This is a genomic window from Pseudomonas sp. G11, assembly GCF_029457515.1.
In the GTDB taxonomy this organism is placed as follows: Bacteria; Pseudomonadota; Gammaproteobacteria; order Pseudomonadales; family Pseudomonadaceae; genus Aquipseudomonas; species Aquipseudomonas gorinensis.
Window position 1 is genome coordinate 6,469,166 of record NZ_CP120377.1, and the last position, 115,343, is coordinate 6,584,508.

99 protein-coding genes, 3 tRNA genes and 1 pseudogene are annotated in these 115,343 nt (G+C 60.3%); 49 read left to right on the plus strand and 54 right to left on the minus strand.

From position 1 onward, the window contains the following. Positions 1 to 12: 12 nt before the first annotated feature. The 18 genes from P2T68_RS29815 to P2T68_RS29900 form a co-directional block, all read right to left on the minus strand. Positions 13 to 88: transfer RNA gene (locus P2T68_RS29815), tRNA-Lys, on the minus strand. 63 nt (positions 89 to 151) lie between these two features. Continuing rightward, entirely contained in the window at positions 152 to 826 is a 675-nt protein-coding gene (gene queC, locus P2T68_RS29820; protein ID WP_162163619.1) for a 7-cyano-7-deazaguanine synthase QueC, read from the minus strand. Between the two features lie 16 nt (positions 827 to 842). Continuing rightward, the gene (gene queE, locus P2T68_RS29825; protein WP_024077139.1) at positions 843 to 1,490 is read right to left on the minus strand and encodes a 7-carboxy-7-deazaguanine synthase QueE; all 648 of its coding nucleotides are present in this window, start codon (positions 1,488 to 1,490) and stop codon (positions 843 to 845) included. Positions 1,491 to 1,654: 164 nt separating this feature from the next. Beyond that, entirely contained in the window at positions 1,655 to 2,491 is an 837-nt protein-coding gene (gene ybgF, locus P2T68_RS29830; RefSeq protein WP_069076929.1) for a tol-pal system protein YbgF, read from the minus strand. A 6-nt stretch (positions 2,492 to 2,497) separates the two neighbouring features. Beyond that, entirely contained in the window at positions 2,498 to 2,998 is a 501-nt protein-coding gene (gene pal, locus P2T68_RS29835) for a peptidoglycan-associated lipoprotein Pal (RefSeq protein ID WP_003209827.1), read from the minus strand. A gap of 55 nt (positions 2,999 to 3,053) precedes the next feature. Beyond that, entirely contained in the window at positions 3,054 to 4,334 is a 1,281-nt protein-coding gene (tolB, locus tag P2T68_RS29840) for a Tol-Pal system beta propeller repeat protein TolB (protein ID WP_041161007.1), read from the minus strand. 17 nt (positions 4,335 to 4,351) lie between these two features. Further along, the gene (gene tolA / locus P2T68_RS29845) at positions 4,352 to 5,425 is read right to left on the minus strand and encodes a cell envelope integrity protein TolA (protein ID WP_024077142.1); all 1,074 of its coding nucleotides are present in this window, start codon (positions 5,423 to 5,425) and stop codon (positions 4,352 to 4,354) included. Then, positions 5,425 to 5,877 carry a protein TolR gene (gene tolR, locus P2T68_RS29850; RefSeq protein ID WP_160384999.1) on the minus strand — a complete coding sequence of 151 codons (453 nt, stop codon included), beginning with the start codon at positions 5,875 to 5,877 and terminating at the stop codon, positions 5,425 to 5,427. The genes tolA and tolR overlap by 1 nt, the downstream gene beginning before the upstream one ends. A gap of 23 nt (positions 5,878 to 5,900) precedes the next feature. Then, entirely contained in the window at positions 5,901 to 6,596 is a 696-nt protein-coding gene (tolQ, locus tag P2T68_RS29855; RefSeq protein ID WP_024077143.1) for a protein TolQ, read from the minus strand. Position 6,597: 1 nt separating this feature from the next. Further along, entirely contained in the window at positions 6,598 to 7,053 is a 456-nt protein-coding gene (gene ybgC / locus P2T68_RS29860) for a tol-pal system-associated acyl-CoA thioesterase (protein WP_032890914.1), read from the minus strand. Between the two features lie 152 nt (positions 7,054 to 7,205). Then, entirely contained in the window at positions 7,206 to 8,264 is a 1,059-nt protein-coding gene (ruvB, locus tag P2T68_RS29865; RefSeq protein ID WP_024077146.1) for a Holliday junction branch migration DNA helicase RuvB, read from the minus strand. Next, on the minus strand, positions 8,265 to 8,876 hold the full coding sequence (ruvA, locus tag P2T68_RS29870) for a Holliday junction branch migration protein RuvA (RefSeq protein ID WP_003175802.1): 612 nt from the start codon (positions 8,874 to 8,876) through the stop codon (positions 8,265 to 8,267). It lies immediately after the preceding gene. A 67-nt stretch (positions 8,877 to 8,943) separates the two neighbouring features. Next, on the minus strand, positions 8,944 to 9,468 hold the full coding sequence (gene ruvC, locus P2T68_RS29875) for a crossover junction endodeoxyribonuclease RuvC (protein ID WP_024077147.1): 525 nt from the start codon (positions 9,466 to 9,468) through the stop codon (positions 8,944 to 8,946). Between the two features lie 156 nt (positions 9,469 to 9,624). Next, the gene (locus P2T68_RS29880) at positions 9,625 to 10,371 is read right to left on the minus strand and encodes a YebC/PmpR family DNA-binding transcriptional regulator (protein WP_024077148.1); all 747 of its coding nucleotides are present in this window, start codon (positions 10,369 to 10,371) and stop codon (positions 9,625 to 9,627) included. A gap of 135 nt (positions 10,372 to 10,506) precedes the next feature. Further along, positions 10,507 to 12,282 (minus strand): aspartate--tRNA ligase, encoded by a 1,776-nt coding sequence (gene aspS / locus P2T68_RS29885; protein ID WP_024077149.1) that lies wholly within the window; start codon positions 12,280 to 12,282, stop codon positions 10,507 to 10,509. 107 nt (positions 12,283 to 12,389) lie between these two features. Continuing rightward, positions 12,390 to 12,611 (minus strand): zinc ribbon domain-containing protein, encoded by a 222-nt coding sequence (locus P2T68_RS29890; protein ID WP_010208103.1) that lies wholly within the window; start codon positions 12,609 to 12,611, stop codon positions 12,390 to 12,392. A 169-nt stretch (positions 12,612 to 12,780) separates the two neighbouring features. Further along, entirely contained in the window at positions 12,781 to 13,122 is a 342-nt protein-coding gene (locus tag P2T68_RS29895) for a ribbon-helix-helix domain-containing protein (RefSeq protein ID WP_041161008.1), read from the minus strand. 181 nt (positions 13,123 to 13,303) lie between these two features. Further along, positions 13,304 to 13,777: a Dps family protein gene (locus P2T68_RS29900; RefSeq protein WP_277378664.1), complete on the minus strand. Its 474-nt coding sequence runs from the start codon at positions 13,775 to 13,777 to the stop codon at positions 13,304 to 13,306. A 427-nt stretch (positions 13,778 to 14,204) separates the two neighbouring features. Here P2T68_RS29900 and P2T68_RS29905 point away from each other — a divergent pair, with 427 nt between their 5' ends. Then, entirely contained in the window at positions 14,205 to 14,807 is a 603-nt protein-coding gene (locus P2T68_RS29905; protein WP_024077151.1) for a cold-shock protein, read from the plus strand. A gap of 86 nt (positions 14,808 to 14,893) precedes the next feature. On the opposite strand, the gene P2T68_RS29910 is transcribed toward P2T68_RS29905, so the two are convergent. Together P2T68_RS29910 and P2T68_RS29915 are read right to left on the minus strand one after the other, a co-directional pair. Next, complete coding sequence (locus P2T68_RS29910; RefSeq protein WP_024077152.1) at positions 14,894 to 15,100, minus strand: SlyX family protein; 207 nt, start codon at positions 15,098 to 15,100, stop codon at positions 14,894 to 14,896. A gap of 3 nt (positions 15,101 to 15,103) precedes the next feature. Further along, complete coding sequence (locus tag P2T68_RS29915; protein ID WP_041161288.1) at positions 15,104 to 15,529, minus strand: HIT domain-containing protein; 426 nt, start codon at positions 15,527 to 15,529, stop codon at positions 15,104 to 15,106. A 174-nt stretch (positions 15,530 to 15,703) separates the two neighbouring features. On the opposite strand from P2T68_RS29915, the gene P2T68_RS29920 reads away from it, so the two are divergent. Together P2T68_RS29920 and P2T68_RS29925 are read left to right on the plus strand one after the other, a co-directional pair. Next, positions 15,704 to 16,087: a hypothetical protein gene (locus P2T68_RS29920; RefSeq protein WP_143036939.1), complete on the plus strand. Its 384-nt coding sequence runs from the start codon at positions 15,704 to 15,706 to the stop codon at positions 16,085 to 16,087. 184 nt (positions 16,088 to 16,271) lie between these two features. Continuing rightward, on the plus strand, positions 16,272 to 17,573 hold the full coding sequence (locus tag P2T68_RS29925) for an OprD family porin (RefSeq protein WP_024077154.1): 1,302 nt from the start codon (positions 16,272 to 16,274) through the stop codon (positions 17,571 to 17,573). Between the two features lie 192 nt (positions 17,574 to 17,765). On the opposite strand, the gene P2T68_RS29930 is transcribed toward P2T68_RS29925, so the two are convergent. After that, a complete protein-coding gene (locus tag P2T68_RS29930) occupies positions 17,766 to 18,608 on the minus strand; it encodes a mechanosensitive ion channel family protein (RefSeq protein WP_024077155.1) in 843 nt (280 codons plus the stop codon). A gap of 135 nt (positions 18,609 to 18,743) precedes the next feature. Next, positions 18,744 to 19,229, minus strand: a complete 486-nt coding sequence (locus P2T68_RS29935; protein ID WP_003193880.1) for a YajQ family cyclic di-GMP-binding protein — start codon at positions 19,227 to 19,229, stop codon at positions 18,744 to 18,746. Positions 19,230 to 19,351: 122 nt separating this feature from the next. Here P2T68_RS29935 and P2T68_RS29940 point away from each other — a divergent pair, with 122 nt between their 5' ends. The 3 genes from P2T68_RS29940 to P2T68_RS29950 are packed head-to-tail and all read left to right on the plus strand — an operon-like array spanning position 19,352 to position 22,932. Next, on the plus strand, positions 19,352 to 20,269 hold the full coding sequence (locus P2T68_RS29940) for a putative 2-dehydropantoate 2-reductase (RefSeq protein ID WP_069077451.1): 918 nt from the start codon (positions 19,352 to 19,354) through the stop codon (positions 20,267 to 20,269). A 45-nt stretch (positions 20,270 to 20,314) separates the two neighbouring features. Beyond that, positions 20,315 to 22,351 (plus strand): ATP-binding protein, encoded by a 2,037-nt coding sequence (locus P2T68_RS29945; RefSeq protein ID WP_024077157.1) that lies wholly within the window; start codon positions 20,315 to 20,317, stop codon positions 22,349 to 22,351. A 2-nt stretch (positions 22,352 to 22,353) separates the two neighbouring features. Next, complete coding sequence (locus P2T68_RS29950) at positions 22,354 to 22,932, plus strand: cob(I)yrinic acid a,c-diamide adenosyltransferase (protein WP_024077158.1); 579 nt, start codon at positions 22,354 to 22,356, stop codon at positions 22,930 to 22,932. Positions 22,933 to 23,058: 126 nt separating this feature from the next. Here P2T68_RS29950 and P2T68_RS29955 read toward each other — a convergent pair whose 3' ends face one another. From P2T68_RS29955 to secA, 3 genes are all read right to left on the minus strand, one after another. After that, positions 23,059 to 24,003: a Nudix family hydrolase gene (locus tag P2T68_RS29955; protein WP_024077159.1), complete on the minus strand. Its 945-nt coding sequence runs from the start codon at positions 24,001 to 24,003 to the stop codon at positions 23,059 to 23,061. A gap of 150 nt (positions 24,004 to 24,153) precedes the next feature. Further along, a complete protein-coding gene (argJ, locus tag P2T68_RS29960) occupies positions 24,154 to 25,371 on the minus strand; it encodes a bifunctional glutamate N-acetyltransferase/amino-acid acetyltransferase ArgJ (protein WP_024077160.1) in 1,218 nt (405 codons plus the stop codon). 124 nt (positions 25,372 to 25,495) lie between these two features. Continuing rightward, positions 25,496 to 28,231 carry a preprotein translocase subunit SecA gene (secA, locus tag P2T68_RS29965; protein WP_024077161.1) on the minus strand — a complete coding sequence of 912 codons (2,736 nt, stop codon included), beginning with the start codon at positions 28,229 to 28,231 and terminating at the stop codon, positions 25,496 to 25,498. 305 nt (positions 28,232 to 28,536) lie between these two features. On the opposite strand from secA, the gene P2T68_RS29970 reads away from it, so the two are divergent. After that, a complete protein-coding gene (locus P2T68_RS29970; RefSeq protein WP_024077162.1) occupies positions 28,537 to 28,992 on the plus strand; it encodes a DciA family protein in 456 nt (151 codons plus the stop codon). Between the two features lie 4 nt (positions 28,993 to 28,996). Here P2T68_RS29970 and P2T68_RS29975 read toward each other — a convergent pair whose 3' ends face one another. After that, the gene (locus tag P2T68_RS29975; RefSeq protein WP_024077163.1) at positions 28,997 to 30,475 is read right to left on the minus strand and encodes a helicase HerA-like domain-containing protein; all 1,479 of its coding nucleotides are present in this window, start codon (positions 30,473 to 30,475) and stop codon (positions 28,997 to 28,999) included. Positions 30,476 to 30,679: 204 nt separating this feature from the next. Here P2T68_RS29975 and P2T68_RS29980 point away from each other — a divergent pair, with 204 nt between their 5' ends. From P2T68_RS29980 to P2T68_RS29995, 4 genes are all read left to right on the plus strand, one after another. Beyond that, on the plus strand, positions 30,680 to 32,569 hold the full coding sequence (locus P2T68_RS29980) for a methyl-accepting chemotaxis protein (RefSeq protein WP_024077164.1): 1,890 nt from the start codon (positions 30,680 to 30,682) through the stop codon (positions 32,567 to 32,569). 187 nt (positions 32,570 to 32,756) lie between these two features. Then, positions 32,757 to 33,878 carry a glycosyltransferase family 1 protein gene (locus P2T68_RS29985; RefSeq protein ID WP_024077165.1) on the plus strand — a complete coding sequence of 374 codons (1,122 nt, stop codon included), beginning with the start codon at positions 32,757 to 32,759 and terminating at the stop codon, positions 33,876 to 33,878. Then, entirely contained in the window at positions 33,871 to 34,614 is a 744-nt protein-coding gene (locus tag P2T68_RS29990) for a DUF2334 domain-containing protein (RefSeq protein ID WP_024077166.1), read from the plus strand. The genes P2T68_RS29985 and P2T68_RS29990 overlap by 8 nt, the downstream gene beginning before the upstream one ends. Then, positions 34,611 to 35,711, plus strand: a complete 1,101-nt coding sequence (locus tag P2T68_RS29995; protein ID WP_277378666.1) for a lysylphosphatidylglycerol synthase transmembrane domain-containing protein — start codon at positions 34,611 to 34,613, stop codon at positions 35,709 to 35,711. The genes P2T68_RS29990 and P2T68_RS29995 overlap by 4 nt, the downstream gene beginning before the upstream one ends. Before the next feature lie 126 nt (positions 35,712 to 35,837). Here the strand turns inward: P2T68_RS29995 and purU are convergent, their stop codons facing one another. Continuing rightward, positions 35,838 to 36,686 (minus strand): formyltetrahydrofolate deformylase, encoded by an 849-nt coding sequence (purU, locus tag P2T68_RS30000; RefSeq protein ID WP_024077168.1) that lies wholly within the window; start codon positions 36,684 to 36,686, stop codon positions 35,838 to 35,840. Positions 36,687 to 37,037: 351 nt separating this feature from the next. Here purU and mvaT point away from each other — a divergent pair, with 351 nt between their 5' ends. Next, a complete protein-coding gene (gene mvaT / locus P2T68_RS30005) occupies positions 37,038 to 37,412 on the plus strand; it encodes a histone-like nucleoid-structuring protein MvaT (protein WP_024077169.1) in 375 nt (124 codons plus the stop codon). Between the two features lie 90 nt (positions 37,413 to 37,502). On the opposite strand, the gene sbcB is transcribed toward mvaT, so the two are convergent. Continuing rightward, a complete protein-coding gene (gene sbcB / locus P2T68_RS30010) occupies positions 37,503 to 38,930 on the minus strand; it encodes an exodeoxyribonuclease I (protein ID WP_102623798.1) in 1,428 nt (475 codons plus the stop codon). 167 nt (positions 38,931 to 39,097) lie between these two features. Between sbcB and P2T68_RS30015 the strand changes: the two genes are divergently transcribed. From P2T68_RS30015 to P2T68_RS30040, 6 genes are read left to right on the plus strand one after another with little or no spacing between them, the layout of a single operon-like run. After that, on the plus strand, positions 39,098 to 39,790 hold the full coding sequence (locus P2T68_RS30015) for an RDD family protein (RefSeq protein ID WP_041161009.1): 693 nt from the start codon (positions 39,098 to 39,100) through the stop codon (positions 39,788 to 39,790). Beyond that, on the plus strand, positions 39,787 to 40,767 hold the full coding sequence (locus P2T68_RS30020) for a stage II sporulation protein M (protein ID WP_069076921.1): 981 nt from the start codon (positions 39,787 to 39,789) through the stop codon (positions 40,765 to 40,767). The genes P2T68_RS30015 and P2T68_RS30020 overlap by 4 nt, the downstream gene beginning before the upstream one ends. Next, on the plus strand, positions 40,754 to 42,280 hold the full coding sequence (locus tag P2T68_RS30025) for a DUF4129 domain-containing protein (protein ID WP_102623800.1): 1,527 nt from the start codon (positions 40,754 to 40,756) through the stop codon (positions 42,278 to 42,280). The genes P2T68_RS30020 and P2T68_RS30025 overlap by 14 nt, the downstream gene beginning before the upstream one ends. After that, positions 42,280 to 43,437, plus strand: a complete 1,158-nt coding sequence (locus P2T68_RS30030; protein ID WP_277379780.1) for a DUF4350 domain-containing protein — start codon at positions 42,280 to 42,282, stop codon at positions 43,435 to 43,437. The genes P2T68_RS30025 and P2T68_RS30030 overlap by 1 nt, the downstream gene beginning before the upstream one ends. Next, the gene (locus P2T68_RS30035) at positions 43,434 to 44,429 is read left to right on the plus strand and encodes a MoxR family ATPase (RefSeq protein WP_277378669.1); all 996 of its coding nucleotides are present in this window, start codon (positions 43,434 to 43,436) and stop codon (positions 44,427 to 44,429) included. Before P2T68_RS30030 ends, P2T68_RS30035 begins: the two co-directional genes overlap by 4 nt. 7 nt (positions 44,430 to 44,436) lie before the next feature. Further along, positions 44,437 to 45,768 carry a DUF58 domain-containing protein gene (locus P2T68_RS30040; protein WP_024077176.1) on the plus strand — a complete coding sequence of 444 codons (1,332 nt, stop codon included), beginning with the start codon at positions 44,437 to 44,439 and terminating at the stop codon, positions 45,766 to 45,768. A gap of 60 nt (positions 45,769 to 45,828) precedes the next feature. On the opposite strand, the gene P2T68_RS30045 is transcribed toward P2T68_RS30040, so the two are convergent. Both P2T68_RS30045 and P2T68_RS30050 read right to left on the minus strand, forming a co-directional pair. Further along, a complete protein-coding gene (locus P2T68_RS30045) occupies positions 45,829 to 46,188 on the minus strand; it encodes a PilZ domain-containing protein (RefSeq protein ID WP_041161290.1) in 360 nt (119 codons plus the stop codon). 226 nt (positions 46,189 to 46,414) lie between these two features. Beyond that, entirely contained in the window at positions 46,415 to 46,789 is a 375-nt protein-coding gene (locus P2T68_RS30050) for a hypothetical protein (protein WP_024077178.1), read from the minus strand. 175 nt (positions 46,790 to 46,964) lie between these two features. Between P2T68_RS30050 and pyk the strand changes: the two genes are divergently transcribed. Then, positions 46,965 to 48,416 carry a pyruvate kinase gene (gene pyk / locus P2T68_RS30055; RefSeq protein WP_024077179.1) on the plus strand — a complete coding sequence of 484 codons (1,452 nt, stop codon included), beginning with the start codon at positions 46,965 to 46,967 and terminating at the stop codon, positions 48,414 to 48,416. Between the two features lie 366 nt (positions 48,417 to 48,782). Here pyk and P2T68_RS30060 read toward each other — a convergent pair whose 3' ends face one another. Continuing rightward, the gene (locus P2T68_RS30060) at positions 48,783 to 49,532 is read right to left on the minus strand and encodes an enoyl-CoA hydratase-related protein (RefSeq protein WP_102623802.1); all 750 of its coding nucleotides are present in this window, start codon (positions 49,530 to 49,532) and stop codon (positions 48,783 to 48,785) included. Positions 49,533 to 49,562: 30 nt separating this feature from the next. Further along, positions 49,563 to 50,495: an iron-sulfur-binding ferredoxin reductase gene (locus P2T68_RS30065; protein WP_277378670.1), complete on the minus strand. Its 933-nt coding sequence runs from the start codon at positions 50,493 to 50,495 to the stop codon at positions 49,563 to 49,565. 495 nt (positions 50,496 to 50,990) lie between these two features. On the opposite strand from P2T68_RS30065, the gene P2T68_RS30070 reads away from it, so the two are divergent. The 4 genes from P2T68_RS30070 to P2T68_RS30085 all read left to right on the plus strand — a co-directional run bounded on the left by P2T68_RS30070 (position 50,991) and on the right by P2T68_RS30085 (position 57,607). Then, positions 50,991 to 52,514, plus strand: coding sequence for a fumarate hydratase (locus P2T68_RS30070; protein ID WP_024077182.1), 1,524 nt, complete (start codon positions 50,991 to 50,993; stop codon positions 52,512 to 52,514). A 392-nt stretch (positions 52,515 to 52,906) separates the two neighbouring features. Beyond that, entirely contained in the window at positions 52,907 to 54,673 is a 1,767-nt protein-coding gene (locus P2T68_RS30075; RefSeq protein WP_277378671.1) for an ATP-binding protein, read from the plus strand. Then, positions 54,667 to 55,992: a sigma-54 dependent transcriptional regulator gene (locus tag P2T68_RS30080; RefSeq protein WP_024077184.1), complete on the plus strand. Its 1,326-nt coding sequence runs from the start codon at positions 54,667 to 54,669 to the stop codon at positions 55,990 to 55,992. Before P2T68_RS30075 ends, P2T68_RS30080 begins: the two co-directional genes overlap by 7 nt. A 295-nt stretch (positions 55,993 to 56,287) precedes the next feature. After that, complete coding sequence (locus P2T68_RS30085; RefSeq protein ID WP_024077185.1) at positions 56,288 to 57,607, plus strand: MFS transporter; 1,320 nt, start codon at positions 56,288 to 56,290, stop codon at positions 57,605 to 57,607. A gap of 55 nt (positions 57,608 to 57,662) precedes the next feature. On the opposite strand, the gene P2T68_RS30090 is transcribed toward P2T68_RS30085, so the two are convergent. After that, positions 57,663 to 58,418 carry a membrane protein gene (locus tag P2T68_RS30090; RefSeq protein WP_024077186.1) on the minus strand — a complete coding sequence of 252 codons (756 nt, stop codon included), beginning with the start codon at positions 58,416 to 58,418 and terminating at the stop codon, positions 57,663 to 57,665. Positions 58,419 to 58,612: 194 nt separating this feature from the next. On the opposite strand from P2T68_RS30090, the gene P2T68_RS30095 reads away from it, so the two are divergent. Next, complete coding sequence (locus tag P2T68_RS30095; protein ID WP_069076917.1) at positions 58,613 to 59,245, plus strand: flavin reductase family protein; 633 nt, start codon at positions 58,613 to 58,615, stop codon at positions 59,243 to 59,245. A 126-nt stretch (positions 59,246 to 59,371) separates the two neighbouring features. On the opposite strand, the gene P2T68_RS30100 is transcribed toward P2T68_RS30095, so the two are convergent. Next, positions 59,372 to 59,617 carry a hypothetical protein gene (locus P2T68_RS30100; RefSeq protein ID WP_024077188.1) on the minus strand — a complete coding sequence of 82 codons (246 nt, stop codon included), beginning with the start codon at positions 59,615 to 59,617 and terminating at the stop codon, positions 59,372 to 59,374. 42 nt (positions 59,618 to 59,659) lie between these two features. After that, the gene (locus P2T68_RS30105; RefSeq protein ID WP_024077189.1) at positions 59,660 to 60,001 is read right to left on the minus strand and encodes an antibiotic biosynthesis monooxygenase family protein; all 342 of its coding nucleotides are present in this window, start codon (positions 59,999 to 60,001) and stop codon (positions 59,660 to 59,662) included. A 328-nt stretch (positions 60,002 to 60,329) separates the two neighbouring features. On the opposite strand from P2T68_RS30105, the gene P2T68_RS30110 reads away from it, so the two are divergent. After that, positions 60,330 to 61,259 (plus strand): AraC family transcriptional regulator, encoded by a 930-nt coding sequence (locus P2T68_RS30110; protein ID WP_277378672.1) that lies wholly within the window; start codon positions 60,330 to 60,332, stop codon positions 61,257 to 61,259. 63 nt (positions 61,260 to 61,322) lie between these two features. On the opposite strand, the gene P2T68_RS30115 is transcribed toward P2T68_RS30110, so the two are convergent. The 4 genes from P2T68_RS30115 to edd all read right to left on the minus strand — a co-directional run bounded on the left by P2T68_RS30115 (position 61,323) and on the right by edd (position 66,429). Beyond that, positions 61,323 to 62,792, minus strand: a complete 1,470-nt coding sequence (locus tag P2T68_RS30115; RefSeq protein ID WP_024077191.1) for an ATP-binding protein — start codon at positions 62,790 to 62,792, stop codon at positions 61,323 to 61,325. Then, positions 62,782 to 63,516 carry a response regulator transcription factor gene (locus P2T68_RS30120; RefSeq protein WP_024077192.1) on the minus strand — a complete coding sequence of 245 codons (735 nt, stop codon included), beginning with the start codon at positions 63,514 to 63,516 and terminating at the stop codon, positions 62,782 to 62,784. The genes P2T68_RS30115 and P2T68_RS30120 overlap by 11 nt, the downstream gene beginning before the upstream one ends. 133 nt (positions 63,517 to 63,649) lie before the next feature. Then, on the minus strand, positions 63,650 to 64,606 hold the full coding sequence (locus P2T68_RS30125; protein WP_277378673.1) for a glucokinase: 957 nt from the start codon (positions 64,604 to 64,606) through the stop codon (positions 63,650 to 63,652). Then, positions 64,603 to 66,429 (minus strand): phosphogluconate dehydratase, encoded by a 1,827-nt coding sequence (edd, locus tag P2T68_RS30130; protein ID WP_277378674.1) that lies wholly within the window; start codon positions 66,427 to 66,429, stop codon positions 64,603 to 64,605. Before edd ends, P2T68_RS30125 begins: the two co-directional genes overlap by 4 nt. Positions 66,430 to 66,650: 221 nt before the next feature. Between edd and gap the strand changes: the two genes are divergently transcribed. From gap to P2T68_RS30165, 7 genes are all read left to right on the plus strand, one after another. Beyond that, entirely contained in the window at positions 66,651 to 67,652 is a 1,002-nt protein-coding gene (gene gap / locus P2T68_RS30135) for a type I glyceraldehyde-3-phosphate dehydrogenase (protein ID WP_015885658.1), read from the plus strand. 297 nt (positions 67,653 to 67,949) lie between these two features. Next, a complete protein-coding gene (locus P2T68_RS30140) occupies positions 67,950 to 68,468 on the plus strand; it encodes a sigma-70 family RNA polymerase sigma factor (protein ID WP_024077196.1) in 519 nt (172 codons plus the stop codon). 77 nt (positions 68,469 to 68,545) lie between these two features. Continuing rightward, positions 68,546 to 69,511, plus strand: coding sequence for a FecR domain-containing protein (locus tag P2T68_RS30145; RefSeq protein ID WP_069076913.1), 966 nt, complete (start codon positions 68,546 to 68,548; stop codon positions 69,509 to 69,511). Between the two features lie 116 nt (positions 69,512 to 69,627). After that, positions 69,628 to 72,192, plus strand: coding sequence for a TonB-dependent receptor (locus P2T68_RS30150; protein ID WP_277378675.1), 2,565 nt, complete (start codon positions 69,628 to 69,630; stop codon positions 72,190 to 72,192). A gap of 133 nt (positions 72,193 to 72,325) precedes the next feature. Then, entirely contained in the window at positions 72,326 to 72,934 is a 609-nt protein-coding gene (locus P2T68_RS30155) for a biliverdin-producing heme oxygenase (RefSeq protein ID WP_277378676.1), read from the plus strand. A gap of 170 nt (positions 72,935 to 73,104) precedes the next feature. After that, positions 73,105 to 73,506 carry a YbaN family protein gene (locus tag P2T68_RS30160; RefSeq protein ID WP_024077200.1) on the plus strand — a complete coding sequence of 134 codons (402 nt, stop codon included), beginning with the start codon at positions 73,105 to 73,107 and terminating at the stop codon, positions 73,504 to 73,506. Positions 73,507 to 73,645: 139 nt separating this feature from the next. Continuing rightward, entirely contained in the window at positions 73,646 to 75,784 is a 2,139-nt protein-coding gene (locus P2T68_RS30165) for a methyl-accepting chemotaxis protein (protein ID WP_277378677.1), read from the plus strand. Positions 75,785 to 75,912: 128 nt separating this feature from the next. On the opposite strand, the gene P2T68_RS30170 is transcribed toward P2T68_RS30165, so the two are convergent. Further along, on the minus strand, positions 75,913 to 76,476 hold the full coding sequence (locus tag P2T68_RS30170; protein WP_024077202.1) for an NAD(P)H nitroreductase: 564 nt from the start codon (positions 76,474 to 76,476) through the stop codon (positions 75,913 to 75,915). Between the two features lie 140 nt (positions 76,477 to 76,616). Here P2T68_RS30170 and P2T68_RS30175 point away from each other — a divergent pair, with 140 nt between their 5' ends. The 5 genes and pseudogenes from P2T68_RS30175 to P2T68_RS30195 all read left to right on the plus strand — a co-directional run. Next, positions 76,617 to 78,044 carry a di-heme oxidoredictase family protein gene (locus P2T68_RS30175; protein WP_277378678.1) on the plus strand — a complete coding sequence of 476 codons (1,428 nt, stop codon included), beginning with the start codon at positions 76,617 to 76,619 and terminating at the stop codon, positions 78,042 to 78,044. Positions 78,045 to 78,075: 31 nt separating this feature from the next. Continuing rightward, a complete protein-coding gene (locus P2T68_RS30180) occupies positions 78,076 to 79,140 on the plus strand; it encodes an imelysin family protein (protein WP_277378679.1) in 1,065 nt (354 codons plus the stop codon). 2 nt (positions 79,141 to 79,142) lie between these two features. After that, positions 79,143 to 80,240, plus strand: a complete 1,098-nt coding sequence (locus tag P2T68_RS30185) for a DUF1513 domain-containing protein (RefSeq protein WP_150295950.1) — start codon at positions 79,143 to 79,145, stop codon at positions 80,238 to 80,240. A gap of 192 nt (positions 80,241 to 80,432) precedes the next feature. After that, a complete protein-coding gene (locus tag P2T68_RS30190) occupies positions 80,433 to 81,578 on the plus strand; it encodes an efflux RND transporter periplasmic adaptor subunit (protein ID WP_277378680.1) in 1,146 nt (381 codons plus the stop codon). Further along, positions 81,575 to 84,592: pseudogene (locus tag P2T68_RS30195) on the plus strand (multidrug efflux RND transporter permease subunit); the annotation flags it as partial. The gene P2T68_RS30190 and the pseudogene P2T68_RS30195, both read left to right, overlap by 4 nt. Before the next feature lie 641 nt (positions 84,593 to 85,233). On the opposite strand, the gene P2T68_RS30200 reads toward P2T68_RS30195, so the two are convergent. The 5 genes from P2T68_RS30200 to colR form a co-directional block, all read right to left on the minus strand. Continuing rightward, positions 85,234 to 85,461 carry a hypothetical protein gene (locus tag P2T68_RS30200; RefSeq protein ID WP_024077208.1) on the minus strand — a complete coding sequence of 76 codons (228 nt, stop codon included), beginning with the start codon at positions 85,459 to 85,461 and terminating at the stop codon, positions 85,234 to 85,236. After that, entirely contained in the window at positions 85,458 to 86,177 is a 720-nt protein-coding gene (locus tag P2T68_RS30205; RefSeq protein WP_024077209.1) for a lipopolysaccharide kinase InaA family protein, read from the minus strand. Before P2T68_RS30205 ends, P2T68_RS30200 begins: the two co-directional genes overlap by 4 nt. Positions 86,178 to 86,181: 4 nt before the next feature. After that, positions 86,182 to 86,862 (minus strand): class I SAM-dependent methyltransferase, encoded by a 681-nt coding sequence (locus P2T68_RS30210; protein ID WP_024077210.1) that lies wholly within the window; start codon positions 86,860 to 86,862, stop codon positions 86,182 to 86,184. Positions 86,863 to 87,050: 188 nt separating this feature from the next. Beyond that, positions 87,051 to 88,331 (minus strand): HAMP domain-containing sensor histidine kinase, encoded by a 1,281-nt coding sequence (locus P2T68_RS30215; RefSeq protein ID WP_024077211.1) that lies wholly within the window; start codon positions 88,329 to 88,331, stop codon positions 87,051 to 87,053. Continuing rightward, positions 88,321 to 89,004, minus strand: coding sequence for a two-component system response regulator ColR (gene colR, locus P2T68_RS30220; protein ID WP_016975511.1), 684 nt, complete (start codon positions 89,002 to 89,004; stop codon positions 88,321 to 88,323). Before colR ends, P2T68_RS30215 begins: the two co-directional genes overlap by 11 nt. A 201-nt stretch (positions 89,005 to 89,205) precedes the next feature. Here colR and P2T68_RS30225 point away from each other — a divergent pair, with 201 nt between their 5' ends. Next, positions 89,206 to 91,155 carry an LTA synthase family protein gene (locus P2T68_RS30225; RefSeq protein ID WP_024077212.1) on the plus strand — a complete coding sequence of 650 codons (1,950 nt, stop codon included), beginning with the start codon at positions 89,206 to 89,208 and terminating at the stop codon, positions 91,153 to 91,155. Between the two features lie 49 nt (positions 91,156 to 91,204). Next, a complete protein-coding gene (locus P2T68_RS30230) occupies positions 91,205 to 91,942 on the plus strand; it encodes a phosphatase PAP2 family protein (protein WP_024077213.1) in 738 nt (245 codons plus the stop codon). A gap of 174 nt (positions 91,943 to 92,116) precedes the next feature. Here P2T68_RS30230 and ltrA read toward each other — a convergent pair whose 3' ends face one another. The 6 genes from ltrA to P2T68_RS30260 all read right to left on the minus strand — a co-directional run bounded on the left by ltrA (position 92,117) and on the right by P2T68_RS30260 (position 99,480). Next, the gene (gene ltrA / locus P2T68_RS30235) at positions 92,117 to 93,808 is read right to left on the minus strand and encodes a group II intron reverse transcriptase/maturase (RefSeq protein ID WP_071534438.1); all 1,692 of its coding nucleotides are present in this window, start codon (positions 93,806 to 93,808) and stop codon (positions 92,117 to 92,119) included. Between the two features lie 1,034 nt (positions 93,809 to 94,842). Further along, positions 94,843 to 96,489 carry a chaperonin GroEL gene (gene groL / locus P2T68_RS30240; protein WP_024077214.1) on the minus strand — a complete coding sequence of 549 codons (1,647 nt, stop codon included), beginning with the start codon at positions 96,487 to 96,489 and terminating at the stop codon, positions 94,843 to 94,845. A 50-nt stretch (positions 96,490 to 96,539) separates the two neighbouring features. Next, a complete protein-coding gene (locus P2T68_RS30245; RefSeq protein ID WP_003175874.1) occupies positions 96,540 to 96,836 on the minus strand; it encodes a co-chaperone GroES in 297 nt (98 codons plus the stop codon). Positions 96,837 to 97,082: 246 nt separating this feature from the next. Continuing rightward, entirely contained in the window at positions 97,083 to 97,559 is a 477-nt protein-coding gene (locus tag P2T68_RS30250; protein WP_024077215.1) for an FxsA family protein, read from the minus strand. Between the two features lie 67 nt (positions 97,560 to 97,626). Continuing rightward, on the minus strand, positions 97,627 to 98,358 hold the full coding sequence (locus tag P2T68_RS30255; RefSeq protein ID WP_024077216.1) for a DUF2470 domain-containing protein: 732 nt from the start codon (positions 98,356 to 98,358) through the stop codon (positions 97,627 to 97,629). Positions 98,359 to 98,472: 114 nt separating this feature from the next. Further along, a complete protein-coding gene (locus P2T68_RS30260; RefSeq protein ID WP_024077217.1) occupies positions 98,473 to 99,480 on the minus strand; it encodes a DUF481 domain-containing protein in 1,008 nt (335 codons plus the stop codon). Between the two features lie 194 nt (positions 99,481 to 99,674). On the opposite strand from P2T68_RS30260, the gene P2T68_RS30265 reads away from it, so the two are divergent. The 4 genes from P2T68_RS30265 (at position 99,675) to P2T68_RS30280 (ending at position 104,460) form a co-directional block, all read left to right on the plus strand. Further along, complete coding sequence (locus P2T68_RS30265) at positions 99,675 to 99,989, plus strand: MGMT family protein (RefSeq protein ID WP_206379640.1); 315 nt, start codon at positions 99,675 to 99,677, stop codon at positions 99,987 to 99,989. Positions 99,990 to 100,032: 43 nt separating this feature from the next. Continuing rightward, entirely contained in the window at positions 100,033 to 101,565 is a 1,533-nt protein-coding gene (locus tag P2T68_RS30270) for an AmpG family muropeptide MFS transporter (protein ID WP_024077219.1), read from the plus strand. A gap of 205 nt (positions 101,566 to 101,770) precedes the next feature. Next, positions 101,771 to 103,486 carry a proline--tRNA ligase gene (locus P2T68_RS30275; protein ID WP_024077220.1) on the plus strand — a complete coding sequence of 572 codons (1,716 nt, stop codon included), beginning with the start codon at positions 101,771 to 101,773 and terminating at the stop codon, positions 103,484 to 103,486. Between the two features lie 20 nt (positions 103,487 to 103,506). After that, on the plus strand, positions 103,507 to 104,460 hold the full coding sequence (locus P2T68_RS30280; RefSeq protein ID WP_024077221.1) for a hypothetical protein: 954 nt from the start codon (positions 103,507 to 103,509) through the stop codon (positions 104,458 to 104,460). 161 nt (positions 104,461 to 104,621) lie between these two features. On the opposite strand, the gene dinB is transcribed toward P2T68_RS30280, so the two are convergent. Next, positions 104,622 to 105,680 carry a DNA polymerase IV gene (gene dinB / locus P2T68_RS30285; RefSeq protein ID WP_069076905.1) on the minus strand — a complete coding sequence of 353 codons (1,059 nt, stop codon included), beginning with the start codon at positions 105,678 to 105,680 and terminating at the stop codon, positions 104,622 to 104,624. Between the two features lie 276 nt (positions 105,681 to 105,956). Between dinB and P2T68_RS30290 the strand changes: the two genes are divergently transcribed. The 4 genes from P2T68_RS30290 to P2T68_RS30305 all read left to right on the plus strand — a co-directional run bounded on the left by P2T68_RS30290 (position 105,957) and on the right by P2T68_RS30305 (position 110,507). Further along, a tRNA-Met gene (locus P2T68_RS30290) sits at positions 105,957 to 106,033 on the plus strand. A 208-nt stretch (positions 106,034 to 106,241) separates the two neighbouring features. Further along, positions 106,242 to 106,318, plus strand: a tRNA-Met gene (locus tag P2T68_RS30295). A gap of 266 nt (positions 106,319 to 106,584) precedes the next feature. Beyond that, entirely contained in the window at positions 106,585 to 109,227 is a 2,643-nt protein-coding gene (gene mprF, locus P2T68_RS30300; RefSeq protein ID WP_024077224.1) for a bifunctional lysylphosphatidylglycerol flippase/synthetase MprF, read from the plus strand. Next, the gene (locus P2T68_RS30305; protein ID WP_024077225.1) at positions 109,227 to 110,507 is read left to right on the plus strand and encodes an AcvB/VirJ family lysyl-phosphatidylglycerol hydrolase; all 1,281 of its coding nucleotides are present in this window, start codon (positions 109,227 to 109,229) and stop codon (positions 110,505 to 110,507) included. The genes mprF and P2T68_RS30305 overlap by 1 nt, the downstream gene beginning before the upstream one ends. 137 nt (positions 110,508 to 110,644) lie before the next feature. On the opposite strand, the gene recJ is transcribed toward P2T68_RS30305, so the two are convergent. Both recJ and P2T68_RS30315 read right to left on the minus strand, forming a co-directional pair. Then, complete coding sequence (gene recJ, locus P2T68_RS30310; protein ID WP_277378682.1) at positions 110,645 to 112,354, minus strand: single-stranded-DNA-specific exonuclease RecJ; 1,710 nt, start codon at positions 112,352 to 112,354, stop codon at positions 110,645 to 110,647. Between the two features lie 175 nt (positions 112,355 to 112,529). Further along, the gene (locus P2T68_RS30315; RefSeq protein WP_024077227.1) at positions 112,530 to 113,072 is read right to left on the minus strand and encodes a YaeQ family protein; all 543 of its coding nucleotides are present in this window, start codon (positions 113,070 to 113,072) and stop codon (positions 112,530 to 112,532) included. A 148-nt stretch (positions 113,073 to 113,220) separates the two neighbouring features. On the opposite strand from P2T68_RS30315, the gene P2T68_RS30320 reads away from it, so the two are divergent. Continuing rightward, the gene (locus P2T68_RS30320) at positions 113,221 to 114,420 is read left to right on the plus strand and encodes a CaiB/BaiF CoA-transferase family protein (RefSeq protein WP_277378683.1); all 1,200 of its coding nucleotides are present in this window, start codon (positions 113,221 to 113,223) and stop codon (positions 114,418 to 114,420) included. Continuing rightward, positions 114,420 to 115,304, plus strand: a complete 885-nt coding sequence (locus P2T68_RS30325; RefSeq protein ID WP_024077229.1) for a TIGR02285 family protein — start codon at positions 114,420 to 114,422, stop codon at positions 115,302 to 115,304. The genes P2T68_RS30320 and P2T68_RS30325 overlap by 1 nt, the downstream gene beginning before the upstream one ends. Positions 115,305 to 115,343: the final 39 nt, after the last annotated feature.

A 115,343-nucleotide genomic window follows, 5' to 3' on the forward strand; every position in this document is an offset into this window, starting at 1 on the left:
CCGCTTTGAAAATGGTGGGTCGTGTGGGATTCGAACCTACGACCAATTGGTTAAAAGCCAACTGCTCTACCAACTGAGCTAACGACCCGCTGTGTGGTGGCGCGTATAATACTGATTTCTAAGGATTATTCAACACCTTATTTGAAATAAATCAGAAATAACGCGTTGGGTCCGTAATTCCGGCCGCTTGGAAGCCCTCAGCACGCAGTCGGCAGCTGTCACATTTCCCGCAAGCACGGCCGTCATCGTCTGCCTGGTAGCAGGAAACAGTCAGCGAATAATCGACGCCTAGTCCTACGCCAGCCTTCACAATATCGGCCTTACTCAGGTTTTGCAGCGGCGCCAGGATGCGAAAGCCCTGCCCTTCGACACCGGCTTTGGTGGCCAGGTTGGCCATGCGCTCGAACGACTCGACGAACTCCGGGCGGCAATCCGGGTAACCGGAGTAATCCACCGCGTTGACGCCAATAAAGATGTCGCGGGCATTCAGTACCTCTGCCCAGCCAAGGGCCAGGGATAGGAATACGGTGTTGCGTGCTGGCACGTAAGTCACCGGGATACCTTCACTCGGCGCTTCCGGCACATCGATGCTGCTGTCGGTCAGGGCTGAGCCACCAATGCCGTTGAGGTTCAGGCCAATCACCTTGTGCTCGGCCACGCCCATCTCACGGGCAACACGGGCAGCAGCGTTCAGCTCGGCGCGATGGCGCTGGCCGTAGTCGAAGCTCATGGTGTAGCAGGTATAACCTTCAGCCTGTGCCATGGCGACCACGGTGGCGGAGTCCAGGCCACCGGACAACAGGATGACAGCGCGTTTTTGAGCAATCGTAGGTTCAGTCATTTCAGCGTCCTGGCTCGTCGTTCCAAAGATATTTATGCAGCTGCAATTGCAGGCGCACTGGCAGGTTATCAGCCACCACCCAGTCGGCGAGGTCGCGTGCGTTCAGGTCGTGGTGGCTCGGCGAGAACAGCACCTCGCCCGCGCGACGGTCCAGGCCATACTGGATCAGCTTGGAGCTCGCCCAATCGTAGTCGTCGCGGGAACAGATCACGAACTTGACCTGGTCGTTGGCCGTCAGCAGATCGATGTTCTCGTAGAGGTTGCGATGCGCCTCTTTGGAGCCTGGGGTCTTCAGGTCGACCACGCGGCTTACGCGCGGGTCTACCGCGGAAATGTCCAGGGCACCACTGGTCTCCAGGGACACTTCGTAACCGGCGTCACACAGCTGCTTGAGCAGGGGAATGGCATTTGGCTGCGCCAGCGGCTCGCCACCCGTCACACAAACGTAGCGCGGTCGATAGCTGGCAACCTGCTCGAGGATGTCATCGAGGGTGCGCACGGTGCCGCCACTGAAGGCGTAGGCGCTGTCACAGTATTGGCAACGCAATGGGCAGCCGGTCAGGCGCACAAATACTGTGGGCAGGCCAGCGGTGCGCGTTTCACCCTGTAACGAGTAAAAAACTTCGGTGATGCGTAATGTGTCTTGCATAGTCGCCACGGGCGTAACAGCTAAACAGGCTGTCCGCCTCCGTCAGGCACTTCAAGGAATTCCGCCAACGCGTAAACCCCAGGAAGCGTGTTTCATAAAAGGGCGTGGATTCTAACGAAAAAACCCGCGCCAGGCGCGGGTTTCTTCCAAACGGGCTGCATCGCTTACAAGCGTTGCAGATCGCGCTGGGCCAACTGGGCAGCGGAAGTACCCGGATACTGGGCAACCACCTGCTGCAGAATGCCTTTGACCTTGTCGGTATGACCCAGGCGGCGTTCTACGTCAGCGAGTTTGTACAGCGAGTCCGGCACCTTGGCGTGCTTAGGATAGAGTTGGCTGACCTTGGCAAATGCCTGGCCTGCCCCCTGCAAATCACCCTTTGCCAGGTTTACCTCACCCAACCAGTACTGGGCATTGCCTGCGTACTGACTGTTTGGGTAACGACCGAGGAATGCGGTGAAAGCCTTGCTGGCCTTGTCGAAATCCTTGGCTTTGATCAGATCGAAGGCGGCATCGTAATACAGCTTTTCCTTCGCCGGATCACCCGGTTCGCTGCTGGCGGCAGGAGCTTGGCTGGCGGCCGCGGCCCCTGCTGCTGCACCACCGGCGGCGGCACTGGGTGCGCCACCGGTAGAAGAATTATCAGGAGTTGCGGCAGGTGTAACGCCGGCTCCAATACGTCGGTCAAGATCCTGATATCGCTCCAGGCCTTCTTGCTTCAGCTGGTTCACTTGGTTCTGCAAAACCTCAATGGCGCCTTGTTGCTGCGACAATTGATCCTGCATGCGTTGCAGCTGGTTGAACAGTTCGCCCTGTGCCGAGGGGGCTGACGTAGCCGCCCCCCCAGCATAGGCGCCGTTCGTGCCATAACCCGCTGGCGGATAAGCACTTCCGCTATTGTTATAGCCAGAGTTGCTATCGACCACAGGAGCCGCAGCCCACACCGAGAGCGGCGCGAGGCTGAGAGTCAGTACAGTTAGAGCACGACGGCACGTTCGCATGACGAATTACTTACGCAGTTCGACGCGACGGTTTTGAGCCCAGGACTGCTCGTCGTGGCCAGTAGCAACTGGACGCTCTTTACCGTAGGAAACCAGTTCCAGTTGGCCTGGAGCAACACCTTGCAGTACCAGGTAGCGCTGAACGGCTTTCGCACGACGCTCGCCCAGAGCCATGTTGTACTCACGAGTACCACGTTCGTCAGTGTTACCTTCCAGAACAACGCGAGCGCCGTTAGCTTTCAGGTCTTTCGCGTGAACGTCCAGAGCGCGCATGGCTTCTGGTTTCAGGTCCGAACTGTCGTATTCGAAGTAGAAAGTAGTGATTGCGCGCAGAGCAGCTTCTTCGCTCAGGGAGCCGTCAACTGCACCAGTGTTAGCACCGTAACCAGCGTTTGGATCAACAGCTGCGCCTTCACCGGCATTGTCGCCGCCTTTAGACGAGCAACCAACGGCTACGGACAGAGCCAGAGCCAGAGCAGCAAACTTACCAAACTTCAGCATTTCCATCGTGAAACTCCTAATGAACCCCAGTGTGTTAAGCAAATCTTTTTGTAGCGCCGCGTCAGTTCAGGTAAGGGGACCAGGATGGTTCTCTGACTTCGCCTTGTGCGGTAGGAAGCGGGAGCCTTACGCGTCCATTAATGGACACGAGCATCAAGACTCCCCGGCCCTGCTGGCGGGTGGCGTAGATTACCATGGTGCCGTTGGGCGCAACAGTGGCTGACTCATCAAGGTTGGTATCTGTAAGGATTTTTACGGTTCCGCGCTGCAAATCCTGGGCCGCAACCCGGAAATTAGTGAAACCATCCTGACGGTGAATCATCACCAACGTCTTTTCATCAGCCGAAAGCTTCGGATTGGCATTGTAGTTACCGATAAAGGTCACGCGTTCCGCGCCCCCACCGCCAATGCTCGATTTGTAGATTTGTGGCTTGCCACCGCGGTCGGAGGTGAAATAGATGGTCGAGCCATCTTTACCCCAGAACGGTTCGGTGTTGATACCTGGGCCGCTGGTGACGCGAGTGATCTGGCGCGAAGCCATGTTCATCACGTAGATATCCGGGTTACCGTCCTTGGACAGTACGAATGCCAGGCGCGAACCATCCGGCGACCAGGCAGGTGCACCGTTGAGGCCTTCGAAGTTGGTGATCTGCTCACGACGGCCAGTATCGATGTGCTGGACGAAGATACGCGGACGCTTCTGTTCGAAAGACACATAGGCAATACGCTTGCCGTCCGGCGCAAAGCGCGGCGACAGGATCGGCTCCCGGGACTGCAGCAAGGTCACGGCGCGCGCACCGTCGTAGTCCGAACGCTGCAACGTGTAGCGAGTGTTGTCTACAGAGAAACGTTCAGCAGTGACATAGAGCATGCGCGTCGAGAAAGCACCCTTGATACCGGTGAGCTTTTCAAACGACTGGTCCGAGATGTAGTGGGCCATGTCCCGCAGTTGTTCGGCGGTGCCCGACACGCTGCCGGTCAATACCTGCTGCTCCGTGGCCACGTTGAACAATGTGTACTGGATCTGCAGGCGACCGCCGGCAGGCTGGATGTTGCCGACCATCAGGTACTGGGCACCCACGGCCTTCCAGTCACGGAAGATGACTTCGCTGGCCTGGGTAGGCTGGCTGATCATGTTGCCTTTCGGAATCGGCGCGTAGTAACCGGAGTTGCGCAGGTCGTCGCTGACGATCTGGGCCATGTCATCCGGCAGCACGCTGCCGCCCTGCCAGCCGAACGGCACAACCGCGATCGGGGTGGCCCGATCGCTACCGCTGGTGACCAGGATGTTCTTTTCATCCGCCGCCGCTATCCCTGCCATACAGCAAATAACGACAAGCATTCCTCGAAGAAGGTTTCTCACAAGGCTAGATCCTCAGGTGTGAATGTCATCTTGAATGAACGATAGGGAGCGAAGTCGCTTGGTTTCATTCCCTGCATCTCGGTCAACCGGCCAATGTTCTTGACCGCGGCAACCGCCGAACTGTCGAACGAACCGTCACCACTGGACTTGGCCACGCTGACCGAAGTCACCGTACCGTCCGGCAACATGCCGATCTGCAGCACTACTGTCATGCCTTTGCGTGCCGAAGGTGGACGTGTCCAGCCTTCTGCTGCTCGTGCCCGAATCAGGTCGTCGAAACTGCCCGCGACTTCATCACCACGTTCATCGGCCAATGCTTGCTGACGCTGAGGCGTATCGGAAAGCAAATCTGCCAAGGCCTGGGCCTTTTTGTCTTCGGCGGATTTACGCGCTGCTTCCTGGGCCTTTTTCTTGCTGGCGTCGGCGGCAGCTTTCTTCTTCGCGTCGTCGGCGATTTTCTTCTTCGCCTCGTCTGCTTCAGCTTTTTTCTTGGCGTCTTCGGCGGCTTTCTTCTTCGCGTCCTCGACTATCTTTTTCTTGGCGTCTTCAGCGGCCTTTTTCTTGGCCTCTTCTTCGGCTGCTTTTTTGGCTTCTTCTTCAGATTTTTTCTTGGCTATATCAGCCAATTGTTTCTCTTCAGCTTTTTTAGCTTCGGCAGCTTTCTCGGCTTTCTTGGCTTCATCAGCCTTTTTCGCCTCGTCGGCCTTCTTCGCTTCGTCAGCCTTTTTCGATTCCTCGGCCTTTTGAGCCGCCTCTTCTTTCTTTTGTTCCGCAGCAGCCTTCACCGCTTCCTGCTCGACCTTCTTCTGTTCCATCTGCTCGACTTCAGTCTGGCGCGCAGCCGACTTCTGGGCCTCACCCGCAATCTTCTGATTGGTCTGGGTAGTGGCCTGACTTTTCGATTTCAGCTGATACAGGGTCGCCTGCACGATCGGCTTGGCTGGCGGCAGGTCCGGGGTCATGGCAAAGCTGACGAACAACATGCCAAACACCAGGACATGCAGGGCAATTGCCCAGACGCTAGGCCAGAAGTAGCTTTCCGAGGCGGACGGCTCTCGCTGTTGGTGCATCAGGGCGCCTCGGTAATCAAGCCAACGTTGCCGACGCCGGCCTTCTGCAGCCCGCCCATGGCGCCCATGACGGAGCCGTAGTCGACCGATTTGTCACCGCGGATGAAGACTTGGGTGTGCTTGCCGCCTTCGTTGCCGGAGCGAATGATCTTGGTCACTGCGTCGGTCATCGCCGGCAAGGTCAGGGCCTTGTCCTGCTGCTTCTGGGTATCGACTTCGCTGCCAAGGTTCCAGTAGTAGGTCTTGTCAGCCTTGATCGAAATGGTCAGCACCTGGGTGTTGTTGTCCTGGGGCAAGGCTTCGCTGGAAACCTTGGGCAGATCAACTTTCACACCCTGGTTGAGCATCGGCGCGGTCACCATGAAGATCACCAGCAGCACCAGCATCACGTCGATGTAAGGCACTACGTTCATCTCGGCGACCGGCTTGCGCTTGGTTCGAGCTCGAGTGATTAAAGCCATCGGGGAGTACCTGCTTATTCTTCGCTGGTGTGCACTTTACGGTGCAGGATCGCCTGGAATTCATCGGCGAAGGTGTAGTAACGGCTGATCAAGGTCTCGCCGCGCGCGGCAAAACGGTTGTAGGCAATTACTGCGGGGATAGCGGCGAACAGGCCGATCGCGGTGGCGACCAGGGCTTCGGCGATACCCGGGGCCACGGTGGCCAGGGTCGCTTGCTGGGCCTGGGCCAGGCCACGGAACGAGTTCATGATCCCCCACACGGTACCGAACAGGCCGATGTACGGGCTGACGGAACCGACGGTGGCGAGAAACGGCAGGCTCTGCTCCAGCTTCTCTTCTTCGCGGGAGATGGCCACGCGCATGGCACGGGCCACGCCTTCCATGACCGCTTCCGGGTCAACGCCTGGCTGCTGGCGCAGACGGGAGAATTCCTTGAAGCCGGCGCGGAAGATCTGCTCGACGCCCGAATCCGGATCTGGGTTGCTGCCGGCCTGGCGGTAGAGCTTGGACAGGTCGATACCCGACCAGAAGCGCTCTTCGAAGCTCTCCAGGGCACGTCGACCGGCACGCAGCAGGTTGCTGCGCTGAAAAATCATGACCCAAGAGGTAACCGATGCGGCTACCAGGATCAGCATCACCAGTTGAACCACGACACTGGCATTACTGACCAGGCTCCACATGGAGGAATGGTCGACGACGGTAGGTTCCACGCTAAATCTCCTGCTTTGATTGTTTACCCGCGCCGCTCACGGCGGCAAAGGCCGCACGTAGAGTTTCGGGAATGGCCCGAGGTTTCAAACTGTTGGTGCGTACACACGCCACCAGGAACTGCCCCTCGCAGAGCAGCGTTGCATCCGTAGCCCGCCTGACCTGCTGCTTGAATCGCAGGCTGGCACGGTTCAATTCGATTACTTCAGCGCTGACCAGCAGTTCGTCGTCCAGTCGCGCCGGCGCGTGATAGCGAGCCTCGCTGGAATGCACGACGAATAACAGGTCCTCCCCTGCCAGCTGGGATTGGGCAAAGCCCAGCTCCCGTAGCCGCTCGGTTCGAGCCCGCTCCATGAACTTGAGGTAATTGACGTAATACACGATACCGCCGGCATCGGTGTCCTCGTAATAAACGCGACAGCGATGTGCGAACGACTGATCCCCGTTTTGCGCGCGCATACTCTAGTGCTTACTCCTCAGGTTGCCAATCCGGCTTAGCAACTGTTTTTTCATTCTCGCTTTTTGCGTTCGAGAATATTTCCAGTGACTGAATGACGACACCAGCCACTAGGACAGCACAAACCTTGAATAAATCGATCCACGTGGTCTTTTTAATCGTCCACTGCATCCAGGAATTCGTCTACCACGGGCATCTCACCCAATCGTGACGGAATGTTTAACCCGAAGTGCAAATAGGCATGGCGCGTGACCACCCGCCCCCTTGGCGTGCGCATGATGTAGCCCTGCTGGATCAGGTACGGTTCCAGCACATCTTCAATGGTATGGCGCTCTTCACTGATGGCCGCGGCCAGGCTGTCTACCCCCACCGGGCCACCGTCGAACTTCTCGATCATGGTCAAGAGTAGACGTCGATCCTGGTGATCGAAGCCATGCTCGTCCACATCCAGCAGGTTCAAGGCCAGGTCGGCCACCGGCTTGGTGATATGCCCCTTGGCCCGCACCTCGGCAAAATCACGCACGCGGCGCAGCAGGCGGTTGGCAATACGTGGCGTGCCGCGGGCCCGACGGGCGATTTCAAACGCGCCTTCCGGGTCCAGGGGCAGGCCGAGAATGCCGGCCGAACGGCTGACGATGGTCGCCAGGTCTGCGGTGCTATAGAACTCCAGACGTTGAACGATACCGAAACGGTCTCGCAGCGGGTTGGTCAGCATACCCGCACGCGTGGTCGCCCCCACCAGGGTGAACGGCGGCAGGTCGAGCTTGATCGATCGGGCCGCGGGGCCTTCGCCGATCATGATGTCGAGCTGGAAGTCTTCCATGGCGGGGTACAGCACTTCCTCGACGATCGGCGACAACCGATGGATTTCGTCGATAAACAATACGTCATGGGGTTCAAGATTGGTCAGCAGCGCCGCCAGGTCGCCAGGACGCTCCAGCACCGGGCCGGAAGTCGACTTGATCGACACGCCCATTTCCTGGGCAATGATGTTGGCCAGGGTGGTTTTACCCAGCCCCGGCGGGCCAAAGATCAGGGTGTGATCCAGGGACTCGCTGCGCCCGCGCGCGGCCTGGATGAACAACTCCATCTGCTCGCGCACGGTAGGCTGGCCGATGTAGTCGGCCAGGCTCAGGGGCCGGATGGCACGGTCCTGGATTTCTTCGCGGTCACGGGGGCCCGTGGCCGCGATCAGACGATCAGCTTCAATCACTTAAATCATTCCCTTCAGGGCTCGGCGGATCATGTCTTCGCTGCTCAGGTTCTTGTCCTTGATGGCCGACACCGCCTTGCTCGCCTCCTGCGGCTTGTAGCCCAGGGAGATCAGCGCGCTGACGGCATCGCTTTCAGCGCTGGCCACCTGGCCTGCCGGCATATCCGGCTGGTTCGGCACCAGGGCGAACATGCTCGGCACCACTTCCCAGGCCTTGAAGCGGTCCTTGAGCTCCACCAGCAGGCGCTCGGCGGTTTTCTTGCCCACGCCCGGCACCTTGGTCAACGCCGAGGTGTCCTGGGCCGAAACGGCACGCACCAGTTCGTCCACTTCCAGGCTCGACATCAACGCCAGGGCCAACTTCGGCCCCACGCCATTGAGGCGAATCAGCTCGCGGAAGAAGTCGCGGTCGCGCTTGCCGATGAAACCATAGAGTAGTTGCGCGTCTTCGCGCACCACCAGGTGGGTGTGCAGCGTTATGGGTTCACCGACCGACGGTAGGCGATACAGGGTAGTCATGGGCACTTCCAGCTCATACCCCAACCCGTTGACATCCAGAATCAGGTGCGGCGGCTGTTTCTCAGCCAGGGTGCCGCGCAAGCGTCCAATCACGGTTCAGATCCTTAAAGCGTGGGGTCAGATCGAGGCCTGACCGGAAATAACGATTGCGCTGATGCTATCAGAGACGCAGGCGCCCGCCACGACTGCGTGCCGTCCCCAAGCCGTGCGGTAGCAGGCTGGAGCGCGTGTGCGCATGGCAAATGGCAATGGCCAGGGCGTCGGAGGCATCGATCTGCGGTTTTGAGGTGAGCTTGAGCATGTGCATCACCATCATCTGCACCTGCTCTTTATTCGCCGCCCCCGTGCCAACCACTGCTTGCTTGACCTGGGTCGCGGTGTATTCGGCGATTTCCATGCCTTCCTCGGCACCGGCCACGATGGCAGCGCCACGGGCCTGGCCGAGCTTGAGGGCCGAGTCGGCATTCTTGGCCATGAACACCTTTTCGATGCCCATGGTCACTGGCCCGTAGGTCTGGATCACTTCACGCACGCCGCGATAGACGATCTGCAAGCGCTCAGCCAACTCGCCCGCGCCGGTACGAATACAGCCCGAGGCGACATAGACGCAGCCGCGCGGGGTGTGTTGCACCACGCCAAAGCCGGTAATGCGCGAACCGGGGTCGATACCTAGGATTAAAGTCATAAGGCCTGCAGGTCGGGTAAACACAATTTTTGATACAGGGAGGCCCAATGTGGGAGGGGACTTGCCCCCGATGGCAGTGTGTCAGTTATCTCTCAATCGACTGAACCACCGCTATCGGGGGCAAGCCCCCTCCCACATTTAAAACTACATCGCCCTTCAGCCTAGCTGTTCGGCTACAGATTCAGGGATGTCGGCATTCGAATACACGTTCTGCACGTCATCCAGGTCTTCGAGCATATCCAGCATCTTCAGTACTTTCTGCGCGCCGTCCAGGTCCAGCTCGGCGCTGGTGGTTGGCAGCATCACGATTTCCGCGTCGGTACCTTTGAAACCGGCCGCTTCCAGCGCGTTACGCACGGCGTAGAACCCGGCGAACGAGGTGAACACGTCAATGGAGCCGTCTTCATTGGTCACGACGTCGTCGGCATCCGCCTCCATTGCCGCTTCCATCAGCGCATCTTCATCCACACCCGGTGCGAAGGAGATCTGCCCCTTGCGCTCGAACAGGTAGGCTACCGAACCGTCTGTGCCGAGGTTACCCCCGCACTTGCTGAACGCATGGCGTACTGCCGCCGCGGTACGGTTGCGGTTATCGGTCATGCACTCGACCATCACCGCCACGCCACCCGGGCCGTAGCCTTCGTAGGTAAGCTCGACCATGTCGTCGGTATCGGCCGCCCCGGCACCACGGGCCACGGCGCGGTCGATGATGTCGCGGCTCATGTTGGCGCCGAGGGCTTTATCCAGCGCCAGGCGCAGACGCGGGTTGGAGCCTGGGTCACCACCGCCCTGGCGGGCAGCGACCGTCAGTTCGCGAATCCACTTGGTGAAGATCTTGCCTTTCTTGGCATCCTGACGCTCTTTGCGGTGCTTGATGTTCGCCCACTTGGAATGGCCAGCCATAACACAACTCCGAAATTCTCTAGAAACCTTATCAACCCCGCCCCAGGCGGGATGCAACCCTTGTAACGCAAAGGCGCATCCGAAGATGCGCCTTTTTGACCGCGTAAAACCTTATCGCGCTTTCACGCAGCAGCCTTACTCAGCCTTCGGCGTCTCGCGCAGGCGAATGTGCAACTCGCGCAGTGCCTTGGCATCCACCACACCCGGCGCCTGGGTCATGACGTCCGCAGCGCTCTGGGTTTTCGGGAACGCGATCACTTCACGGATCGACTGGGCGCCAGTCATCAGCATCACCAGGCGATCCAGGCCGAAGGCCAGGCCACCGTGCGGCGGCGCGCCGTATTTCAGGGCGTCGAGCAGGAAGCCGAACTTCTCTTCCTGTTCCGCTTCGTTGATGCCCAGCAGGCGGAATACCGCTTGCTGCATCTCTTTGCGATGGATACGGATCGAACCGCCACCCAGCTCGGTGCCGTTCAATACCATGTCGTAGGCACGGGACAGAGCGCCTGCCGGGTTGGCTTCCAGCTCTTCAGGGGAGCACTTCGGCGCAGTGAACGGGTGGTGCAAGGCGCTGAAGCTGCCGTCGTCGTTCTCTTCGAACATCGGGAAGTCGACGACCCACATCGGTGCCCACTTGCAGGTCAGCAGGTCGAGGTCGTGGCCCAGCTTGATCCGCAGCGCGCCGAGGGCTTCACTGACGATCTTGGCCTTGTCGGCGCCGAAGAACACGATGTCGCCGTCGACCGCACCAACGCGATCCAGGATCACATTGAGGTTGGCTTCCGGGATGTTCTTCACGATAGGCGACTGCAGGCCTTCAACTCCCTTGGCGCGCTCGTTGACCTTGATGTACGCCAGGCCCTTGGCACCGTAGATGCCGACAAACTTGGTGTAGTCGTCGATCTGCTTGCGCGGCATGCTCGCGCCACCAGGCACACGCAGGGCGGCGATGCGGCATTTCGGGTCGTTGGCCGGGCCGCTGAACACCTTGAAATCGACATCTTTAAGCTGGTCGGCCACGTCCACCAGTTCCAGCGGGTTACGCAGGTCTGGCTTGTCGGAACCGTAGCGGCGCATGGCTTCTTCGAAAGTCATGTGCGGGAATTCGCCGAATTCCAGGTCCAGCACTTCCTTGAACAGGTTGCGGATCATTTGTTCGGTGATGCCCATGATCTCTTTTTCATCGAGGAAGCTGGTCTCGATGTCGATCTGGGTGAATTCGGGTTGGCGATCGGCGCGCAGGTCTTCGTCACGGAAGCACTTGGCGATCTGGTAGTAACGGTCAAAGCCGGCCACCATCAGCAGTTGCTTGAACAACTGCGGCGATTGCGGCAGGGCGAAGAAGCTGCCGGCGTGGGTGCGGCTTGGCACCAGGTAGTCACGCGCGCCTTCCGGGGTAGCCCGGGTGAGGATCGGTGTTTCGACGTCGAGAAAGCCGTTCTCGTCCAGGAAGCGACGGATGCTGGTGGTCATGCGCGAACGCAGGCGCAGCTTCTCGGCCATTTCCGGACGACGCAGGTCCAGGAAGCGGTAGCGCAGGCGGGTTTCTTCGCCGACGTCGGAGTATTCGTTAAGCGGGAACGGCGGGGTTTCCGATTCGTTCAGCACTTCCAGCTCGTAGCCCAGCACTTCGATTGCGCCGGACGCCATGTTCGGGTTCACAGCCCCGGCCGGACGCAGGCGTACCTTGCCGGTGATCTTCACGACGTATTCGCTGCGCACGCGGTCGGCGGCGGCGAAGCTCTCGGCGCGGTCCGGGTCGAACACCACCTGGGCCAGACCATCACGATCACGGATATCGAGGAAGATCACCCCGCCGTGGTCGCGGCGACGGTGAACCCATCCGCAAAGGGTGATTTCCTGACCATCCAGGGTCTCGTTCAGTTGGCCGCAATAGTGGCTGCGCATCATGGTAGTGGTTTCACTTCTCGTAATTCGAAATTCGGTGGAGGCCTGCCTCGTCACCGCACAGTTAAGCAGGGGACGGATAATGCAGGAGCCTGCGCGTAGAGTTCAACTCAGTCTGCTTTGTCGCCGCCGGCCAGATTCTTCTTAGAGCCGGTCTTGAAATCGGTCTCGTACCAGCCGCTGCCACTCAGGCGGAAGCCCGGCATGGACAACATCTTCTTGAGTTCAGGCGCCTGGCAGGCCGGGCAATCGACCAACGGCGCTGCGCTGATCTTTTGAATGGCTTCCAACTGATGACCACAGGAAGCACATTGATAGTCGTACATGGGCATGGAGATGTCTCGGCGATCAGATCGTTACGCGCTACGCCTGCCCAACGGATCAAGCCCCGGCATTCGCAGCAAAGCGCGGGATTATATCTGGTAAATCGAGGCAGCGCAGCCGGCTTTCTGCCCGAAGCCAGGCCCGCCCTGGGGCAGGCCTGGCCACGGAACCGCAAGATTACTCAGGACTCAACGGTGCGCTGCAGCCTTTTAACAGGTGAACCACGCACACGACCCTGACCAGTCCACTGAAGTTTTTTACGCCTCCATACCGCAAATGCACTTCCCGATCGACGTAAGACAGCAATGCACTGACCGAACAGGCATTGAGCCTGGCAATCTCCGTGAGGATATTCCAATAGATCTGCTCGAGCCGCAGACAGGTGGAAAAACCGTTGAGCCTGACCGATCGGGACAACGGCCTGGCCAATCCCATATCGAACCCCCTGGAGAAGGGATCGACCTTTATCTTCTGAAAACCACCCGTTTCCATCACTCCACTCACCGCTCCACGTGACATACACCTGACACTCCGTTGCCAAACAACAGCCCATGGGTTTCTCCCATTGGGCGATAGGCCTATAAAACAGCAGGAAGACAGGGGCAGCCAGAAGACGGAGAGTCGATCATCGTAGGAGAACGCCAGGAAGCGCGGGGAAACCCGCGAGCGGCGCCGGGGCGACGCCACTCGAGGTCGATGGTTACTGGTTTTCGAGCAGGGAACGCAGCATCCACGCGGTTTTCTCGTGAACCTGCATGCGTTGGGTCAACAAGTCGGCCGTTGGCTCGTCACTGACCTTGTCGAGCAGCGGGAAAATGCCACGGGCGGTCCGCGTGACCGCTTCCTGGCCCGCAACCAATTGCTTGATCATCTCTTCTGCGCTCGGTACGCCTTCTTCTTCCTTGATCGAAGAAAGATGGGCATAGATCGAATAGGCACCCGGCGCCGGAAAGCCCAGGGCACGGATACGTTCGGCAATGGAGTCCACCGCCAGCGCCAGCTCGTTGTACTGCTCCTCGAACATCAGGTGCAGCGTGCGGAACATGGGGCCCGTGACGTTCCAATGGAAATTGTGGGTCTTCAGGTACAGTACATAGGTATCGGAAAGCAGTCGCGAAAGCCCATCGACGATGGATTTACGATCTTCTTCACTGATACCGATATCGATTGCCATGTTTATCCCCTTCAATTGACAAGCATTCATTGATCAGGTGCAGGACCACTCTAGCAAGAGTCCCCACCTTGTGCAGCCCGGCAGCACCAGGCGACGTGCGGCAATTCGCCCCGCGCGGGCGCACCGGCCTGTGACAAGCAAGGCTTTGCGCCCGACAGGCGATTTGCCTGATAGCGATGAAAAAGCCTGCAAACGTCTAGGACAAGCGTTTGACGCAGAAATGCCACACCCCTTGCAATGCCTGGAAATGCTTGATTTGAGTAGGCACAGCCTTTGCTGTTAAATAGGCAGCGTGTCGCTGCCGTTATTTTCTTCGGCCAGCGCATAGGCTGATACCCGTGCACGTGCTCAACGCCTCCCATTGTTCAGAAGCGAACCGTGCCAGTCAGCTCTTCCTTGTGATCCGTCTTAACGTGAGTTAATCAAAATGTTGAAAATCGTCCACCTGCTAACGGGCGTTGCAGCTTTGCTGCTGTCCTTTATCCCGAGCCTGCAGCCTGAAAGCCTGCCCTACCTGCAACAACATGACGCTCTGTACCTGGCCTTGTTCGGCCTTCTTAACCTGACGCTGGCGCCCGTGATTCCGTACTGGAACAAAGGCATGCGTCATCAACTGCAAAACCTCGTCAGTGCGCTGTTGGTGCTGACCGTTGTGGTCCAAACCCTCACCCTCCTGGCACCCATGCCTGAAGTCGGCGGCCACCCGGCCATCCTGCTCAGCCTGGTCATTGCGCTGGTCGCCATCGTTCTTCACCTGGCCATCAGCTTCTACCGTTCGTCCCCTGCGGCCGCGTCGCAAAACTACGACATGACCAATCGGGATACCGGGACCGTCAAGTGGTTCAACACGTCCAAAGGCTTCGGCTTTATTTCCCGCGATTCGGGCGACGATATCTTCGTCCACTTCCGGGCCATCCGTGGCGAAGGCCATCGCGTTCTGGTCGAAGGTCAGCGTGTGGAATTCTCCGTCATGAATCGAGACAAAGGTCTGCAAGCCGAAGACGTGATCGCTGCCCTGCCACGTCGCTGATTTCAGCCCGCGCTGCAAAAAAAAAAACCGCGATCCAGCTAGGCTGGATCGCGGTTTTTTATGCGCGACTATTAAGGGTGGGCCAATTAATAGTGAGGCGGTGGAGCCTCCTCTTCGGAGGTTTCGAACTGGCCGCCCATTTCTTCCTGGCGCTTGAGCAGCGCCGCCATCTGAAGCTGCAGGCGTTCAACCGCGCGCTGCTGGGTCACCAGGATATCGTTGAGCGTCTCGATGGTGTCGTCCTGGAAGGCCAAGCGGCTTTCCAGGTCCGTCACACGGTCTTGCAGATCCATGGTTCAGTCCTGCGCAAAAATAAAGTCGGCAGGCAACAACTCACGCATGCGCGCGCGAATAGCCGCTACCTGTTGTTCAGTGTACGGCTGCGCCGGATGCTTGCCCCAAACCGGAGCCGGCCATGCCGCGTCATCGCGCCTGCGTACGATCACATGCACATGCAACTGGCTGACGACGTTGCCCAGCGCACCAATATTCATCTTGTCGGCCATCAAGCCTTCGTTGAGCAACTGCGCCAGGGCCGTGGTTTCTTCCCATAGGATTCGTTGATCTGCGACATCCAGCTGAAACACTTCGCTGATACCGTTGATACGCGGTACCAGAATGAACCATGGGTAGTTCGAGTCATTGGACAGCAGCAGGCGGCACAGCGGGAAGTCCCCGAGGGCCAGTGTGTCTTGTTGCAAGCGTTGGTCTAAGGCGAACACCACGGGCACTCCGTTCGGCAGGTCAAGTTCAGGTACCCAGCATACCGTTGATTGTTCGCGGCTTCACGGCGAATGCAGGAAGCGTCGGCACGGTCCGACAAAAAAACCTGCACCTTTTCGAAGCAAGCGAATATATGAGCTACGCTAGAACGGGCCTCACCGGAACGCACCAAAATGACCCACTTGTGCCTCAAAGAGATCCGCCAAGTACCCACTCATCGGGGTGAACCGGTAACGTTTTGCGCAGGCACAGGTTTTTTGTACCACCGCACTGATGTCATGCGCGGCCGTCAAGACCAAACCAAAGGGCGTAAAAAGCCCGTGCTTATGCGGTTTTTACAGGGCAGTAACGATTTTCACGAAAAAATGACATTCAGTTACCGATTTGGGCGCGCTTGTTGCATTCACACCCATATCGTCGGCAACGACACCCGTTCGGAAGCAGGTGTTTCGCGAAAAGAACAACAGCGTTTCAATGCGAATCAAGGAAGACTCCAAACTATTGAAGGGTTTGAAAACAGCATTGAAGTTGTCAGTCCAGTTACATTCGGACTGTGAATTTGCGACATGGAGCTAGCAATTTACGACAGCCTCGTAAAGAAGCTGAAAGGATAGTTGGACAAGTATCGTCAATACGGTCTGCGTGATATAACTTTACGCCGACACAAAAAAGAAAGAGCCGCCCAGATAAAAATACAGGTGGGACGGCAGTACTCTTCCTAAACCAAAGGAGCAAATCACGATGCGCGTGATGAAGTGGAGCATGATCGCCCTGGCTGTTTCAGCAGGCACCTCGCAGTTCGCAATGGCGTCCGCCCAGGACGATTCCAAGGGCTTTATCGAGGACAGCACAGCCAGTATCCTGACTCGTACCCTGTACTTCAGCCGTGACTTCCGTAACAACGCGCCAGGCACTCAAAGCCGTCGCGAAGAAACCGGTCTCGGCTTCCACGGTCTGTTCAGCTCGGGTTACACCCAAGGCACCATCGGTGTCGGTGTCGATGCCATTGGTTTGCTGGGCATCAAACTCGACAGCGGCAAGGGCCGTGCCGGTACCGGCCTGTTCCCTAACGGCTCCGACGGTCGTGCGCAGGATGATTACTCCAAGGGTGGCGCAGCCATCAAGTTCCGTATTTCCGATACGGTCCTGAAAGTGGGCGACCAGTACACCACCGCCCCGGTATTCGCATCCGATGACAGCCGCCTCCTGCCAGAACTGCCACAAGGTATCTCGCTCACCAGCAACGAGATCAAGGGCCTGAAACTGGAAGCCGGTCACTTCACCTCGATCGTTGCCCAGGACCACACCTACAAGGACAGTATCGCAAGCTCCGAGCCGGGTACCGGTACTGGCCTGCGCGACGCCAACTTCGTAGGCGGCGTGTACTCCTGGACCCCTGAGTTCACTACCAGCCTCTACTACTCGAAAGTGGAAGACTACTGGAAGAAACTCTACGCCAACGTGAACTGGACCCACGCGCTTAGCGATGATCAGTCCCTGGCTGTCGACTTCAACATCTACAGCACCAAAAGCGACGGCGCCGGCCTGCAACGCGCAGAAAAAGACGGCACCACCAAGCTGGATAACCGTGCCTACAGCTTGCAGGGCGCCTATACCCTCGGCGCTCACACCTTTACCCTCGCCTACCAGAAAGTTAGCGGTGACGGCGACTACGGTTACGGCGTAGACGGCGGCGGCACGATTTTCCTGGCCAACTCCATCGCCCGTTCCGACTTCAACGCTGAAGACGAGAAATCCTGGCAAGCTCGCTACGACCTGAACATGGCCACCTTCGGCGTGCCAGGCCTGAGCTTCATGACTCGTTACGTCAACGGCAGCGGCGCCAACACTGGCACCACTTCGAACGGTAAAGAGTGGGAACGCGACATCGAAGCCAAATACGTGATCCAGAGCGGCCCAGCCAAAGACCTGAGCCTGCGCGTCCGTCAAGCGACCTATCGTTCGTCTGACGGCGTGTACTACGGTTCGGCGTCGATCGACGAACTGCGTCTGATCGCGCAATACCCGCTGAACATCTTGTAATTAAGCGTTTGATTACAACGATGACTTAAGGCTTCGGCCTTAAACAAAAAAAGCCGCCCCTCTGCTAGCCAGGGGGGCGGCTTTTTTATTGCAGTTTTACTTCAGCGAATAAATAACTAGCAAGCTAACTAACGAGATTAAGCTGACACGTTTAACCTGACCTTTCGGCCAAGTTAAACATGACGCTTTCGCTTACTTCGGCGCAGCCTCTTGCATGACTCGTATAACTCGCTGCGGAAATGGAATATCAATCCCGGCTGCCTTTAAACGGTCACGCGACAGTTCATTAAGCATGAACACTACATCCCAATAATCCGGGGTATTGGTCCAGCAACGCAGAGAAACAGTGATTGAGCTGTCACCCAGGGTCGACACCACGGCAACAGGCGCAGGGTCAGCCAGCACGCGCGGATCTTTCGCCAGCTCCAGCAGCACTTCGCGGGCTTTTTGCAGATCGGCCTCGTAATCCACCCCCACATCGAACACCACCTTGCGGGTCGGCTGACGGTTGGTGTTGGTGATAATGCCATTGGACAGGATGCCGTTCGGCACGATCACGGTCTTGTTGTCGCCGGTGCGCAGCACGGTGTGGAAGATCTGGATGCTGTCGACGGTACCGGCGGTGCCCTGGGCTTCGATCCAGTCGCCGATACGGAACGGACGGAACAACAGAATCAGCACCCCGCCGGCGAAGTTGGCCAGGCTGCCTTGCAATGCCAGGCCGATGGCCAGGGTAGCCGCACCGATAGCCGCGACGAACGAGGTGGTTGCCACGCCGATCATCGAGGCCACGCTGACGATCAGCATGACTTTCAGTGCAATGTTCGCAAGGCTGGTGATGAAGTGCTGCAGCGCCAGGTCCGCGTTACGCATGGCCAGCAGGCGGCCCACTCGGTGGGTCAATACGTTGATCAGCCACCAGCCAATGGCCAGGGTGATCACCGCCAGCAACACCCGGCTGCCGTATTCCATGATCATCGGGATCCACGACTGCGACGTCTTGATCAAGTGATCCATTTCAGCGTTTAAATCCATGTAGCTTCTCCTGTGTGGCGGATGTGCGGCTTATTGACGGCCTAGAAACACAAATGAGCCCCGTAGGGCTCAAGTGCAGGCGTGGGTTCTGGGGCGTGGGACGTCGAAAACGCCCGCAGGTTCCCCGAAGTGCCATCAGTCGCGGAAGTTATTGAACTGCAGCGGCATGTCGAATGTCTTGGCGCGCAGGGCCGCGATTGCCTCTTGCAGGTCGTCACGCTTCTTGCCGGTGACACGCACCTGCTCACCCTGGATGGCAGCCTGGACTTTCAGCTTGGCATCCTTGATATGGGCGACGATCTTCTTCGCCAGCTCCTTGTCGATGCCTTCCTTGAGCACGGCTTCCTGCTTCATCAGCTTGCCGGAGGCGTAGGCGTCCTTGACTTCAAGGCACTGCACGTCGATCTTGCGCTTGACCAGGGCCAGCTTGAGGATCTCGATCATCGCTTCCAGCTGGAAATCGGCTTCAGCGGTCAAGTTGACAGTCAGTTCCTTTTCCTTGAATTCGAAGCTGCCCTTGCCTTTCAAGTCATAGCGGCGGTCCAGTTCCTTGACGGCGTTCTCGACGGCGTTGGTGACTTCGTGTTTGTCCAGTTCGGATACCACGTCGAACGAAGGCATGTCATTTCTCCAATATAAAGGGCGGGCTCAGTAAAGATGGAGCGCGCCGAGCTAAAATGCCGGGGCATTATAGCGGTTCTTTCGCCCCATTCACCGTGGGCGCCCCTACGGAGCACAAACTGATGTCGACCCCTTGGCACATTCTCGGCGCCGGCAGCCTCGGCACACTCTGGGCCACCCGCCTGACGCGCGCCGGCGTGCCCGTGAGGCTGATCCTGCGCGATGAGGCGCGCCTGGCCAGCTACCAGGCGGGGCCAGGGCTGACCCTGGTGGAGCAAGGCGTAGCACACACCTACCCTGTGATCGGCGAAACACCCGACAGCCCCGGGCCGATTCATCGTCTGCTGGTGGCGTGCAAAGCCTACGACGCCCAGGGTGCCATCGCCCGGTTGCAGCATCGACTGGTACCGGACGCCGAACTGATCCTCTTGCAAAACGGCCTGGGCAGCCAGGACGCCGTCGCGGCGCAACTGCCCCAGGCGCGTTGCATCTTCGCCTCCAGCACCGAAGGCGCGTTTCGCGACGGCGACTGGCGCGTGGTATTCGCCGGGCATGGCTACACCTGGCTGGGCGACGCTCAGCACCCCACTCCACCGCTATGGCTGGATGACCTGCAGGCTGCGGGCATCCCCCACGAATGGAGCACGGACATCCTCACCCGCCTGTGGCGCAAACTCGCGCTCAATTGCGCGATCAACCCGCTGACGGTGCTGTACCAATGCCGAAATGGCGGCCTGCAGGCACATCAGTGTGAAGTCGCGACCCTGTGCGCCGAACTGAGCGAGCTGCTCGAATGCTGCGGCCAGCCTGCCGCCGCGCAAGATCTGCACAGTGAGGTAGAGCGAGTGATCCAGGCCACGGCCGCCAATTACTCCTCGATGTACCAGGACGTGGCCAACGCGCGGCGCACCGAAATCAGCTACCTGCTGGGCTATGCGTGCCAGGCGGCCAACCGTCATCAATTGGTCCTGCCGCACTTGCAACAGGTACAGATGCGCCTGGTCGAGCAGTTGATTGCACGCGGATTGCCCAGCGACTGAGGCACGCGCTACCCTGCCCACTTGTCTATTACCTGTGGAAAACTGATGCCACTGCGCCAGCGTCTCGAAAATCTCCCGGTGGGGCAAAAGCTGCTGGCCGCCCTACTGGTGCTGCTGACCACTGTATTGCTGGTGGCCAACCTGACCTTTATCAGCGCCGCCTACTGGATTTCCCAGGAAAGCATGGCGCCCCAGGCCTTGCAGGCCATCGGTCGGCTGGTGTCCAACCCGGCACTCGCCGCCGAAGCCTTGGAATCTCCAGCCAAGGCCGACGCCCTGCTCAATGAACTGACCAGCTATTCGCCGCTGCGCGCCGCCGCACTGTACGACGGCGAAGGCAACCGCCTGGCGCAGATGCAACATGGCGACCGCCTGCACTTGCCGGACAGCTACCGGCATATCGAGGCCTGGCGGGTCACTGAATTCCGCAGCAACCAGGTGATCACCCTGCCTCGCGCGGGCCAGCCATCCGGGCATTTGCTGCTGGTGGCCAGCAGTGAGCTGCCGGTGGCGTTCTACACCGGTACGCTGACCGCCAGCCTGGGTATCCTGATTTTCAGCGTACTGCTGTGGCTGGTCATCGCCCGGCAGATCAAACGCTTGATCACGCGCCCCATCCATGAGCTGGAAGAGCTGTCCCGCCAGGTCACCCGCGAAGAGAACTACGCCCTGCGCGCCGGCCGCGGCAACCGCGATGAAATCGGCAGCCTGGCCGAGGCCTTCAATACCATGCTGTCGCGTATCGAAGCCCGCGAACAGCAGCTCAAGCGCGCGCGGGACGACTCCCAGGCCGCCTATTCCCAGGCCCAGGGCCTGGCCGAGGAGACGCGCCACACCAACCGCAAGCTGGAACTGGAAGTCCAGGTGCGCAGCAAGATCGAGAAAAAACTCACCGGTTTCCAGAATTACCTGAACAGTATCATCGACTCCATGCCGTCGGCGCTGATCGCCCTGGATGAGCAGCTCTATGTCACCCAGTGGAACCAGGAAGCCAGCGCGCTTTCCGGTACGCGCCTCGACGAAGCCTTGAACCAGCCGATCTACCTCGCCTTCCAACCCCTCAAGCCATACCTGCCGCAAATCAAGGCTACCGTCGAGCAACACACGGTGGAACGCATCGAGCGGGTCACCTGGATCAAGGACGATGAGCCCAAGCATTACGCCCTGACCTTCTACCCGCTGACGGGCGGTGCCGGGCGCGGCGTGGTGATCCGCATCGATGACATCACCCAGCGCCTGTCCCTGGAAGAAATGATGGTGCAGTCGGAAAAAATGCTTTCCGTCGGCGGGCTCGCGGCCGGCATGGCCCATGAGATCAACAACCCGCTGGGAGCGATCCTGCATAACGTGCAAAACATCCGCCGCCGCTTGTCGCCCGACCTGCCCAAGAACCTGGAACAGGCCGAGCAGGTTGGCATCGACCTGGACACGGTCAACCGTTACCTGCAAAGCCGCGAAGTGCCGCAGCTGCTCGACGGCATCCAGCAAGCCGGCGCGCGGGCGGCGAAGATCGTGACCCATATGCTCAGCTTCAGCCGCCGCAGCAATCGGCAAATGGCGCCTTGCGACCTACCAGCCCTGATCGACCAGGCCGTGGAAATTGCCGGTAATGACTTCGACCTCGCCATCGGCTTCGACTTCAAGGGCCAGGCGATCATCCGCCAATTCGACCCGCAACTGGGCCCGGTGCCCGGCACCGCCAACGAGCTGGAGCAGGTGTTGCTCAACCTGCTGAAAAACGCAGCCCAGGCCATTCACCTGCGCGGGGACGATCGCGAGCCGGGACGCATCATCCTGCGCACTCGCCTTAATCCGCCCTGGGCCGAAATCCAGGTGGAAGACAACGGTATCGGCATGAGCGAAAACGTGCGCAAACGCACGTTCGAGCCATTCTTCACCACCAAGGAGATCGGCCAGGGCACCGGGCTTGGGCTGTCGGTGTCGTACTTCATCATCACCAACAACCATAAGGGCCAGATGGAGGTGCACTCCACCCTGGGCCAAGGTACCTGCTTCACCTTGCGCCTGCCCCTGGCGGGCAGCCAATTGTCCCCCGCTGAACTTACCCAACTGGAGCACTGACCATGGGCTTTCGCCTGTCGAAGATTTACACCCGTACCGGCGACCAGGGTGAAACCGGCCTCGGCGACGGTCGCCGCGTGCCCAAGGACCACCCACGGGTGGAAGCCATTGGCGAAGTCGATACGCTGAACAGTCAGTTGGGGTTGCTGCTGGCGTATCTCGAAGCACTCGGCGGGCAGCATCCAGGCTTACAGGACGTGATCGAGGTGCTTACGCCTTGCCAGCATCGATTGTTCGATCTGGGCGGCGAGTTGGCGATGCCGGAGTACAAGGCACTGAATGCAGCGGAAGTTGATCGGCTGGAAGCAGCGATTGATCGCTGGAACGAGGAAGTCGGACCGCTGGAAAACTTTATCTTGCCTGGTGGTTCAGCGCTGATTGCCCAGGCCCATGTATGCCGCAGCCTGGCGCGCAGTGCCGAGCGGCGCTGTCAGCATCTGAATGCTGTAGAGCCGTTGGAAGGGGTGGGGTTGGCGTATATCAATCGGCTGTCGGATTTGCTGTTTGTGGCGGCGCGGGTGATTGCCAAGCGCCAGGGTGTTGCAGAAGTGTTGTGGCAGGCGGCGGCGAAGCCGCACTGATGATGATTCGGTGACTGATTGGGCCTCATCGGGGTGCCCCCTCCCACATGTTGATCACATTCCAAAGTTGGAACTCGGTCGAATGTGGGAGGGGGCTTGCCCCCGATAGGGCCCTTCAGAGCACCATCAAAGCTCAGGCCAGAACGCCCGAATCCCTGCGACACCTTGAGCGCCGGCTTCCCACGCCTGCTCCCGCTGCGCAGGCCCAACCCCGCCTAACAGAAACACCGGTTTGCTGAACCCACGGATCAACTCTGCCGCCAGTTCCCAGCCCAACGGTTGGGCATCAGGATGGGTCTGGGTCGGCTGCACGGGCGACAGCGTGACAAAATCCACGTCCATCATTTCCGCCAGCGCCAGTTCTTCGGCGTTGTGGCAGGAAGCCGCCAGCCAACGATCCTTGGGCAGCGGGCGGCCCTTGCTCGCGTATTTGCGCAGTTGCGCGGCGGTCATGTGCCAGCCGGCCGCCGGAAAATCCCCCAGCCATTCAAACGGCCCCTTGAGCATCAACTGCGCCTTACCGGCGCACAGCCCCACTGCGTCCACCGCAAGGTCACGGTACTTGGGGTCATAACCGTTGGGGGCACGCAACTGAACCAGTTTGACGCCACCGGCAATGGCTTTCTGGATACCACGCAACAATGTCGGGGTTTCCAGCTCGCCCGGGGTGATCAGGTATTCGGCGGGCAGGCGTGCGGCAGCAACGATCGGCGCATTGGCTGCCGGAAACTCATAGTTGAGCAAATCCCGTTGGGCCACCCACGCCAGCGGCTGCCCTTCAGCACCATGGGGCTCGCCGGTAAAGGCCGAGACTTCCCAGACATCCAGCAACACCTGCTTGTCCGGGTAGTCATGCTGCACCTTGATCAGTGGCCGCGCCGTGGTGACCTGGATACCCAGCTCTTCCTGCAACTCGCGGGACAGCGCGGTGGCGACCGACTCGTCGGCCTCCACCTTGCCGCCAGGAAACTCCCAGAGACCGCCCTGATGCTGGGTATCGGCGCGGCGCGCCAGCAGGATCCTGCCATCGACGCCGCGGATCACCGCTGCTGCTACATGCACTCGTTTCACGCCACTGTCTCCCTTACAAGCTTTGAGCTGCCCTTTGCAGGAGCGAGCCTACTCGCGAAAAACGCCCAGGCACCGCGTGCATCCAGAATGTCCGCGTTATCGTTGACGTTCTTCACGAGCAAGCTCGCGCCTACAAGGTAACGTTCGTTTTCAGGTGCGGTATTCCGCATTGATCTTCACGTATTCGTGGGACAGGTCGGTGGTCCAGATGGTTTCGCTGCAGTTACCACGCCCCAGTTCGATGCGGATGGTGATTTCTTCCTGCTGCATCACCGCCGAGCCCTGGGCTTCGGTGTAGGTCTCGGCGCGCGCGCCACCGCTGGCGATGCATACGTCGCCGAGGAACACGTCGATCTTGCTCACATCCAGGTCCGGCACGCCGGCACGACCGACGGCGGCGAGGATACGCCCCCAGTTCGGGTCGGAGGCGAACAGTGCGGTCTTGATCAGTGGCGAATGGGCCACGGTATAACCGACATCCAGGCATTCCTGGTGGTTGCCGCCGCCGTTGACTTCAACCGTGACGAACTTGGTTGCGCCTTCGCCGTCACGCACGATGGCCTGGGCCACGTCCATGCACACTTCGAACACCGCCTGCTTCAATGCAGTAAACAGAGGCCCGTTGGCTTCGGTGATTTGCGGCAGGTTGGCTTGGCCAGTGGCGATCAGCATGCAGCAATCGTTGGTGGAGGTATCGCCATCAATGGTGATGCGGTTGAACGACTTGTTGGCGCCATCCAGGATCAGGCGTTGCAGCACATCGCGGGAAACTTTGGCGTCGGTGGCAATGTAGCCGAGCATGGTGGCCATGTTCGGGCGAATCATGCCCGCACCTTTGCTGATGCCGGTCACGGTGACCGTCACGCCTTCGTGCACGAATTGGCGGCTCGCACCTTTGGGCAGGGTGTCGGTGGTCATGATGCCAGTGGCGGCGGCCGCCCAGTTATCCACAGACAGGTCATCCAACGCGGCTTGCAGGGCCGCTTCGATTTTTTCCACGGGCAGCGGCTCGCCGATCACGCCGGTGGAGTACGGCAGTACCTGGCTGGCGTCCACGCCGGTCAGTTGCGCCAGCTTGGCGCAAGTGCGGGCGGCGGCGACCAGGCCAGGTTCACCGGTGCCGGCGTTGGCATTGCCAGTGTTGGTCAACAGGTAACGAATCGGGCCGGCCACGCGCTGCTTGGCCAGGATCACCGGCGCGGCGCAGAAGGCGTTGAGGGTGAACACACCAGCGACGGTCGAGCCTTCGGCACAGCGCATCACCACCACATCCTTGCGCCCCGGGCGTTTGATGCCGGCCGAAGCGATACCGAGTTCAAAACCGGCAACCGGGTGCAAAGTGGGCAAAGGACCAAGACCAACAGCCATGAATGCGCTCCTTAAAAATAGGTGATGTCTGTGCCGTCGCGTTCGACGGTAGGAATTAATGGCAAAACGCCGCGACGGCTGATGCCGGTCGCGGCGCGGGGTGTTGCAGCGTCAGGCGAAAATCTTAGTTGATTTCGCCGTGGCAGTGTTTGTACTTCTTGCCCGAACCGCACCAGCACAGCTCGTTACGGCCCAGCTTCTGCTCGTTGCGCACGGGGGTCTGGGCCAGGGCCACATCGACCTCCTCGCCCAACACCTCAGGAGCCTCGAGACCTGGCGCTTCGTCATGCTGGAATTGCATGCGCGCAGCCAAGGCCTCGGCTTCCTGGCGCAGGCGAGCTTCTTCCTCGACCGGATCTTCGCGACGCACCTGGACGTGGGACAACACGCGAATCGAATCGCGCTTGATCGAATCCAGCAGCTCGGAGAACAGCGTGAACGACTCGCGCTTGTACTCCTGCTTAGGGTTCTTCTGGGCATAGCCACGCAGGTGGATGCCATGACGCAGGTGGTCCATGGTCGACAGGTGGTCTTTCCACAGGTCATCCAGCACGCGCAGTACGATTTGTTTTTCGAAAGTACGCAGGGCTTCGGCGCTCGCCTGCTCTTCTTTCTCGTTGTACGCGGCCAGCAGCTCGGTCATGAGCTTCTCGCGCAGGGTTTCCTCGTACAGGTGGTCGTCTTCGTCGAGCCATTGCTGGACCGGCAAGTCAACACCGAAGTCGCTCTTCAACGCAGCTTCCAGACCGGCAACATCCCACTGCTCAGGCAGGGACTGTGGCGGAATGTGCGCGCTGACGGTGGCGTTGAGCACGTCCTGGCGGAAATCGGCAATGGTCTCGCCAATGTTGTCGGCGGCCAGCAACGTGTTACGCATGTGATAGATCACTTTACGCTGTTCGTTGTTGACGTCATCGAACTCGAGCAGTTGCTTACGAATGTCGAAGTTACGACCTTCTACCTTGCGCTGGGCCTTCTCGATGGCGTTGGTCACCATGCGGTGCTCGATCGCTTCACCGGACTGCATGCCCAGGGCCTTCATGAAGTTCTTCACCCGATCCGAGGCGAAGATACGCATCAGGCTGTCTTCCAGCGACAGGTAGAAACGGCTGGAACCGGCGTCACCCTGACGACCGGCACGACCACGCAGCTGGTTGTCGATACGGCGCGACTCGTGGCGCTCGGAAGCGATCACCTGCAGGCCACCGGACTCCAGCACCGCCTGGTGGCGTTTCTGCCAGTCGGCCTTGATCTGGGCGATCTGCTCAGGGGTCGGGTTGTCCAGGGACGCAACTTCCACTTCCCAGTTGCCGCCCAACAGGATGTCGGTACCACGACCGGCCATGTTGGTGGCGATGGTCAGCGCGCCTGGGCGGCCGGCCTGGGCGATGATCTCGGCTTCTTTTTCGTGGAACTTGGCGTTGAGGACCTTGTGCTCGATGCCTTCCTTGTTGAGCAGGTTGGACACATGCTCGGAAGTCTCGATGGTGGCGGTACCCACCAGGATCGGACGACCCTGGGCCATGCCGTCCTTGATGTCATTGATGATCGCCGCGTATTTCTCTTCGGCGGTCAGGAACACCAGGTCGTTGAAGTCTTTACGCGCCAATGGCTTGTTCGGCGGAATGACCACCACCGACAGACCGTAGATCTGGTGGAACTCGAACGCTTCGGTGTCGGCGGTACCGGTCATGCCGGACAGCTTGTTGTACAGACGGAAGTAGTTCTGGAAAGTCGTGGACGCCAACGTCTGGCTTTCAGCCTGGATGTTGAGCATTTCCTTGGCTTCGATGGCCTGGTGCAGGCCTTCGGACAGACGACGACCCGGCATGGTACGGCCGGTGTGTTCGTCAACCAGTACGACCTGGCCGTCCTGGACGATGTATTCGACGTTGCGATGGAACAGCTTGTGGGCGCGCAGGCCAGCATACACGTGGGTCAACAGGCCCAGGTTGTGTGCCGAGTACAGGCTTTCGCCCTCGGCCAGCAGGCCGATCTGGGTCAGCATGTCTTCGACGAACTGGTGGCCGGCTTCGTTGAGTTCGACCTGGCGGGTCTTCTCGTCGATGGTGAAGTGACCTTCTTTGGTCACCACGCCTTCCACTTCCTCGATGTGCTGCTCCAGGCGCGGGATCAACTTGTTGATCTCGGTGTACAGGCGCGAGCTGTCTTCGGCCTGGCCGGAGATGATCAGCGGGGTACGGGCTTCGTCGATGAGGATGGAGTCGACTTCGTCGATGACGGCAAAGTTGAGTTCACGCTGGAATTTTTCTTCCATGCTGAACGCCATGTTGTCGCGCAGGTAGTCGAAGCCGAATTCGTTGTTGGTACCGTAGGTGATGTCGGCAGCGTAGGCCGCGCGTTTTTCTTCCGGCGGTTGGAACGGCGTCACGACACCGACGGTCAGGCCGAGGAATTCATACAGCGGGCGCATCCAGTTGGCGTCCCGGCGGGCCAGGTAGTCGTTCACCGTCACAACATGCACGCCCTTGCCGGACAGTGCGTTGAGGTAAACACCCAGGGTCGCCACCAGGGTCTTGCCTTCACCGGTACGCATTTCGGCAATCATGCCTTCATGCAAGGTCATGCCGCCGATCAACTGGACGTCGAAGTGGCGCATGCCCATGACGCGCTTACCGGCTTCACGGGCAACCGCAAAGGCTTCGGGGAGCAGCTTGTCGAGGGTTTCACCTTTGGCTATGCGGGCCTTGAACTCTTCGGTCTTGGCGCGCAATTGCTCGTCCGAAAGGGCAACCATCTGCTCTTCGAAGGCATTGACCAGCTGCACCGTCTTGAGCATGCGTTTGACTTCGCGCTCATTCTTGCTTCCAAAAAGTTTCTTTAACAAAGGCGCAAACATATCGGCAGGTTCTTCCACACATAGGGATGGAGGGCGCACCGTGAGTGGCCCGAGCAGCCCTCACGGCCGCATGCGAACGCGCATTCTACCCGGAATCGTGGGTGAGGAAAGTGGCGTTGTTCCCCGATGCTGGCATGGTGCTGTGAGAGGGCTTGTTTAAAATAAGGGCTTTTGCTGGAACTTCAACCCATGGAGCCCAGAAGTTATCTATTGATTTCACGGGTAAAGCCTCGCCAATGCATTGCCTGGGGGTGCCTGGGCGGATTCTGCTAAGATGGCCGCTCTGTTACTTTAGGTGTCTAATCATGGCATTTCGCCCTCTTACAGCCCGCGCGCCCAGCGTGTTGCTTCGCGAAGCCAAGCCGTTGAAAGCCATCTTCGGCCATGCGCAACGCTTGGGCCATTTGCAACGCCTGCTTGAAACCCAGCTGCAACCTGCCGCGCGGGAACACTGTCATGTGGCCTCCTGGCGCGAAGGCAACCTGCTGCTAATTGTCACAGATGGCCATTGGGCGACACGCCTGCGCTATCAGCAAAAACGCCTGCAACGGCAATTGATGGCCTTCGATGAGTTCGCCAGCCTGACGCGGATCCAGTTCAAGGTGCAGCCGCCGACCGTGCAGCAAGGCGCGGTCGGGCACACAATCAATTTATCGGTGAACGCGGCCGAGACCATTCAAGCCACGGCCGACGGCATCAGCGACCCGGGCTTGCGCGCGGCACTGGAGCGCCTGGCCGCGCATGCCAAGCCCAAGCCCTGATCCGTTATTTGCGCTTGCTCCCCCCCAGTAAAGACCCCAACAAGCCCCGCACCAATTGCCGTCCCATCTGATTGGCGGCTTGCTGCATGGCGGACTTGAGCGCCTTGCCCGCCGCGGTCCCCAGGAACGCACCGGCCTTATCGGTAAAGCTCGGCTCCTGGGCTGCAGGCGTGGACGCCTCGGCAGGCCCCAATTCCTTGCGCGCCATCAGTACTTCATAGGCCGACTCTCGATCAATCGGCTTGTCATAACGGCCTTGCAACGGCGAACTGGCGACCAAGGCGGCACGTTCACCGTCACTGAGCGGCCCGATCCGCGATTGTGGCGGTGCGACCAACACGCGCTGGACGACTTCCGGTGTGCCTTTTTCCTGCAAGGTGCCCACCAATGCCTCGCCCGTACCCAACTCCGTCAGGACCGCCAAGGCATCGAACGCCGGGTTGGGGCGAAAGCCGTCCGCCACCGCTCGCAGGGATTTCTGCTCCTTAGTGGTGAACGCACGCAACCCATGCTGGATACGCAGGCCCAGTTGCGCCAGCACCGCATCAGGCAAATCGCCAGGGGATTGGGTGACGAAATACACCCCCACCCCCTTGGAGCGAATCAATCGAACCACTTGTTCCAGGCGGTCCTGCAAGGCCTTGGGCGTGTCGGCGAATAATAAGTGGGCCTCGTCAAAAAACAGCGCCAGCAGCGGTTTGTCCGCATCGCCGCGCTCCGGCAGTTGCTCAAACAACTCAGCGAGCAGCCACAGCAGAAAGGTCGCATAGACCTTCGGCGCGTCATGCACCAGGCGGCTGGCGTCCAGCAAGTGGATGCGTCCGCGTCCGTCGCTGGCAGGCTGCAAAATATCCTCAAGCTGCAGGGCCGGCTCGCCAAACAAGGCTTCGGCCCCCTGCTGCTCCAGCACCGCCAGGCGCCGCAACAATGCCTGGCTGGAACCCGTGGTCATCAGCGCGGCATCTTCCCCCAGCAGTTCCGGGTGATAGCGCAGGTGGTTGAGCAGTGCCTTGAGGTCCTTGAGGTCCAGCAGCAACAGGCCTTCGCGATCTGCCACCTTGAATGCCGCGTAGAGCGCCGACTGCTGGCTGTCCGTCAACTCCAGCAGGCTGCCGAGCAACAGCGGGCCCATTTCGCTGATAGTGGTGCGCAAGGGATGACCAGACTGGCCATGAATGTCCCACAGCGTGACCGGATACGCTTTGCTCGTGTAATGAAGAAAGGGCATGCCGGCGATGCGTTCGGCCACCTTGCCCTGCGGGTTCGCCGCAGCGCCCAGGCCACAGAGGTCACCCTTTATATCGGCGGCAAATACCGCCACGCCCGCATCACTGAACGCTTCGGCCAGGCGTTGCAGCGTGACGGTCTTGCCCGTGCCGGTGGCGCCAGCAATCAACCCGTGGCGGTTGGCCAGGCGCATGGCCTGGGCGATGGGCTGGTCGTCGGGACCGGCACCAATAAGGAGTTGCGAGGAATCAGGCATTTCGTCACCTATGGTTAATCTTTCGTGCCGCCAGTCGATACAGGCAGATGTGAGACCCACAAAGTCTAAAAATAGGTCAGATAGTTCCTACAGGGACCCACAGAGCTATCGCCAAGAAGTATCACACCTTTTTTGACACTGCCATTTTGCGCCTCCCACAAGGACGCGCTTCGGATATAAAGACCTTAGCGGACCCTTCAAGCCATGAATAAAAATCTGCGTTTCAGCCATAAAATCCTGCTTGCAGCCTCCCTTATCGTCATTGCCGCCTTCGCGCTGTTTACCCTCTACAACGACTACCTGCAACGCAATGCGATTCGCGACGACCTGAATAACTACCTGCATGAAATGGGCGATGTCACCGCCAGCAACATTCAAACCTGGCTCACCGGGCGCATTGCGCTGGTGGAAAACGCTGCGCAAAACATCGCCATCAATCCCGAACCAAGCGTGGTTGCCAGCCTGCTGGAACAGAAAGCCCTGACCTCTGCATTCATGGCGACCTACGTGGGCGACAGCAAAGGCGCCTTCACCATCCGTCCCGACACCAAGATGCCGGACGGCTTCGACCCGCGCGTTCGCCCCTGGTACAAAGGCGCCCAGAACAGCAACGGTTCGACCCTGACCGAACCCTACATCGATGCCGCAACCGGGCAATTGATCATCTCCATCGCCACCCCCAGCGCCAAGGGCAGCCAGAGCATCGGCGTGGTCGGCGGCGACCTGAGCCTGCAAACCCTGGTGGACAACATCGCAGCCTTGAACTTCGGCGGCATGGGCTATGCGTTCCTGGTCAGCGCCGACGGCAAAGTGTTGGTGCACCCGGACAAAAACCTGGTGATGAAGACCCTGGCGGACGTCTACCCGACACACACACCCAAAATCAGCGGTGATTTCAGTGAGGTCCAAGCCAATGGCAAAGACAACATCGTGACCTTCACGCCAATCAAAGGGCTGCCATCGGTGAACTGGTACCTGGGTATTTCGGTGGATAAAGACAAATCCTTCGCCATGCTCAGCGAATTCCGTACCTCGGCCGTCATCGCTACCGTCATTGCCGTGGTGATCATCATCGCCCTGCTGGGCATGCTGATTCGCGTCTTGATGCAACCGCTGCACGTGATGACCCGTGCCATGCAGGACATCGCCGACGGTGAGGGTGACCTGACCCGCCGGCTGACCATCCAGAACCACGACGAGTTCGGCATCCTGGGGAATGCGTTCAACCGCTTCGTGGAACGCATTCATACATCGATTCGCGAAGTGTCCTCGGCCACCGAGCACGTCAACGAAGTGGCCCTGCGGGTGGTCAGCGCCTCCAACTCGTCAATGGTCAACTCCGACGAGCAGGCCAACCGTACCAACAGCGTTGCCGCCGCCATCAACGAGCTAGGGGCCGCGGCCCAGGAAATCGCCCGCAACGCTGCGCAAGCATCCAACCAGGCCAGCGATGCGCGGCAGTTGGCCGAAGACGGTCAACAGGTGGTTGATCGCAACATCAAGGCGATGACCCAGCTGTCCGCGATGATCAGCACTTCAAGCAGCAATATCGAAGCACTTAACAGCAAGACGGTGAATATCGGCCAGATTCTTGAGGTAATCACCAGTATTTCCCAGCAAACCAACCTGCTGGCACTCAACGCCGCCATTGAAGCGGCGCGTGCCGGGGAAGCCGGACGCGGGTTTGCGGTGGTCGCCGATGAGGTGCGCAACCTCGCGCATCGCACCCAAGAGTCGGCGCAGCAGGTGCAGACCATGATCGAGGAGCTGCAAATCGGCGCCCGAGACTCGGTCAGCACCATGAGCGAAAGCCAGCGCCACAGCCTCGACAGTGTGGAAATCGCCAACCTGGCCGGCGAACGCTTGAACAGCGTGACCCAGCGCATCGGTGAGATCGACGGGATGAACCAGTCCGTCGCCACCGCCACCGAGGAGCAGACGTCGGTCGTGGAGTCGATCAACATGGACATCACCGAGATCAATACGCTTAACCAGGAAGGCGTGGAAAACCTGCAATCAACCCTGCGCGCGTGCTCGGACCTGGAACAGCAGGCGGCGCGGCTGAAGCAACTGGTGGGTAGTTTCCGCATCTGACAGGCAGCCCTCTCGCTCGCGATAGCGCAGCATCAGTCGGTGACGTATTGACTGAACCACGGCTATCGCGAGTGAACCCGCTCCCACACTGACGCTGTTCAAACTCGATCGCACCGTGCATCCCCAATCTCGATCGAACATCTATCCTTACCTCAGGTCCACGTTAGGAGAGCAACGGATAGGAGGGATGTTCATCGTGCACATTGCGGACATAACCATGTTCTACGCCCCTGCCAGCGGTGGCGTACGCACTTATCTCGACGCCAAGCATCGGCGTCTGGCGCTCAAGCCCGGCATTCGCCACAGCCTGTTGATCCCCGGTGCGCACTTGAGCGAACAGGATGGGATCTTCAAGGTGCCGGCGCCTGCCCTGCCCTTCGGCAAAGGCTATCGCTTCCCCCTTCGGCTCGCGCCCTGGCGAAATGTCCTGCATGACTTACAGCCCGATCTGATCGAAGTTGGCGATCCCTACCTGACCGCCTGGGCGGCACTGGATGCGCGGCGCCAGCTGGATGTGCCGGTCATCGGCTTCTACCATTCCGATTTACCGCTGCTGGTGAGCAACCGCATGGGGCCTTGGTTTACCCCTAATGTCGAGGCGTATGTCAGCAAGCTCTACGGCAATTTCGATCGGGTATTGGCGCCGAGCCAAGTGATGGCCGACAAGCTCATCGGGCTTGGGGTCAGGAATGTGTTCGTGCAGCCGCTGGGTGTCGACCTGCAGACCTTCACGCCGGCCGTGCGCGACCCCGGCTTGCGCGCCGAACTGGGGATTGATGAAGACACCCGCCTGCTGATCTTCGCCGGGCGAGGTTCCAAGGAAAAAAACCTGCCGGTGCTGCTCAAGTGCATGAAGCGCCTGGGGGATGGCTACCACTTACTGTTAGTGGGCTCTGGCATGCCGGCCAGCGTACCGGACAACGTCACGGTGATCGATGGGTTCCGCCCCGCCCTCCATGTCGCCCGGTTGATGGCCAGTGCCGACGCGCTGCTGCATGCCGGAGACCAGGAAACCTTCGGCCTGGTGATCCTGGAGGCCATGGCCTGCGGTATCCCGGTCGTTGCCGTGGCGGCCGGTGCGTTCACTGAGATTGTCGACGAGCGCTGCGGCCTGCTCTGCGCGCCCAACCACCCCAAAGCGATGGCCGATGCCGTGCGCGAGTTGTTCGGCACCGATAGTCGGCGCCTGGGGGAGCAGGCACGACGCCATGTCGAACAGCATTACGCCTGGGACACGGTGGTCGATAGCCTGCTGGGTCATTACTACGCGGTGCTGGGCCGCCACAAACCGATGCTCGCCCATGGTTGAGCGCTCGGTTTTACTGGTGCTGCACGATGTCGCGCCGCACACCTGGACCGACTATCGCCCATTCGTCGAAGCTGTCGACGCCTTGGGCGCCGTGCCGATGACCTGGCTGGTGGTGCCGGACTTTCATCATCGTGACGCCCTGGCCGCCCACACTGATTTCCGACGGTTGCTCGACACCCGCGTCGCCAAGGGCGATGAACTGACGTTGCACGGCTACTACCATTGCGACGATCAACCGCCACCGCGCTCGCCAAAAGAGTGGTTCATGCGCCGGGTCTATACCCATGAAGGCGAGTTCTACCAACTGCCCCAGGTCCAGGCCTTGCAGCGTATTACCGATGGCATCGAGGTGTTCCGACGCAATGGCTGGCCGCTGCAGGGTTTCGTCGCCCCTGCCTGGCTGATGAGCCAGGGCACTCGCCAGGCACTACGCCAATTACCCCTGAGCTACACCAGCGACCCGCAGCACCTGTATCGCCTGCCCGACTTCACCGCGCTCAATGCGCCGGGGCTGGTGTGGAGCGCGCGCAGCGCCTGGCGCCGTGGCTTGTCCAAAGTCCTCAGCGACCGACGTGAGCAACACTGGCAAACAGCCCCGGTCATTCGCCTGGGGTTACACCCGGTGGACATGCGCCATGAGTTTTCCCGCCGTTATTGGCTGGACACCCTGCAACGCCTGTTGAACGCCGGACGCACCCCACTGACCAAGGCCGCGTGGCTGGCGATGCAACCGTGAGCCGATTGATCTGGCTGTTGCTCGCCCTACTGGTCGCGCTGGTGATTCCCGTGGGATTGGGGGGCAGCGAAACCATAACGCGCCTTCGGCAATTCCCCTTGCCGCTGCTGTTGCTGATGTTTGTCATGATTGTCCTGTGCTGGCTGATCAACAGCCTGCGCATCCGCTTATTGCTGGGCATGCACCGTGGCCGGTTGGGGCGACTTAAATGCCTTGGGGTGGTGATCTCGACTGAGTTCGCCATGTGCGCCACACCCGGTGGCAGCGGTGGGCCGCTGACCTTGATGGCCTTGCTGGCACGCCACGGTATACGCCCGGCCCACGGCAGCGCGGTATTCGCCATGGACCAGTTGAGCGACTTGCTGTTTTTTCTTTGTGCGCTGGTGGGGATCGCGTTGTACGCGCTGTTCCACAGCCTCAATCCACGCCTGGAATGGTTGCTGGGGCTCAGCGCCGTATCGATGACCGGGGGCGTTGTCAGTTGCCTGCTCATGGTGCGATTTCATCGGCGCCTGATTCGCCTGATAGGCCTGGCACTCAAGGCCCTAAAGGTTCGGGCCACGACACGGCAGCGCTGGGCACGCCGGCTGCTGCATTTTCTAGCGGCATTCAGTGACACGCTGAAACTGCCTTGGCACACACTGGTGGCAGTGTTCGCGCTGACCAGTCTGCATTGGCTATTGCGTTACAGCGTGCTGTACCTGGCGCTACGCGGGCTGGGCGGCGATGTGCAGTGGGCCTGGAGCTTCCTGATCCAGATGCTGTCTTTGACGGCGGGGCAATTCAGCCTGTTACCGGGCGGTGCCGGCGCGGCGGAACTGACGTCGGCGGCCTTGCTGGCGCCCATGGTGGGCAAATCCACCGCCGCGGCGGCGATTTTGATCTGGCGGGCGGTGACCTATTACTTCTATCTGTTGGCCGGTGGGCCGGTGTTTGTGCTGATGGTTGGCAAACCACTGCTCAAGCGTCTTTTTCAGGGTAAGCAGGTTGCTCCTGCAACTGCTCCCATAACTGGACAGCCCCTGGGAAGTCCGTACCATCCTCGGCATCCAGCGCATCCGGGTCATAGCGACTCAGACACCCCTCGCCCAACGTAGCGGGCGCCTTGGATGTGGCTTTATCGAGCGGGTCGGTCATGGGCTTGTCCTCTTATGCCGATCAATAAAAAGGGCCTGCGACGATTTAACGCCCAGGCCCTTCTTTGTTCAATCAAAACACGATGATCAGAACACGACCGTCTTGTTGCCGTGCACCAGCACGCGGTCTTCCAAGTGATAACGCAGGCCACGGGCCAGCACCATCTTCTCGACGTCGCGGCCGAAACGCACCATGTCTTCAATGCTGTCGCTATGGCTGACACGCACCACGTCCTGCTCAATGATCGGGCCGGCGTCCAGTTCCTCGGTCACGTAGTGGCAGGTTGCGCCAATCAACTTCACACCACGCAGGGAAGCCTGGTGATAAGGCTTGGCACCGACGAACGACGGCAGGAAGCTGTGGTGGATATTGATGACCTTGCCGGCGTATTCGCGGCACAGGTCCGGTGGCAGGATCTGCATATAGCGCGCCAGTACCACCACATCAGCGTCATGCTGCTTGACCAGGCGGGAGACCTCGGCGAACGCGGGCTCCTTGTCCTGTGGGTTGACCGGTACGTGGTAGTACGGGATGCCATGCCACTCGACCATGCTGCGCAGGTCGTCATGGTTGGAGATCACACAGGCAATCTCACAGTCCAGTTCATCGCTGTGCCAGCGGTGCAGCAAGTCAGCCAGGCAGTGGGATTCGCGGCTGGCCATCAGCACCACGCGTTTTTTCTGCTCGGTGTCGGTGATGCGCCAGGTCATCGAAAACTCTTCGGCGATCGGCGCAAACGCCTCACGAAAAGCTTCAAGACCAAAGGGCAGCGTATCGGCACGAATTTCGTGACGCATGAAGAACCAACCGCTGAGATTGTCCGAGTGATGGCTCGCCTCGGTGATCCAGCCGTTGTGGGAAGCCAGAAAGTTACTGACTTTGGCAACGATGCCAACCCGGTCCGGGCAAGCTATCACCAGCCGAAAAGTGCGCATTAGGGGGGAACTCCAGAACTTCGCAAAGGCCGCTATTCTAGCGATTACGCAGAAAAACTGTAGTATTCCTTGAGGCTTATTCTGACAGCCCGGCCTGGCCACAGCCCTTAATAGCGTAAGGTTTTAGCACTGCTATATGAAGATGCATGGGCAAGCACGTGCAGTTGCGAGGGAAATTAACGAGATTATCTATAGCCGCACCCTCTACTAATTAACTCAATTGCATCGCTTTGCCACAAACATTCAAAGTAATTCACATAAATGCATTCTTAAATGTTTACTTGATGAAATTGCCTGACTATTATTGGGCCACTATCCCTGTCAATCAGCGCTCTACATAAGGTAGTCCACATGTCTCTGATCAACGAATACCGTGCCACCGAAGAAGCTATCAAAGAACTGCAAGCCCGTTTGAAGAACCTGTCCCAAGACGACAAGCTGCAAACCGAGCTGGAATTCGAAGGCAAACTGCGCACCCTGATGGGCGAATACTCCAAATCCCTGCGTGACATCATTGCGCTGCTGGATCCAGAATCGAAAGTTAAAGCACCACGTGGCGCCGTAAAAACTACCGGCACCAAGCGTGCTCGTAAGGTCAAGCAATACAAAAACCCACACAACGGCGAAGTGATTGAAACCAAAGGCGGCAATCACAAGACGCTGAAAGAGTGGAAAGCCAAGTGGGGCGCTGACGTGGTTGAAGGTTGGGCTACCCTGCTGGGCTAAGCCTTGCCAGGCTTGCGCCTGATACGCGACACATTAAAAACGCCAGCTTGCTGGCGTTTTTTATTGCCTGCAGATTCTGCAATTAGCTGACTACAGCTTCAAGCGCGCCGCTAATGCATTGGCAAACTCCTGCCATTGATCGAGCACCTGGCATTGAAACGGCGTAGCACTAACAGCCAACTCCTGGCGCGCCTGATTAAATGCTTCCAGGGTATTGGGGGCGCCCCATTGTGGATCGCTCAAACGTTGCTGACAGAAGAATTGCCAGCGTTGCTGCTCCTCACTGTTCAAGGTGTCAGGAAAGTTACGCGCTCGGTAGCGGAATAATAATTCCGGCAAACGCTGATCATCAAATGGCCACTGCTGGCTCGCTAATTGCGCAGGCTCTGCCGCTCGCACTTGCTCGCATAAACGACGATCACGATCACCGATAAAACCATCGTAGAGCTGCTGCTCCGGGTCGGTCACCGGTGCAAACTCTTCATCCGCGTAAATCGCCGCCAACTTGTCGCGCCAAACTTCCTGTGCGTCAGTTAGCCGCAGCGCACGCGCCTGATAAGCGTCCATATCCAATTGCAGCCGCGCACGGTCTTGGGCACGCAGCACGTTCAACGGTGCGACCACTGGACAGCGGTTGATATGCAACAACTTGAGCGGCACCGGCAACTCGCCTTCGGCCAGTTCATCACGGCGAGTATAGAGGCGTTGGCGCAAGGTCTCGGCGTCCACGTCCAACAGGCCCTGCGGGTCGAGCCCGAGGTCGCAGACGATCAGCGCATTGCGATTGCGCGGGTGCCAAGCCAGGGGCAATACAACCCCCAGATAATGGCGTTCGGCAGAAAAACGCCCGGAGATATGCACCATCGGTTGCAGCAGGCGCACCTGGTCCATCACCCGCTGCTTGCTGCGCAGCTGGAACAGCCAGTCGTACAACTTGGGCTGTTTCTCGCGCACCAGCCGGGCCAGGGCAATGGTGGCGCGCACATCGGACAAGGCATCATGGGCCTGGCCATGCTCGATGCCATTGGTCTCGGTCAAACGCTCAAGCTTGAGCGTGACACGCCCATCCTGCTGGGGCCAGGTGATCCCTTCCGGGCGCAGCGCATAGGCGGTTCGCACCACATCGATCAAATCCCAGCGACTGTTCCCGCCCTGCCATTCACGCGCATAGGGGTCGAAAAAGTTGCGATAGAGGCTGTAGCGCGTCATCTCATCGTCAAAGCGCAGGGTGTTGTAACCAGCGCCACAGGTGCCGGGGGCCGCCAGTTCTGCATGCACCCGAGTCATGAAGTCGGCTTCGGCCAAGCCCTTTTGCGCCAGGATGCCCGGGGTAATGCCGGTAATGGCGCAGGCCGCCGGGTGAGGCAGGATATCGTCACTGGGTCGGCAATACAGGTTGACCGGTGCGCCAACCTCATTGAGGTCGAGGTCAGTGCGGATACCCGCTACCTGAAGGGGGCGATCGCTGCGCGGGTTGATGCCGGTGGTTTCATAGTCGTACCAGAAAATGGAGGTCACGGGCTGTTCCTGTGCTGAAGATCGACAAAGTCTAGGCGCTGCAAGGCGTTCGGGGCCAGCGCTACCTTAACGGTACAAACACCCAGAAAAACCTTGAATGGTTGCTTCCACCGCCGACACTGCTAGCATCCGTGTCTTCCAACTGCCCTGCACTGCCAAGGATCGCGATGCCATCAGCCCCATTGGATACCCGTTACCAGATCGAGACCCCGGAGGGCATCGACCTGCCCTTGCGCCCGGCCGGCCTGCTGCCACGCGCGCTGGCCTTTGCCTTCGACCTGGGCGTGCGCGGGCTGTTCATGGGCATCCTGCTGGTGCCTTTGGCCCTGCTCGGCAATATCGGCATAGGCCTGGGTTCGCTGCTGCTGTTCCTGGTCAGTTGGTGGTACATGGTGCTGTTTGAAGTTCTCAACCAGGGCTGCTCCCCCGGCAAGCAAGTCATGGGCCTGCGCGTGGTACAGGACGACGGCACGCCTGTTGGCTGGTCCGCTTCGCTTATCCGCAACCTGCTGCGCTTTGTCGACATGCTGCCTTTCGGTTACTTTCTCGGCGCCATCAGTTGCCTGCAACATCCTCATTTCAAACGACTGGGCGACCTGGCCGGCGGCACGCTGGTGATCTACCGTGAACACCCCCTGGCTCGTCCACAGGTGCCCCCGGCGGCGGCCCTGCGCCTGCCCTTCGCCCTGGAGCTCAGCGAACAACGTGCGATCCTGGGTTTCGCGGAACGCCAGGGCCAACTGTCGGCTGAGCGGGTACACGAACTGGCCTCAATCCTTGCAACGCCCCTGCAAGTATCCCCGGCTCGCGCCGTGGAGCAGCTCAATGGCGTGGCGCGTGGCTTACTGGGGCCGACATGAAGCAGAGCCTGTTCGAAAGTCGTCATCAAGCACAATGGCAAGCCTTCGCCGAGCAACTGAAGCAGTTGGAGCAAGGCAACGCCAAGGCCGGTGATGTGGCCGACTTCCCTCATCAATATCGACGCTTGTGCCAACATCTCGCCCTGGCCCAGGAGCGTGGCTACAGCAGCTACCTGGTGGACCCGTTGCAACAGCTGGCACTGCGCGGCCACCAACAGTTGTACCGCCATCGCAGCCAGTTGGGGGCTAACCTGTTGAGTTTCGTCCTGGCCGACTTCCCTCGGCTGGTGCGTGAACAATGGCGTTTCGTATTGATCGCCAGCCTGCTGTTTTTCGGCAGCCTGGTGGGTATCGCGCTGCTGGTGTACCTGTTCCCCGAGCTGATCTACAGCATCGTCAGCCCCCAGCAGGTGGCCGAGATGCAAAGCATGTACGACCCCGATGCCAGTCGCCTGGGCCGCGTCGCCGACCGCGCCTCCAGTGAAGACTGGATGATGTTCGGCTACTACGTGATGCATAACATCGGCATCGCCTTCCAGACCTTTGCCGCCGGCTTGCTGTTCGGGCTGGGCAGCGTGTTTTTCCTGATTTTCAACGGCCTGATCATCGGTGCCGTCTCCGGGCACCTCACTGAAATCGGTTATGGCCAGACTTTCTGGTCATTTGTCATCGGCCATGGCGCATTCGAACTCAGCGCCATTGCCCTGGCCGGCGCGGCGGGCTTGCAGTTGGGCTGGGCGCTGATCGCTCCCGGCCGGTTGACCCGTGGCGAGGCCCTGCGGCTGGCAGCGCACAAAAGCGTGCAGATGCTCTGCGGTGTCATGGCCTTCCTGCTGATCGCAGCCTTTATCGAAGCCTACTGGTCATCCATTACCTCGGTCGCTCACTGGGTGAAATACCTGGTTGGTGCCGGGCTCTGGCTACTGGTGGCCGCCTACCTGATCCTTGCCGGACGGACTCATCATGCGCCTGAGTGATGCCAGCGTCGTGATTCGTCCCCGTACGACCTGGGAAGCCATGGACCTTGGCGTATTAATGGCCCGGGAACACCGCCTGTTGTTAATGGCCAGTTGGGCCATCGTCACCCTCCCGGTGTTCATCCTGTTGACCGCACTACTGTGGCAATCCCCGTCCACGGCCATATTCCTGTTCTGGTGGTTAAAGCCCGCCTTCGACCGCCTGCCATTGCATATCCTGTCCAAAACCTTGTTTGGCGAGACGCCCAGCCTCAAGCAGGCCGTGCGCCAATGGCCGCGACTGCTCAAGGGCCAGTTGCTGGCCAGCCTGACCTGGCGGCGGTTCAGCCTGAGCCGCAGCTTTGTGATGCCGGTTAGCCAACTCGAAGGCCTGGATGGCCCGGCACGCCAAAAACGCCTGGGTGTATTGCAGCAACACAACGCCGGGGCCGCACGCTGGTTGACCATCCTAGGCGTGCATCTGGAGATTGGTCTCTGGTTTGGCTGCATGGCGCTGTTCTATCTATTGATTCCACAGCAGCTTGAACTGGCCTGGGACTGGCAACGCCTGGCGCTGGCGGGCGATTCAGAAGGACTATGGCTGGAGCACCTGGGCAACGCCTTCTATGCGCTGATCCTGGTGTTCTGGGAACCGATCTACATCGCTTGCGGCTTCAGCCTCTATCTCAACCGCCGCACCGTGCTGGAGGCCTGGGACCTGGAGCTGGTATTCCGCCGCCTGCGCCAACGCTTGAGCAGTGTCGCGCCATTGCTGTTGCTGGTGGCCGGGCTGATGTTGCTGCCGTTCAGCCCACAGGCCCTGGCAGACAACGCCATATCACCCAAGCCACTGACGCCCCAGGCCTCCAGCCAATCGATCAAGGCGCTGCTGGACGTGCCCCCCTTCAAGAACCCGGAAACCGTCACCCACTACCGTTTTGGCGAGGATAAACCCGTCGTCAAAAACAAAGAGCACGGAGACGGCAAGCTGCCGGCCTGGCTCCAGGCGCTGCTGGACAATCTCAACAGCGACACCTTCAAGCCCGTCGCCCAAGCCCTGGAAGTGCTGCTATGGAGCTTGCTGGCAGGTAGCGTGGCCTTGCTGATCTGGCGCTATCGTGATTGGCTGCGCACGTTTGTCAGCCGGCAAGTGCCACCCAAGCCTGAAATCACCAGGCCGGTGCCGTCGCAATTATTCGGCCTGGAACTGGCCACCGAAACCTTGCCAGACGATATCGCCGCTACCGCCGAACAACTCTGGGCCACCCAACCACGGGAAGCCCTTGGCCTGCTGTATCGCGGCCTGCTCAGTCGGTTATTGCACGACTTCGACCTGCCGCTGAAAAGCGCAGACACCGAGGGCCAGGTCCTGGCTCGCATTCATCAGTTGCAACAACCGCAACTGCTGGCCTTCAGCGATGATCTGACCCGTCATTGGCAGAACCTCGCCTATGGTCATCGCCTCCCACCGGCCTTGGCACAACAGCAACTGTGCCGAGATTGGCGCGCCCTGTTCAACGCGGGGGCCGCATGATGAAACAACCGTTATTGTGGGTGGGGCTGCTGCTGGCATGCCTGTTGGGAGCGGGCGGCTTGTACGCGTGGCAGAAGGCTATCCCGTATGAGCAAGTAGTGGATCGCGGTCCATCGCCGGAGGCGCTGGCCAATCCCTACCTGGCAGCCGAGCATTTCCTGCGCCAGCAAGGCCTGTCGGTGGGGCATGCCAACGGCCTTGATCGGCTTGACGACTTGCCAGCCAAGGGCCACAGCCTGTTGTTGCTAGGTGAGCGCAGCAACATGACCCCACGCCAGGTGGATCAACTGCTGGCGTGGGCCAGGTCCGGCGGGCACCTGCTGGTGGTCGCCGAAGCACTGTGGGATGAAGAGACCGGTAAGAGCGGTGACTGGCTGCTCGATCGCCTGCACATCCACCAGACATTGAGCGATGACCCTGAAGCCCCCTCCCCGGCCCCCAAGAAGAAAACGCCGGACCTGACCAAGCTCTATATCGACAATGAAACCGCTCCGGCCTATTTCAGCTTCGATACCGACTTCAATCTCACCGACCCCAGGCATGTCGCGCAGTTTTCCGCCAACAGCGCCAGGTCCAGCCACCTGATGCAACTCGACCTCGGGCAAGGCAATGTGACGGTGGTCACTGACAGCGACCTGTGGAACAACGCGAACATCGGCAAGCACGATAACGCCTGGCTGCTGTGGTACCTGAACCAGGGCACTGACGTGACCTTGCTGTTCAACAGCGACGTGGACGATCTGTTCACCCTGCTGCTGCGCCATTTCCCCCAGGCCCTGGTCGCACTCGCCGCGCTGCTCATCCTGGCACTTTGGCACGCCGGCATGCGCCAGGGGCCGATCCAGGCGCCCGCCCCCAAGGCTCGCCGACAATTGCAGGAGCACTTGAAGGCCAGCGCCGATTTCCTCATGCGGCGCAACGGCCAAGGCACGCTGCTCCGTGCCTTGCAGCGCGATATCCTGCGCGCCGCCCGGCACCGCCACCCCGGTTTTGAACACCTCGACACCGAAGAACAGTGGCGGGTCCTTGAACACCTGACACGCCAACCCTCCCACGTCATCAATCAGGCCCTCGGCCCACTTTCGGCAAAACGGCTTTCCAGCGCCGATTTCAGCCGTCAGGTGGCATGCCTGCAAACTCTCAGGAATGCCCTATGAGCGACTTTCCAACGGCCACGGCCCTGACCAGCGAAACCCTGCAACTCGCCAGCCAGCAGGCCCAGTCCCTGCGCATTGAACTGCGCAAGGCGGTCATCGGTCAGGATCAGGTAATCGATGACGTACTCACTGCGCTGATCGCCGGTGGCCATGTGCTGCTTGAAGGCGTACCCGGGCTGGGCAAGACCCTGCTGGTGCGGGCCCTGGCCCGTTGCTTTGGCGGCGATTTCGCACGTATCCAGTTCACGCCGGACCTGATGCCCAGCGATGTCACCGGCCATGCCGTGTACGACCTGCACACCGAACAATTCAAACTGCGCAAGGGGCCGCTGTTTACCCACTTGCTGCTGGCCGATGAAATCAACCGCGCGCCAGCCAAGACCCAGGCAGCGCTGCTCGAAGCCATGCAGGAACGCCAAGTCACCCTTGAGGGCGAGGCCTTGCCGATCGGCCAGCCGTTCATGGTGTTGGCGACCCAGAACCCCATCGAGCAGGAAGGCACCTACCCGCTGCCCGAGGCCGAACTGGATCGCTTCATGCTCAAGGTACGCATGGACTATCCCGACTCCCGGCAGGAACTGGACATGGTGCGCGAAGTCACGCGTTCGTCCCGGGCCGACATGCTGGATGTCCAACCGCTGCGAGTCGTGCTGCAAGCCGGGGATGTACTGAAGTTGCAGCAGATAGCCAGTGAGCTGGCGCTGGACGAGCAAGTGCTGGACTACGCCGTGCGCCTGGCCCGGGCCACCCGCAGTTGGCCGGGGCTGACCATCGGTGCAGGTCCGCGCGCCTCCATTGCCCTGGTACGCTGTGCCCGTGCCCGAGCTCTGCTGCGCGGGGGCGAGTTCGTCACCCCGGACGACATCAAGGGCTGCGCCTTGGCGGTGCTGCGCCACCGGGTTCGTATCGCTCCCGAACTGGATATCGACGGACTGGAGGTGGACCAGGTGCTCAAGCAACTGCTGGACCAGATTCCGGCGCCTCGCCAATGAGCCGTCCATGAAGCCGACTCGTCTGCTGTTGAGCTGGCTCGGCGTGCTGCTGGGCTTGAATATCCTGCTGGGTACGGCGGCAGCGTTGCAGCTCAAGCTACCCACCAGCCTGCATTCAGTCGCCTGGGGCCTGCTGCTGGCGCTGTTGCTGCTGGCACTACTGGACGCAGCTCGCCTGCACCGCCGCCCCTCCGTGCGGGTACAACGGCAGATGCCAGGCAGCCTGGCGCTGGGCCGCTGGGGAGAAGTACGCCTGAAACTCGAACATGATTACCCACAGCCGCTGACCGTACAGGTGTTCGATCACGTCCCCGACGGCTTGAGTGTGGAGAATATGCCCCAGTCCATCGAACTGCGCCCGGGCGAATGCAGTGAATTGGGCTATCGCCTACGCCCTTTGCGGCGCGGCCATTTCAGTTTCAGTCAATGCGAGATACAGCTGCCCAGCCCCTTGGGGCTGTGGGCCGCACGACGCTTTACCCAAGCCAGCGATGCCACCCGCGTCTACCCGGATTTCGCCCGCCTGTATGGCGCCCAGCTATTGGGTGTGGATAACTGGCTGAGCCAACTGGGAGTGCGTCAACGCCAGCGACGGGGGTTGGGCCTGGAGTTTCACCAGTTGCGCGAGTTCCGCGAGGGCGACAGCCTGCGGCAGATCGACTGGAAGGCCACCGCGCGCCAACGCACGCCGATTGCCCGGGAATACCAGGACGAGCGCGACCAGCAGATCGTGTTCATGCTCGATTGTGGCCGACGCATGCGCAGCCAGGATGCCGAACTGTCCCACTTCGATCACGCACTCAACGCCTGCCTGCTGCTCAGTTATGTCGCCTTGCGCCAGGGCGATGCGGTGGGCCTGTGTACCTTTGCCTGCGACCAGCCGCGCTACCTGGCCCCCGTCAAGGGCACCGGCCAGTTGAACCTGTTGCTCAACGCCGTATACGACCTGGACACCACCCGACGCACAGCCGATTACGAGGCCGCAGCCAGTCAGTTACTGGCGCGGCAAAAACGTCGGGCATTGGTCATTGTGGTGACCAACCTGCGGGATGAGGACGATGAGGCATTACTGACAGCGGTCAAGCGCATCGGCCGACAGCACCGGGTGATGGTCGCCAGCCTGCGCGAAGACGTACTCGACCAATTGCGCCAGTCGCCGGTGCAAACCCTGCCCGAAGCGCTGGCCTACAGCGGCACCGTCGACTACCTGAATAAAAGGGACGAACTGCACGAACGCTTGAGCGCCCATGGGTTGTCGGTACTGGATACACCACCCTCAGGGCTGGGGCCGGCCTTGGTGACACGTTACCTGGGCTGGAAAAAAGCCGGCGTCCTGTGAAGGTCACACACGCCCCAACGTGGATAGCCCGACCTAAGCCGGGCGCGCAGCAAGTAGTGTCTAGGCAGAAGCCTGCAAGGGATCGAAGCTGAAGTAATGCAATAAGGCGTTGATCAGAAGACTGTACTCTGGCGACGCATCAACCACCCTGAACCCGGAATCATAGTGCTGCGGGTTGACGTCCTCATGGCTCCATAAACAGGCAGCTGTAAGGTCAATGGCCTGAAAATCGCCGTCGGCCGCAGGAATCTTCAAGCGCAGCTCGAACTCTACGTCGACCATCATCGGCAATTGGCTGATCAACATCAGCCCATCTTCGGACACGTTACCCAAGTAGCCAATGGGTTTGTCCGTCAGCCGGTTGAACACTTGCAGGAAACAAGACAACTGATGTCGCTCAATCCGTCGATCAGTAAACATGATGAAATCGCCATCCATTGGCCATGACTCTGGCCTTACCAGTGATTCGGAACGGCTAATGCAAGGCCGCTCTCCCTGGGAATCGGTGCGACAACAGCAAGCGCCTTGTCACTCTACGGCTGCCAATCCCAAGCATTCCATCCGTATGAGTACAAACTTGTACAAACGGACACTCAAAGAATAGCCCAAGACTGGCGACGGGCCAGCTATAGAATGACAAATATCATCACAACGAGGCCGGACGTGGCTGCGCAACGCTCGCGCCGGGGTAATGCCCGAGTTGCTGCAGGGTATCGAGCCGGGCACGGGCCCGATAAGCGTACTCACTGGACGGGTACTGATTAATGATGAACTGATAGGTCTGCACCGCATCGACAAACAGCTTCTGCCGCTCCAGGCATTGCCCGCGCAACATCGAGACCTCAGGTTGCACATAGCGGCGGGTACGGCTTTCACGGTCGACCTGGGACAATTCCAGGGTCACGCGTTCACAGTCACCGACCCCGTACGCACGGTAGGCGTTGTTCAAATGGTGGTCCATCGACCAGCGGGTGCAGCCGGTAACGCTGACGGCCAGGGCAGCAATGAGCAAAATTCGCATGGGGGTTCTCCTGTCTTGTGCAGTGTATCGACCCCTGGTCGAAAATCTTCAAGGATGTTCATTTATTCAATCGAAGCGAAAACAAGCGAATGGCCGATAAGTAGTGCAAACGAACAATGACTACAACCAAAGAGCATAGTAGCCTTCCTCAGCGCTTGAACTCAGGAGTCTGTGCATGTCCGTCCGTCGTACCAAAATCGTCGCCACCCTTGGCCCGGCCAGCAACTCGCCGGAAGTCCTCGAACAGCTGATTCTGGCTGGTTTGGACGTTGCCCGTCTGAACTTCTCCCACGGCACTCCGGACGAGCACAAGGCTCGCGCCAAGCTGGTGCGAGACCTGGCCGCCAAGCATGGCCGCTTCGTCGCATTGCTGGGTGACCTGCAAGGCCCGAAAATTCGTATCGCCAAATTCGCCAACAAGCGGATCGAGCTGAAGATCGGTGACAAGTTCACCTTCTCCACCAGCCACCCGCTGACCGAAGGTACCCAGGAAGTCGTCGGTATCGATTACCCGGACCTGGTCAAGGACTGCGGCGTCGGCGACGAACTGCTGCTGGATGACGGCCGTGTGGTCATGCGCGTCGACACCGCTTCCGTCACCGAGCTGAACTGCACCGTGATCATCGGCGGCCCGCTGTCCGACCACAAGGGCATCAACCGTCGCGGCGGTGGCCTGACCGCCCCGGCCCTGACTGAAAAAGACAAGGCCGACATCAAGCTCGCCGCCGAAATGGAAGTGGATTACCTCGCCGTATCCTTCCCGCGCGACGCCGCCGACATGGAATACGCCCGTAAGCTGCGCGACGAAGCCGGCGGTACCGCCTGGCTGGTGGCGAAGATCGAACGCGCCGAAGCCGTGGCTGACGACGAAACCCTCGACGGCCTGATCAAGGCGTCGGACGCCGTAATGGTTGCCCGTGGCGACCTGGGCGTGGAAATCGGTGACGCCGAGCTGATCGGTATCCAGAAGAAGATCATCCTGCACGCACGCCGCCACAACAAAGCGGTGATCGTGGCGACCCAGATGATGGAGTCGATGATCCAGAACCCGATGCCGACCCGCGCCGAAGTGTCCGACGTAGCCAACGCCGTGCTCGACTACACCGACGCGGTGATGCTTTCTGCAGAAAGCGCCGCAGGCCCGTACCCGCTGGAAGCCGTCCAGGCCATGGCGCGTATCTGCGTCGGTGCTGAAAAGCACCCGACCAGCAAGACCTCCAGCCATCGCATCGGCAAGGTCTTCGAAAGCTGCGACCAGAGCATCGCCCTGGCGGCCATGTACACCGCCAACCACTTCCCAGGTGTTAAAGCGATCATCGCCCTGACCGAAAGTGGGTACACTCCGTTGATCATGTCGCGCATCCGTTCCTCGGTGCCGATCTACGCGTTCACCCCCCACCGTGAAGCCCAGGCTCGCACGGCGCTGTTTCGTGGCGTGTATACCATTCCGTTCGATCCGGCTTCGCTGGCACCCAACGAAGTCAGCCAAAAGGCCATCGACGAGCTGGTCAAACGCGGCGTCGTAGAGAAAGGCGACTGGGTCATCCTGACCAAGGGCGACAGCTACCACACCACCGGTGGCACCAATGGCATGAAGATCCTGCACGTTGGCGACCCAATGGTCTGAGTGATCGGTTGAAAAACGAAAGCCCCGCCATGTGAATAGCGGGGCTTTTTTGTCAGTTAAAAAAACATTCACGGCCCATTGTCTACTGTCAGCTCTACCAGTAGACGCCACCCACGAACAGGCGCCCAATCGTGTGTGCGGTCAGACCTAAGGCATATACCGCACCTGCCGCTCTATTCAATTCATGCCGTGTGGAAAGAGCTGAAGTACCCAATAGCAGGCTGGTGGTGGCCGGCGTCTCGGGAGTTGCTGGCAATCGCGTTGCCAGCATGGTGAGAATTTTCGGCTACTGATGTTCTCGTTTTTCCAGAAAGGGCTCCTCCAGGCAGGCACGGCTGAGGTCGTGCCTGCTCTGCCTGATGAGCCTTACTTCCTTGAAATAACCTCCGACAAGGCTGCGATCGCTTCAGAGGATTTCAGGCGCTGGACAAACAACGCGCCCTCCTCCTCGATCACTCGCCGCAACTGCTCACGGTCCACACTTTTCATCAATTGCTTGGTGACTTGCACCGCACCCGACGCCAGGGTGTCAAAGCGTTCGGCGATTTCTCGCGCCTTGGCCAAGGCGGCTTCGCCACTGCCCAGCGCCTCGGTGGCAATGCCCCAAAGGGCCGCCTGTTCGCCTGTGAACTCCTCCCCCAGCAGCAACAATTCAGCCGCCTTCGCGTGCCCCAGCAAGCGCGGCAGGATCAGGCTTGACCCAAATTCGGGACACAGCCCCAGATTAACGAACGGCATGCGCAAACGAGCATCGCGACTGACGTACACCAGGTCGCAGTGCAGCAGCAGCGTCGTACCAATGCCCACCGCTGCGCCCGCCACCGCGGCGATCACTGGTTTGCGGCAATTGAGCAGGCTTTTCATAAAGTGGAACGGTGGGCTGTCGAGGTCGCTGGGCGGCTGTTCAAGAAAGTCGCCGATGTCGTTGCCGGCGGTAAAACACGCGTGGCTGCCCTGAATCAGCACGGCGCTGATGGCGGGGTCCGCGTCAGCCTGCTCCAGCGCTTCGGCCAGCTGCGTGTACATGGCGCGGGTCAGGGCGTTTTTCTTGTCGGGGCGGTTGAACTGCAGGGTCAGCAACCCACGTTCGCGCTGCTGCAGGATGGCGTCGGTCATGGTCAGTCTCGCGGCTGTAGAATTCAGCGCTCAACCACGGGGCAGGAACACATCGGCCAGCAGTTGATTGCGCGGCAATCCCGCCAGGAACAGGCGCTTGGAAAAGGCCTCGACGCTGGCGGGGTGCCCGCAGAGTAAGGCCAGAGTTTGCCGTGAAACAAGCCGCAGTTGCGCCAATGCCTGGGCTTGCTCCGCCGCGGTCCATAGCTCCACCGTCAGGTTCGCATGCTGCGCGGCCAGCGCGGCCAGGGGCTCGGCCAGGTAATGGCCACTGGCATCATGGGCGAGATGAATCACGCGGATAGCCCCCTGGTGATTCTGGCGCAACGCCTCGCGCAGCACGCCCCACAACGGGCCCATACCGGTACCGGATGCCAGCAGCCACAGCGGCTGGGTTTGCCAGGCGGGGTCGTATTGCAACGCGCCGCCGCGCAGTTCGCCCAGGCGCAGGCGGTCCCCGACACGCAGCTGCCGAGCGGCATCGCTGAACGCGCCAGGCTGGCGACACTCGAGATGAAACTCCAGGAATGGATCTTCCTGGGGCAGGCTGGCCAGGGAGTAGGGCCGCGCCACCTGCCCCGCCCACAACACCAGATGCTGCCCGGCCCGGTAGCGCAGGCCGCGCTCCGGTTGCAGGCGCAAGCGCAGTACAGTCGTGTTCAGCCAGTCAGCGCCTACCACTTCGGCCGACAGACCGTCGCGTGTCGGATCGTACGCTTCGACCCGCAAGTCCGCCGTCACCTGGCACTGACAGGCCAGGCGCCAGCCATCCTGGCGCTGTGCCGGGCTGAGGGCGTCGGGTTGCTTGTCCTCGACGTCGCCCTGGCATCGCACCAGGCATGCATGGCAACTGCCGGCGCGGCAACTGTAGGGCACGGCGACGCCGGCCTGGTTCAGGGCATCCAACAGATTGCTGCCGGTGGAGACCGACCAGTGGCGTTCGCCGACGTGCAGTTCAGGCATACAAGGACTCAAACATTGCGAAGATTGCTAACGATAACGCGGGCAGCATGACGAAACGCATTTTTGTGGCAAGCGGGCTTGCCATAATGCCTGTCAGCCAAGGAGGAACACTGTAACTGTGGCGAGCGGGCTTGCCCCGCGTTGGGCTGCGAAGCAGCCCCAGAACCCGCCGCTGAGGAGTGCCTGATACTCCGCATTCCGATTGATTGGGGCTGCTGCGCAGCCCAACGCGGGGCAAGCCCGCTCGCCACAACAAGCCCGCTACTGTTTGCTCGTTCTATCTCTTAACTGACAGGCATTCGGGCTTGCCACAGAGTTTGACCATCGTCGGGTGTATCGGCCACCACGCCGGGTTATACTGCCGCGCCTTTTTAGCGTCGCGCCAACAATACCTGCTCTTCTTGGCGACGCGCCTTGGAAAGGTGGTTTCAGCCGACCGATGCACTTCACTGAAGCCACCTTTATTGAATGTTCCCTTATAGAGGAGCGCGACTCATGACCGTGATCAAGCAAGACGACCTGATTCAGAGCGTTGCCGACGCCCTGCAATTCATATCCTACTACCACCCCGTTGACTTCATCCAAGCGATGCACGAAGCCTATCTGCGCGAAGAATCGCCAGCGGCCCGCGACTCCATCGCGCAGATCCTGATCAACTCGCGCATGTGCGCCACCGGCCATCGCCCGATCTGCCAGGACACCGGTATTGTCACCGTGTTCGTGCGCGTGGGCATGGATGTACGTTGGGATGGCGCCACCATGGGCCTGGACGACATGATCAACGAAGGTGTGCGTCGCGCCTACAACCTGCCGGAAAACGTCCTGCGTGCATCGATCCTCGCCGACCCGGCAGGCGCGCGCAAGAACACCAAGGACAACACCCCCGCAGTCATCCACTACTCCATCGTCCCGGGTAACACCGTGGAAGTGGACGTGGCGGCCAAAGGCGGTGGTTCCGAGAACAAGTCGAAGATGGCCATGCTCAACCCGTCCGACTCGATCGTCGACTGGGTGCTCAAGACCGTTCCGACCATGGGCGCCGGCTGGTGCCCACCGGGCATGCTCGGCATCGGCATTGGCGGCACCGCCGAGAAAGCCGCGGTGATGGCCAAGGAAGTGTTGATGGAATCCATCGACATCCACGAGCTGAAAAAGCGCGGCCCGTCCAACCGTATCGAAGAGATGCGCCTGGAGCTGTTCGAGAAGGTCAACCAACTGGGCATCGGCGCCCAGGGCCTGGGCGGCCTGACCACCGTGCTCGACGTGAAGATCATGGACTACCCGACCCACGCCGCTTCGCTGCCGGTGTGCATGATCCCCAACTGCGCCGCCACCCGTCACGCGCACTTCGTGCTCGACGGTTCGGGCCCGGCATCGCTGGAGGCGCCACCGCTGGACGCCTACCCGGAAATCGTCTGGGAAGCCGGCCCTTCGGCCCGTCGCGTCAACCTCGACACCCTGACCCCGGAAGACGTGCAGAGCTGGAAGCCGGGCGAAACCGTGTTGCTCAACGGCAAGATGCTCACCGGTCGCGACGCAGCGCACAAGCGCATGGTCGAGATGCTGAACAAGGGCGAAGCCCTGCCGGTGGACCTCAAGGGTCGCTTCATCTATTACGTCGGCCCGGTTGATCCTGTGCGCGAAGAAGTGGTTGGCCCTGCCGGCCCGACCACCGCAACGCGGATGGATAAGTTCACCCGCCAGATCCTCGAGCAAACCGGCCTGCTGGGCATGATCGGCAAATCCGAACGCGGCCCGGCCGCCATCGAAGCGATCAAGGACCACAAGGCCGTGTACCTGATGGCCGTCGGCGGCGCTGCTTACCTGGTAGCGCAAGCCATCAAGAAGTCGCGTGTGGTGGCTTTCGCCGAACTGGGCATGGAAGCGATCTACGAGTTCGACGTGAAAGACATGCCGGTCACCGTGGCGGTGGACAGCAAGGGCGAATCCGTCCATATCACCGGTCCTGCCATCTGGCAGAAAAAGATCAGTGAAAGCCTGGCGGTGGAAGTGCAGTAAGCACTTTCCCCGCAAGGATAAAGGCGACTGCGGCGATAAGCCCGGTCGCCTTTTTTTCTGACTGCCGATTGCCCTTTGGCAATCGAGGCGGTCACGGGCGACCAGGCGTCCTGTGGCGAGCGGGCTTGCCATAATGCCGTTCAGTTAAGGCTTTTTTGTAGGAGCGAGCTTGCTCGCGAAGAACTCACAGGCGCCGCGTTCACTCAGGAAACACGCGTTATCGTTGACGTTTTTCGCGAGCAAGCTCGCTCCTACAGAAGGCGATGTACGCTTAACTGAACGGCATTAGGGCTTGCCACAACAAGCCCTCTAGCCACCGTAGCCTCTCCCACCACAAGATCCAGGCAGCTCATGCTATGGTGCTCCCCCTTACTGTGCCTGTTCATCATCGTATGATCGCGATCCCTCGCCCACTGCGCCTGACCTTCTATTCCCTGCTCATCATCGCCGGTGCACTGCTGGCCGCGGCCCTGGCCACGCGCCACGCCGAACGCGTGGCCCTGGTGGACGATGCCGCCCGCGCCAACCAGCAACTCGCGTTGTACGCCAACTCCCTGCACACCTTGATCGAACGCTACCGCGCCCTGCCCGCCGTACTGGCCTTGGACTCGGAAATGATCAGCGCCTTGAAAGGTCCGCTGGATGCCACCACCCAGGACATGCTCAACCGCAAACTGGAACGCATCAACGGTGCCGCCCAGTCTTCCACCCTGGAGTTGATGGACCGCACCGGCCTGGCCGTGGCCGCCAGTAACTGGAACCTGCCCAGCAGTTATGTCGGGCACAACTACGCGTTTCGACCTTACTTCAGCCAAACCCAGAGCCAGGGCGCCGGGCGCTTTTATGCGGTCGGGGTGACCACCGGGGTGCCGGGGTACTTCCTCTCCAGCGCGGTGCTCGATGAACATGAGCAGTTCCTCGGCGCCATGGTGGTCAAGCTGGAATTCCCCGAGCTTGAACGCGAGTGGGCCCAGGGCAATGACCTGCTGCTGGTCAGCGACGCGCGCGGTATCGTGTTTATCGCCAACCAGCCCGGCTGGCGTTATCGCAACCTGAGCCCGCTGTCGGCCAGCGACCTGGCCGAACTCAAGGCCACCCGCCAATACGACAAAAAACAATTGCAGCCCCTGGAAACCCAGGCGTTGCAACGCTTCGACGACAACAGTCACCTGATGCGCGTCAACGGACCTGACGGCAACGCCAACTACATCTGGGAATCCTTGCCGCTGAAGGCCGAGGGCTGGACCCTGCACCTGCTGCGCAAGCCCCAATTCGCCTTTGAAGACCAACGCAACGCCGGCCTGGCCGCCGCTGGCTCCTGGCTGGCGCTGGTGTTTCTGGTGCTGTTCCTGACCCAGCGCTGGCGCCTGGCCCGCTTGCGGCAGCGCAGCCGCGAAGAGCTCGAACAGCTTGTGGAGGAGCGTACCCAGGCGCTGCGCACCGCTCAGGACGGCCTGGTGCAATCGGCCAAATTGGCGGCGCTGGGGCAGATGTCTGCCGCCCTCGCCCATGAAATCAACCAACCGCTGACCGCCCAGCGCATGCAGTTGGCGACCCTGCGCCTGCTGCTTGACCACGGCCGTATAGACGATGCCTACAAGGCCCTGACCCCACTGGACGATATGCTCACACGCATGGCCGCGCTGACCGGCCACCTCAAGACCTTCGCGCGCAAGAGCCCCAGCGGCCTGCGCGAACGCCTGGACCTGGCCACCGTAGTCGATCAGTCTCTGCAGTTGCTCGACGCGCGCCTGCGCGATGAAGGCATCGGCACCCTGCTGGACCTGACCCGCCCCGCCTGGGTACGCGGCGATGCGATCCGCTTGGAACAGGTACTGATCAACCTGCTGCGCAATGCCCTGGATGCGATGGCGAACAAGCCGCGCAAACGCCTCGAAATCCACCTGCACGCTGATGAGCAGCTGTGGCGACTGACCGTCAGCGACAGCGGTGGCGGCATTGCCGAAGAACACCTGAACAGCGTGTTCGACCCCTTCTTCACCACCAAGCCGGTGGGAGACGGCCTCGGGTTGGGGTTGGCGGTTTCCTACGCTATCGTGCACGAACTGGGCGGGCGCCTGATCGCCGGCAACCGTGGCGACGGCGCCGTCTTCACCCTGACCCTGCCTATCGCACTGGAGACACCCGACCTATGTTGAATGCGGTGATTGTGGTCGATGACGAAACCAGCATTCGCACGGCCGTCGAGCAATGGTTGAGCCTGTCGGGATTTGAAGTGCAGCTTTTCAGCCGTGCCGAAACGTGCCTGGCGCAGTTGCCCAAGGATTTTCCCGGGGTGATTCTGAGCGACGTGCGCATGCCCGGGCTCAGCGGCCTGGAGCTGCTGGCCGAAGTGCAGCGCCGTGATGCCGACTTGCCGGTGATATTGCTCACTGGCCATGGCGACGTACCGATGGCCGTCGAAGCGATGCGCGACGGTGCCTACGATTTCCTGGAAAAACCCTTCAGCCCCGATGCGCTGCTCAACAGCCTGCGCCGCGCGCTGGACAAACGTGGGCTGATTCTCGAAAACCGTCGCCTGCATCAACAGGCCGACCACCGGGAGAAACTGGAGAACAGCCTGCTGGGGGTGTCCCGAAGTTTGCAAAACCTGCGACGCCAGGTGCTGGACCTGGCGACGTTGCCGGTCAATGTGCTGATCCGTGGCGAAACCGGTAGCGGCAAGGAAATGGTCGCCCGCTGCCTGCATGATTTTGGTCCTCGGGCGAAGAAGCCGTTTGTGGCGCTCAATTGCGCGGCGATCCCAGAGCAGCTGTTTGAAGCCGAGTTGTTCGGCCACGAAAGCGGTGCATTCACCGGCGCCCAGGGCAAGCGCATCGGCAAGCTGGAATACGCCCACGGCGGCACCCTGTTCCTGGATGAAATCGAAAGCATGCCCCTGGCCCAGCAAGTGAAATTGCTACGGGTGCTGCAGGAGCAAAAGCTGGAGCGGCTCGGCTCCAACCAAAGCATCCACGTCGATTTGCGCATCATCGCCGCCACCAAGCCGGACCTGCTGGAAGAGGCTCGCGCCGGGCGCTTTCGCGAAGACCTGGCCTACCGGTTGAACGTCGCACAACTGCGCCTGCCACCGCTGCGTGAGCGCCGCGAAGATATTCCCTTGCTGTACGAGCACTTTGCCCAGAGCGCCGCCGAACGCCTGGGCCGCAGTGCCGAGCCATTGAGCGGCCCGCAACTGGGACGCCTGCTCAGCCATGACTGGCCGGGCAATGTGCGCGAACTGGCCAACGTCGCCGAACGTCAGGTCCTGGGGCTGGGCGATCCGGAACCCGAGGGCATCGAGGTCGGGCAATCGCTGGCGGCGCAGCAGGAGGCGTTCGAGGCGCACTGCCTGAAAGCCGCGCTGGCGCGGCACAAGGGCGATATCAAGGCGGTGCTGGCCGAGTTGCAACTGCCGCGCCGTACCTTCAATGAAAAGATGCAGCGCCATGGGTTGGTGCGGGAGATGTTTCTCTAGGCGAATCCTTGTGTTGACTCGCAGGCCGCTATCGGGGGCAAGCCCCCTACCACATTTTGATCTGTGAACACGCTCAAGTGTGGGAGGGGGCTTGCCCCCGATGAGGCCTGCAGCGATAAGCGGATTTCCGCTCACCCCCCTTAAAACCATCAGCGACTTTCCGCTCAAAAAATCCGCCAAACCCCTCTAGACCGGGCGTTCATCCAGCTGGCACAGCTCCTGCTATAGCTCGAGCCAGGCTGCGTTCGCTTTGCTCACGCCGCTCCATAAAAACAACTAGATGAAGGATCCTTCAATGGATAACTCCAACGCCCTGCCTCTGGGGTCGGCGGCCGCGCCGACAAAAGAGCGCACCACTTCCAGCCGGATCAAGTCGATTTTCAGCGGCTCTGTCGGCAACATGGTCGAGTGGTACGACTGGTACGTCTACGCCGCTTTCTCGTTGTACTTCGCAAAAACCTTTTTCCCGAAAGGCGACACCACCGCCCAACTGCTCAATACCGCCGCGATCTTCGCCGTGGGCTTCCTGATGCGCCCGATCGGCGGCTGGCTGATGGGCCTGTACGCCGACAAAGTGGGGCGTAAAAAGGCCTTGATGGCCTCGGTGTACCTGATGTGTTTCGGCTCGCTGCTGATTGCCCTGAGCCCGAGTTATGAAGTCATCGGTATCGGCGCGCCGATCCTGCTGGTATTTGCCCGTTTGCTGCAGGGCCTGTCGGTCGGGGGCGAATACGGCACCTCCGCCACCTACCTCAGCGAGATGGCAACCAAGGAGCGTCGTGGTTTCTACTCCAGCTTCCAATACGTGACCCTGATCTCTGGCCAGCTCATCGCTCTGGCCGTACTAATCGTGCTGCAACAATTGCTGACCACCGAGCAGTTGTATGCCTGGGGCTGGCGCATCCCGTTCGCCATCGGCGCCCTGTGCGCGGTCGTGGCGCTGTACCTGCGTCGTGGCATGGAAGAAACCGAGTCGTTCACCAAGAAGGAAAAAGCCAAGGAAAGCGCAATGCGCACCTTGATGCGCCACCCCAAGGAACTGATGACCGTGGTCGGCCTGACCATGGGCGGTACCCTGGCCTTCTACACCTACACCACCTACATGCAGAAGTACCTGGTGAACACCGTCGGCATGAGCATCTCCGACTCCACCACCATCTCGGCGGCCACGCTGTTTCTGTTCATGTGCCTGCAACCCCTGGTCGGTGGGCTGTCGGACAAGATCGGCCGTCGGCCGATCCTGATCGCATTCGGTATCCTCGGCACCCTGTTCACCGTGCCGATCCTCACCACCCTGCACACCATCCAGACCTGGTGGGGCGCGTTCTTCCTGATCATGGCGGCGCTGATCATCGTCAGCGGCTACACCTCGATCAACGCGGTGGTGAAGGCCGAGCTGTTCCCGACTGAAATCCGCGCGCTGGGCGTGGGCCTGCCGTATGCACTGACCGTGTCAATCTTCGGCGGTACCGCTGAATACATCGCGCTGTGGTTCAAGAGCATTGGCATGGAAACCGGTTATTACTGGTACGTGACGGCCTGTATCGCGGTGTCTCTGGCGGTCTATGTGACCATGAAGGACACCCGCAAGCATTCGCGGATTACCACGGACTAACCGCTGGATGCAGTAAAAAATGTGGGAGGGCGCTTGCCCCCTCCCACATTTGGCATCAGGACAACTCTGCCACTTCGCGCCGCACATAGCGTCGCTGTGCGTACGACGCCCCGACAATCATCACCACCAGCACCGCCGCCAACACCGCCGACGAACCGATGGTGCCGAAGTCCAACCCGCCCTTTTCGTGGGGCTTGGTCAGGAAATCGCCCAGGGTCGCACCAAATGGCCGAGTCAGCACGAAGGCCACCCAGAACAACAACACCGACGAAATCCGCGTGAAGTATTTGAGCGCCACCACCGCTGCGATGGTGGAGCCAATCAACAACGCGCCACCGGCGAAGCCGAGCCCGGAATCATCCGCCAGGAAGTCGCCCAGCGCGGTCCCCAGGGTGTTGGAGAACAGGATCGCCATCCAGTAGAACAACTCTCCCCGGAAGGTCTGCACCTTGTTCACGTTCAGCGAGTCGCCACTGAGGTGCCACAACGCAAAGATGATCATCAAAATCACGATCAGGATCATCGACCCCGTGGCATAACCCAGGCCCAGGCTGCGGTCCATGAAGTCCGACATGGTGGTGCCGGCAGTGCTGGTGGACAGGATCACAATCCAGTACAGCACCGGGTTGTAGGCTTTCGACCAGAGTTGCGTCACCAGGGTAACCAGGAACACGCTGATCAGGATCATCGAGCTGATGGCGTAGCCAACGTTCAGGGTCATCGACAGCAAGTCCCCGGCGGTTTCGCCCAGGGTGGTTGCGCAGATTTTCATGACCCAGAACGCCAGGGTGATCTGAGGAAGTTTGTTCATTGGGGGGCAAGGCTCCGAAGCTCAGTCTGTCAAATAGCCGACTTATAGGGGGTGTCGACGTTGCGCGCAGACTGAACGGGGCGCTGTGAAAAATAGGTGGGCGTTGAATGAAAATTCCATAGGGCCAATGGAAATTCACTGCCGTGGATTGCACTATGGCTACCTTCCCGAACCCCGCAGCAGGAACCCCGGCCATGCCTGACGATATCTATTTCTACGAACCCGCCAACGGCCACGGCCTGCCCCATGACCCGTTCAATGCCATCGTCGGTCCACGGCCGATTGGCTGGATCTCCTCACACGACAGCAACGGCCGCCTGAACCTGGCGCCCTACAGTTTCTTCAACGCGTTCAACTACATTCCGCCGATCATTGGTTTTTCCAGTGTCGGGCGCAAAGACAGCCTGAACAATATCGAACAGACCGGCGAGTTTGTCTGGAACCTGGCCACCCGCCCGTTGGCCGAGCAGATGAACCAGAGTTGCGCGGCGGTAGGACCAGAGGTGAACGAATTCGAGTTGTCCGGGCTGACACCGGTGGCTTCGAAGATCGTGAGCGTTCCGCGGGTGGGCGAGAGCCCGGTATCGTTCGAGTGCAAGGTCACGCAGATCATCCAGCTGCAACGTGCGGACAAGCAACCGGTGCCAAGCTGGCTGGTGCTGGGCGAGGTGGTCGCGGTGCACATTGCCAAGTGGCTGCTCAAGGACGGGATCTACGACACCGCCGCCGCCGAGCCGATCCTGCGGGGCGGCGGCCCGGCGGATTACTTCCAATTGGGCCCTGAGGCGCTGTTCAAGATGTATCGCCCAGGCGCCACCAAACCCTGACTGAAATACAGTCAAAAAAGTAGGAGGGGGCTTCCCCCCGATGGCAATGGCACATTCAACATCTTTGTTGACTGTCACACTGCTATCGGGGGCAAGCCCCCTCCCACATTAGATTGTCGGCGTTGTTCAGCTGGCGGCGCTCGCCCAGGTCAGTTGACCCTCTTCATCAACATCGATCAACCGCTCAAGCTGCACGGTGGCCGCATCATCGGCGTCGGAGGCCGTCTTGAACGTCTGCCCATCCAGGATCTTGTGAAATTTCGGGGCACCCATGCCATCCAGTGCCTTGACGGCGACGGCAGCGCTGTAGGCCCCTTCACCCGGTACTACGGCGGAAACGGCTTCGTGGTGGGCAAATTGTTTACGTGCCATGTTGCAGGTCCTGGCCAATGGAAAAGTTGGCCATTCTAACCATTAACCGGCCAGTTGCAGGTACTCACCGTAGGCGTTGGCGGCGGATGCATCGGTGAAGGTCTGGAAGTCCATGCTGCGCACCACCATGTCGTTCAACAATTCGGTGAAGAGCATCAGGGCCGGCGAACTGAAGTAAGCGCTCATTGCCTGCTCGCTGCTCCAGAAGCCGGAGACCAACCAGACATCGGGGTCGACCTGGGAATGCTGCAACGAAAATTGCAAGCAACCCTGAGCCTGGCGGCCCGGTTCGATCAAACTGCTCAAGCGTGCACCGAGTTCGGTGCTGCACCCGCTGCGGGCGCGGATAAAGGCCATATGGCTCGCGGGAATGGGGGTGGACATATTCGACTCTCCCGTTGAGAAGTGATGCTCGGCAAGCACTGTGAGGGTGTGTTGCCACAGGATCAAAGATAGCGGCGCAATGGTGAGCGCGGTTAGTCGATTCCTGCCGGCTTATTGCACAATCCTGCGAAAAGCGTAGAGAAGGACGCTCGGCCCGCCGGTTTATTCCGTGGGCAAACGCCTTGTTTCAGGGAGATGACAGCCCCTACGCTTGCCTGATTCACGAAAGGTCGCAGGATCAGGCAAGGATTGTGCAGAATCGTCGTAACACTGTTTGAAAAGCGGCCGCTAAGCTGAGCCCATCAAAAAAGCATGCAGAGGACGCCTCATGTCGTCGCCCGAACATCAGTCCATGCCCCTCGATGCCGAGACGGAAAAACAGCGCGCCGAGCTGGCGAGTATCGTGCATCGTCATACCTGGGAAGACGGCTCCTATGGCACGGCGATTACGTCACTGTTCCTGAACCGCCACAACACGCCGCGTGACTTCATGCCGGTGCTGGTGGAACCGGCGTTGTGCATCCTCGCCAACGGCAGCAAGGAAGTGCGCCTGGCCGACGAAATCTTTGCCTACGACCCGCTCAACTACCTGGTGTTCTCGGTGGCGATGCCGGTGGCCGGGCGGATCATCGATGCCACGCCGGAAGATCCGAACCTGTCGGTGCGCATCAATATCGACCCGGCGCAGCTCACGGCCTTGATCGCCGAAGCCGGCCCCATGGGCGTGCCCACGCGTCCGACATCGCGCGGGATGTATGTGGACCGCATCGACCTCCAGTTGCTCGACGCCGTGCTGCGCCTGGCGCGCCTGCTGGATACCCCGAAAGACATCGCCATGCTCGCGCCGTTGATCAACCGTGAAATCCTCTACCGCTTGCTGCGTGGGCCGCAAGGTTATCGGTTGTATGAAATTGCCGTGGCCAACAGCCAAAGCCATCGGGTCAGCCAGGCGATCAAGTGGCTCAACGGCAATTACGAACAACCGCTGCGCATTGATGACTTGGCCAAGGAAGTGAACCTGAGCGTCTCGACCTTGCACCACCGCTTCAAGGCAATCACCGCCATGAGCCCGCTGCAATACCAGAAACAGTTGCGCTTGCAGGAGGCGCGGCGCCTGATGATCGCCGAAGGGCTGGAAGCGTCGGCGGCCGGGTATCGGGTGGGGTATGAAAGCCCGTCGCAGTTCAGCCGGGAGTACAGCCGGTTGTTTGGGGCGCCGCCGTTGAGGGATTTGGCAAGACTGCGCCAGAGCGTCTGAGCCAATGAAGATCAAAATGTGGGAGGGGGCTTGCTCCCTCCCGCATTTGATCGGCGCTGTTTGCTAATCCAGGGTTCGGGGGAGTTGTAACGTGACTCGCAAGCCGCCTTCGCGCAAGTTCTGCAAACTCACCTCGCCGCCATGGCTATGGGCGATATTGCGCGCAATGCCCAGGCCCAAACCGTAGCCCTGCTGCTGGCCGGCAAGGCGGAAGTGCGGTTCGAAGACTTGCTCCAGACGTTGTTCCGGTACGCCGGGACCTTCGTCGTCCACGTGCAGGATAAATTCCGCGCCATCGTCCTCGATGTGCAAATGCGCGTTCTGCCCATACTTCAAGGCATTGTCGATCAGGTTGCCGATGCAGCGCTTGAGCGCCAGCGGCTTGCCCGGGTAAGGCGCCAAGGCATAGCCGTCCAACGTGACGCGGCCGTTGCCATTGGGCGCCACATAGGGCTCCACCAGGCATTCGAGCACATGATTGAGGTCCACCGGTTCGATGTTTTCGTGGATGTCGGTGTCTTTCACACATTGCAGCGCGCCTTTGACCAACAACTCCAACTCATCCAGGTCGCGGCCGAACTTGGTTTGCAGGTTCTCATCTTCAAGCAATTCAACCCGCAGGCGCAGGCGGGTAATTGGCGTGCGCAGGTCGTGGGAAATGGCGCTGAACAACTGGCTGCGTTCGGTCAGGTAACGGCTGATGCGTTCGCGCATGGCGTTGAACGCACGGCCTACCTCCACCACTTCACTGCCGCCGCCTTCGGCCACCGGCTCCACGTCGGCGCCCAGGGACATATCCCGCGCCGCCCGTGCCAGGCGCTTGAGTGGCCGGCTCTGCCAGTGCACCAGCAGGCCGATGAACAGCAGTAAAAAGCCACTGGTCAGCACGATAAACCACACCTGCTGGGACGGCAGGCCCTGTTCTTCGAGACTGGTGTAGGGCTCGGGCAACAGCGAGGCAATGTACAACCATTCGCCGGGGGCGAGTTGGATCTGGGTGACCAGTACCGGTGGATTCACCGGCTCCAGGGTCAGCGCGTAATGCGCCCAGGAGCGGGGCAGTTCATCGAGCTTCAAACCGGCGTTGAAGATGCGCAGGTCTTCGGCGCTGACGAACTCCACCGAGATATGCACGTCGGCGCCCAGGGTCTGGCGCAGCACTTCGTCGACCGCTTCCAGCACCGCTTGCTTGCGCGGGGTCTGCGGCAATATCGCCATGTCCAGCGGGCGATCGTTGAGGGTGACCACAAACCGGGTGCCGCCCATGCTGCGCAACTGATCGAGCACCAAGGGGCGGTAAGCCACCGGCAGCGAACGGAAATAACTCACGCTCGCGGTCATCGAGTGCGCCAGGCTGCGGGCGCTGGTGACCAAGCCTTCGAGCTGGGTGGCGCGCAATTGCGAAACCCAGATCACGCTGGACAACGCCTGGGCGAACAACACCGCGAGCAAGGTCAACAGCAGCATGCGCCCCAGCAACGAACGCGGTACCGGGAAGCGCCGGCGACGCTCGGTCAGGTGTTCAGTGGGCATTGCCGGCAACCACGCTGGCTGCCAGTTGATAACCGCTGCCACGCACAGTGCGGATCAGCCTCGGGGGTTTTTCGGTATCGCGCAGGCGTTGGCGCAGGCGGCTGACGGCCATGTCGACGATGCGGTCCAGCGGCATCAGGTCACGGCCACGGGTGGCGTTGCCGATGGTGTCGCGGTCGAGGATCTGTTGCGGGTGATCGAGAAACAACTTGAGCAAGGCAAAGTCGGCACCGGAGAGAATCACCTCTTCACCGTCCACATGAAACAGGCGGTGGCTGATCATGTCCAGGCGCCATTCATCGAACACCAGCACGTCGCCATTGCCGCTGCGCTCCTGGCCAAACTGGCAGCGGCGCAACAGGGCCTTGATGCGCGCTTGCAACTCGCGGGGGCTGAAGGGTTTGCCGATGTAGTCATCGGCGCCCAGCTCCAGGCCGATCACGCGGTCGGCTTCGTCGGAACTGGCCGTGAGCATAATGATGGGCACCTGCGCCTGGCGCGGGTGCTGGCGAATCCAGCGGCAAAGGCTGAAACCGTCTTCGTCCGGCAGCATCACATCAAGGATAACCAGGTCGCACGGCGCTTCGTTCATCGCCTGGCGGAACCCCGCGCCATCCGGCACGCCACGCACCTGGAAGCCGGCACGACTGAGGTAGGTTTGCAGCAATTCGCGGATTTCCTGGTCGTCATCGACGAGGAGAATCGATTTACTGATTACGCTCACGGGGTCCTCCTTGTTGTTATGGGGGTGTTATTGATGGCCTCATCGGGGGCAAGTCGAATCGTCGCACCACCCCTCCTACATTGGAATACGTTCCAAATGTGGGGGGGACTTGCCCCGATGAGGCCATCAGTCCCTATGCAAACGCCTGTTCCAGTGCGACGCCAGCCCCGGTCAACCCGGAATACGGCGCGGTCACCAACCACACCGGAATACCTTTGAAGTAGTCGCTCATGCAGCCTTTGTCGCTGAAGCTTTTGGCAAAACCGCTGTGGATAAAGAAGTCGGCAAACCTCGGTATCACACCGCCCACGATGTAGACGCCACCGCGACCACCCGTGGTCAGCACGTTGTTACCCGCGACCCTGCCCAGCCAGATGCTGAACTGATCCAAGACTTCCATCGCCACCGGGTCGCCGGCCAGGCCTGCCGCCGTCACGGCTTCAGGAGTTTCCAGCACCGGGGTGTGGCCGTCCACGGCACAGATCGCCCGGTACAGACGCGGCAAACCGGCGCCACTCAAGACGCTTTCGGCGCTGACATGGCCGATCTCATTGTAAATGTGCTGCCACAGCTGGGCTTCCCGCGGGCTGCTCAGGGGCAGGTCGACATGACCACCCTCCCCCGGCAACGCGGCCCAACGGCCGCCGCCCAAGTCCAGCAAGGTGCCGACACCCAGGCCGGTGCCCGGGCCGATCACCACCGCCGGGCGCAACGGCTCCGGCGTGCCTTCGCAGACCACGCGGAACTCGTCGGGCTTAAGGCGGGTCATGCCCAAGGCCATGGCCGAGAAATCATTCACCAGCAACAGCTCATCCACCTGCAAAGCCCGGCAAAACGCAGTCTTGCTCAAACGCCAGTGATTGTTGGTGAATTTAAATTCATCCCCGCTCACCGGACCGGCCACCGACAGGCACACCGCACCGATGTCGCCGATTTTCAGGCCTTCTTCCTGGAGATAGACCTTGATCGCGTCTTCAGGGCTCCTGTGATCCGCCGTGGCATGCACACGAATCGAATGTAGGGCCTGATCCCGCCACAACGCAAAACGGGCGTTGGTACCCCCGATATCACCGACCAGCGCAAGCTTCACTTAAGCGTCTCCAGGGCAGAGGTAAAGGCGCTGGCGCCTTGCTCTGCGGAGCTTGCGGCCAAGCGCATAAATGCAAACAGCTCGCGACCGGCCCCCACGTTATTGCCCAACAGGCCCGTGGCTGGCGCGCGCGCTGCAAATTCTTCGGCGTCCACCTTAAGCTCCAAGGTGCCTTTCACGCCATCCACACGAATGATATCGCCATCGCGCACCCGTGCCAGCGGCCCGCCGCTCTGGGCTTCGGGGTTGACATGAATCGCGGCGGGGATCTTACCCGACGCGCCCGACATACGCCCGTCTGTCACCAACGCCACCTTGAAGCCACGGTCCTGCAATACGCCAAGGAACGGCGTCATCTTGTGCAGTTCCGGCATGCCGTTGGAGCGTGGCCCCTGGAAGCGCATCACCGCGACGAAGTCTTTTTCCAACTGGCCGGCCTTGAACGCATCGGCCAGGTCCTGCTGGTCCTGGAACACCACCGCCGGAGCTTCGACGATCTGGTGCTCCGGCGCCACGGCGGAGACTTTCATCACGCCACGGCCCAGGTTGCCTTCCATCACGCGCAAGCCGCCTTCCGGGGAGAACGCACGGGCCACCGGGCGCAGGATGGCTTCATCGAGGCTTTCGATCGGGCCATCGCGCCAGATCAGCTCGCCGTCGAGCAGGAACGGTTCCTGGGTGTAGCGGCTCAGGCCCTTGCCGGCCACGGTATTGACGTCTTCGTGGAGCAGGCCGGCTTCCAGCAGTTCGCGGATCAGGAACGACATGCCGCCCGCCGCCTGGAAGTGGTTGATGTCGGCCTTGCCGTTTGGATACACGTGGGACAGGGTGGGCACCACCTCAGAGAGGTCGGCCATGTCTTGCCAGGTCAGGATGATCCCCGCCGACATGGCGATGGCCGGCATATGCAGGGTGTGGTTGGTGGAACCGCCCGTGGCGTTGAGGGCGACGATGGAGTTGACGATGGATTTCTCGTCGACGATCTCACCGATTGGCGTGAAGTTGCCGTTCGCCTTGGTCAAGCGCGTGACCTGATGGGCGGCTTCGCGGGTCAGCGCATCGCGCAGCGGCGTGTACGGGTTGACGAACGAGGCGCCGGGCAAGTGCAGGCCCATCACTTCCATCAACAGCTGGTTGGTGTTGGCAGTGCCGTAGAAGGTGCACGTGCCAGGGCTGTGGTAGGACTTCATCTCCGATTCCAGCAGCTCTTCGCGACTGGCCTTGCCTTCGGCGTAGCGCTGGCGCACATCGGCTTTCTGCTTGTTGGAGATGCCCGACGGCATGGGCCCGCCAGGAACGAAGATCATCGGCAGGTGGCCATAGCGCAGTGCGCCCATCATCAGGCCGGGCACGATCTTGTCGCAGATGCCCAGCATCAGCGCCGCGTCGAACATGTTGTGGGACAGCGCTACCGCCGTGGACATGGCGATCACTTCACGGCTGAGCAGGCTCAGTTCCATGCCGGGCTCGCCTTGGGTCACGCCGTCGCACATGGCCGGGGTGCCGCCGGCGAACTGGCCGACCGAGCCGACTTCGCGCAGGGCTTTCTTGATCTGTTCAGGGAAATGTTCATACGGCTGGTGCGCCGAGAGCATGTCGTTATATGACGAAACAATTGCCACGTTGGCGGCGTTCATCATGCGCAGGCTATTTTTATCTTCGGTGCCGCAACCGGCCACGCCATGGGCAAAGTTGGCGCATTGCAGCTTGCCGCGCATCGGGCCGTCGCTGGCTGCGCCGCGAATGAGCGCAAGGTATGCCTCACGGGTTGCACGACTGCGGGCGATAAGCCGTTCGGTGACCTCAAGAACGCGGGGATGCATGTGTAGAACTCCAGGCTAACGGATGTGGCGACCTGAGTGTCTATGCTGATCAAACGCCCGCAGCACATGGGATGGCAGGGAGTCGTTTAAATCATCGGACCAGTTGATTCAGGTCACTCGTTGTAGATTGAACAAAATATTGCCACTAAAAAGGCTTGTTTTCTATTTTTATGCGAATAATCTTGTAATTCTTACAACAAATCGACGACAGGCACTTTCCAATGACTCTTCGAATCGCAATCAATGGTTTTGGCCGTATCGGCCGCAATGTCCTGCGCGCACTGTATACCCAAGGCTACCGCCAGGATTTGCAGATCGTCGCCATCAATGATTTGGGCGACAGTTCGATCAATGCCCACCTGCTCAAATACGACACCGTACACGGTACTTTCGAGGCAGAGGTCGCCCACGATCAGGAAAGCCTGACCGTCAACGGTGACCGGATCGCCGTCAGTGCCATTCGCAACCCGGCCGACCTGCCATGGGCCGCGCACAAGATCGACGTGGTGTTCGAATGCACCGGTCTGTTCACCGACCGCGACAAGGCGGCCGCCCATATTACCGCTGGCGCGCGCAAGGTAATCATCTCGGCCCCGGCCAAGGGCGCGGACGCTACCGTGGTCTACGGCGTGAACCATGACATTCTGCGTCAATCCCACCAGATCATCTCCAACGCCTCCTGCACCACCAACTGCCTGGCGCCGGTGGCCCAAGTGCTGCATCGCGAGCTGGGCATCGAAAGCGGCTTGATGACCACGATTCACGCCTACACCAACGACCAGAACCTGACCGATGTCTACCATACCGACCCGTACCGGGCGCGTTCGGCCACCCAGAACATGATCCCGAGCAAGACCGGCGCCGCCGAAGCGGTTGGCCTGGTACTGCCGGAACTGGCGGGCAAACTGACCGGCATGGCCGTTCGGGTACCCGTGATCAACGTGTCGCTGGTGGACCTCACCGTACAACTGAAGAAAGAAGCTACCGCGGAAGAAGTCAACGCGCTGCTCAAGGAAGCCAGCCAGCACTCGAAAATCCTCGGCTACAACACCCTGCCGCTGGTATCCAGTGACTTCAACCATAACCCGTTGTCGTCGATCTTCGACGCCAATCACACCAAGGTCAGCGGCAAATTGCTGAAGGTGCTGGCCTGGTACGACAACGAATGGGGCTTCTCCAACCGCATGCTGGATAACTGCCTGGCGCTGTGCAACGCCGAATAACGCCTGTGTTCAGGCGGGGCTTGTTGTGGCAAGCGGGCTTACTGTGGCAAGCGGGCTTGTTGTGGCGAGCGGGCTTGCCCCGCGTTGGGCTGCGTAGCAGCCCCAAAAACTGCCGCCGCGTTTTGCCTGGAAAAACGCGGTGTTCTTATTAGGGCTGCTACGCAGCCCAACGCGGGGCAAGCCCGCTCGCCACAAAAGCGCGCGTCTGCAGAGTTCACCGTGTTGCAGCAAAGTGCCACTTGCCATTCGCATTGATGATAAGCATTATCATTAACTGCCAATCGGTCAGGTATCACTGTGAGCCTATCTCGCTTCAACCATGTCTTTCTCAGCCAACGGCTGATTCTGCTACGCACCTTGCAGCGGATGGTGAATAACCCCAGCACCGCCGAAGACCTGGTGCAGGAAACCTACCTGCGCGTCACCCGGGCCCTGAGCGAGCGGCCGATCGACCACCTTGAACCCTTCGTCTACCAGACCGCCCGTAACCTGGCGCTGGATCACTTGCGCTCGCGCAGGGTCCAGGCCCGCACGCTGCAGGAAGATGTGCCACTGGACATCCTGCAAAGCGTCGCTGCCCCCATCAGCACCCCCGAAGACGCCACCCAGGCCGAACAATTGCTCGAACACTTGAGTGTCAGCCTTGGCCGGTTGAGCGCGCGCCAGCAGCAGATTTTCATCCTCAGCCGCCTGCACGGTTGCAGCTACCAGGAGATTGCCGATCAGTTGAACGTGTCCTTGAGCACCGTGCAAAAGGAACTGAAATTGATCATGGCCATCTGCGTAGGTGTGGCCGAACGGCTGGATCAGCCTTAAGCTTCATCCGACAGAAATGTCGACCAAGGCTGTAGAAAAGATAAATAAAACGTGGCGAAGACCCGAGGCACACCGTGATGGACCCGAATAACCTGCGCCCCCATGAGCTGGCGGATGAGGTGTTGCAAGACCCGGCTATGGACCAGGCACTGGACTGGCTGATCGCCTTGCAGTGCCCGCGGGCCGGGCAGCAGGCCGAGTTTGAAGCGTGGCTGGCCCGCGACCCGGCGCACGTCCATGCGTTCGGGAAGGCGCAGGCTGCCTGGGGTGGCGCTCCCGTACACAGTGCCGCGGTGGCCCTGGCGGCGCCACGCAAACCCAGCGCCTGGCGTCGCCTGCAGCCGCATTGGAAACCCTTGGCCACCGCTGCCGTGTTGCTGCTGGGGTTGTTCAGTTTCAGCAACCTGCCCGTGCGCCTGCAGGCGGACCATCTCACCGTGGTGGGTGAGCGCCAGCGCCTGCAATTGGACGATGGGTCGAAAGTACTGCTGAATACCAATTCGGCGTTTTCCAGCCGCATCGAGGACCATCAGCGCATCGCCCGCCTGTACCAGGGCGAGGCGTTTTTCGAAGTGGTACCCAGCCGCGGCCTGCCCCTGGAAATCGACGCCGGCCCCGTCCGCGCCAGCGTGCGCGACACGGCCTTCGCCGTGCGCTACCTCAATGGCGAAGCCCAGGTGCAAGTGCAGCGCGGCGATGTCGACCTGAGCACTACCTTCGACGACGCCCGTGTGCGCTTGAGCGCGGGCGAAAGCATCCGTATCGGCCCCAAGGGCTTTGGGCCGCCCGCCAAACTCGATGCCAACAAAGACCTGGCCTGGGTCCAGGGCCGGCTGATTTTCGAAAACTGCCCGATGAGCGAAGTGCTTGCCGAATTGCGCCGCTATTACCCGGGCTGGATCGTCAACACCAACGACAAGCTCGCCAGCATCGCCGTCACCGGCAATTACCGCCTCGACCAACCGCTGGACGTGGTGCGTTCCCTGGCGCACATCACCTCGGCCAAGCTGTCGGAATATCCGGCGCTGGTGATCTTGAACTAAATGAGAATTATTTTTACTCGATAGCCTACAGCAGTACGTCTCGTCTTAGCCAATGCAACTGATTCCTATTTGGAACGGTTCGCAACTATAAGACTCGTACCTCCGGAGCGCTCTCGATGTCCTCTCGTTTCAACCGCCGGTCTTCTTCGCCCGTGCTGTCCTTGCTGACCGTCGCCATCCTGCTGGCCGGTGCGCCCGTGATGGCCGCCACGACCACCGAGCCCGTTGCCCGCAGCCACGGCAACTACCGTTTCAGCATTGAGCAGCAGCCGCTGGTCTCGGCCCTGAATGCCTTCACCAGCGTGACCGGCTGGCAAATCGGCCTGCCGGCGGAGCTGGGCCAGGGTGTATCGTCCCCTGGCGTACACGGTGCGCTGTCACCGGAAAAAGCCCTGGAGCGCTTGTTGGTGGGGACCAACCTGAGCTACCGCAAATTGGGCAATAACAACATCGTGCTGGAAAAGCGCGTGGCGGGCAGCACGTTGAATCTGCAACAGGTGACCATCAGCGCCACCCGTAATGAGCAGGACATCAACAGCGTACCGAGCACCGTCAGCGTGCATGGCCGCGAAGAGCTGGACCGCCAGAACGTCAACACCATTCGCGAACTGGCGCGCTACGAGCCCGGCGTCTCGGTGGGCGGCGCAGGCACCCGTTCCGGCAACGCGGGCTACAACATCCGTGGCATCGACGGCGACCGCATCCTCACCCAGGTGGATGGTGTCGAAGTGCCGGACAACTTCTTCAACGGCCCCTACGCCAAGACCCGTCGCAACTACGTCGACCCGGAAATCGTCAAGCGCGTGGAGATCCTGCGCGGACCGGCCTCGGCCCTGTACGGCAGCAGTGCCATTGGCGGCGCGGTGAGTTACTTCACCCTTGACCCGGATGACATCATCAAGCCCGGCCAGGACGTCGGCGCCCGTCTGAAAACCGGCTACAGCTCCGCCGACGAAAGCTGGCTGACCTCCGCCACGGTCGCCGGCCGTTTGCAGGACTTCGACGGCCTGTTGCACCTGAGCCAGCGCAATGGCCATGAAACCGAATCCTACGACGGCAACAACGCTACCGGCCTGGCCCGCACGGGCGCCAACCCGGAGGACGCGCGCACCACCAACGTGCTGGCCAAGTTGGGCTGGAATTATGGCGATGACAACCGCCTGGGCCTGACGTATGAGAAGTACAAGGATGATCGCGACGTCAACCTGAAGAACGCGGTGGGCGGCCCGTTCATCGGCGGCCGAGGCTTCAACCTCTACCGTGATCGTCGCGGTAACGACACCATTACCCGTGAACGTTTCGGCCTGGAAAACAGCGTTGCCCTTGAGTCGCCGATTGCCGACCGCATCAAGACCAGCCTCAACTACCAGATCGCCAAGACCGACCAGACCACCGCCGAAATCTATCAATCGGGCCGTCGCGTCTTGCGCACCCGCGACACGCTTTACGAAGAAAAACAGTGGGTTTTCGACGCGCAGTTGGACAAAGCGTTCAGCCTCGGTGAGACCGATCACCAAGTGACCTATGGCACCACCCTCAAGCAGCAAAAAGTCACCGGCTCGCGCGAAGGCAGCGCCACCTGCCTGGTCGTCGGCAGTGGTTGCACGGCCGTGGGCGCGCCCAGCCCAATGGCCAGTGACAGCGTGAATAAATCCAGCGACTTCCCGGACCCGACCATCAACACCTATTCGCTGTTTGCACAAGACCAGGTCACCTGGGGCAGGTGGACCTTCCTGCCCGCCGTGCGCTACGACTACACCCAGCTCAAGCCCAAGCTGACCCAGGCGTTCCTCAATACCGTAAACCCCACGGGGGCCGACCCCGTGAGCGACCAGGAAAAGACCTGGCACCGCGTGACGCCCAAGTTTGGCCTGACCTACGCCCTGACCGATCAATACACCTGGTTCGGCCAATATGCCGAAGGTTTCCGTACACCCTCCGCCAAGGCGCTGTACGGCCGCTTTGAAAACCTGAACCTGGGCTACACCGTCGAGCCGAACCCGGACCTCAAGCCGGAAACCAGCAAGGGTCTCGAAACCGGGATTCGCGGCAAGTTCGACGCGGGCTCCTTCGAGATCACCGCGTTCTATAACAAGTACCGCGACTTCATCGACGAAGACAACGCCGTTGTCGGCGGCACCCTCGAACAGTTCCAGGCCATCAATATCAAGCGCGCCACCATCAAGGGCGCGGAAGCCAAAGGCCGCCTGAACCTGGATGCGTTCGGTGCACCTCAGGGCCTGTACACCCAAGGTTCGGTGTCCTATGCCTACGGTCGCAACGACGATAACGGCGAACCGCTGAACAGCGTCAACCCGCTCAAAGGCGTATTCGGCCTGGGCTACGAGCAGGACAACTACGGTGGCCTGCTGAGCTGGACCCTGGTGAAAAAGCAGGATCGCGTCGACAGCAGTACCTTCCACGCACCGGACGGCGACACCAGCGGCCCCTTCAAGACCCCTGGTTTCGGTGTCGTCGACCTGACCGCCTTCTACAAAGTCACCAACGACGTGACCATCAATGGCGGCCTCTACAACCTCACCGACAAGAAGTACTGGAACTGGGATGACGTGCGCAGCTACGACAGCGTGGGTGAAGCCGCGGTGACCGGCCCTGCCAATCTCGACCGCCTGACCCAGCCCGGTCGCAACTTTGCGATCAACGTGATCTGGGATATCTGACAACACCCGACTCACCTCGTCGAAATGTCAGCGGCGAGGTGAGGATTTTTTACTGTGCCGCGTCTTCTTGTTCGTCTAGTTGATAACAGCTCTCTTCAGGGCAACAGGCGCTCCCCTTCTCAAGGACTTTTTCATGACCGCTTCTCCTACCGCAGAACGCCCAAGCCTGCGCTCCCAACGCCTGAACCAGATCACCCACGCGCCACATACCCGGCTCGACGCGCTGGTGAAGGCACATGCACCGTTTGAATCCCAGGCCAACTTCGCGCGTTTCGTGGTCGCGCAGTACCTGTTCCAGTCGGAACTGGTGGCGCTGTACAACGATGCCGAGCTGATCAAGATCATCCCCGACCTGGCCGAACGCTGCCGCGCCGAAGCGGCCAAGCTGGACCTGACCGACCTGGACACGCAAGTGCCTGCACCGGTTGCCGGCGCGGTGAACAACCCGAGCAAGGCCGAAGCCCTGGGCTGGCTGTTCGTGTCTGAAGGCTCCAAGCTGGGCGCGGCGTTCCTGATCAAGCGTGCCGTGGGCTTGGGCCTGAGCGAAACCTTCGGGGCTCGCCACCTCGGTGAGCCGGCCGGCGGTCGTGCCGAAGGCTGGAAGCGCTTCACCCGTACCCTCGACGCGCTCGAATTGAGCGCCGAAGAAGACGCCGCAGCGGAAAAAGGCGCGGTGGATGCGTTTGTGCGCTTCACCGTGCTGCTGGAACAGGCGTACGCTAGCGCCCCTGAACTGGCCTGATCCCCCAAATTGAAATGCGGTCGACATGTGGGAGGGGGCTTGCCCCGATAGCAGTGCATCAGCCAACAAATAGGTAACTGACCCACCGCCATCGGGGCAAGCCCCCTCCCACATGTTGATCGCATTTCAGTGCGGACTTTTTGTAAACCTTCCCCCAGAAAAGCTTCACCATGACCGGCAAAACCCAATCCACCTCGAAAATCGCGCAGATTCTCTTCGGCCTGCTGGCCTACGTCAGCCTGGGCATCGGGCTGGTGGCGATTGTCGTGCCGGGTTTGCCCACCACCGAATTCATCCTCCTGGCCGCCTGGGCCGCGACCAAAAGCTCGCCACGCCTGAGTGCCTGGCTGGAAAACCACCGCCTGTTCGGACCGATCCTGTTCAACTGGCGCAACGGCAAGATCATCACGCGCCGGGCCAAGTTCAGCGCCACCGTCAGCATGCTGCTGTGCGCCGGGCTGATGCTGGTGATGCTGGATCACGGCTGGCCGGTCTACCTCGCAATCGCCGGGATGAGCCTGGGCAACCTGTGGATCTGGTCACGCCCCGAACGGCTCGCACAGCCCGTGTGACGCCGACTGTAGCCGTTTTCCTACCGCTTATCGCCTACCTCTCATGAATTGATTTGTTACGCCGATGTTTCAGACATAGCGCTGAATGGAATTGGCCTGAATTGCTTGCCCTCCAACACGTTCATTCGCGAGTAAGCCTATGTTCATCAGCCTCTCCATCCGCCTGAAAATCGTGCTGTTGTCCGGCCTTTGCCTGCTGGGGGTGATTGCGCTGGTCGTCAGTATCAATATCTACAACACCCACCAGAACGATCAGTTGGTCAGCGATTCAAGCTCACGAATGCTCACTGCCAGCGTGGAACAACTGCTGCAGGCCAAGGCCGGGGAGCAAGCGGTACAGTTGCAGAAGACCTTTGGCGATAGCCTGGTGGCCCTGACCGCCCTGGCCGACCAGATCAAAGACCTGCGCAACCTCGGGACCAAGCGCTCCCTTGAGGCCGGCGCCCTGCGTGAAGAACTCAACCAGAGCGTAAAAACCGCCTTCGAGCGCAACAACAAGGTGCTGGGTTTCTGGCTGTCGTTCGAACCCAACGGCCTGGATGGCAAGGACAGCGAATTCATCAATGACAAGGCCCGTGTGTCCAACGAAAAAGGCCGCTTCTCCAGCTACTGGAGCCGCGCCGGCGGCGAGGGCTTGAACACGATCATGGTCGAGGATGACCTGAACAAGACCACCCTCACCCTCAACGGTACGCCCTACAACATCTGGTACACCTGCCCACGGGACACCCGTAATACGTGCCTGCTGGACCCGTATGAAGATACGGTGGGCGGCAAACCCATGCTGATGACCACCATCGCCCAGCCACTGATCGTGGACGGTAAAATGATCGGCGTGGTCGGTGTCGACATCGCCCTCAACACCCTGCAAGCCGCCACCGATGCCGCGCAGCACGACCTGTTCAACGGTGCGGCCCACCTGGAGATTCTCTCCAGCACCGGTCTGATTGCCGCCTACAGTGGCGAGCCGGCCAAGATCGGCAAGAACCTGATCGATACCCTTGGCGCCGAAGGCAAGGAAATCGTGCAACTGCTGGCCAGCGATAACCGCATGATCCGCGAACAGGACGGGACCATTCGCGCCGTGTACCCGGTCAAGCCGATTGCCGACGCCAAAGCCTGGGGCATCGTGATCAAGCTGCCCAAAAGCGTGATGCTGGCCGATAACGTCAAGCTGCAAGCGTTGCTCGACGACGCCCAGGCCAGCGGCACGCTCAAGGCCTTGCTGGTGGCGGCGGCTGCCGGTTTGCTGGGCCTGCTGCTGGTCTGGCTGACCGCCACCGGCGTGACCCGCCCGATCAACAGTGTGGCCGCCATGCTCAAGGACATCGCCAGCGGCGACGGTGACCTGACCCAGCGTCTGGCCTACGCCAAGAAAGATGAACTGGGCGAACTGGTGAACTGGTTCAACCGCTTCCTCGACAAGCTGCAACCGACCATCGCGCAAATCAAGCAAAGCATCACCGAAGCGCGCGGCACGGCTGACCAGTCCTCGGCCATTGCACGCCAGACCAGCGAAGGCATGCAGGTGCAATTCCGCGAAATCGACCAAGTGGCCACCGCCTCCAACGAAATGAGCGCCACCGCCCATGACGTCGCCAACAGCGCCTCGAATGCCGCCAGTGCCGCACGCGGGGCGGACCAGTCGGCGCGTGAAGGCATGTCGATCATCGAGCAAAGTACCCGCGACATCACCACCCTCGCTGAAGAAGTCAGCAAAGCCGTGAGCGAAGTCGAAGCCCTGGCCGTCAACAGCGAGCAGATCGGTTCCGTACTGGAAGTGATCCGCAGCATTGCCGAACAGACCAACCTGCTGGCCTTGAACGCCGCGATTGAAGCCGCACGTGCCGGGGAAAGCGGGCGAGGGTTTGCGGTGGTAGCCGATGAAGTGCGCAACCTGGCCAAACGCACCCAGGACTCGGTCGAGGAAATCCGCCTGGTGATCGAACGCATCCAGAGCGGCACCCGAGGAGTGGTGGCGACCATGCACTCCAGCCAGCACCAGGCCCAGAGCAACGCCGGGCAGATCCATCAGGCAGTGCAGGCCCTGGGCAAGATCAGCGACGCAGTGACGGTAATCAGCGACATGAACCTGCAAATCGCCAGCGCCGCCGAGCAGCAGAGCGCGGTGGCCGAAGAGGTCAATCGCAACGTCTCGGCGATCCGCAGCGTGACCGAGACCCTGACCGAACAGGCCACCGAGTCGGCGGCGGTCAGCAGCCAACTCAACGCATTGGCCAGCCAGCAGATGAAGTTGATGGATCAGTTCAGGGTTTAAAAAACACAACAGGACCCATGTGGGAGGGGGCTTGCCCCCGATGGCTGAGTGTCAGTCAACTTATCTATAAATGACACACCGCTATCGGGGGCAAGCCCCCTCCCACATTTGGATCACACTTGCTTGCCTTAAAGACCGGTCCAGGCGCTGACAAACTGCGTCAGGTCTTCTTTAGCTGCCGTACGCGGCGGATTCTGCGGTGTACCCAAATAGAGGAAGCCAATCACTTCCTCATCCGCCGTCAGCCCCAGGCCCTTGGCCACGTGGGCCGAGTACGACAACTCACCCGTGCGCCACACCGCACCAATCCCCTGGGCATAGGCCGCCAGCAGAATGCCGTGGGCTGCACAAGCCGCCGCCAGCAACTGCTCCGATTTCGGCACCTTGAAGTGTTCCTGCAGGCGAGCAATCACCACCACCACCAGCGGCGCGCGCAACGGGCCATTCTGGGCCTTGTCGATCAGCGCTTGCGGTGCGTCGGGGTCCTGCAGGCGCGCGGCTTCGGCCAGCAACGTGCCCATCTGCTCACGGGCCGCGCCTTCGACGGTCAGGAAACGCCAAGGGCGCAACTGGCCATGGTCGGGCGCACGCATGGCGGCGGCGAACAGCACATCGCGCTGCTCCTGGGTCGGTGCAGGCTCCAGCAAGCGCGGCACGGAAACACGGTTGAGCAAAGCGTCGAGAGCCTGCATTGGCCACCTCCAGAAAAAAATGTGCGGTCATTCTAACGGGAATGAATCGGGATGCCATCAAACGATAATTGCTCTTATTCAAACTGCCCCGCCCTGTTAGACTTTGCGACCTGATTTTCAGCCTTCGTCCGGGAAACTCGATGTTCCGTCTGTTATTCCGCCTGTCTGCCGCATTAATGGCCTTGAGCCTGACCGCGTGCGACGACGCCCCGCACTTCACCCAGGCCGAGCCCGGTGAAGCACGAGCCGGCGGCGCGACGACGGTGAACAAACGCGACCAGAACGCGTTCTCCCTGCCCTCGGCCAACCTGGCGCCGACCCGTCGCCTGGATTTCAGCGTCGGCAACAGTTTCTTCCGCAGCCCCTGGGTGATCGCGCCCTCCACCACCACCGCGCGCGATGGCCTGGGCCCGCTGTTCAATACCAACGCCTGCCAGAACTGCCATATCAAGGACGGCCGTGGCCACCCACCGTTGCCCGATGCACCGAATGCGGTGTCGATGCTGGTGCGCCTGTCGATCCCGGATACGCCGCCTTACGCCAAGGTGATCGAGCAGCTCGGCGTCGTGCCCGAGCCGGTCTACGGCGGGCAATTGCAGGATATGGCCGTGCCTGGGGTGGTGCCGGAAGGCAAGGTGCGGGTCGACTACACGCCGGTCAATGTGACGTTCAAGGACGGTACCGTGGTCGAGTTGCGCAAGCCGGACCTGCGCATCACCCAGCTCGGCTACGGGCCGATGCACCCCGATACGCGTGTTTCCGCGCGTATCGCCCCGCCGATGATCGGCCTGGGGTTGCTCGAAGCCATCCCTGATGCGGATATCCTGCGCAACACCGACCCGAAGACCGCCGCCAAAGGCGCCATCGTCGGCCGGGCCAATTGGGTCTGGGACGATGCCCAGCGCAAGACCGTCCTCGGGCGTTTCGGCTGGAAAGCCGGGCAACCCAATCTCAATCAACAAAATGTTCACGCATTTTCCGGTGATATGGGCCTCACGACCTCCCTGAGGCCCTTCGATGACTGCACCGACGCCCAAGTGGCTTGCAAACAGGCGCCCAACGGCAACGGCCCCGATGGCGAACCCGAAGTCAGCGACAATATCCTGCGCCTGGTGCTGTTCTACACCCGCAACCTTGCCGTGCCCGCACGCCGCGACGTCAATGCGCCGCAAGTCCTGGCCGGGAAAAACCTGTTTTACCAGGCCGGTTGCCAGGGCTGTCATGCTCCGGCCTTCACCACGGCGGCCAACGCCGCCGAACCTGAACTGGCCAACCAGGTGATCCGCCCCTACAGCGACCTGCTGTTGCACGACATGGGCGAAGGCCTGGCCGATCACCGTACCGAATTCAAGGCCAGCGGCCGCGACTGGCGCACCCCGCCGTTGTGGGGCATCGGCCTGACGCAAACCGTCAGTGGCCACACCCAGTTCTTGCATGACGGCCGCGCCCGCAACCTGCTGGAGGCCGTGCTCTGGCACGGCGGTGAAGCACAGGCGGCGCAGCAGCATGTGTTGTCCTTCAATGCCGAACAGCGCGCTGCGTTGCTGGCGTTCCTGAACTCTTTATAAGCGTCACCCCCATTACAGAAGGGAGCTCGACATGTTCCGTCCCAAGTTGTTGTTCACCAGCCTGGCCGCCCTCGCCCTCGGCGCCTGCTCGCCTCAAGACCCGCAAGCCGTGACCTCGGCGGCGATCGCCAAGCAAGTGATCCTGCCAACGTATAGCCGCTGGGTCGAAGCCGACCGTCAACTGGCCGTCAGCGCCCTGGCCTACTGCCAAGGCAAAGAAAGCCTGGATACCGCGCGCGCCGACTTCCTTCACGCGCAAAAGGCCTGGGCCGAGTTGCAACCGCTGCTGATCGGCCCACTGGCCGAGGGCAACCGTTCGTGGCAGGTGCAGTTCTGGCCAGACAAGAAAAACCTGGTGGGCCGCCAGGTCGAGCAACTGGTCAGCGCCCAGCCACAGATCGATGCGGCCACCCTGGCCAAGTCCAGCGTAGTGGTGCAGGGCCTGTCGGCCTATGAATACATCCTCTACGACGCCAAGACCGACCTCGCCGACGACGCGCAGAAAGCCCGTTACTGCCCGCTGCTGGTGGCGATTGGCGAGCGCCAGAAAGCCCTGGCCGAAGAGATCCTGGCGAGCTGGAACAGCACCGACGGCATGCTCGCGCAGATGAGCAAGTTTCCGAACCAGCGCTATGCCGACTCCCACGAAGCCATCGCCGACCTGTTGCGTGCGCAGGTTACCGCCCTGGACACCCTGAAGAAAAAACTTGGCACGCCGATGGGCCGCCAGACCAAGGGCATTGCGCAACCGTTCCAGGCCGATATGTGGCGCAGCCAATCGTCCCTGCAAAGCCTGGAAGCCAGCCTGGCCGCCGCCCAGACCGTATGGGTCGGGGTCGACAACAAGGGCCTGCGTGGCCTGTTGCCGTCAGCGCAGAAGCCCTTGGCCGACAAGATCGACGCCGCCTATGCCGCCGCCCTGAAACTGTTCGCCAGCAACCAGCGCACGCTGAACGACCTGTTGGCCGATGATGCCGGCCGCCAGCAGCTTAACGATATCTATGACAGCCTCAACGTCGTCCACCGCCTGCACGAAGGCGAACTGGCCAAGGCGCTGGGCATCCAACTGGGCTTCAACGCCAACGACGGTGACTGATGATGCTCAGGCGACAAGCTTTGGCGATGGGTAGCCTGCTGCTCAGCGCAGTGACGTTGGGTGGCTGGACGTTGTTCAAGCAGAAGGACAAGGGCCCACTGCTGCTGTCGGCACGCGATGATGCAGACGGCAAGCACTACGCCGTGGGCTATCGCCTGGACGGCCAGCGGGTGTTTGCCACCCAGGTCGGCCAGCGCTGCCACGACATCATCAACCACCCGACGCTGCCTATAGCGCTGTTCGTCGCCCGTCGCCCGGGCACCGAGAGTTACCTGATCGACCTGCGCGACGGCGCGCTGCTGCAGACTGTCACCTCCCATGCCAATCGCCACTTCTATGGCCATGCGGTGATCCACAAGAGCGGCGACTGGTTGTACGCCACCGAGAACGACACGTCCGACCCCGGCCGTGGCCTGCTCGGTGTCTACAGGTTCGAAGGCGAGCGCCTGGTGCACAGCGGTGAGCTATCCACCCACGGTATCGGCCCGCACCAGGTGTCGTGGATGCCCGACGGCGAAACCCTGGTCGTCGCCAACGGCGGCATTCGCACCGAAGCCGAAAGCCGCGTGGAGATGAACCTCAATGCCATGGAACCGAGCCTGGTGCTGATGCAGCGCGACGGTACGCTGATCAGCAAAGAAACCCTCGGGCAGCAGATGAACAGCGTGCGCCATATGGGCATCGCCAATGATGGCACCGTCCTTACCGGGCAACAGTTCATGGGGCCGTCCCAGGAGCGTTCCGAGTTGCTGGCGATCAAGCGCCCAGGGCAACCGTTCGTGGCGTTTCCAGTGGCGGATGAACAGTTGCAGGCAATGGGTCATTACACCGCCAGCGTCGCGGTGCACAGTGAGTTGCGCCTGGTGGCATTGACCGCCCCACGGGGTAACCGCTTCTTTATCTGGGACATCGACAGCGCTGAACTGCGCCTGGACGCTCCGTTGCCGGACTGCGCCGGTGTCGGGGCGGTGGCGGATGGGTTTGTCGTCACGTCAGGCCAAGGCCGTTGCCGCTTTTACGATTGCCGCCAGCAAGAGTTGCTGGCAAAACCGTTGGAGTTGCCGGCTGGGCTCTGGGATAACCATCTCCACCTGATCTGACGCCGCTCTCGGCAGAGTGCTCACATACCCGCTGGCGGCACTGCCTGGCGGGTATATTCCTACAAGAAGCAGAAAGGTTTCCTTCTTCTGATAGCTATATGCCCTTCATCCAAAGGGGATTTTTCGGCTTACCCGCCCCTACGGCCCTAATAACAATCGACGCCTTCGTCATTGTTACCCAAGGAGCCATCTATGCCTGGCCGCCGCATGTTCGCGATGCTTGGTGTCGTTCTCGTCGTGGTATCGATGCTAGCGGGCTACAAAGCGTTCTGGATCAACCAACAACTGGCACGTCTGAATGCCCCCAAGCCGCCCGCCAGCGTATCGGTGGCGCCGGTCGTCACGCAGCTCTGGCAGCGCCAACTGCCGGCGGCTGGCAGTCTCAAAGCGCTTAAGGGAATCGATCTGAGTATCGAAGTGCCTGGTGTCGTCACGCAGGTGCATTTCGAGTCCGGACAAGCCGTTACAGCCGGGCAATCCTTGTTGCAATTGGAAAACCAGATGGAGACGGCGCAGCGGGACATCGCCCTGGCAAACCGTAGCCTGGCCCGACAGAATTTCGAGCGCGGCCAGATGCTGGTGGACAGTCAGGCGATCTCAAAAGGTGAGTTTGATCGGCTCTCCTCCGAGTTCAATCGACACAATGCGCTGGTCAAGCAGTACACCGCAGCGCTGGAAAAGAAACATATCACCGCCCCTTTCAGTGGCACCATCGGCATTCGCCAGGTCAATATCGGCGACTACCTGCAAAGCACGGCAGTGATCGCAAGCCTGCAAGACACCAGCAGCCTTTACGTCGACTTCCACGTACCCGAGCAAGCGGTCCAGTTCATTGAAATAGGCCAATCAGTACAGGTTGAAGTGTCTGCGCGCCCCGGGCAGCACACCCTTGGCCTGGTCAGCGCCATCAACCCCATCGTCGATGACAGTACCCGGAATGTCAGGGTCCGGGCGACCCTGCCCAACCCGCACAACCGTTTACTGCCGGGCATGTTCGCCAGTTTGCAGGTGCAACTGGCACAGCCAACGCCGCAGGTCGTCGTTCCAGAGGAGTCAATCAGCTATAGCCCTGCTGGCCAGTATGTTTATGTTGTATCGCCACACGAGGCTGCCCCTGAAACCGCCGGCACGGTACTGACCGCCAAACAACGCCCGGTAGAGACCGGCGAGCGGCGCAATGGCCAGGTGATCATCACCAGGGGGCTGGCGCCCGGTGAACAGGTGGTCACGGCGGGCCAACTCAAGCTCAAACATGGCGCCCCCGTCATCGTCAGCGCCGACAGGAACCTGTCGCCGCACGCCCCGCTCTTCTCTGGCGACAACGGTGCCGCACCATGAGATTTACCGATCTGTTTATTCGCCGCCCGGTACTCGCCATGGTGGTCAGCCTGTTGATCCTGTTGCTGGGGCTGCAGGGCTACCACCAATTACCCCTGCGCCAATACCCGCAAATGGAAAATGCCCAGATCACCGTGACGACCCTGTACCCGGGAGCCAACGCCGAAACTATTCAGAGCCTTGTCACGCAGCCACTTCAGAAAAGCCTGGCAGGCGCTGAAGGCATCGACTACATGAAGTCCACGAGCCGCCAGAATGTCTCGGTGATTACTCTGCACAGCCGTACCGGCGCCGACAGCGATCGCTTGTTTACCGAGTTGCTGGCCAAGATCAACGAAGTGCGCAACCAACTGCCCCGCGAGGCGCAAGACCCGGTACTGAGCAAAGTCGCGACGGATACGACCGCCTTGATGTACCTGAGCTTCTCCAGCAATACGATGAGTAGCGCCCAAGTCGCCGACTACCTGCAACGGGTGGTACAACCCCGACTGTCGACGCTGCCCGGCATGGCAGACGCAGAAATCATCGGCAATCAAACCCGCGCCATGCGCCTGTGGCTGGACCCCATCAGGCTCGCCGGCTTCGGCTTGAGCGCCAGCGATGTGAGCCAGGCCGTCAATAGCTACAACGTGCAGTCGACAGCCGGTGAGGTCACGGGTGCCTATGTCGTCACCGGCGTCCATGCCAATACGCTGCTGCGCACGGCCGAGGATTTCGAGGCGATCACCTTGAAAAGTACGAATGACAGCCAGGTTCGCCTCGGTGACGTGGCACGGGTGGAGATCGGGGCGGAAAACTACAACAGTTTCAGTTCATTCAATGGCATGCCTGCCACCTATATCAGCATCAAGCCTGCACCGGACGCCAACCCTCTTGAGCTCGGCGAGCAGGTGCGTGAGTTCATTCTCGCGCTGCAATCACAGCTGCCGCCCGATCTGGCGGCCGATATTGCCTTTGACTCCACGCAGTTTATCCAAGCCTCCCTCGACGAAGTCGTGACCACGCTGCTGGAGGCCGTACTGATCGTGGTGATCGTGGTGTTCCTGTTCCTGGGCACACTGCGCTCGGTGATTATTCCCATCGTCACCATCCCCTTATCCTTGATCGGGGTGATGTTTTTCATGCAACTGATGGGCTACTCCATCAACGGCCTGACACTGTTGGCCATGGTCTTGGCCATCGGGCTGGTGGTGGATGACGCCATTGTGGTGATGGAAAACATTCATCGGCACATTGAAAATGGCTGGTCCCCCTTCAAGGCCGCGATCATAGGGGCTCGGGAAGTATGCGCCCCGGTCATCGCCATGACGATTACGCTCGCGGCGGTCTATGCCCCCATCGTTTTTTTGCAGGGGCTGACGGGCTCGCTGTTCAAGGAGTTTGCCTTGACCCTGGCCGGGGCCGTGGTGATATCCGGCATCGTGGCACTGACCCTGTCACCGATGATGTGCGCACTGTTGCTACGCAAGGGGAAGCCTTCCCAAGGGTTCGCACTGACGCTGGATCGCATTTTCGAACGCCTGAAACAGCGTTATCTACGCCTCCTGCAAGAGGTGCTGAATGCACGCCCGGTTGTACTGGTGTTCGCTCTGATCGTTATGCTCCTGATCCCGGCGATGCTCATGTTCACGCCTTCACAGCTGGCGCCGGATGAGGACAAAGGCGTTGTCTTTATGCTCACCCAAGCGCCGCAAGCCTCCAACCTCGCCTATTTGAACGCCCACACCAAGGACTTCACGTCGCTGTTCGAGACACTCGCCGAGTATCAGGGGTCGTTCCAGATCAACGGCCTGAACGGCGCGCAATCGGGCATCGGCGGCTTCCTGCTCAAACCCTGGGGGGAACGTGAGCGTACTTCGATGCAGATACTGGAACAGTTGCGCGAGAAACTGGACAGCATTCCCGGCCTTCAGGTACTTGCCTTCAACCTGCCCGCCCTACCGGGCACCGGTGAAGGCCTGCCCTTCGGTTTCGTGATCAGTACGCCCGGCGATCATCAGTCACTGCTCGATGTAGCGGAACGGGTCAAACAACGCGCCATCGACTCAGGAAAATTCGCTTACGTCGACATCGACCTGGCCTTCGACCGGCCAGAAGTCGTGATCGACATTGACCGAAACAAGGCGTCGCAGATGGGTGTTTCGATGCAAGACCTGGGGCTGACCTTGTCGACACTGCTGGCGGAGACAGAAATCAACCGATTCAGCATGGATGGCCGTCATTACAAAGTGATTGCCCAGGTCGAACAAGCGTTCCGAAACACGCCAGACTGGCTGAACCACTACTACGTCAAAAACGCCAAAGGACAGTTGCTGCCCCTGTCCACGCTGATCACGGTGTCCGAACAGAAAGCACGACCACGCCAGCTCAATCAGTTCCAACAAATGAACTCAGTACTGATCGCGGGTTTCCCGATTGTCAGCATGGGCGACGCCATCGACACCCTGCGCGACATTGCGCAAGAGGAAGCCCCACCCGGTTTTACCTTTGACTACAGCAACGCCACGCGTCAGTTCGTTCAGGAAGGCGGCGCGTTATGGGGCAGCTTTGGCCTGGCACTGGCGATCATCGGCCTGGTACTGGCCGCCCAGTTTGAGAGCTTTCGCGACCCACTGGTGATCCTGGTCAGCGTACCGCTGTCGGTCTGCGGGGCGTTGGTCGCCCTGTTCCTGGGATGGTCGAGCCTGAACATCTATACACAGATAGGCTTGGTCACGCTGATTGGCCTGATCAGCAAACATGGAATCCTGATCGTCGAATTCGCCAACCAGTTGCGCCGAGAGCAGGGGTTAACGATTCGCGAAGCTGTCGAACAAGCCGCCGCGACGCGTCTGCGTCCGATTCTGATGACCACCCTCGCCACCGTCCTGGGCGTCGTGCCGTTGATCCTGGCCAGCGGTGCCGGGGCGGTCAGCCGATTCGATATCGGCCTGGTGATTGCCACCGGCATGTCCGTGGGCACCCTGTTCACCTTATTTGTACTGCCCTGCATCTACACCCTGCTGGCAAAACCCGGAATGCTACCCGGCAGTATCTTGCCGCTGCCGGTGTATCCCTCACCCTTCGGAGGCTACGGCCGGCTTGAGATCCTTCCTCAAGCGCCGCTGCTACTCAGCCATGCGCTGCCGGCCCCCCTGCCAGGCCTGTCAACATTGCCAGCGGGCCCCCCTGGGAAAGACGGAGTAACGTTTCGATTCGTCGGCCCCAATCCGTCCAAGGAACCGGAAGGTGCCATGCCGCCGCAGGTTGATCGTAGGGGGTGTGGTGCGGCTGATCGCCCTGCCACGGGCGGATTACACGGCCTTTTCTATCTACCTGCTGATCCCGGTCTGTTCCAGGCCCAAACCGCCAGAGAGTGTCGTCGTGGCGATGGCCGTCGCGCAGCCCAGGCAACCACGCTGACCATCAGTGAGTACACGGAAGGCCTTGAAGGGCGTGAACCTGAGTCTGCTGATTGCGCGGGCAATCAAGGATATGCCGCTCGAGTCCGGGCAGATAGTGAAGAGCCGCCAACCGCGGGTACCACTCGATAGCGCCGTCGAAAGCACCGCCACAGCCAAGCTGGTTGTGCTTCGCGCAACGCGCCATGCCTGGGGCACACCCCAAAAAAAAAGGGCCTCGCATCGCAAGGCCCTTTCCGGGGGTTTCAATCGTTTCAACTTTGCGGCCTCATCCCTTGAGACATTCCAAACATAAACAGCAGTAACTCGTGGTCAGGCTTGACCGCCACACTCGCCTTGGCGACGCGCGGCAACAGGCATTGCCCGCCGCTTTGCACCGCGCTGAGTACTTGTGTGCGAGGTTGTTCCCAGGCGACCAGGGCCAAGGCTGCAATGCCCAATGCCCCCACCAGGAACAGACCTCGTGCTATTTCTAGCTTCATTTGGTTAAACCCTTGATAGCGCTGCCAAACGCCGTCTCGTAAAAGTAGCTGAGTTTTTCCCAGTCGCTATCGCTCCACGACGAATGGCGGCGCAATTGCAGCATATCGTGGGACGCTGCCCGATAGGCGGTCAGGCGCTGGCGACACTTTTCAAAATCCAGCAATGCCACTTCCACGGTGGCCGAGTCGCCTTCGCCGGTGACCCGCGCAAAAATGTGCTTGATGTACAGGCAACCATGTTGCCAGCGCCCCTTGTGCATACGCGCCAGGGTTGTCGCCACTTCCTTGAGCAGGCGCTCATGGACTACTTCGCCGTACTGTTCACGGCCACCGGCGGCGTACCACTTTTCGATTTCATCGAAGCCATCCAGCGAAGCGGTCACCAACAATGCCTTCCATTGGTGCTCCGGATCACGACGTGCCTCGCAGAACACCATTTCCGGTACGCGCACATTCAGCAAGCGCAGGCCCTTGAGGGCATCGCGCTCGCGCAACACGGTGGGACGTCCAAAAGGATGCAGCCAACTGCGGTAGATATGCCCGGTCTGACGTTTGCTGTAGAGCAAGCGCCCATTGGGGCCCACCACCCGCTGCACACCACTTTCACCACCGCGCCGACGATTGGGCTCTTCGACCCATTCGCCCTGCTGGCGCCAGAAATAATCAAATCGCTCTTCGGGAGCTACGTGACTGCCTGCTACGCACTCAACTGCCATCCTGTTACCTCTTGCGCAATACGTACACCCGCCACATGGCGTAGAGCGGGATGAAGTCCAGGGATTCCTGAACACGGAAACCGGCCTGCTCAAACTCTGCCTCAACAGTAGCAGCCGGTAACACAAATCGGTTTTGGTAACCTTCCTGCTCACCTTTCTTACGACGTTTTACTTCGGCACGCTTACGTTTCCAGGCCTTGAAGTTGCCATCCACCCACAGCGAGATGATCACGCTGTCGCGGGTTACACGCTGAAATTCGCGCAGTATCGCCAGCCTGTGCTCAGGATCACCAATGTGATGCATCAAGCGCATACAGAAGATGCTATCGACCGAGTTATCGGGTAAATCGATATCGAAGGCAGATGTCTGCAAGGGTCGTACCCGTTTGACCACGTCCGCCGGTTGCGCGTGCATCGCAACCTTCAACATCGACTCCGAATTGTCGGCACCGATAATCACGCGGTTGGGTTTTTCGGCCAGCAGCGGCCAGAAGCGCCCAGCCCCGCAAGGCAAGTCCAGAACCAGCCCCGGTTCACCGGCCATGGCCAGTGCGCCGCGCGCCAATTGCTCGTCACGTTTGTGGGACAACCGGCGAGCCAAATTGTCCTGATGCTTGAGCAAATAATTCTGCGCGTGCTGATCGTCGTATTTTTCAGAAAATTCGAGCTTGATCGGGGTAGGCATCGCTGATCTCCAGTTACTGATGCCTACAACCTTAGGCAGCTAACTGTGATCAACAGGTCAACCAAGTGTGAAAAACTTGTCCTGTCCAATCTCATACATTTCAAAATTTTACAGATACAGTCAGTAGCACGGGGCCATCTTCGCCGAACAGCGGGGAATCTGCCGCAGCATAGCGGCAGGGTGGGCGGTCAAGGTTTGACCTGGCTCAACTCGACATGAAAGCGGCAACCGTTGGGTTCCATGGTGCTCAGGCTGACGCTCCAGCCCTGGTTCTCACAGATGCGCTGCACCAGGGACAAGCCCAGGCCAAGGCCTTCGCCGCGCTTCTCGCTGCCACGCACAAAAGGCTCGAACATCGCCTCGCGCTTGTCTTCGGGAATGCCGACACCGGAATCCTCCACCACGAAACCACTGGGCTCCAGCGTGAGGCGGATAAAGCCCCGTTCGGTGTAATGCAGGGCGTTGCGCAACAGGTTGCCCATCACCGCGTGCAGGAAGGTGGTGTTGTAGCGGGTGTCCAGGGGGTTGCCCGGTTGATAGATCAACTCCAGCCCCTTTTGCTCGATAGGTTCGCGCCAGATGCCCAGCAAATCGTCCGCCACCTGGGTGAGGGTCACCCGCGGCGACATGGTGGCATCGTTGTGCTGGGCGCGTGCCAGCATCAGGAAGGTCTGGACCAGCTCGCGCATTTCTTCACAGGCCCGTGCGATGCGCAGCACCTGGTTACGGCCGCGCTGGTCGATGGCCGGGTTTTCCAACAGCAGTTCGCAGGAACTGGCCAGTACCATCAAGGGTGTGCGCAACTCGTGGCTGACATCGCTGGTGAACAACTGCTCACGGGACAATGCCTGGCGCAGACGGCCCAACGTGGCATCAAAGGCCACTGCCAACTCGCCCACTTCATCAGCGGCATAATCCGGCGCCAAGGGCGGCGCCAGGCCGAGCAACTGGTCGCGATGGCGAACCTGGCGCGCCAGTCGCACCACCGGGGCCATGACCTTGCGGGCCAACACCCAGCCGAGGAAGACTGCCAGTGCCAGGCTGAGCACGAAGCCCACCAGCACCACGGCAAACAACACGCGCTCACGTTCCTCAAAGTCACTCTGGTCTTGCAGCAGCACATAGCGCCGGCCATCCACCACTTCGACCATGGCGTGATACGACAGCGCCTCGCGGAACACTTCATGGAACCCCGGCTCCAGGTGCCGCAGGTCCTTGGGTAGCTCAAAGTCCCCGCGCCCGCCGCTGAAATAGAACAGCTGGTCCGGCTCGGGTCGGTGGCTCCAGTCTTCGACGCTGTCCATCAGCAGCAGGCGCTGCAGATCGCCACCCAGGCCAGCCGATATCAGCTTCTCTTCCACCAGGTGCACCGTCGCGACGATGCCCATGGCGAAGGCCCCCGCTACCAATGCGCTCATCAAGGCAAAGGCGATGATGATGCGCTGGGCAAGGCTCTGCTTAAACTCCATCACGACCCTCGGCCAGGCGGTAACCCACGCCGTGCACGGTTTGCAGCAATGGCTTGGCGAACGGTTTATCGATCACCTGGCGCAACTGGTGGACGTGACTGCGCAGGCTGTCACTGTCCGGGCAATCGTCGCCCCACAGCGCTTCTTCGAGAATTTCCCGACGCAGCACGTGAGGGCTTTTCTGCATCAATACCGCCAGCAGCTTCAGGCCCACCGGGTTGAGTTTGAGCAGGCGCCCTTCGCGGGTGACTTCCAGGGTATCGAGGTCGTAATGCAAGTCGGCCACCTGCAGGGCCCGCCGCCCACCACCCTGGGCACGGCGCAGCACGGCTTCAATGCGGGCAGCCAGCTCCGACAGGGCGAACGGCTTGAGCAGATAGTCATCGGCGCCGGACTTGAAGCCCTGCAGCCGGTCATCCAGCTGGTCACGGGCGGTGAGCATGATCACCGGCGTATCACGCCGCGCGTCTTCGCGCAGGCGTTTGCACAGGGTGTAGCCATCGATGCCAGGCAGCATGATGTCGAGCACGATCAGGTCGTAATGCTCGGTGGCGGCCAGGTGCAGGCCCGATAAACCGTCCTGCGCGCAGTCCACGGTGTAGCCCTTGAGGCCCAGGTAATCCGCCAGGTTGGCCAGAATATCGCGGTTGTCTTCAACCAATAAAATTCGCATGGGCAGTGTCTCCGTACTTTCGTGACGACCGTGTTGGCTCGCGCAGCTTAAGGCCAAGTGGGACGCAGGGATAGAGCTGAGGGGCGCGTCGATAAAGGTTTTCAACCGATTAAATAAACCAACGAGTTTTTCACTATAGCTTCACAAACTGACTACAGTGTCAGGCCGAAGATCGCCACCCATTGATATAAGGAAGATGACATGGGGTTTCTCAAAACAGCGCCTATGCGCTATCTGCTGCTGGTAACGGGTACCTGGCTGGTTATTTTCCTGCTCACACGCAGTGTGCTGCTCGTCACTCACCTGGATGAAGTCGGCGGCAATCTGCTGCCAGTGTTCGGCGTGGGTTTGCTGTACGACCTGGGTTTCCTGACCTACGCCGCCCTGCCCTTGGGCTTGTACCTGCTGCTGTGCCCACCGGCGCTGTGGCGTCGCCGCGGTCACCGTTGGTTCCTGCAAGCGGTGCTCACCATCAGCGTGTTTGCAATGCTGTTTACCTCAGTGGCCGAATGGCTGTTCTGGGATGAATTCGGCGTGCGCTTCAACTTTATCGCCGTCGACTACCTGGTGTATTCCAACGAGGTATTGAATAACCTGCTGGAGTCCTACCCGATCGGCAAGTTGCTCAGCTTGCTGGCAATGCTCGCCATCGTGCTGAGCCTGGCCTTGCGCAAACCGTTCAATGCCGCGCTGAACGCACCACTGCCGCCGATGCGTGGCCGCCTGCTGAATGCCCTGGCGTTGCTGGTCGTCGCCGGTCTGAGCCTGCAACTGATCAGCCAGGACAGCCCACGCGCCCAGGGCGGCAATGCCTACATGAACGAACTGGCGAGCAATGGCCCCTATCAGTTCTTCGCCGCGTTCCGTAACAACGAGCTGGATTACTCGCAGTTCTATAAAAGCCTGTCGACCGACGTGGTGGCCAAGCAATTGCGCGCCGAACTCAGCGAACCGAATGCCCGTTTTATCGGCCAGGACCCGCTGGATGTCCGCCGCGCCATCACCAACCCAGGCACGTTGCGCAAACCCAATATCGTGCTGGTGACCATTGAAAGCTTCAGCGCCAAGTACATGGGCAGCAATGGCGACGGGCGCAACCTTACGCCCAACCTCGATGCACTGCGCCAACAAAGCCTGTATTTCAATAACTTCTACGCCACCGGTACCCGTACCGACCGAGGCCTGGAGGCGATCACCCTGGCGATTCCACCGACGCCTGGGCGCTCTATCGTCAAGCGCATTGGCCGTGAAAGCGGTTTCGCCAGCCTGGGCCAGCAGCTCAGTGCCATCGGTTATGACAGCGTGTTTGTCTACGGCGGCCGTGGCTACTTCGACAACATGAACGCATTCTTCAGCGGCAACGGTTATCGCGTGGTCGACCAGAGCAGCGTGCCCGAGTCGGAAATCTCCTTCAAAAACGCCTGGGGCATGGCGGACGAGGACCTCTACAAACAAACCTTGAAGCTGGCTGATGCCGACTACGCCAAGCAACAGCCGTTCTTGCTGCAACTGATGACCACCTCCAACCATCGCCCCTACACCTACCCGGACGGGCGCATCGATATCAAATCCGGCAATGGCCGCGACGGCGCAGTGAAGTACACCGACCACGCCATCGGCCAGTTCCTGGAAGCTGCACGCCAGAAACCCTGGTTCGATAACACCATCTTCGTGTTCGTCGCCGACCACACCGCCGGCAGCGCGGGCAAGGAAGACCTGCCCATCATCAACTACCAGATTCCGCTGTTCATCTATGCACCCAAGCTGATCGACGCCCGGGAAAACGCGCAACTGGCCAGCCAGATCGACCTCGCGCCAACCCTGCTGGGCCTGATCAACCTGAGCTACGAGTCAACCTTCTTCGGCCGCAACCTGCTGCAAGACAACCCATTGCCACCTCGGGTAGTGGTCGGCAACTACCAGCACCTGGGGTTATTCGACGGCAAGGACCTGGCGATCCTCAGCCCACGCCAGGGCCTGCGCCGCCACGACCAGGCCCTGGGTGAGAGCCAGGAACTGCGGGTCGGCAGTGATGATCCGCTGATCCAGCGCGCGATTACCTACTACCAGGCCGCGAGCTACGGTTTCAAACAACAGTTGCTGGGCTGGAGGGCACCCAAGGACGAGGCCCCGGCACTGAGCACGCGCTAACCAAAACGTCCCGTACCGCTGAGTACGGGACTTTTTTCCAGGGTTCACCATGCCATCCACCTCTGCAGTGCCGGTTTCCAAACCTCTCAATTTCTGGCTGTGCCTGGGCATCCCCGCCGTGGCTGCGCTCCTGATGCTGTTACTGGAGCTGACATCGCTGGACATGGACCTCGCCAAGCGCTTCTACAACGCGGCGGACGGCGGCTTCATCGGCCGCTACAGCTTCTTCCTCGAAGACATCCTGCATGACCGCGCTAAACAGCTGGTGATCCTGTTTTCAGTGCTGGCAATTCTGGGGCTTATCGGCACGTTCATCCTGCAACGGCTCAAGCCGTACCGCCGCGAGCTGGTGTGCCTGGTGCTGTCCCTGGGCCTGGCCACCGCCTTCGTCTCGCCGTTGAAAACCATCACTGCCGTACAGTGCCCCTGGAGCCTCAAGGAATTCGGCGGCCAGGAAACCTATAGCGAACTGCTCAGCCCACGCCCACCCACCGACAAACCCGGGCGCTGCTGGCCGGGCGGTCATGCGGCTACCGGGTTTGCCCTGTTCGCCTGGTTCTTTGCACTACGGGATCGGCGGCCGCGGATGGCGCGCAAGGCGTTCATCTTTGCTGTTGCGCTGGGTAGCGTTTTTTCAGTGAGCCGCATGCTGCAAGGCGCGCACTTCTTTTCCCATAACGTATGGACGGCGATTTTCTGCTGGCTGATCTGCCTGGGGCTGTACTGCCTGTTGCTCTATCGGCCATCACGCGTTGAGGCGGCAAATACTCAGGCAGTGAATCCGTAGACCGGCTCATTCACTCAACCGCCGGCGTTTCCTGAGGGCCATAAAAAAACCCCGCCTGCATCGCTGCAGGCGGGGTTTTTATTAGCCGGGTAAGGCTGGCTGTCGGGTAAGAAACGGCCATTACTGACCGTCCCTCCCCTAAGAACTGTACGTGCGAGTTTCCCCGCATACAGCTCAAGCCTTTGTAAGCCCTTTCTCAGTTGAAAGAGCCGGTGCCGCACTGTGTAACTGTCGATGACAGTTGGGATGCAACAACACCAGATTGCCCAGCTCGTCGCATCCGCCCTTGTGCCGCTCGATAACATGGTGAATGTTCCACCCGCTTTCGAACGTAATCAACTGCTTGCACATCGGGCAGCGCTTGCTCTGGCCAAGCCACAGCGTCAGCGTCTTCCGCTTCCCCTCGTCCGAGCTTCGCCACGCATATTCCAGCCGTTGCTCGAAGTACATCTCGTCCTCTGGGGCGTATGGGTTAGCCTCCGCCTTGATCTTGGTGTGCCGCTTGATCGGCGTATCGCTGGCGTACAACAAGTGGAGCAGTTTGCCGCTGGGGTGTAGCCCGGAGAATACCCAACTACGTGTTCCCACGCGCTTGAAGTATTTTTCCTTGATCCAACGTTTGCAGCGATTCAGATGTCGCCGCCTGCACCATCGCCATAGCAATTTCCAGATCCTGTAATCCACGTAGTTGAAGGTCTGCTTGGCGACAATCGGCCGATGATAATTGGCCCAACCCCGAATAACTGGATTGAGCTGCTTGATCAACAGGCTGGCCGGTGCCGCTTTGTTCGCTTCAACCAACGCCTTAACCTTGGCCAGAAATGCTTTCACGTTCTTGTGGGCTGGCTTTATCAGCAGCTTGTCACCGTACTTGCGAATATTCTGACCGAGGAAATCGAACCCATCCGATACATGCGTGAACAACGTTTTCTCCACCGCAAGGCTCAACCCCCGCTCGGCCATGAAGGCTTCGACGAGTGGCTTCACCTCGTTTTCCAGCAGCTCTTTCGAGATGCCGGTGATGACGAAATCATCTGCGTATCGCACATAGTTGACCTTGGTCTTGTAGCTGGCTTTGGTATTACGCTGCCCGAACCGAGATTCGAGCTCCTTTTCCAGTCCATCAAGGGCCAGGTTGGCCAATACGGGCGAGATGATCCCTCCTTGCGGAGTTCCCGCCCCTGTCGGATTCAATCGACCGGATTCCAAATATCCCGCTTTCAGCCATTTCCTTAGAACCACTTTGTCCATCGGGACGTTAGTGATCAGCCAGTCGTGACTGATGTTGTCGAAACATCCCTTTATATCGCCCTCCATGACCCACTGCGCAGAATGCTTGCGACCGAGATTGACGAACAATTGCTCGATTGCATCTGCCGTGGAACGGTGAGGGCGAAAGCCATAGGAATTTCGGTCGGCTGTGGTCTCAGACACCGGTTCAAGTGCCAGCAGGTATAACGCCTGCATCGCTCGATCCAGCATCGTCGGAATCCCCAGCGGTCTACGCTGGCCATTTGCTTTGGGAATGTAAATCCGCCGCAGTGGCCGGGGCTTGTAGCCCCTGCGCTCTAACCGAAAAACTGCCTTCCATTTGCTTTCAGGCGTGCTCCAGGTTTCCCCATCGACGCCGGGAGTCCTGCGACCCCGGTTTTCAGTGACCCGTTTAACCGCCAATACCTTGGCGGCAAACGAGCGAACCAGCATACGCTGCAAGGTTTTCACCTGCCGCCATTGCTGATTCTTGGCTGCCTTCGCGATCCGTACCTGTAGCCCTCGCACCTGTCGATGACCTGTTTCCCAGTCTATCGAATGCCAACTGATGGCCAGATGGGAGGACGCAGGTACTTCTATTTCAGACGCACTCATCTTGCTTTTCCTCCAGAGAAGATTTCCCCAGAGGGCAGTAGACGCACGTCGCCCTTGTGGGGGAGTGAGTACACTGCCCCGCAAGGGATTTCTATGAGTTAGACGCAGCCGGTCAAACCGACAAACGTCTGTTCTTGATGGCTTTACAGGCCTTCTCGCGATCAAAGACCAGTCGGAAGTCAGCACCGTTTCCAGTCAGGGCAGAGCCCTTATCCAACCCCATTACAGGGAGGCATTCGCTTTATCCGACATCCTCTACCCGCATTTTCAACAGTCTTCCTCACGGTCGACCTGCCTTGCCATACAGGCCAATGGCGAAAATACGGGCTTACCGAGTTCCATAACCGTCACAAGGATGGGTTAGGCCCTGCCTATTCACCGATGACTCAATGTCAGCGTGCCCCCAGATGTAAAAGGGACAACCAGTCATGCACCATTTTGGTCAAAGCCTATCAGCAACTTTGGCTCCATGCGGTTGACGGTGTTTATCAGCAGTTCACTTACGTTGGCCATACCAACCAGCCTAGCGTCTCACCCGCGTGTTGCTCGCAGGGTCTGCATGGTGCCTCGCGGCGACCACACACCACAGAATCATGGGACTACATTGTCAGGAAGCTTCGCACCCCGCCGTTACCAGCGACGCACTATCCCTAGGCTACTTTTGGCTGAACAAAAGGTCTCGCGCCCCTCTACCTTGCGGTTTCCGGGTGAGACAATGACAGCTATGGCTTGCGCCCTATAGATAGGAGCAGGCCAGCTCTTTGGACACGATTTCCCATACCTCCCTCGCAGTGATTCAAAATCTGCAAGCTCAGTACGCATATCGTTCTGATGATTTCCAGAGAGAAAATCACGATATATAGGCGACATTACGCCGAATTCTAAGCACCTTGTGAGTGCCGGAAATCCGGGTTTTGACGCCCGGACTTCGGGTTTTTTAAGCTGTTTCTGCGGGAAAGTGATCACCGGTTCAACCGGTGATCACCTAAGATGTAGCCCGCTAGGTGCTTCTACCTATAGCGACTCTCGTCGCACTACATCATGCCGCCCATGCCACCCATGCCGCCCATGTCTGGCATACCGCCGCCAGCCTGGCCTTCTTTCTTCGGTAGATCAGCGATCGCTGCTTCGGTGGTCAGGATCAGACCGCCGATGGAGGATGCCGCTTGCAGCGCGGAACGAGTCACCTTGGTAGGGTCCAGGATGCCCATTTCGATCATGTCGCCATAGACGCCAGTCGCAGCGTTGTAACCGTAGTTACCTTTGCCGTTCTTGACTTCGTTGACCACTACGCTTGGCTCGTCGCCGGAGTTCGCAGCGATCTGACGCAGCGGTGCTTCAACAGCACGACGCAGCACAGCGATACCGACGTTCTGGTCAGCGTTGTCGCCGGTCAGGTCAGTCAGGGCTTCCAGAGCACGGATCAGCGCAACGCCACCGCCAGGTACCACGCCTTCTTCAACGGCTGCGCGGGTTGCGTGCAGGGCGTCTTCAACGCGGGCTTTCTTCTCTTTCATTTCAACTTCGGAACCCGCGCCAACCTTGATCACTGCAACGCCGCCGGACAGCTTGGCCAGACGCTCTTGCAGTTTTTCACGGTCGTAGTCGGAGGAAGTTTCGGCCACCTGGGCGCGGATCTGAGTGATACGCGACTGGATGTCCTGGTCTACGCCAGCACCGTCAACGATGATGGTGTTTTCCTTGGAGATGGTCACGCGCTTGGCGCTACCCAGGTTTTCCAGGGTGGCGCTTTCCAGGCTCAGGCCGATCTCTTCGGAGATAACGGTACCGCCGGTCAGGACGGCGATGTCCTGCAGCATGGCCTTGCGACGGTCGCCGAAGCCTGGAGCCTTGACGGCTGCAACTTTGACGATGCCACGCATGTTGTTTACAACCAGCGTCGCCAGGGCTTCGCCTTCAACGTCTTCGGAAACGATCAGCAGTGGGCGGCCAGCTTTGGCAACGGCTTCCAGCACTGGCAGCATTTCGCGGATGTTGGAGATTTTCTTGTCGACCAGCAGGATCAGCGGGCTGTCCAGCTCGGCAACCATGGTTTCTGGCTTGTTGACGAAGTACGGGGACAGGTAGCCACGGTCGAACTGCATGCCTTCAACAACCGACAGTTCGTTTTCCAGGCCAGTGCCTTCTTCAACGGTGATCACGCCTTCTTTACCGACTTTTTCCATGGCTTCGGCAATGATGTCGCCGATGGAGCTGTCGGAGTTGGCGGAGATGGTGCCTACCTGAGCGATAGCCTTGGTGTCAGCGCAAGGCTTGGACAGTTTTTTCAGCTCGGCGACGATAGCGATGGTCGCCTTGTCGATGCCGCGCTTGAGGTCCATCGGGTTCATGCCGGCAGCGACGGCCTTGTAGCCTTCGTTGACGATTGCCTGAGCCAGAACGGTGGCGGTGGTGGTGCCGTCGCCTGCGTCATCGTTGGCACGGGAGGCAACGTCTTTGACCAGCTGCGCGCCCATGTTTTCGAAACGGTCTTCCAGTTCGATTTCTTTAGCGACGGAAACGCCGTCCTTGGTGATGGTCGGAGCGCCGAAGCTCTTCTCGATGATCACGTTACGGCCTTTCGGGCCCAGGGTCGCTTTTACTGCGTCAGACAGGACGTTGACACCAACGAGCATTTTCTTGCGGGCGGAATCGCCGAATTTAACTTCTTTAGCAGCCATGATCGATATTCCTTAAATACTTTGTAGTAACGGGAAAATGAGCGGGGAAATCAGTCTTCCAGAACGGCGAGAATCTCGTTCTCAGCCATAACCAGAAGGTCTTCGCCGTCGACTTTCACAGTGTTGCTGCCGGAGTAAGGGCCGAATACGACTTTGTCACCGACTTTAACGGCCAGCGCACGTACGTCACCGTTTTCCAGAGTCTTGCCTGGGCCTGCAGCGACGATCACACCGTGGTTGGCTTTTTCAGCAGCCGAACCTGGCAGAACGATACCGCCAGCGGTTTTCTTTTCTTCTTCGCTGCGACGGATAACGACGCGGTCGTGCAGAGGACGAAGCTTGCTCATTGTCGATCTCTCCTAATTGTGTTTTTCATCGGCCGGTGTCAGTACCGGCAGGTTAAATCCGGCGGTGCCGGTCGCGGTTCGCTGGGCGAAACGCGGAAGTCTGTCTGGTGTCGCCACCAGAAACCTTGCGGTGACCGTTACATAAGGGCGCATCAGCTGATTACAAGGGGCGTGGAATGAATTTTTTTGCGTTTGCCAGTCCAGAAAAGCAACACGGCACCCGAAGGTGCCGTGTCGGTGAAGCGGTTATTTGCTGTCGCGATGCTCGAACTCGCCTTCGATCACATCACCTTCGCGCCCCAACGGCTGGCGTGGAGCCGGGCCGCCACGGGGTTGCAGGTCGTCGGCAAACGCGCGCTGGCGAATAGCAGCCTCTTCGGCGCGCTGGCGCATCTTGCCGGCCAGCAGCTTGCGGGTGAAGGGCAGCAACATGACCAGGCCGACCACATCGCTGATAAAGCCCGGCAGGATCAATAGGCCACCGGCCAAGGCCATCATCAGCCCTTCGAGCATGGTCTGGGCCGGCAATTCACCACGATTCAGGCTTTCACGGGCACGCAGCGCCGTGGCCAGGCCGGCGACGCGCAGTACCAGTACGCCGAGCATCGAGCCGAGAATGATCAACAGCAGAGCCGGGAAAAACCCGATCGCACCGCTGACTTGAACGAATACGAACAGCTCCAACACCGGGAACAGCAGAAAGAGCAATAAAAAAGGGCGCATCAAATTGTTTCCTCAACGCAAGAATGCCTTGCCAGTCCACCTTAGATGACGTCGCCATTTCGTGAATTCAAGCTTCAGCGCTGGCTTTTTTCGGCCAGACCTCGGCGTGAGCCAATAAAACCAAGGCCTCGCGCACTTGTGTCGGCGTGTTGCAAGGCTCGGCAAAGGGCAACCAGTGCAGGGCATGGCCGATACGCAGGTGCATGCCCTCGCTGTCGATGCCGGCCAGTTGCGCAGGCTCGTGGTTCGGCAGGCCGGCCAGTTCGACGTAATGCGCGATAGCCTTGGCGTGATCGCTGTTCATGTGCTCGATCATGCTGCGCTCGGCCGCACCAAAGAACGGATTGGCCAAGGTCAGTTGGTCGACCCAGTGAATCGCGCCAAACCCGCCGATATAACGATGGCGTACCGGCTTGAGGACCCAGAAGTCGAAATCGTGGGCCTTATGGTAGTTGGCCGACTCGGGGAAGTAGCGGTAATAGCGTTCGGCCGCCGCTTCAATCGCAGCGCCCTCCTCCAGCTTCTCGGCTTCGGCCAGGCAGGTCAGGCGCCCCACCGCCTGCACATCATCCGCTTCGCGCTCGCCGACCAGCAGTGAACACTTGGGATCTTTCTGCAGGTTGTGGGTGTGCTGGGCAATCCGGCTGATCAGGATCAGCGGCCGGCCTTCTGAGTCCAGGCAATAGGGCACCACCGAACCAAAGGGAAAGCCGGGCATGGCCTTGGACAATGTGGAGAGAGCCCCACGGTATTCCTTGAGCAACAGCTCTCGGGCGTTCTTGGCAACGTGCGCGCTCAACGTATGACTCCTCGGGTATTCGGCCGCCCTGGCCTATGGGAATGGATCTCAACCCAAGGTAATCAATATCCGCACAGGTTGCCAGCGGCACCCCGGCGGGCGGGTTCAAGCTGATTACCAGGCGACGCCAAAGCCTGCGGTGTAGCGGGTCTTGCTCAAGCTGCTTTCCGACTCGCCGCTGATAATGTCGCGTTCAGCCTTGAGGTTGAGCGAGGCCCACTCGGTGACTTTGTAGCGCAGGCCCATTTCCGCATCGAGGGAATATTCGGACGGGCCGCCGATGGGCTTGCCGACTTCGCCGTTGGTGAAGAACTCGACCGTCTTGCCGACCAGATAGCGGTTGTAGTTCCACTTCATTGCCAGGGAATAGAAGTTGTCCTTGCCGCCATCGGAGTATTCGTAATCGGTGCGGTTGACCAGCGACCCCAGCGAGAACGCCCCCAGCTCATCATCCCAGAACTGGTAGCCCGGGCCGGTGCCCACGGTGCGTTGACGGGACAGGTCTTCAACCTTGTCGCGCTTGTAGGTCAGGCGCCCCTGCCAGAACCAGTGCTCGGTCAGGAAGCGGTCGAGGTCGTACTCCAGGGCCCAGTTGTCGGTGGTGGTGACGTCGTCCTGGAACTCGCGGTTGTATTCGCCCTGCCCGGTGTGGCGCCATTGACCATGGCGCGCGATGGTCTTGAAGTCGATGTCGTAGTCGTTGGTGTCTTTCTCGGCACGCCTGTAGTCCAGTGCCATGTCGACATTGCCTTTCCATACCAGGTCTTCGATCACCGGCTTGGGCTTGATGATCTGCTGGATGCTCGCCAGTTCGACGGTCTTGGGCGCCTCGCCATTGGCCAGCACCACCTTGCCGTCATCGGCGGCCTTTAACGATTTAGCTTTCTCGCCGGTATAGGCATCCTGCTTGACCAGCAACTCCTGGTCACTCTCCAGGGTTTTCACCTGCTTCCAGTCCACCGGGATCGCGCCCGCGTAGTCAGTCTGGATCAGCAGCTTGCCACCGTCGAAGACTTTGATCTTGCCAGTCAGGCGGTCACCGTTCTTCAACCAGACGGTATCAGCCAGCAAGGGCGCGGAAGCGCTGAGAACAGCAAGGCACAGCAGGGTTCTGGGCAACATAAGCGATTAAGGAGCTCAAGATTGGCGAAAAAGGACGAATATCGTATTAGATAGCTACGACTGACTCGGGGATCTATATTGAGTTCAATACTCATCCGCATACTTATCAGACGCTTCTTACAAAACTACCCAGGATCCGAACGGATATACCCCCAGTGAACCCACCCAATGAAACCCCGCAAAGCCCCGCCGAGATGCGCCGCACCGCGCTTTACCTGACACTGGCGCAAGTACCCGAAGGTTGTGTGGTGAGCTACGGTGAACTGGCCCACCTCGCCGGGTTGGGGCGTGCGGCACGCTGGGTCGGACGCACGCTCAGCCAGTTGCCGCAGGACACTCGCCTGCCCTGGCACCGGGTGCTGGGTGCCGGCGGTCGGATAAGCCTGCCAGTGGGCAGTGCCTCAGGCGACGAGCAACGTGCGCGTTTGCGCAGCGAAGGTGTCACTATCCTGAACAATCGCGTGGATATTCAGCGTCATGGCTGGCGCCCGGTAGAGCACAGCGGTTAGAGTGCGCGCTTTGTTTCCGTGAATCTGAGGCAGACTCCAGCCCATGCCCCGTAAAACCTGGCGCGCCGCGCTCGCCGCCTATGCCAGCCCCTCGACGTTAGTGCTGTTGTTGCTCGGCTTTGCCGCCGGCTTGCCTTACATGTTGGTGTTCTCGACGCTTTCAGTATGGTTGCGCGAGGCCGGTGTGGCCCGCGAGACCATCGGCTATGCGAGCCTGATCGGTTTGGCGTATGCCTTCAAATGGGTGTGGTCGCCGCTGCTCGACCAATGGCGCCTGCCGCTGCTCGGCAAACTCGGACGTCGTCGTTCCTGGCTGGTACTGGCCCAGTCGCTGGTGATCCTCGGATTGATCGGCATGGGGTTCTGCGACCCGCAGAAACACCTGTCCTGGCTGATTGCCATTGCGGTCGTGGTCGCCTTTGCATCGGCCACCCAGGATATCGCGGTCGACGCCTATCGCCTGGAAATCGCCGATGACAGCCGCCAGGCAGCCCTGGCGGCCAGCTATATGTCCGGTTATCGCATTGCCGCCCTGCTGGCCACGGCGGGTGCGCTGTTCTTCGCCGAAGGCTTCGGCTCCACCGGTTTCAACTATAAGCACTCGGCGTGGACCGGCACCTATGTCCTGTTCGGTGTGCTGATGATCCCGGCGCTGCTGACCACCCTGTTCATGCGCGAACCCAATGTGCCATTGCGCACCCAGTTGCAGGCGGGGCGCTACAGTTTCGTGCATCAATTGGTGTCGGTGTTCGTGCTGATCGTGCTGCTGGTGTCGGTACCGGCCATGTTCACCCAGCTGTACAACACCGATTTCGCCAGCGTGCTGTTTCACGGCGTGAGCCTGTGGGAATTGCTGATGGAAGACCGCGCCTTCCTGCGCGCCATCCTGTACATCACCCTCACCGCGTTGTGCCTGTCGGCCATGGGCCGTCGCGGCCTGGCGCCGGTGCTGACACCGGTCAACGACTTTATCCTGCGCTACCGCTGGCAGGCGTTGCTGCTGCTCGGGCTGATCGCCACCTACCGCATGTCCGACACGGTGATGGGCGTAATGGCCAACGTGTTCTACATCGACCAGGGCTTTACCAAGGACCAGATCGCCGGGGTCAGCAAGATCTTCGGCCTGATCATGACCCTGCTCGGCGCCGGCATGGGCGGCCTGCTGATCGTGCGCTTCGGTATCCTGCCGATCCTGTTTATCGGCGGCGTCGCCTCGGCCGGTACCAACCTGCTGTTCGTGATGCTCGCCGACATGGGCCCGGACCTGCAGATGCTGATCTTCACCATCTCGCTGGATAACTTCAGCTCGGGCCTGGCCACCTCGGCGTTTGTCGCCTACCTGTCGAGCCTGACCAACCTCAAGTTCTCCGCCACCCAATATGCGTTGCTCAGCTCGATCATGCTGTTGCTGCCACGCCTGATCGGCGGCTATTCGGGGGTGATGGTAGAGAAGTTCGGCTATCACAACTTCTTCCTGATCACCTGCGTGCTGGGTGTACCGACGCTGCTGCTGATTGCGCTGCACTGGTACCAGGAGAATCGGCGCATTCGGTTGAGCCCGCCCGCCGAAGACTGACAGAGCCACCCCCTGTAGGAGCGAGCTGGCTCGCGAAGAAGTCACAGACACCGCGTTTATCCCGGTTTCCCGCGTCATCGTTGACGATCTTCGCGAGCCAGCTCGCTCCTACAGGCAGCCCAACATTCTGATGCCTGTACGGCGGCAGTTTGCGCCCGTACAATCCCAAGTCATTTCAAGTTCAAGCAACCGACAACGGCCTACCATGCGTACCAGTCAATATTTGCTCGCCACACAGAAAGAAACGCCTTCCGATGCGGTCGTGATCAGCCATCAGCTGATGCTGCGCGCCGGTATGATCCGCAAGCTGGCCTCCGGCCTGTACACCTGGCTGCCCATGGGCTTGAAGGTGATGCGCAAGGTCGAAGCGATCGTTCGCGAAGAAATGAACGCCGCCGGCTCTCTGGAAGTGTTGATGCCGAGCACCCAACCGGCCGAGTTGTGGCAGGAATCCGGGCGCTGGGAAGAGTACGGCCCTGAGTTGCTGCGCTTCAAGGATCGGCATGGCCGCGACTTTTGTGCGGGCCCGACCCACGAAGAAGTGATCACCGACCTGATGCGCAACGAGTTGAGCAGCTACAAGCAGCTGCCCCTCAACCTGTACCAGATCCAGACTAAATTCCGTGATGAAATCCGCCCACGCTTCGGCTTGATGCGTGGCCGCGAGTTCATCATGAAGGACGCGTATTCGTTCCACGCCGACCAGGCTTCGTTGCAGGTCACCTACGACCGCATGCATACCGCCTACTGCAACGTGTTTACGCGCCTGGGCCTGAAATTCCGCCCGGTTGAAGCGGACAACGGCTCCATCGGCGGCGCCGGCTCCCACGAGTTCCACGTACTGGCCGAGTCCGGCGAAGACGATATCGTGTTCAGCAACGGTTCCGACTACGCGGCGAACATCGAGAAAGCCGAAGCCGTGCCACGGGAAACGTCCCGTCCAGCCCCGGCAGAAGAGCTGCGCCTGGTCGACACCCCGGAGACCAAGACCATTGCGGCCCTGGTGGAAAAATTCAATCTGCCGATTGAAAAGACCATCAAGACCCTGATCGTGCATGCCGAAGAAAAAGGCAAGCTGATCGCCCTGGTCATCCGCGGCGACCACGAACTCAACGAAATCAAAGCCGCCCAGCAACCTGGCGTGGCCAGCCCGCTGGTCATGGCCTCCGATGCCGAACTGCGTGACGCCATTGGCGCCGGCGCCGGCTCCCTGGGCCCGCTGAACCTGCCACTGCCGATCATCATCGACCGTTCGGTCGAGCTGATGAGCGACTTCGGTATCGGCGCGAACATCGACGACAAGCACTACTTCGGCGTGAATTGGGAGCGCGACCTGCCAGTACCGACCGTGGCCGACCTGCGTAACGTGGTGGCCGGCGACCCAAGCCCGGATGGCAAGGGCACCCTGGAAATCAAACGCGGCATCGAAGTGGGGCATATCTTCCAGCTGGGTAACAAGTACAGCAAGGCGATGAAGTGCGAAGTGCTGGGCGAGAACGGCAAGCCGATCACCCTGGAGATGGGTTGCTACGGCATTGGCGTTTCGCGCGTGGTTGCCGCTGCGATCGAGCAGAACAACGACGAGAAAGGCATTATCTGGAGTGACGCCCTGGCGCCGTTCCAGGTGGCCCTGGTGCCGCTGCGCTATGAAACCGAGCAAGTCCGCGAAGCCACCGACAAACTGTATGCCGAACTGACGGCAGCCGGTTTTGAAGTGCTGCTGGACGACCGCGACAAGAAAACCAGCCCGGGCATCAAGTTCGCCGATATGGAACTGATTGGCATCCCGCACCGGATCGTGGTCAGTGACCGCGGCCTGGCCGATGGCAATCTCGAATACAAGAGCCGGACCGAAGCCGAAGCCCAACCGTTGCCGGTGGCTGACGTGCTGTCTTTCCTCCAGGCGCGTATTCGTCGCTGAAAACCAGATCAAGAGAAGTCATGTTCAAGCGAAACACCAGAGCCCTGGGGGGCGCCGCCTTGTGCGGCGCCCTGCTTGTCAGCGGCTGCGCCAACCAGATGTCGCAACGCAGTGAGCACGAGGAGCGGGTCGAGCGGAAATTGCTCGACCACAGCCTGCAGATCGATGTCGGCGAACCCAAAGTGCTGGAGCTGCCGCAACGCCGGGTTCGCATTCATGAGCAGAAGACCTTCGAGGTCACCGAGTTCGAAGTCACCCGTCGTTACGACCGCTACACCCCTTACCAACCCTGGCGCAAACTCTATGAGATGCCCTTGGGAGCTGTTGCCCTTGTGGCGGGCGCGGGCGCGAACGTGGCGAATATCTTTGCCCTGGGGCACTTGCCCACCAGCATGACCCATGACTGGCTGACCTACGGCGTGGACGGGCTCAACCCGTTCATGAACGTGCAATCCCATGGCCGTGCGCAACAGAACCTGGCGGGTATTGATGAAGTCCAGCGCGACAAGCGTGTGGAATATTCGAGCCTGCCCTGGAGCGAGCGTCCGGTACAGGTCACCGCCGGCCGGCAAGTGCATGAGCTGACCACCGACCGTAATGGCGTGCTGCGCCTGAACCTGTTGGACAGCCCGTTCGCCGAGCAGGACTTGAACCGCATCACGACCTTGAAGATCAGCGTGGAAGATGGCCAGGACGACGTGCATTCGGACTCGACCCTGGCGATCAGCAACACCCTGCGCGGCAAGCTGCTGGAAGCGCATGCCCTGATCTACGACGACCTGGAAGATGACGAAGTCAGCCAATGGGTGCATCGGGTCAAGCGCCTGTCGGAACTGGGCCTGGAAGAAGAAGCCAGCGAGCTGGAACAAAGCCTGATTGAACTGACCCGCAATGATCCGGAGTTGCAACAGGAATTCCTGCAAGCGCTGACCAAGGATGCGGGGCGCTTGGTGGCGGATCCCGGCGCACGCTGATACTTCGGAAACGCTTAGATCTAAATGGGTGAGGGCAAGCCCGAATGCCATTCAGTTAAGGCTTTTTTGTAGGAGCGAGCTTGCTCGCTCCTACAGAAGGCGATGTACGCTTGACTGAACAGCATTAGGGCTTGCCCCCTCCCACATTTTGTTCCCGGTTTCTACCAAGAGAACTCTAACTGTTCGTTGCCACCACTCAGGTCGAGCAACCGCACCCCAACCCCCAGCAACCGCACCGGTTTGCCACCGCGATTGAATGCCTGGGTCATCAGCTGTTGATAACTCTCCAGGTCCCGCCCTGCCCCGGCCTGCTCCAGCGTGGTCTGGGTAAAGTCATGAAACTTCACCTTCACGAACGGCTTGCCCGCGCGGTAACTGCTGTCGATGCGCGCCATGCGCCCGGCCAGGGTTTCCATCAATTCGGGGAGTTTCGCCAGGCAACTTGAGAGATCTGGCAGGTCAACATCATAGGTATTTTCCACACTGATCGATTGCCGGCGGCTGTCATTCTGCACCGCCCGCTCATCAATCCCACGGGCCAGACTCCACAGCCGTTCACCAAAACTGCCAAATTCGCGCACCAGTGCCAGCTTGTTCCACTCGCGCAACTGCAAGCAGTCTTCAATGCCCAGGCGCGCAAGCTTGTCCGCCGTCACCTTGCCAACGCCATGCAGCTTGCTCACGCGCAACTGGGAGACAAAGTCTTCGACCTGGTCGGGGGTGATCACGAACAGGCCGTTGGGTTTCTTCCAGTCGCTGGCGATCTTGGCCAGGAATTTATTCGGCGCCACCCCGGCGGACACGGTGATGTGCAGTTGGTTGGAAACCCTGCGGCGAATGTCCTGGGCGATACGCGTGGCACTGCCGCCAAAGTGCGGGCTGTCAGAGACATCCAGGTAGGCTTCATCCAGCGACAGCGGTTCGATCAGGTCGGTGTAGTCGCGAAAGATCGTCTGGATTTCCTTCGACGCTTCTTTATAGGCATCCATGCGCGGCTTGACGATGGTCAGGTCCGGGCAGAGCTTCAGGGCATGGTGAGAGGACATCGCCGAACGCACGCCATAGGCCCGCGCTTCGTAGTTGCAGGTGGCAATCACACCACGCCGATCGGCCGCGCCCCCTACCGCCAGCGGCTTTTGCGCCAGGCTCGGGTCATCGCGCATCTCGATGGCGGCGTAGAAGCAATCACAGTCGACGTGGATGATTTTGCGCTGCGTCATATAAAGGGTGTAGTTCAACGGGTGACCAGTATCGCACTCACCCCTGTATATAGCACCAGTAGTTTGATTCTTCCGTCTGAGCGGTAGGAAAAATCCAAGGTGAATTTATTTTTTCAATCGAGATTGTCCGCCCAATAGAGCTGAAACCCTCAGCCAGACTGGGCCCGAGCGTACCGAGCTACGCGCTTGGAGAGCTAAGCAATTGAACCACAAGCGCTTTTCTTCAATTCACAGGTTGACACACCCGCGTTCCTCTGTAGAATGCCGACACACAGACGCGGGATGGAGCAGTCTGGTAGCTCGTCGGGCTCATAACCCGAAGGTCGTCGGTTCAAATCCGGCTCCCGCAACCAAACATCAAAAAAGGCTACTCGAAAGAGTGGCCTTTTTTGTGCGTGTCTGTTTTGTGTCTGTATGAAAATTGTAAGACAAAAAAATCTTTACTCATCGCGCACTTACCTTCCGCGGTCGACCTCCCCCCTCTCATTTCACACTTATTTGACCCATCGGCCCATTAACGGTTGACACCTCGCCGCTGGACTGTAGAATGCCGCCCACAGACGCGGGATGGAGCAGTCTGGTAGCTCGTCGGGCTCATAACCCGAAGGTCGTCGGTTCAAATCCGGCTCCCGCAACCAAACATCAAAGAAGGCTACTCGAAAGAGTGGCCTTTTTTGTATCCGGTGAAAAAGCTCTTCTGAAACAATGGCATGGCATCTTTCATGAAACCGTATAGGGTTTATAGAGTCCATTCCATTGCACACTATGCTTAATCCTCTACGACCAATGGCCGCAGTCGCCGCCCCCGGCGATACGCGTTAATATTTGTAATTATTTTGTCCATAGGGATTGGTAACTTGGCTGGATACCTCCATCCTGTCGCGCACAATCCACGAGGTGATTGATGCGCGCCAACTCGTCTGAACCACAAGACTCCGTCACAGCAGAACAACCGATCACTCCCACCCGTTTGCGCTGGCTGGATCTGTTGAGCAAATATCGCCAACCCATCGGGCTGGCAGTAACCTTGTTGCTGTTTGCAATCGCCCTCGTCGCCTGCCGCCACCTGCTGCTGGAGCTGGACCTCTACGCCCTCCACGACTCGATCCTGGAAGTGCCCAAGCCTTCACTGCTCGGCGCATTCGCCGCCGCCGTCGCCGGTTTCATCATTCTGTTGGGCTATGAGTTTTCCGGCGCGCGCTATGCCGGCGTAAAACTACCTGCCAAGACCCTGGCCCTCGGCGGCTTCACTGCCTTTGCGATCGGTAATGCCATTGGCCTGTCGATGCTCTCGGGCGGTTCGGTACGCTACCGTTTATATGCACGCCACGGTATCGGCGCTTCAGAAGTCGCTCATATGACCGTGTTCGCCAGCCTGGCCCTGGGCTGCGCCCTGCCGCCGCTGGCTGCATTGGCCACTTTGAGCAACTTGCCTGCTGCGTCCACCGCCCTGCATGTATCGCAAGGTTTGCTCGGCGCTATTGCCGGTGCCGTGCTGCTGTTGTCGGCCGCACTGTGCATCGGCATTTATCGCCGTCGCCTGCCGGAGCAACCCTACCCGGACAACCTGCTGGTCAAAGTGGGCCGCCGCACGCTGCGCCTGCCCGGCCGACGCCTGACGTTCCTGCAACTGATCATCACCGCGCTGGACGTCGCCGCCGCCGCCACCGTCCTTTATATGCTGCTGCCGGAAGCGCCGCCCTTCGGCCCGTTCCTGCTGGTGTACCTGCTGGCCCTGGCCGCTGGCGTGCTCAGCCATGTGCCGGGTGGCGTGGGGGTATTCGAGGCCATCCTGCTGGCCGCCTTCGCCGACAAACTGGGGGCCGCCCCCTTGGCCGCCGCCCTGCTGCTGTACCGCATGATCTACGTGGTGCTGCCGCTGCTGATCGCCTGTGTGTTCCTGCTGGTCAACGAGGCACAGCGCCTGTTCCAGACCCAACAGAGCCTGCGAGTGGCCTCGGGCCTGGCGGCGCCGGTGTTGGCCGTACTGGTTTTTTTGTCCGGCGTGGTCCTGCTGTTTTCCGGCGCCACGCCCGAAATCGACTCGCGCCTGGAAAACATCGGCTTCCTGATTCCCCACCGCCTGATTGACGCTTCGCACTTCGGTGCCAGCCTGATCGGCGTGCTGTGCCTGTTGCTGGCCCAAGGCCTGCGCCGCCGTTTGTCCGCAGCCTGGATGCTGACGATGGTGCTGTTGCTGACCGGCGCCCTGCTTTCACTGCTCAAGGGGTTCGACTGGGAAGAAGCCAGCCTGATGACCATGACCGCCGTGTTGCTGGCCATTTTCCGGCGCTCGTTCTACCGGGCCAGCCGCCTGACCGAGCTACCGTTCTCGCCGCTCTACCTGGTGGCCAGCGTATGCGTGCTGGGTGCGTCGATCTGGCTGCTGCTGTTCGCTTATCAAGACGTGCCTTACAGCCACCAACTGTGGTGGCAGTTCACCCTGGATGCCAACGCCCCACGCGGCCTGCGCTCGCTGCTGGGTGCCGCCGTGCTGCTGGTGATCGTGTCGCTGACCTGGCTGCTGCGCACGGCGCGCCCGGTGATCCACCTGCCGACCGCGGAGGAGTTGGAGCGTGCCACCAAAATCCTGATGGCCTCGTCGCAGCCCGACGGTGGCCTGGCACTGACCGGTGACAAGGCGCTACTGTTCCACCCCAACGACGAGGCCTTCCTGATGTATGCCCGTCGCGGGCGCAGCCTGGTGGCCCTGTACGACCCGATCGGCCCGACCCAACCCCGCGCCGAGATGATCTGGCAGTTCCGTGACCTGTGCGACATCCACCATGCGCGCCCGGTGTTCTATCAGGTGCGGGCGGAGAACCTGCCGTACTACATGGACATCGGCCTGACCGCGATCAAGCTGGGCGAAGAAGCCCGGGTCGACCTGAAACGCTTTGACCTGGAAGCCAAGGGCAAAGAGATGAAGGATTTGCGCTACACCTGGAACCGTGGCACCCGGGACGGCCTGTCCCTGGAAATCCATGAACCCGGTACCGCACCGATGGACGAACTCAAGGTCATTTCCGACGCCTGGCTGACCGGCAAGAACGTGCGGGAAAAAGGCTTTTCCCTGGGCCGCTTCAGCGACGACTACCTCAAGCACTTCCGTATCGCGATCATTCGCTTCGAAGGGCACCCGGTAGCCTTTGCCAACCTGCTCGAGACCTACAACCACGACCTGGCCAGTCTCGACCTGATGCGCGCCCACCCGGACGCGCCAAAGCTGACCATGGAGTTCATGATGGTCGGCCTGATTCAACACTATAAGAGCCACGGCTATGCCCGCTTCAGCCTCGGCATGGTGCCGTTGTCGGGCCTGCAACCGCGACGCGGTGCGCCGCTGACCCAACGCTTGGGCTCAATGGTGTTCCGTCGTGGCGAGCAACTGTATAACTTCCAAGGGTTACGCCGCTTCAAAGACAAGTTCCAGCCTGACTGGGAACCCCGTTACATGGCCGTGCCCGCGGGACTTGATCCGCTGGTTGCACTGGCCGATACCGCCGCCCTGATCGCGGGCGGCTTGACTGGATTGGTGAAACGCTGATGATTCGACGCTCCTGGCGGTATGTATTGGCCTTTGTAGTGCTGCTCGCCCTGGTCCTGGGTGGCGGCTATTGGTACTGGAACCGCCCTGCCCCGCAGCCAACCCTGGAACAACTGCCCCAGGCCGACGGCTCGGTGATGACCCGCGTGACCCCGGCCGGTACGGCGAAAGCCCGGGTCGCCGTGGCCGTGATGGCCGACGAAACCCTGACCGACAGCCAACTGATAGCCCTGAGCCAGGGCGGCAAGGCACAGATTGTCCAGGTGATCCTGCCCAAGGACGACTGCAAGCTGCAGGAACAAGCACTGCAAGGCGCCCTGGGCCAGCTCAATGGCCCGGCGACGCTGGTCAGCGGCATTGGCCCTGGCGCCGCCCTCGCCTGGCGCTGGCTGGCCACACAGAACGACGACAAGGCCAATGCCATTTCCGTCGGCTTCGCCCTGGTGCAGGAAGGCTGCAAGGACCCGCTGCCGAAAACATCCGCCCATGGCAACTGGCTGGTCGCATGGAATGACAACCCCGACGATGAAAGCGCCAGTTTCGTCCGCGACACACCGCGCGCCACCACCAGCATCAGCGACTACGACATTCACTACCCGCAAGTGCTGAACAACGAACTGCGCAAGCAACTGGTGGGCTCGGACAACGGCGGCCTGGCGATTCCCGTCGTGGAAGTGCCGGCAGGCCAGGCCAAGGACACCGTGACCCTGTTCCTGTCCGGCGATGGCGGCTGGCGTGACCTGGACCGCGACGTGGCCGGCGAGATGGCCAAGATCGGCTATCCGGTCGTAGGCATCGACACCCTGCGCTACTACTGGCAGCACAAGACCCCGGAACAAAGCGCCAAGGACCTCACCGAGCTGATGCAACACTACCGGCAGAAGTGGGGCACCAAGCGTTTCGTGCTTACCGGTTATTCGTTCGGTGCCGACGTCCTGCCAGCGATCTACAACCGCATGCCGGAAAACGAACAGCAGCGCGTCGACGCAATCATCCTGCTGGCGTTCGCCCGCACCGGCAGCTTTGAAATCGAAGTAGAAGGCTGGCTGGGCAATGCCGGCAAGGAAGCCGCGACCGGCCCGGAAATGGCCAAGCTGCCGGCTGATAAAGTGGTGTGCATCTACGGTGCCGAAGAGGTCGACGAGAGCGGCTGTACCGACAAGACCGCCGTGGGCGAGGCTGTGAAGCTGCCAGGCGGGCATCACTTCGACGAAAACTACCCGGCGCTGGCCAAGCGTTTGGTGGATATCATCGTCAAGCACCAGGCCAAGGCCGAATAAACCCGAGCCTTACACAAATCAAACTGTGGGAGGGGGCTTGCCCCCGATAGCTGAGTGTCAGTCAATAATGCTGTGACTGACCTACCGCTATCGGGGTGCAGCCCCCTCCCACAGTTGTTTTGCGGTGTTAGTAAAATCTAGCGCGGCTCGATGTGGGCAATCATCAGTTGCACGGTTTCATTCCCCCGAAACTCGTTCACGTCCAGCTTGTAGGCCAACTCCACCCAACGCACCGTCGGGTTCGGCCACACTTCGCGGTCCACTCCAAACGCAATGCCATCAAGCTTCACCGACCCGCATTCGGTCTTGAGCACCACTTTCAGGTGTCGCTCCCCCACCACTCGCTGCTCCACCAACTGGAACACGCCGTGAAACAACGGCTCGGGAAAGTGCTGCCCCCACGGCCCGGCATGCCGCAGCGCGCGGGCCAGTTCGAGGTGAAACTCCTCAACCGCCAGGGTGCCATCGGACAGCAACCGGCCGGTGAGGTCTTCCTCGCGCAATTGCCGACGTACTTCAGCGTCAAAGGCTTCGGCAAACAGGGGAAAATTCGCCTCGGGCAGCGTCAGCCCCGCCGCCATGGCATGGCCGCCGTACTTGGCGATCAGGTTCGGATGCTGGCTGGCGACTACCGCCAGGGCATCACGGATGTGGAAGCCCGGCACAGAGCGCCCCGAGCCCTTGAGCAGGCCATCACCGGCGTCGGCGAAGGCAATGGTCGGGCGGAAATAACGCTCTTTCATGCGCGACGCCAGAATGCCGATCACCCCTTGATGCCACTCCGGATCGAACAGGCACAAGCCATAGGGCATCGAGTCCACCGGCAAGTCCTTGAGCTGGGCCAGGGCCTCGCGCTGCATGCCTTGCTCGATGGATTTGCGGTCCTGGTTCATACCGTCCAATTGCGCAGCCATTTCCCGAGCCGCAGCAAAATCGCTGGTCAGCAGGCATTCGATACCCAGGCTCATATCATCCAGGCGCCCGGCAGCGTTCAACCGGGGGCCGAGGATAAAACCCAGGTCGGTGGACGTGATGCGCGCCGCATCGCGCTTGGCGACCTCGAGAATCGCCTTGATCCCTGGCCGCGCACGACCGGCGCGAATACGTTCCAGGCCCTGATGGACCAGGATGCGGTTGTTGGCGTCCAGCGGTACAACGTCAGCGACGCTGCCCAGGGCGACCAGGTCGAGCAACTCCCCAATGTTCGGCTGCGCTTTGTTCTCGTACCAGCCCAAACTGCGCAAGCGCGCACGCAGGGCCATCAGCACGTAGAAGATCACGCCTACGCCGGCCAATGCCTTGCTGGGGAACTCACAGCCTGGCTGGTTCGGGTTGACGATGGCGTCCGCCGCCGGCAATTCATCCCCCGGTAAGTGGTGGTCGGTGACCAGCACCTTAAGCCCCGCCGCTTTCGCCGCCGCCACGCCCTCGACACTGGAGATGCCGTTGTCCACCGTGATCAACAACTGCGGCTCGCGCTGCAGGGCGACGGCGACAATTTCCGGGGTCAGGCCATAGCCGTATTCGAAACGGTTGGGCACCAGGTAATCGACATGGGCCGCACCCAGCAGCCGCAGGCCCAGGGTGCCCACCGTGCTGGCGGTGGCGCCATCGGCGTCGAAGTCGCCGACGATCAGGATGCGCTGGCGTTGCTGCAATGCAGCCACCAACAGGTCTACCGCCGCGTCGATGCCCTTGAGCTGCTGGAAGGGAATCAACCGCGCCAGGCTTTTATCCAGCTCCGCCTCGGACTGCACCCCGCGTGCGGCATAGAGGCGGGTCAACAGCGGTGGCAATTCACCCAGGAAGGGCATGACGGCGGGTAATGGGCGAGGATCGATACGCATGGGGTGACGGGAGCTTCTCTGCTGATACAACGGTTAAACAACACGGCTGAAAGCGACACGGGTCAACGGTGGGAGGGGCGGTGCGACAATTCGAATGGCTCCCGGCAGCGGCGCAGCAGTGACTGCAACTTGACCGGCGCCAGCGTCATCGGGAGCACGCCGCCTCCCACATTTTTCAACCGCGCTCGCCGACCAGCCATTGCAGTTGCACTTCGTGCTGGCCGCGGTCATCAGTCACGAAGATCGTGCCCTCACTGATCATCACGTCCCACTTGATCACGCGCGGCATGTCCTTGGCCAAGGTCTCGAGGACTTCCTGCGGCACGGCAGCGATGTGCACGTTCTTCATACTTTTCGCCGCCGGCACCACCTTGCCTTCCCACACGCGCAGGCTGCCATAGGCGAGCAAACTGGTACGTTCGGCGCGGCGCGAGCACCAGGTCAGGCGGTCGACATCGGGCTGGCCGACTTCGATCCAGTGTAAAACCCGATCATCCAGGCTTTTTTCCCACAGGGCCGGCTCGTCTACATCCGAGAGGCCACGGCCGAACGACACCTGTTCGCTGTACCACAGCGCGTAGGCCAGCAGGCGCACGGTCATACGCTCTTCGGTTTCCGATGGGTGGCGGGCGATGGTCTGTTTGACGCTCTCGTACACCGAGCGATCGAGGTCGGTGAGGTTGAGTTCGAATTTATAGGTCGTGGACGGCTGGGCCATGAACGGGCTTCTAGAGACAGGGAAAGGCGGCCAGTCTAACCGATGGCGAGGGCATTCAACGAATCCTGCGCTGCATCATCCTTATCCCTGGGCCACTCGCCTATGTTAAAAGGCATCACACCACTGCCCTGCGCTTGAAAGGATCATCATGTCGTTTAATGCCAAACCGCTTGCCGGCCTGAAAGTCATCGAACTCGGCACCCTGATCGCCGGCCCCTTCGCTTCACGCATCTGCGCCGAGTTCGGCGCCGAAGTGATCAAGGTCGAGTCGCCGGATGGCGGCGACCCGCTGCGCAAGTGGCGCAAGCTGTATGAAGGCACCTCGTTGTGGTGGTTTGTGCAGGCGCGCAACAAGAAGTCACTGACGCTGAACCTCAAGCATCCGGACGGGCTGGCGGTCCTCAAACAGTTGCTGGCAGAGGCCGACATCCTGATCGAAAACTTCCGTCCCGGCGTCCTGGAAAAACTCGGCCTGAGCTGGGAAACCCTGCACGCACTGAACCCGAAGCTGGTGATGGTGCGCCTCTCTGGCTTCGGCCAGACCGGGCCAATGAAAGACCAGCCAGGGTTTGGCGCGGTGGGCGAGTCCATGGGAGGGCTGCGCTATATCACCGGCTTCGAAGACCGCCCGCCGGTGCGTACCGGGATTTCCATCGGTGATTCGATTGCCGCCCTCTGGGCGGTGATCGGTGCGCTGATGGCACTGCGTCATCGCGAGGTCAATGGTGGGGTCGGCCAAGTGGTGGATGTGGCGCTGTACGAAGCGATTTTCGCCATGATGGAAAGCATGGTCCCCGAGTTCGACGTGTTCGGGTTTATCCGCGAGCGCACCGGTAACATCATGCCTGGCATCACGCCATCCTCGATTCATACCAGTGCGGACGGCAAGCACGTGCAGATTGGCGCCAACGGCGATGCGATCTTCAAGCGCTTCATGTCGGCCATCGGCCGTGAGGACCTGGCCAACGACCCGGAACTGGCCAGCAATGATGGGCGTGATGGCCGCCGCGATGAGCTTTACGGGGTGATTGATCGTTGGGTCAACGCCTTGCCACTGGAGCAGGTGGTGGAGCAGTTGAACAAGGCCGAGGTCCCCGCCAGCCGCATCTACAGTGCTGAAGACATGCTCGCAGACCCGCAATTCCTGGCTCGGGAGATGTTCCTCAAGGCGCAACTGCCGGACGGCAAGGACTTCAAGATGCCCGGCATCGTGCCCAAGCTGTCGGACACGCCCGGCAGTTGTGAATGGGTCGGGCCGAAGCTGGGCGAACACAACAACGAGCTGCTCCAGGCGCTGGGCTACGATGCCCTGGCAATCACCCGTTTGCATGAGGATGGCGCGATCTGATGACACGTCGCGTCCAGCGCTGGTTCATTTGCCTGTGTCACGTCACCTTGATGGTCGGCGGCTGGCCGGTATCGGCCAACGCCCAGGATACGCTGGTCTGGTTGTTGCGCGACCTGCCACCGGTGACCATCTTCGAAGGCCCGCGCAAGGGGCAGGGAGCACTGGACCAGTTGCTGCCCATGCTCGCCGAGCGCCTGCCGGAATATCGCCATCAGATCCTGCACGTCAACCGCGCCCGGGGCACGCAAATGCTGCGCGAGCCGTCGTTCACCTGTGACCCGTCACTGCTGTGGACACCGGAGCGCGCCAAGTACGTTGTTTTTTCGACCCAGGCCTTCGTGACGGTGAGCAATGGCGTGATGATCCGCCGGAGCCAGCAGGAGGCCATGGCGCCCTTTATCAACGACGGTCAGTTCGACCTGCAGGCTTTTCTCGACGCTCCCAACACCCGGCTTGGCGCCACCGCAGAACGCAGCTATGGCGCCGTCATCGACGAGCGCCTCAAGCACGCCACCGCGCACAAATTGGCGCTGCACTACGGCAACGATGCATTGGGCAGCCTGTTGCAGATGCAACGTCTCGGCCGCCTGGAAGCGGTCCTGGGCTATTGGACGGAGATCCGCTACCACGCCATGCAACAGGGGATTGACCCACAGGAGCTGATGTTTTTCCCGATCAAGGGCGCCGCGCCTTACCAACGCACGCACATCGGTTGCTCGAACACCGCCCTCGGCCGCGAGGCGATCGAACGCATCAACCAGGTACTGCGTGACATCCCTCTGGAACAGGTGCAGCAGTCCTATGCTTCATGGCTGGACCCGGTCACCCGGGAACACTACCTGCGCGACAACCCAAGCTTTTTCCAGGACTCGCCCATGCCCTGACAAATCGCGGGCAAAAAGAAACCCCGAGGAGTGGGGAGA

What these genes read in the sequence shown, in the direction of transcription:
- P2T68_RS30015 (WP_041161009.1), top strand. Translation starts at nt 39,098, where the DNA reads ATGCCATCAGCCCCATTGGATACCCGTTACCAGATCGAGACCCCGGAG.
- groL (WP_024077214.1), bottom strand. Translation starts at nt 96,489, where the DNA reads ATGGCTGCTAAAGAAGTTAAATTCGGCGATTCCGCCCGCAAGAAAATG.
- mvaT (WP_024077169.1), top strand. Translation starts at nt 37,038, where the DNA reads ATGTCTCTGATCAACGAATACCGTGCCACCGAAGAAGCTATCAAAGAA.
- P2T68_RS29905 (WP_024077151.1), top strand. Translation starts at nt 14,205, where the DNA reads ATGTTGAAAATCGTCCACCTGCTAACGGGCGTTGCAGCTTTGCTGCTG.
- P2T68_RS30260 (WP_024077217.1), bottom strand. Translation starts at nt 99,480, where the DNA reads ATGTTGCCCAGAACCCTGCTGTGCCTTGCTGTTCTCAGCGCTTCCGCG.
- P2T68_RS30045 (WP_041161290.1), bottom strand. Translation starts at nt 46,188, where the DNA reads ATGTTTACTGATCGACGGATTGAGCGACATCAGTTGTCTTGTTTCCTG.
- ruvC (WP_024077147.1), bottom strand. Translation starts at nt 9,468, where the DNA reads ATGACTTTAATCCTAGGTATCGACCCCGGTTCGCGCATTACCGGCTTT.
- P2T68_RS29970 (WP_024077162.1), top strand. Translation starts at nt 28,537, where the DNA reads ATGGCATTTCGCCCTCTTACAGCCCGCGCGCCCAGCGTGTTGCTTCGC.
- mprF (WP_024077224.1), top strand. Translation starts at nt 106,585, where the DNA reads ATGCGCGCCAACTCGTCTGAACCACAAGACTCCGTCACAGCAGAACAA.
- purU (WP_024077168.1), bottom strand. Translation starts at nt 36,686, where the DNA reads ATGCGCACTTTTCGGCTGGTGATAGCTTGCCCGGACCGGGTTGGCATC.
- P2T68_RS30105 (WP_024077189.1), bottom strand. Translation starts at nt 60,001, where the DNA reads ATGTCCACCCCCATTCCCGCGAGCCATATGGCCTTTATCCGCGCCCGC.
- P2T68_RS30065 (WP_277378670.1), bottom strand. Translation starts at nt 50,495, where the DNA reads ATGCCTGAACTGCACGTCGGCGAACGCCACTGGTCGGTCTCCACCGGC.
- P2T68_RS30160 (WP_024077200.1), top strand. Translation starts at nt 73,105, where the DNA reads ATGACCGGCAAAACCCAATCCACCTCGAAAATCGCGCAGATTCTCTTC.
- P2T68_RS29925 (WP_024077154.1), top strand. Translation starts at nt 16,272, where the DNA reads ATGCGCGTGATGAAGTGGAGCATGATCGCCCTGGCTGTTTCAGCAGGC.
- P2T68_RS29935 (WP_003193880.1), bottom strand. Translation starts at nt 19,229, where the DNA reads ATGCCTTCGTTCGACGTGGTATCCGAACTGGACAAACACGAAGTCACC.
- P2T68_RS30165 (WP_277378677.1), top strand. Translation starts at nt 73,646, where the DNA reads ATGTTCATCAGCCTCTCCATCCGCCTGAAAATCGTGCTGTTGTCCGGC.
- P2T68_RS30145 (WP_069076913.1), top strand. Translation starts at nt 68,546, where the DNA reads ATGGACCCGAATAACCTGCGCCCCCATGAGCTGGCGGATGAGGTGTTG.
- P2T68_RS30070 (WP_024077182.1), top strand. Translation starts at nt 50,991, where the DNA reads ATGACCGTGATCAAGCAAGACGACCTGATTCAGAGCGTTGCCGACGCC.
- P2T68_RS30265 (WP_206379640.1), top strand. Translation starts at nt 99,675, where the DNA reads ATGCGCCGCACCGCGCTTTACCTGACACTGGCGCAAGTACCCGAAGGT.
- aspS (WP_024077149.1), bottom strand. Translation starts at nt 12,282, where the DNA reads ATGATGCGCAGCCACTATTGCGGCCAACTGAACGAGACCCTGGATGGT.
- pyk (WP_024077179.1), top strand. Translation starts at nt 46,965, where the DNA reads ATGTCCGTCCGTCGTACCAAAATCGTCGCCACCCTTGGCCCGGCCAGC.
- secA (WP_024077161.1), bottom strand. Translation starts at nt 28,231, where the DNA reads ATGTTTGCGCCTTTGTTAAAGAAACTTTTTGGAAGCAAGAATGAGCGC.
- P2T68_RS29930 (WP_024077155.1), bottom strand. Translation starts at nt 18,608, where the DNA reads ATGGATTTAAACGCTGAAATGGATCACTTGATCAAGACGTCGCAGTCG.
- P2T68_RS30305 (WP_024077225.1), top strand. Translation starts at nt 109,227, where the DNA reads ATGATTCGACGCTCCTGGCGGTATGTATTGGCCTTTGTAGTGCTGCTC.
- P2T68_RS30025 (WP_102623800.1), top strand. Translation starts at nt 40,754, where the DNA reads ATGCGCCTGAGTGATGCCAGCGTCGTGATTCGTCCCCGTACGACCTGG.
- P2T68_RS29890 (WP_010208103.1), bottom strand. Translation starts at nt 12,611, where the DNA reads ATGCCCATGTACGACTATCAATGTGCTTCCTGTGGTCATCAGTTGGAA.
- pal (WP_003209827.1), bottom strand. Translation starts at nt 2,998, where the DNA reads ATGGAAATGCTGAAGTTTGGTAAGTTTGCTGCTCTGGCTCTGGCTCTG.
- colR (WP_016975511.1), bottom strand. Translation starts at nt 89,004, where the DNA reads ATGCGAATTTTATTGGTTGAAGACAACCGCGATATTCTGGCCAACCTG.
- P2T68_RS29900 (WP_277378664.1), bottom strand. Translation starts at nt 13,777, where the DNA reads ATGGCAATCGATATCGGTATCAGTGAAGAAGATCGTAAATCCATCGTC.
- P2T68_RS29975 (WP_024077163.1), bottom strand. Translation starts at nt 30,475, where the DNA reads ATGCCTGATTCCTCGCAACTCCTTATTGGTGCCGGTCCCGACGACCAG.
- P2T68_RS29945 (WP_024077157.1), top strand. Translation starts at nt 20,315, where the DNA reads ATGCCACTGCGCCAGCGTCTCGAAAATCTCCCGGTGGGGCAAAAGCTG.
- P2T68_RS30325 (WP_024077229.1), top strand. Translation starts at nt 114,420, where the DNA reads ATGACACGTCGCGTCCAGCGCTGGTTCATTTGCCTGTGTCACGTCACC.
- gap (WP_015885658.1), top strand. Translation starts at nt 66,651, where the DNA reads ATGACTCTTCGAATCGCAATCAATGGTTTTGGCCGTATCGGCCGCAAT.
- P2T68_RS30035 (WP_277378669.1), top strand. Translation starts at nt 43,434, where the DNA reads ATGAGCGACTTTCCAACGGCCACGGCCCTGACCAGCGAAACCCTGCAA.
- P2T68_RS30110 (WP_277378672.1), top strand. Translation starts at nt 60,330, where the DNA reads ATGTCGTCGCCCGAACATCAGTCCATGCCCCTCGATGCCGAGACGGAA.
- P2T68_RS30275 (WP_024077220.1), top strand. Translation starts at nt 101,771, where the DNA reads ATGCGTACCAGTCAATATTTGCTCGCCACACAGAAAGAAACGCCTTCC.
- P2T68_RS30315 (WP_024077227.1), bottom strand. Translation starts at nt 113,072, where the DNA reads ATGGCCCAGCCGTCCACGACCTATAAATTCGAACTCAACCTCACCGAC.
- P2T68_RS29950 (WP_024077158.1), top strand. Translation starts at nt 22,354, where the DNA reads ATGGGCTTTCGCCTGTCGAAGATTTACACCCGTACCGGCGACCAGGGT.
- P2T68_RS30030 (WP_277379780.1), top strand. Translation starts at nt 42,280, where the DNA reads ATGAAACAACCGTTATTGTGGGTGGGGCTGCTGCTGGCATGCCTGTTG.
- P2T68_RS30150 (WP_277378675.1), top strand. Translation starts at nt 69,628, where the DNA reads ATGTCCTCTCGTTTCAACCGCCGGTCTTCTTCGCCCGTGCTGTCCTTG.
- tolA (WP_024077142.1), bottom strand. Translation starts at nt 5,425, where the DNA reads ATGCACCAACAGCGAGAGCCGTCCGCCTCGGAAAGCTACTTCTGGCCT.
- P2T68_RS30180 (WP_277378679.1), top strand. Translation starts at nt 78,076, where the DNA reads ATGTTCCGTCCCAAGTTGTTGTTCACCAGCCTGGCCGCCCTCGCCCTC.
- P2T68_RS30320 (WP_277378683.1), top strand. Translation starts at nt 113,221, where the DNA reads ATGTCGTTTAATGCCAAACCGCTTGCCGGCCTGAAAGTCATCGAACTC.
- P2T68_RS29880 (WP_024077148.1), bottom strand. Translation starts at nt 10,371, where the DNA reads ATGGCTGGCCATTCCAAGTGGGCGAACATCAAGCACCGCAAAGAGCGT.
- P2T68_RS29980 (WP_024077164.1), top strand. Translation starts at nt 30,680, where the DNA reads ATGAATAAAAATCTGCGTTTCAGCCATAAAATCCTGCTTGCAGCCTCC.
- P2T68_RS30230 (WP_024077213.1), top strand. Translation starts at nt 91,205, where the DNA reads ATGCCATCCACCTCTGCAGTGCCGGTTTCCAAACCTCTCAATTTCTGG.
- P2T68_RS30100 (WP_024077188.1), bottom strand. Translation starts at nt 59,617, where the DNA reads ATGGCACGTAAACAATTTGCCCACCACGAAGCCGTTTCCGCCGTAGTA.
- P2T68_RS30280 (WP_024077221.1), top strand. Translation starts at nt 103,507, where the DNA reads ATGTTCAAGCGAAACACCAGAGCCCTGGGGGGCGCCGCCTTGTGCGGC.
- P2T68_RS30190 (WP_277378680.1), top strand. Translation starts at nt 80,433, where the DNA reads ATGCCTGGCCGCCGCATGTTCGCGATGCTTGGTGTCGTTCTCGTCGTG.
- ybgC (WP_032890914.1), bottom strand. Translation starts at nt 7,053, where the DNA reads ATGCGCGCGCAAAACGGGGATCAGTCGTTCGCACATCGCTGTCGCGTT.
- edd (WP_277378674.1), bottom strand. Translation starts at nt 66,429, where the DNA reads ATGCATCCCCGCGTTCTTGAGGTCACCGAACGGCTTATCGCCCGCAGT.
- P2T68_RS30210 (WP_024077210.1), bottom strand. Translation starts at nt 86,862, where the DNA reads ATGCCTACCCCGATCAAGCTCGAATTTTCTGAAAAATACGACGATCAG.
- P2T68_RS30095 (WP_069076917.1), top strand. Translation starts at nt 58,613, where the DNA reads ATGCCTGACGATATCTATTTCTACGAACCCGCCAACGGCCACGGCCTG.
- P2T68_RS30215 (WP_024077211.1), bottom strand. Translation starts at nt 88,331, where the DNA reads ATGGAGTTTAAGCAGAGCCTTGCCCAGCGCATCATCATCGCCTTTGCC.
- ybgF (WP_069076929.1), bottom strand. Translation starts at nt 2,491, where the DNA reads ATGCGAACGTGCCGTCGTGCTCTAACTGTACTGACTCTCAGCCTCGCG.
- P2T68_RS29895 (WP_041161008.1), bottom strand. Translation starts at nt 13,122, where the DNA reads ATGTCACGTGGAGCGGTGAGTGGAGTGATGGAAACGGGTGGTTTTCAG.
- P2T68_RS30170 (WP_024077202.1), bottom strand. Translation starts at nt 76,476, where the DNA reads ATGCAGGCTCTCGACGCTTTGCTCAACCGTGTTTCCGTGCCGCGCTTG.
- P2T68_RS30270 (WP_024077219.1), top strand. Translation starts at nt 100,033, where the DNA reads ATGCCCCGTAAAACCTGGCGCGCCGCGCTCGCCGCCTATGCCAGCCCC.
- P2T68_RS30245 (WP_003175874.1), bottom strand. Translation starts at nt 96,836, where the DNA reads ATGAGCAAGCTTCGTCCTCTGCACGACCGCGTCGTTATCCGTCGCAGC.
- tolB (WP_041161007.1), bottom strand. Translation starts at nt 4,334, where the DNA reads ATGCTTGTCGTTATTTGCTGTATGGCAGGGATAGCGGCGGCGGATGAA.
- P2T68_RS30115 (WP_024077191.1), bottom strand. Translation starts at nt 62,792, where the DNA reads ATGCCCACTGAACACCTGACCGAGCGTCGCCGGCGCTTCCCGGTACCG.
- P2T68_RS30090 (WP_024077186.1), bottom strand. Translation starts at nt 58,418, where the DNA reads ATGAACAAACTTCCTCAGATCACCCTGGCGTTCTGGGTCATGAAAATC.
- P2T68_RS30225 (WP_024077212.1), top strand. Translation starts at nt 89,206, where the DNA reads ATGGGGTTTCTCAAAACAGCGCCTATGCGCTATCTGCTGCTGGTAACG.
- P2T68_RS29940 (WP_069077451.1), top strand. Translation starts at nt 19,352, where the DNA reads ATGTCGACCCCTTGGCACATTCTCGGCGCCGGCAGCCTCGGCACACTC.
- argJ (WP_024077160.1), bottom strand. Translation starts at nt 25,371, where the DNA reads ATGGCTGTTGGTCTTGGTCCTTTGCCCACTTTGCACCCGGTTGCCGGT.
- P2T68_RS29910 (WP_024077152.1), bottom strand. Translation starts at nt 15,100, where the DNA reads ATGGATCTGCAAGACCGTGTGACGGACCTGGAAAGCCGCTTGGCCTTC.
- ltrA (WP_071534438.1), bottom strand. Translation starts at nt 93,808, where the DNA reads ATGAGTGCGTCTGAAATAGAAGTACCTGCGTCCTCCCATCTGGCCATC.
- queE (WP_024077139.1), bottom strand. Translation starts at nt 1,490, where the DNA reads ATGCAAGACACATTACGCATCACCGAAGTTTTTTACTCGTTACAGGGT.
- P2T68_RS30175 (WP_277378678.1), top strand. Translation starts at nt 76,617, where the DNA reads ATGTTCCGTCTGTTATTCCGCCTGTCTGCCGCATTAATGGCCTTGAGC.
- P2T68_RS30200 (WP_024077208.1), bottom strand. Translation starts at nt 85,461, where the DNA reads ATGAAGCTAGAAATAGCACGAGGTCTGTTCCTGGTGGGGGCATTGGGC.
- P2T68_RS30085 (WP_024077185.1), top strand. Translation starts at nt 56,288, where the DNA reads ATGGATAACTCCAACGCCCTGCCTCTGGGGTCGGCGGCCGCGCCGACA.
- P2T68_RS30075 (WP_277378671.1), top strand. Translation starts at nt 52,907, where the DNA reads ATGATCGCGATCCCTCGCCCACTGCGCCTGACCTTCTATTCCCTGCTC.
- P2T68_RS30250 (WP_024077215.1), bottom strand. Translation starts at nt 97,559, where the DNA reads ATGCGCCCTTTTTTATTGCTCTTTCTGCTGTTCCCGGTGTTGGAGCTG.
- recJ (WP_277378682.1), bottom strand. Translation starts at nt 112,354, where the DNA reads ATGCGTATCGATCCTCGCCCATTACCCGCCGTCATGCCCTTCCTGGGT.
- P2T68_RS30060 (WP_102623802.1), bottom strand. Translation starts at nt 49,532, where the DNA reads ATGACCGACGCCATCCTGCAGCAGCGCGAACGTGGGTTGCTGACCCTG.
- P2T68_RS30040 (WP_024077176.1), top strand. Translation starts at nt 44,437, where the DNA reads ATGAAGCCGACTCGTCTGCTGTTGAGCTGGCTCGGCGTGCTGCTGGGC.
- P2T68_RS29920 (WP_143036939.1), top strand. Translation starts at nt 15,704, where the DNA reads ATGACCCACTTGTGCCTCAAAGAGATCCGCCAAGTACCCACTCATCGG.
- P2T68_RS30155 (WP_277378676.1), top strand. Translation starts at nt 72,326, where the DNA reads ATGACCGCTTCTCCTACCGCAGAACGCCCAAGCCTGCGCTCCCAACGC.
- P2T68_RS29985 (WP_024077165.1), top strand. Translation starts at nt 32,757, where the DNA reads ATGTTCATCGTGCACATTGCGGACATAACCATGTTCTACGCCCCTGCC.
- P2T68_RS30050 (WP_024077178.1), bottom strand. Translation starts at nt 46,789, where the DNA reads ATGCGAATTTTGCTCATTGCTGCCCTGGCCGTCAGCGTTACCGGCTGC.
- P2T68_RS30205 (WP_024077209.1), bottom strand. Translation starts at nt 86,177, where the DNA reads ATGGCAGTTGAGTGCGTAGCAGGCAGTCACGTAGCTCCCGAAGAGCGA.
- P2T68_RS30185 (WP_150295950.1), top strand. Translation starts at nt 79,143, where the DNA reads ATGCTCAGGCGACAAGCTTTGGCGATGGGTAGCCTGCTGCTCAGCGCA.
- dinB (WP_069076905.1), bottom strand. Translation starts at nt 105,680, where the DNA reads ATGACGCAGCGCAAAATCATCCACGTCGACTGTGATTGCTTCTACGCC.
- P2T68_RS30020 (WP_069076921.1), top strand. Translation starts at nt 39,787, where the DNA reads ATGAAGCAGAGCCTGTTCGAAAGTCGTCATCAAGCACAATGGCAAGCC.
- P2T68_RS30080 (WP_024077184.1), top strand. Translation starts at nt 54,667, where the DNA reads ATGTTGAATGCGGTGATTGTGGTCGATGACGAAACCAGCATTCGCACG.
- P2T68_RS29990 (WP_024077166.1), top strand. Translation starts at nt 33,871, where the DNA reads ATGGTTGAGCGCTCGGTTTTACTGGTGCTGCACGATGTCGCGCCGCAC.